A 113,114-nucleotide genomic window follows, 5' to 3' on the forward strand; every position below is an offset into this window, starting at 1 on the left:
GAGCGCAATGCCGGCGCCGACCAGTCCTTGTTGGTACCCCAGGAGACGCTGGTCCGTGGAACCGGTGATGTCATGCTCGACGACGCCGAGGAAGGCGATGCGGCGGCGGCCGAGTGAGAGCAGGTGTTTGACGCTGTCGACGGCGGCGCTGACGTTGTCGATCATGACGTGGTCCGTGGTGACCGGCATCGTCGATTCGCCGAGCAGCACCAGGGGAGTGTCGCGGCGCAGTTTCGCGATTTCCAGGGTGTTCATGCGCACCGGATGGAAGATCACGCCGTCCACGAGCCCGGCTTCCCGGTCCTTGAGCACGGCATGCTCGGCATCCACATCGCTTAAGGTCTGTTCGATGATCACCCGGTAGCCGCGGCGGGTGGCCTCTTCGGCGATATGCCGCGACAGTTCGGAAAAGTAAGGGTGGTCGATTTCCGGCATGGCCAACGCGATCATGCCTGTTTTACCGGTGGCGAGGCGGCGCGCGGTGAGGTTAGGTTTGTAGCCGAGCTGGTCGATGGCCTCCTGGACACTCTTGCGCAGCTGTGGCGCGACATGAGGATAGTCATGGACGACGTTCGAGACCGTCTTCATCGAAACGCCGGCCAGTTCGGCCACATCGGCCAGTCGGACCCGCTTCATATTTCCCATCCTGTCGGCAATCCTAATGGACCCGCCAAGTAACCCCGTTGAGACGCTATGTGGCGATTCCATAACGACACTAGACATTACAGTTTACAGCGCTGTACATTGGTCCTCACGCCGTGAGCTGGGTCGCACTGACGTGCGGGCACAGCCATTTACCGTTACGCGCACCGAGCGTGGAGCAGCGTTTTCACTGAGGAGGACGATGATGAAACACCCCAAGCGGTCTGTTCGCAACCGCCTAGCCACCGCCACTGCCATCGGTGCAACAGCCATCATGGCGCTGACGAGCTGTGGTGGCTCAGGTGGCCAGGAAGCAGCCCAGCAGGAATTCACCGGCGAATACACCGGACCTCCCGTGGAACTTTCCTACTGGAACGGCTTCACCGGCGGCGACGGCCCCTTCATGAAGAAGATGGTCAAGGAGTTCAACGCCGAACACGAGAACATCACGGTCAAGTCCAACACCATGCAGTGGGCCGACTTTTACCAGCGCCTCCCAGCAGCGGTTACCGCCGGTGAGGGTCCCGACGTCGGTGTTATGCACCTTGATCAGCTGGCCACCAATGCCGCGCGCAACGTCATCGTTCCCGTCGATGATCTGGCCGAGTCGCTTGAGCTAACCGCCGATGACTTCTCCGAAGAGGTCTGGAACGCAGGTGTCTACAAGGATGCCCGCTACGGAATTCCGCTGGACGTGCACTCACTGGCCATGTACTACAACACCGAGCACTTCAAGAAGGCCGGAATCAAGGAAGCTCCCACCGATGCGGAGTCCTTCGCAGCGGCACTGAAGAAGCTTGAGGCTGCAGGCTACGACACCCCGTTCTGGATGCCGGCGAAATGGCCCAGCCACCTGATGAACCTGTCGCTGCTGTGGCAGAACGGCGGAGACCCCTACAACGGCGAAGAGGCGAAGGCCACGTTCGATTCCGAAGCGGGCGTCAAGGCGCTCGAGTGGCAGCGCTCCATCGTGGAGAAGGGCTACAGCCCCGACGACGTCGCCATCGATTCGCAGTATGTCGCCTTCAAGAACGGCGAAACGTCGATCACCTGGGACGGAATCTGGATGATCAACGACCTGAAGGCATCCGGTCTCCCGTTTGAGGCTGCTCCGGTCCCCACCATGGGCTCGGAAGATGCCGTCTGGGCTAACTCGCACCAGTTCTTCCTGCCCCGCCAGGCATCGCCTGATGCGAACAAGACGAACGCCGCGAAGGTCTTCATCGCCTGGATGAGTGAAAACTCCGGCGAATGGGCCGGTGCCGGCATGATCCCGGCCCGTGAATCGGTCCGGACCAGCGGCGTGCTCGACGGCACTGTCCAGGAACCCATCGCGGAGAAGATCGACAACATGAAGTTCCTGCCTGCCATCCCGGGCATCGGTTCAGTCCAGACTGAAACCCTCGAGGTAGCGGTGGGCAACGCGGTCCTCGGTAAGGAAGAGCCGAAGAGTGCCCTCGAGGAGGCCGCTACGAAGGCCACTCAGTTGATGGAAGAAAACGAAGCACAGTTCGGAAACTGACCGTTCATGAAATCAACAACGGAAGTGGGCGCCCTCCCAAAAGAGAGGGCGCCCCAGCCCCGCGTAAAGGCAGGACGGTCGGTGCGGGAACAAGGTAAGGCCACACCGTGGCTGTTCCTGGCTCCGTATCTGGTGCTGTTCATCGGCTTCGTGCTGCTGCCGATCGTGCTGGGTGTCTGGATCAGCCTGCACACCTGGGATTACACGATGCCGGTCCATCCGTTCGTCGGACTGGATAACTACACCGAGCTGATGCAGCCCGGCTCCATTGCCTTTGAGAACTTCTGGAACTCCATGAAGGCAACCGGCATCTTCACGCTCTTCAGTGTGCCGTTGCTGCTGACCATTCCACTGGCCGTCGCACTGCTGATGGCGAAGAATTTTCCCGGCCGGAACTTCTTCCGTGCGGTCTACTTCGCGCCCTATGTCCTCGGTGTCGCCGTCGTCGCCATCCTCTGGCGCTACCTGCTGGACAGCAACATCGGCCTCGTCAATTACTACCTCGGTCTTCTTGGCTTGCCGGATGATATCGCCTGGACGACGTCGACGCCGGCAGCCTGGGTGGCGCTGATCGGCGTGACGGTCTGGTGGACGCTTGGCTTCAACGCGGTCATTTACCTGGCCGCGCTGCAGGACATCCCCGCCGAGCTCTATGAGGCGGCCCGGATGGACGGGGCCAATGGCTGGAACCAGTTCATTCACGTGACGCTGCCAGGTCTGCGTCCGGTGCTGATCTTCGTCACGATGATCACGCTGATTGCGTCGGCCAACATGTTCGGCCAGTCCTACCTGATGACGCAGGGCGGGCCGGGACGTGAAACCCGTACGGCGATCTACCAGATTGCGGAGACCGGTCTGCGCAACTTCCAGATGGGCAGTGCCGCAGCCATGAGTTACGTGCTGACGCTGTTCCTGATGGTGTTGAGCATCATCCTGTTCTGGCTGTTCCGTGAAAGGAAGGAGTCCAGGAAATGACTCAGCTTACCGACAGACCGGCACAGACCGAGGACCGGCCGGTGCAGCGGCGGCCCGCCAACAGGGGCCGGAAGATATTCCGGATCGTCATCCTCGGCATCGTCGCTTTCATCTTCATCAGTCCGGTCATCTTCATGATCGTGACCTCGTTCAAGACCCGCGGCGATGCGACGAGTATCCCGCCGAGCTGGCTTCCTATTCCGTTCACCTTGCAGGCCTACGAGGCCATCTTGTCTCCACAGAGCAGCACCCCGGTGCTGCGCTGGTTTATCAACAGTATGGTCGCCGCACTGTTGAACTCGGCACTAGTGGTGATTACGGCGTCGTTGGCTGCCTATCCGCTCGCGCGGATGAACTTCAAGGGCAAGAACATCGTTTTCGGCATTATTGTCGCAACGCTGCTCGTCCCGCCGGTGATCCTCGTGATTCCGAATTACCTAATCGTCAGCGATCTGGGCTGGCTCAACTCGCTGATCGCCATCATCGTTCCGACGGCGGCATCCGCGTTTGGGGTGTTTTTCATGCGGCAGTTCTTTATCGCGCTGCCAGTGGACCTTGAGGAGGCCGCCCGCCTGGACGGGGCCAACCGCTTCCTGATCTTCACCCGGATCGTGCTGCCGCTGGCCAAGCCCGCCCTCGCCACTCTGGCGCTGCTGGCATTCTTGACGAACTGGAATGACTTCCTCTGGCCCGTCTACGTGCTGTTCAGTCCTGAGGTGCAGACACTGCCGGCCGGCTTGTCCACACTGCAGGCCGCCAACTCGGTGCGGTACGACCTGTTGATGGCGGGCGCCGTCGTCGCAAGTATTCCGGTACTGGTGATCTTCGTCTTCCTGCAGCGCTTCATCATCGAAGGCGTCTCGCGCTCCGGTGTGAAGGGCTAAGAGGGTATGGCCAAGGCATTCCGGCGCTTCGGCGCGCGTTCGGCGCTGATCCCCGCGGCGCTGCTGAGCGGATTGCTGCTGGCTGGCTGTTCCGGTGGGGGCCCGTCCACTCCGGCGGGTACCCCATCGGAGGACGCCTCCTCATCGGGACAGGAGATGGCCGAACCGGTGATTGACCGCGACTTTCCGGATCCTGACGTCCTGGAGGTCGACGGCACGTACTATGCCTATGCGACCAACGGCAACGGAATGAATGTCCAGGTGGCGAAGTCGACAGACCTGGAAGATTGGACCGTCCTCGACAAGGATGCAATGCCGGACATGCCCTCGTGGGTGATTCCCGGCAAGACGTGGGCTCCCGAGGTTACGGAAGTCTCCGAGGGCAACTTCGTGCTGTACTTCACCGCCACGAACTTCGACCCGGCGCGCCAGTGCATCGGCGTCGCGACATCCAACAGTCCGACGGGACCCTTTGTGGCGCAGGGCGGAGAGATGCTGGTGTGCCCAATCGACGAGGGCGGTGCCATCGATGCCAGTACCTTCGTAGACGACGACGGCCTGCACTTGGTGTGGAAGAACGACGGCAATTGCTGCGGACTCGCCACCTGGATCCAGACCGCTCCGTTGAGCAAGGACGGGCTGAGCCTGACTGGTCAGCCGCAGAAGCTCATTAAGCAGACGCTCGATTGGGAGGGCGACCTCGTCGAAGCGCCCACCATTGTGAAACGCGGCTCCACCTACGTGCTGCTGTACTCCGCCAACTCCTATTCGGATGGACGTTACGCCATCGGTTACGCTTCCGCTCCGAAACTCAGTGGTCCGTGGTCGAAAACGCCCAAGCCGATCTTCTCCACCAAGTCCTCCGGGCACCGGTACCTCGGCCCGGGCGGCCAGGATGTGGTGACCGGGCCGATGGACCAGGATTACCTGGTGCTCCATGGCTGGGACCCCGCTTTCACCTACCGCGGGATGTTCGTAGCTCCGTTGGAATGGGATGGCGCCATGCCGCGGGTGGTGCTGGGGGAGTAGCCGGTCTGTGGCGTGCCGCCGTCGCTAGCGGAGCTTGGCCAGAGCCAGATTGATGAATTCCAGATTGAACGCGTCCGGGTCTATGGTGCGACCGGCAGGCAGACGCAGCCACTCCCGGTACTCGGCGTGCTCGGGATGGGACGGGTCGTTGACCGCTGCCACCATATCCGTCCAGCCCTGCGGGCCACCGGAGTCCTCGAAGGGTGCCATCGCGCCGCCCTCCACGCAGAACGGCAGGTCTTCGGGAACCTCGTCCAACTTCTGCTCGAGCTCGACGGTGTGCAGCCAGTCGTCGCCGAAGTCGTAATGGTAAGTGATGCAGTCGCCGGTCTTCGTCAGCAAATCCCCGAGGCAGATTGTCGACTCGTCAATGGAGGCGTCGTTCATGAACTCGGGGTGGAAAGGTTCGTACGTGATTCCCCCGAAGCCCCGTCCCTCGCTGAAGAGATGCATGTGCGAGTCCATCCATCCAAAGGACATCTGGAGTACGGCGTGCAATTCATCCAGCTGGAGTGTGGCCGGCACCAGTATCCGCCGCCAGACCAAGGGTTCAGAGGAGTCGATGCTGACCTTCAGCTGCAGTACGGGTGTGCCCGGTGCATAACTGATCCGTGGCGCGGGGGCCTTTGGCATGCCGGCCTGTGGGGACGGCATGCCGGAATCGTCATCGTCGTCGTACGCCTGATCAAGCATTTCGAGTTCATCGACGACGGCGGCAACACACTGTGCGACGGCGGGAGCCACCACGTAGTGCGTATCGCCTGTCAGCAGTCCGAGTTCAGCCAGTTCATCAAGCTTGCCCTTGGCGAAAACGGGCGGAAGCGCGTCCACCAGGCTTTGGTCTTCCAACTGTTCAATCAGATCGTCGAGCTTGGCCTTCTCCACAGGCTCCATAGTGCCGGCTGTCAGCACCATCATCATGAATGTCGCGACCGTGGGGCGGAACGATTCGCCGAGTTCATCGGAGGCGACGGTGTCCAGCAGGAACTCGGTGACGAATTGGCGGTACTGCGCCACCCGTTCCGGCGCTCCGGCGTGGAGCCACTGTTCTGCCGCAGCGGCAGGCTTCGCCGTCGTCGTCGACACTGTGATGAGTTCGCAGCTTTGCAGCGAATCCCAAATATTGCTCAGCAGCGGAACTTCATACATGGAGCGGACGACGAGCGGGCCGTCCTCATCATCTAACGAAGCATCCGCGCCGGCAGCTCCCTGGCGCCCGGCTTCGCCTGACCCGCCGGAGGCCGTTGCCACCCGGGCATCGACGCCGACACAGGCGGCTGCCGTTTCAATATCCTGCCGGCGCAATGCCCCGGTCTTGGTGACCGGTTTGCCGGAGCCCAGCCACTCCAAAAGGCGGCTGGTTCGCTGGATCAGTTCCAATCCGGAGAAGCCCAGTGCCTCTTCGGATTCGCTCAAATCCGGGATGTCCATCTCCGGCATGGCCGCTGGCCCTTCGTCGGGCGCTTCCGGGGCCAGGACCTTGTGGGTTTCGAAGAATTCCTCCTGACTGCCCGTCCAGCGTTCGGTGTCGAAGAGGAAGTGCAGATAGGTATCCCAGGCTTCCAGGAAGGCTTGGGCAGCGCCCGGCTCATCCGCTGTGGAGGAGTACATGGACTCGACGGCTTCTGCGACGGCGGCCGGTGGAAGCCAGGCGGCCGTGGGTTCGTTCGTGATTTCGGAGCATATATCCACCAGGGAATGCGCAGTGCGCAGGTAAATCATGGCCCCGTCGGGATCCTCGGTCTCCTCGCTGAACCAACGGATGAAGTCAGGGGTGAACGAGTCGATCAGCCGGGTGTTCTGCTCGCTGATGGTCATTGTGCGCGCTGAGGGAACTGCCTGCAGGTGGCGCCGCTGCTTGGATTTGGTGGACTTGTTCTTGGTATTGGGCCTGTTCGCCTTGGGTCGTTTCGACACCTGCTGTCCCTTCGTCGTCAATGGCTTGTTCCAAACCTACAAGCCAGCGCCGCCGTGGTTCCAGATGTTGACCGGATCGCCGTTTACCTAATCGTGAGATGATTGAGCGTAAGGCAATGAATCTTGCGTGCGATTGCACTCGCATGTATGTCGCCAGCAGCTGGGATTCAGCGGACAAACCGGGGGAGCATCCACCCCAAGGAGAACACCATGGTACGCCTCATGGCTGACAATATTCACCGCGAGCAACAGTGGGAGCGGCGGTACGCTCCGAACATCGAAGAAGTCAACCGGTTTTGCGACACCTTGAAGACGCAAAAATCCCGGGAACTGCCCTACGTCGACCCAGTCCACGATTCGGATGATTGCCGGATTATCAGCCTCTTCTCCAACCCGGGTCCCGGCGTCGAATCCGGCTTCCTCTCATCCGAAAATGATGACAGCAGTGCTGCCCGGATGGCGGAAATCTACGCGCATGTGGGACTGCGTCCCGAGCATGTGATGCCTTGGAACGTCTACCCCTGGTACGTCTTTGACGAGCAGAAGGGCAAGCTCGACAAGGAACAAATCAACGAAGGGCTCAAGCCCCTGCTGAAGTTTATCCAGCGGGTGCCCAGGGCATCGGCGATTGTCGCCCACGGAGCCGACGCTCACAAGATGACCCGCGCACTGACCAAGGCGGCTATCCCCACCATTCGGCGTCGTGGTTTCAAGTTCTACGAAGTCCGTGCCACCAGCGACCGCGCCTTCATCGGATCCGCGGATAAGCAGGAGGTTTGGCTCCAAGGCATTTACGATGCTTACAGCGATGCCATGAGCCGGGCCGGAATTGCCCAGCTCAGGCACACCGGCTGAAACCGACCAAACAACCGTTCCCGTAACGCCGAACAACACGTCTCGTAACGAGGCTGGGACCTTCTTCGAACCCAGCACACCTGGAGCGAATCCGATTCGCGACCATGGGTAACAATTGCGCGCCATCATTGACGTCGACGGATCCTTCTGATTCAGATCGCCATACCATGGATGCATCTATTCGCGCAACTACAGGGGTGTATCATGAGGAAGTTCTACGCGTGGCTGGGAGCCATGGCGATGATTTTGGGTCTGGGCCTGCTGGCTCCCGGTCCGGCGTCGGCGGCTCCCTACTGCGGAATCCATTGGGGTTCGACGGCCGAGGCAAGGGCAGGTGCAACCAGTGCACCGATAACGAATGTCCGGGCCGGCAGGCATGCCTGCTTCGACCGGATGGTCATCGATATCCGGGGCCAGCACGCCGGCTACACAGTTAAGTACGTCAAGGCGGTGCGATCCGGCGGGTCGGGCCAAGTGGTGCCACTGCGCGGCGGGGCCGATCTCGCCGTCGTCGTCGATGCCCCGGCCTATGACCGGAACGGAAACGCGGTCTACCGGCCGGCGAACAGGAAAGAGTTGGTCAATGTCAGCAACTTCAGGACGTTCCGGCAGATAGCCATGGGGAGCAGTTTCGAAGCGAAGACAACCTTCGGTTTGGGAGTACGGGCGCGGTTGCCATTCCGCACCTTCACCCTGAATGATGCCGATGGCGGATCGAGGCTGGTGATCGATGTCGCGCACCGTTGGTGACAATTTAGTGGGCGGCGCCGGCGGTCAGCTAGATCCGGGCTCCGGCCGTGTAGTTACCGGTCAGGCACGGATGAAGACCGCCGACGCCCCACCCGATTCGACCATCAGGTCGCTCAGACCGACCACCATGTACCAATAAGTCCGGCCGCGGACAGCACCAGTGTCCACCCATCGTTCCGGATTTCCACGACGGCGCTGCACCAACCGCAGCGCCGTCGCCTGTGCCGGGATGGCCGGCAGGGTGGCGCCGTTGGAGGCCCACCGGTACAGCGCGTAATGCTGCGGAATCGTGCCAGTGGTGGCCCCGCGCCAAAGAAGTTCGACGCCGGCACCGTTCCACCGGGCGCTTGTGATCACCGGGGCGGCCGGTTTGGCACTGCCCAGATGCGCCATCGCCGGTGGAATCGCCACCCGGCTGTAGTACTTGTTCTTGACCAGCGTCATGGCGCCGAGCCGGTCCGCCCGCACCGATTTGGCGGAGAAGTAGACCTGGCCGCGCACTCCCGGCGTCGTCCGGCATTTGGCCGTGTGGTTGGACAACTCCAGCCGGTCCATCCAGTCGGTGCCCTGGGCAGGATCTCCCACCCGGTAAGCAGCCTCCCCGATGTAGAGCTTCACGAACGTTCCCTTGACCTGCGCGGCCCACCAGTCCACCAAGACGTTGTAGTTCGCGACCGGGAACCCTTGATGCCAGTACAACTGCGGCACGACGTAGTCGATCCAGCCTTGCCGCACCCAGTGCCGGGAGTCGGCGTAGATCCCGTCGTAGCTCTGCAACCCGGAGGTCGCCGAACCGCGGGCGTCCGTGGACCGGTTGCGTCAGATCCCGAACGGACTGATACCGAACAGCATCCGCCGCTTGGTGGTGAAGATCCGCGAACTCAGATCCCGCACGAACGCGTTGACGCTCCGGCGACGGAAGTGGGCGCGGCTCTCTCCGAGCGTGCGGAAGGATCTGTACGCGGCGCCGTCGGGAATGCTCTGCCCGGCGACGGGGTAGGGATAGAAGTAGTCGTCCAAGTGCACGCCGTCGACGTCGTACTTCGCCACCACCTCGGCAATCACCCTGATAATGAAGCGCCGCACGGCCGGGATCCCGGGGTTGTAGTAACGCCGGCCGCCGTACGCGAAAGACCAGGACGGATGCAGGCGCGCGGGATGCGACGGGACGAGGTTGTTCAGGTCCGTGTCCATCGACACCCGGAACGGATTGAACCAGACGTGCAGATGCAGATTCCGGGCGTGCGCCTCACGGACCGCAAAGGCAAGCGGATCGTAGCCGGGGTGCCTGCCCTGGACACCGGTCAGGTACTTGGACCACGGTTCGCCGATGCTTGATGGCCAGAACGTGTCGGCCGCGGGACGGACCTGCAGCAGAACCGTGTTGAACCGCATGCTCCGCGCCAGGTTGAGCCAGCCGCGCAGCTCGGACTGCTGTTGCGCCACGGTCAGGCCGGGCCGGGATGGCCAGTCGATATTGGCGACGGTGGACAGCCAGAACGCGCGGAACTCGTTCTTCGGCGTCAGCGTAGCCCGGTACGGTTCCCGCTCGGTGATCCGGTAAATCCGGTTGGGGACCGCCGCGGCAAGCGTGACCGCCGCCTGCCCGCTGGACCCGACGGCGGTAACGGCGGGTGGGAGCCGGGCGGGGGACAAGCCTGCCGACAGTCCCGCCGCGGCAAGCGCTCCAAGGGCGGTGAGGACTCCAAAATGCCGGCGCGAAATGTCATCGTGCTCCGGTGGGGTGATGTGGCCAGACATAGCCGACTCCGACCGTAATGCTCAGTGATAGCTAAATAATACGCCTGCTTTGGACCGCCGGATAACGCCGGGTTTTGTGGGGCGGAATCGTTACACTGACGGCAGCGGAAACAACAAGTGCTGGACACGGCGAGCCCGGAGCGCAAGAGTAGCGGTATGGCCGATGTGCTTCGCTATGCCGCATTCACGCTGGACCCCTCCGGTGGCAACCCTGCCGGCGTCGTTCTTGATGCTGACGGCATGGACGATGAACGGATGCAGCAGATCGCGGCCGAGGTCGGGTACTCGGAGACCGCGTTTGCGGGTAGGGCCACGGGAGGCAGCCGATATCCGCTGCGGTACTTCAGCCCGGTCGCGGAAGTTGCCTTCTGCGGTCACGCCACGGTAGCGACGGCGGTGGTGCTGGCAGAGCGGGAAGGGCCGGGGCTGATGGTCTTCGATACGCCTGCCGGCGAAATCCAGGTCGAAACCGAACAAGACGCGTGGGGAGTCCGGGCCAGTTTGCGCAGCGCACCCACCCACTCCAGGCCGACGCACGACGACGAACTCGCCTCCGCATTGTCGGCTCTGGGCTGGTCGACAGAAGACTTGGCACCGGATTATCCACCGAATGTTTCTTTCGCGGGCAACGAGCACCTGATTCTCGCGGTCCGGACCCGGGAACGCCTCGCTGAACTCGACTATAACTTCGACGACCTGCTGAACTTGATGACCGAACATGGCTGGACCACCGCTCAACTGTTCTGGCAGGAGAACGAGCACACCTTCCACGCCCGGGACCCGTTTCCCGCCGGTGGTGTGGTGGAGGATCCGGCCACCGGAGCGGCAGCGGCAGCGCTCGGCGGTTACTTCCGCGCGCTTGGCTTCGTGTCCGGCACTCGTCAATTCACCATCCACCAAGGGGTGGACCTGGGCCGACCAAGCGAACTCGCCGTCGTCGTTCATTCTGATGATCCGCGGGTGACCGTTGCCGGTTATGCCGTTCCGATACCGAATTAGAGAGGATAAGCACATGGCCAAGAAGGAACACCATCCGGCCGAAGAGCCCGAGGTAGCGGTTCCGGACGTCAACGGGAAAATGAGCAAGACTCATAAACGGGTCCTTTGGGGAGCCATCTTCCTGATGGCGACGTCGGCCATCGGCCCGGGCTTCCTGACGCAGACAGCTGTTTTCACCAACGAGTTCGGCAGGAATTTCGCGTTCGCGATCCTGCTGTCGATCATCATCGATATTGGCGCGCAGGTTAATATCTGGCGCGTTCTGGTGGCGGCCAAGAAGCGCGGCCAGGACGTCGCCAACATGGTGCTTCCCGGGCTCGGTTCGGTCATTGCCGTCCTGGTTGTCATCGGCGGTCTGGCGTTCAACATCGGCAACGTGGCCGGTGCCGGCCTGGGTCTTCAGGTGCTGTTCGGGATATCGCCGAAGTGGGGCGCGGTGATTGCAGGGGTGCTCGCCATCATTGTTTTCAGTTTGAAGAACTCCGGGAAGATCATGGACGCCGTGGCGATCATCCTCGGTGGCGTGATGATCGTTCTGGTGGCGTTCGTGATGTTCGTGGCCCGGCCGCCCTTCCTCGAGGCAGCCGTGAGCAGTGTCGTGCCGGAAGATTATGCGATTCTGGTTCTCCCGGTCATTACCCTGATCGGCGGCACCGTGGGCGGCTACATCACCTTTGCCGGCGCGCACCGGCTGATCGACGCCGGAGTCGTCGGCAACCAAAACGTCAAGTTTGCGGGCAAGGCGGCGACCCTCGGCGTCGTCACCACCGGCGTGATGCGGGTGCTCCTGTTCCTGGCGGTGCTCGGCGTGGTCGCCGCCGGTAATGTCCTGAATCCCGATAATCCGCCGGCCTCGGTGTTCCGGATTGCCCTCGGCGACGTCGGATTCAAGATCTTCGGCATTGTGCTCTTCTCGGCGGCTATTACCTCCGTCATTGGAGCCGCCTACACCAGCGTGTCGTTCCTGCGCTCCTTCCATCCGTCCATCGCAGGGAACAGCAACAGGTACATTATTGGCTTCATTGTCTTCTCGACCCTGGTGTTCGTGATCGTCGGGCAACCTGTCGCGATCCTCGTCATCGTCGGTTCACTGAACGGACTGATCCTGCCCTTCACCCTCGGTACGGTACTGATTGCCTCGCGGCAGAAACGGATCGTCGGCGACTATAAGCATCCAATGTGGATGATCATCTTCGGCATCGTGGCGGTCCTGATCACGATCGTTGCCGGCTGGCTCTCGCTGCAGGCAATCGCTGAAGTGTGGACCGGATGAGCGCCGCAGGGTTCGACGGCGGTCGGGGCGCTGGGATTGAGGGCGAGGGAGTGAGCGTGGATCCAAAGGGCGCTGATCCATCCTCTCTGACTGCTGCCGAAGCGCGGGCTGAATTCAGGAGCGGGAGGATAGTGCCGACGTCGGGCTGGGCCTCTGGCTATACCCAGGCCAATTTGCTGATCGTGCCCAAGGCTGAGGCGTTCGACTTCCTCCTCTTTGCCCAGCGCAACCCGAAGTCCTGCCCTGTTCTTGGAGTGCTCGACGCCGGTGAAACTTCCGGACCGCTGCTGCCCGACGGCGACATCCGCACTGACGCTCCGCTGTACCGGGTTTACGTGGATGGCGCACTCGAGTCTGAAACGCCGGACATTACCGGCTGGTGGAGGGATGATCTGGTCTCTTTCCTGATCGGCTGCAGCTTCACGTTCGAGCGTGCGCTTCTCGAAGGCGGCGTACCACTCGCGCATCAGGAGCAGGGCGTGAACGTGCCGATGTACCGGACCTCGGTGCGTTGTGAAAGCGCCGGCGTCATGGGCGGGCCGATGGTGGTCTCGATGCGCCCGATGCCGTCGTCGCAGGTGGCGGATGCCGTTCGAATAACCGCACGCTATCCGGCGGTTCACGGCGCACCAGTCCATGTTGGTGATCCCGCCGCGCTCGGAATCGAGAACCTGGACCGGCCCGATTTCGGCGACGCCGTGGAAATCCGGCCTGGGGAGATCCCGGTGTTCTGGGCCTGCGGTGTCACCCCACAGGCCGCCGTCATGGAATCCAGGCCGTCGCTGGCCATCTCGCACGCGCCCGGACACATGTTCATCACCGACGCGAGGGACAGCGACTACCTCGTTCCGTAAGCAGCCGGCGTCGTGGCGTAATTCCACAATCCGACCGCCCGCAGATGCTGCGTGGGTGTGCCATGTTCCGCCCGTCGGGTGTCTTCCCTCGGGCACTGAATCCTGTTAGATTTTTGGAATACGAAGGAGATGCACATGCCGACCCAATCAGTGAACGACGTTCGCTCGAGCCTCCTGCAGGTGCTGCTGGACAAGGTCGAGTCAGAACCTTACCCCTCAACAACGATGCTCAATATCATCGAGTCGCTGCTTAAACCGGACGAGGTCCCGGACTACGTCGAACATCTTGTCGACAAGGTCCGCGCCGACACTTATCCAAGCATCGATATGCTGAGGCGCATTCAGCAATTCGTCTAGCGACGGATCGTGCGACGCCCGCAATGACGAAGTATCTGATTTCGTTCCCGAGTAGTGCCATGGACTTCCCTGACGAGGAGTTGCAGGCGGTTTCGGATGCGGCGCACGCTGTCGTGCGGGAAGCGAAAGATGCCGGCGTCTGGGTGTTCGGCGGAGGAATCGACGAGAACGTGCCGCCGGTCATGGTCGACGGCGACGGGACCGTCACCGAGGGCACGTACCCGCAGACGCAGCAGATCGAAGGCGGCTACACGGTCCTGGAGCTGCCCTCCCGCGAGGCTGCGCTGGAATGGGCCGCAAAGATCGCGGTCGCTTGTCGTTGCGCGCAGGAGGTTCGAGCGTTCCAGTACGACCCCGCCAGCTGACGGCCTTTTTCCGCAATGGCAGCTGCTCCGGGACTTCACCGAAGCCGACGGCGAACCAACACCCACCCTGGAGGAAGGTGTTAGCGTACTCACTGTGTCCAGTCTCGAGTTGCCGCCGTATCCGGATACGCCAGGCTTGAGCTGGCGTGGCCTTGGACCAGACGATCTTGAGGCCTGGTTCTTGTTGCTGTCGCGCATCATGATTCATGACGATGAGCAGGAACGCACCACCATGGCGGACCTGCAAACCCTTACCCGCCAGTCATGGGTTAATCTGGTCGCCGATCACTTGGTGGGAGTCGATTCTGATGGCCAATTCCGAGCGGTAGGGCGGAACGCGTTCCGCCCCGGCGCCACGGACGAACATGCGGTGACGCTTGGCGGCGGAGTCGACCCTGGGTGGCGAGGCAGGGGCATCGGACGGGAATTATTACGGTGGCAATGCACGCGTGCTGCTCAAAACATCGCAGCCTTGAGAGCCGATGCGGATGCGCCAGGGCGAATCAGGTGTATTGCCGAAGAGCAGGTCACCAGCCGGCACCGGTTGTATAAAGCAGCTGGATTTGAGCCCGTTCGCTGGTTTACAGAATTACGCAAACCTCTCGATGCTGCCGCCCCCTTCGCGGAGCCCGGCCCGCTGCCTGGTGGCTTGCAAGTCATGCCTTTTAGCGATGACGTCTCTGACGAGGTGCGACTCGCCCATAACGAAGCCTTCGCCGACCATTGGGGATCAGATCCCCACGACCGCGAATCGTGGCAGACAAATCTGCTCGAAGACGAAGCGTTCCGCCCCGCTGCCAGCTTTGCCATCGTCGACCCGACGACACCGGAGCGCCGCGTGGTGGCATACGTCATTAACGCAGAATATGTTCAGGACTGGCCACACCAGGGCTTCACGGAGGGATACACCGACCTGCTGGGAGTCCGGCGGCAATGGCGCGGACTTGGGCTCGCAAAGTACCTACTCGCCCTCACCGCTCGGGAATTCGCCGCTTTGGCACGCTCCTACGTGACCCTCGGTGTGGACACCGACAATCCCTCAGGTGCGCTGAGTCTCTACCACTCCCTCGGCTACAAGCCCGTGCACAGCACTACGTTCTATCAACTCGATGCCTAATTCCAAATCCCGGCACATTCTGTGGTGGATCCGGTTGCGGAAGGGCGCAGAACAGCGTGTCGAGGCATCCTCCCGCGCGATACGCAAGCCAGATGCAGTATCTGAGCATCAAGCGGGAAGCGGCGCATCGCACCGCTGATTGGGGAACCTACACGGCGCACAAGGCCAACGTGGTGACACAAATTCTCGACAAGGCCAGGTATTTCGATTGAATTACTTGAACGTATCCGGCCAGGGACCGCTAGTCAAAAGTCCTCTGCGGCGAGGGCTTCAAGAGGTGCCAGGGGGACGATGTCTTTCGCCTTGGATGCAAATGCGCGGTCAACGGTGACGAGAGCGTCGGCCTGAAGTTTGGTGACGGCCAAATATTCGGCGTCGAAGGTCGTGTCCCAACCCTGTTCGCGGGCGATCTTCCAAGCGGTACGGCGGGATACACGATCACCGAGCAGTCGCATCTTCAGTTCAGTGAGCCGCTCATGATGTTGAAGCGCCAGATTCTCGTCAAGGTCACCGCGCCGCACCTCTTCGAGCAGCAGGGTGAGCGCCTGGGAGCGGATGAGATTGGGAGCGACGAGCTGATGTACCGAGCTGATGCGGATCTCGTTGGCGACTATGTGCAACAGGGTGGCGGCGTCGATCACGTAGCGTGTCATGTTCACAGCGTATGACGTCGCTGGGCCGATAGCCCATGGCGCGACCAGGGTGCAGGCCAGTTACCGACCCTGCACCGGTGCGCACGTCTCCCGTTGATTGGATGCAGCCTGAAGGATGTGCCCCCCTGTAAGTAAGAATGGGATTATGCCCCTTGACCGCTTTCCGGTCCGGCAGGTCTGCGAAGATCCTGCCAACCCGCTCGACCGAAGCCGCTGGCCAGCGACTATGCCGCCAGTAGCTCAAATGCTCGCGCAAGGGCTGGACTTGGCCGCAGCAACAGTGTTCGTCGGAGAAAACGGTTCGGGTAAATCCACTCTCGTGGAAGCAATCGCTCTGGCCTACGGCCTTTCACCCGAGGGCGGATCAACCGGTGCGCGGCATACGACCCGGTCGACGGAATCCGAGCTTGCCGAGCACTTGCAGCTGATCCGCAATGCAGGAACCAACCGCCGCGGATATTTTTTGCGGGCGGAAACGATGCATGGATTCTTTACCTACCTCGAAATGAACCCGAGCACCTCCGGGCAGGAAGATATTGCCTTCCACCAAATGTCTCACGGTGAATCCTTCCTGGAACTGGTCATCGACCGGTTCCGCGGACCTGGCCTCTGGCTGCTGGACGAGCCTGAATCGGCACTGTCCTTTTCCGGATGCCTGTCCCTGCTCGGAATACTAAAAGATCTCCTCGCCAAGGGAGACTCTCAAGTCATCATCTCCACCCACTCGCCGTTGTTGGCGGCGCTGCCGGGCGCGCAGATCTTGGAGGTCGGAGACTGGGGCATGCGCCCAAAAGCATGGGAAGAACTAGACCTAGTGAAAAGCTGGCAGGCTTTCCTCTCATCCCCGCAACGCTATCTAAAGCATGTTTAGGTGAACTCGTCCGCGACCCAAACCCGACGAACCATCTTCAGCGGATATGAGTCGTTATCGTCTTATTCCTCACGTCGATTGGTTGCGGCGTATCGGAGGGCGGCATCTGCCGGATCTCCGTAATTGTCACCAGTATCTGAGACTGCGCCGACAGCCCTGGCAGCAGCATCGGCTGTGATTCCCAACTTCACTAACTCAGCCTGGAAACACCGGTCCCACTCATTGAGCAACATAGCCTCTTGACTGGCGACTGCTCTTCCCAGTTCAGTGAGCCGCCAAACCTCTTGCAGACAGACATCCGAACTGGCGGGGGAAGCAGGTTCGGAGTCAACAGTGACCAACCCTGACTCCGCCAGTCTTTTGAGCGCCGCGGCAACTCCGTCTTTGGCTGTTCCGCACGCTCCATTTAGCTGACGGTGGTCCTCCTCTGCCAACATACATTCCAACTCTTCGGCAGTCTCCGGACACATGTACAGCAGCAGGAGGAGTTCCTCTTCTGCCGAATTCAGATCCTGGATCGGACTGGAACGCGGAGTCTCACCGAAAGACATTTGCAACCACATGTATTTCTACTGCCGTGAACATAGATTCAGTCTCCCACCCAGCTCATCCACCCGAAAGGTTGCCGGCCTGATTCGGGATTCAGCCGTGCCGTCGAGGGCCGGTCTACGGACAACATCGTCATTCATGGAACAGCCGTCCTCGGCCCCGCCACCTAGCTTGCGCTCAATATATGAGGCGGAGGGCGCAAGGCATTCACAGGCTCTGCTCTTCACCCCACTTTCCGTCCGACGGCGGTTGATAGGCTGACAGCAACCACAAGGGAGTGATGTCATATGATATTTAGTCCAAACGGCCAATGGGCACGGACCCGGACTGCAGCCGGTCGACGGGGGTTCCTGCAGGAACAGCAAATGTGGGCGGACCGGGAGCGGGACAGCTACCTGCGGTCCCGTGAGATCAGGCGGAAGCTACGCAAATCCATCCGTGCCCGCGTCCGAAAAATGCTCCGACGCTAAATGGACATAACGGCGTTCGCGAGAAGCCCATAGAGCGTAGGTGGGACGTTGAAGCAGGCCGGGGACTGTGGCACAACCCCGGCAGCGGACGATATTGTTCTTCCATGACTCCCAACAACATGGGCCGACTCCTCATCGCCGCGGGATTTCTGATGTTAGTCGTATTCCTGCTGCTGGGCATCACACCCGGTGAACCGAATGAGAACTGGCTTCCCTTCTTGGGAAGCGTTTCTGCAGTAGTCGTCGTCGTATCTGGCTATGGCATACGCCGAATACCGACTCATGGGAAGCCGACGCAATGCGGAAACTGACCTTTGGCATGAACCTGAGTCTGGACCGCTACATCGCCGCGCCCGGCGACGACCTCGGCTGGAGCGTGCCGAGCGACGAGCTGTTCCAATGGTGGTCCGACCGGGTGGGCGCGACGGGCCTGGCGCTGTACGGGCGCAAACTTTGGGAGACGATGAGCTCCCACTGGCCGACGGTCGACGGGCAGCCTGGCGCCACACCGGCTCAGATCGAGTTCGCCCGCCGCTGGCGGGACATGCCGAAGGTGGTGTTCTCCTCGACGACCAGCGCGGTCGACTGGAACGCCCGTCTGGTGACCCGGGACCCTGTGACCGAGATCACCCGGCTCAAGACTGAGGATGGCGATCCCATGGACGTCGGCGGCGCCACCCTCGCCGCAGCGGCCATGCGGGCCGGACTGATCGACGAGTACGCGATGGTCACCCACCCGGTCCTGGTGGGCGGCGGCACGCCGTTCTTCGCGGCCCTGGACAACTGGGTGAACCTGAACCTGGTGGAGACCCGGATGTTTCCCGACGGCGTGCTCCTGACCAGGTACGAGACCAGAAGCTGAATACCCGACCTTGGATCGGCACGACTCGGGCCATTCAAGGATCTCGTGACGCAAGATGTGGTTCAAAATCAGCATGGAGCCACTGGCAAACTTGGCCGGCAATATCCTTAGCCAGAGCCCTTACAACTTGCTAGTGCAGGCGGCAGACGGTCCGTCATTGGGTCGGAGCGATGGTACTTGTATTCAGACCATAGGCTGACATGATGAATCATTCCAGCGCCTCGTATGAGCCAGGTTCCGATGAGTGGTGGGACGTCACGGATGAGCACGGTCACCTGACTGGGCAGACTTATCGCCGTGGAAACCCTGACTGGCCTCCCGGCCGCTTCCACCTCGTCGTTGCCACATGTGCTTATCGATCTGATGGTGCCGTTCTTCTAACGCAACGATCAGCTACCAAGGAATACCCTTTAGCGTGGGAATTCCCCGGAGGAAGTGCATTAGCCGGGGAATCAAGCAACGATGCCGCACCGCCATGGAGAGCCCGGCTGGAAAAGCTCTGGCCTCCACTCGTTGACACACTCCGGAAGAAGTCTTCTGCTAACGAAACGCACATCCCCTAGAGGACGCGGCCATTCGGCCGGGATGCATCGTCCGCGGTCTATTGTTCCGTCGCGTTGCGTAAAATGGCAGCGATTTTTTGGAAGTCCCGGGGCGTGGCGAGCTGCAAGGGTGTCAGACCATCGCGCTGGGAGGGGAGCGTTACGTCGGCGCCTCCTTTGACGAGCAGCCGCACGGTCTCCACGTACCGGGGCGAGCCATCGCCGAAGATGATCGCCTCGTGCAGCGCGGTCCAGCCCAGGTTGTTGACGTGGTTAACGTCCACGTTGGTCTCCAGCAGCCTTCGCACCACCTCCGCGTGGCCACGCTCCGCGGCGCGGATCAGGGCGGTGCCATTGAAGCTGTCACGCGCGTGGACGTCCGCGCCGTTGCGCAGAGTCAGGTTCAGCAGCTCGAGGTAGCCCTCACTCGCTGCGATGAGGAAAGCGCTCTGTTCGGTCTTGTCCTCGTAGTTGACGTCAGCGCCGGCGGCGATGAGCCGGCGAGCTTGGGCGACGTCGTTGTCCCAGGCCGCCCCGATCAGGTTCTGATTCAGCGCCATCCGTTCGCCGGGGGTGGGAGGCTTGGACGTGGCCGATCTGCTGCTCGGCGAGACACCCGGGGCGGACTCCTCGGCTTGCGGCGACGTGCTCGACGGGCTCGGCGAAGGCACGGATTCGGAAGGCGTCTGTTGTGTCGGACCGGTCACCTCGCCGCTATCGGTGCAGCCGGTCACCAGCAGCAGTACGGCCAAGACACCGCCCGTCACGAGGGCCCTCATCGGGAGACCCGTCGCGGGGCCACCGAAGTGGCACACCAGAACTTCATTGGGATCATTCCCATGCTTGTCAGCATACTCGTGCCATGCATCGGACAACCGTCGGCCAGCACGGCTCAGCGCGGGCGTCGCAGGCGCTGGCTAGGTCCGTGACCGATCCCTCAGCGGCACTGGCACGTGAAATTGGGCTGAACTCTGACCGCATGGAAAAGCAGCCGAGCTGATGCGGAGAACATATACACCGTCTCCGTCAAGCGCCCTCGGTCAGCACGCCTTCAGGCTGCCGATCCTGGGGGTGTCGCTCGAGCCACCCCTCAAGACCGTCGAGGAGGAGGTCGAGGCCGAGCGGGAACTCGTCGCCATAGGAATAGCCCGGTTGAAGCACATGGTCGGCCGTCAGCTCGGCGAGATACGGGTACTCGTTGACGGGAAGTTGGGCGAGCATGACGTGCGCCATCGCAGCCGTCTCCTCCTGCGTGTGAAACGGCAGGTTCTTTTCCTGCATCGCGAAGCCGTAGATGTAGCTGTCCAATGCCGAGAAAGCATGGGCTGCCATGGCAATGGAGAATCCCGCGTTCCGGAGCGTGCCGATGACACGGTCGTGATGCCGCAGCGTGGCTGGCCCCGGATTGGTCCCGGAGTCTTTCAATGCGGTGGCCCACGGGTGGCGTGACAACGTGTCGCGGAATGAGACCGATCGCTTGCGTATCGCAGTCTTCCAGTCGTCACTGTGCGAGGGCAGTTCGATCTCGTCGAACACGGCGTCGACCATTGCGTTGAACAGGTCTTCTTTGTTCGCGACATGGCTGTACAGCGACATCGCCTCCACCCCGAGTTCGTCCCCGAGTCTGCGCATCGTCAGTGATTCGATGCCCGCGTCATCGGCAAGCGCGACCGCCGCGCTCAGCACTAGCTCGCGGTTCAAGCGGCCGCGTGAGGCCGCGCCGGTCTTGCTTGATCGCCTCGCCATGATCTCTCCGTTCGGATCCATTGACAACCTTACGATGTAAGCGTAACTTACTTACAACATAAGCATACAATGTAAGGAAATCAAAATGAGCCCCACCTCGCTCAACTCTAGCAAGACCGACCTCCCGCAACGCCCGATGGACTTCACCACCTGGTCGCCGCGTAATGCGGCGCTCACTGCCGGATGGAGTCTCGCCCTGATGGCGGTGCTGGGTGGCCTTTCCAACTTCGGCGCCATTGTGCCGCTGATCGCTATCGGGGACGCCACGGAGACCGCGCACAACATCTCCAACGCGCCAATCCAGTTCTTCGCGGGCGTCGTCGGCTTCCTCCTCATCGCAGTACTCGACGTCATCGTCGCGGGAGCCCTGTACGTAGTGTTCAAGCCCGTGAGTCGTCGCTTCTCATCGGCGGCAGGATGGATGCGGGCCCTCTACGCGGTCCTGCTCGTGGCGGCCGTCAGCCAACTCGTAATCGGGTTCTCGCTCCTGGACGATCCCGAGACCGCTCTGCCCTTCCTGGAGTCGTTCAACACCATCTGGGTGATCAGCCAGGGCCTGTTCGGCATCTCCCTGGTGCTCGTCGGCTATCTGGCATTCCGGTCGGGTTTCGTGCCGAAGGTCTTCGGCATCCTGCTCGCCATCGCCGGCATCGGATACCTGGCGGACGCCATCGGTATGGCCTTCATCCCCGACTTCTCCGCCGTTTTCGCCCAGTTCATGTTCGTGGGTGAAGTGGTTCTGATCTTCTGGCTGCTCATCGCCGGCCGCCGGCTCCCCGCCAACTGAACCGCCGACTGCGAAGAGAAAACCATGGACAATCCCGTGCACAAGCCCGGCATACGGGACACCATGCGGGCCACGGTGTCCCGCCGCTACGGCGGATCCTCCGTACTGATCACCGGAAACCTCACCGTGTCCTGAACTCCACCGGCCCCCAGGGACGGGCAGGTGGCTGAACCCTTGGACAACAACCTTTCAATTGGATGTTGCTTCGATCGATAGAATCCCGCGTCGATACATAGAATCGCGCCAGCCATATATGGGTCACCTGCTGAGGCGCAAAGCCCCACAGCATGGAAGGATGCTCCGGTGCACCAGCCATGGCGATTCTGCTCCGACAGTCTCTATATCGTGGCCTGAGGCAATATGCAATGACTCCATCCGGAGAGTTAATTTTCTATTTACCTCCGGCTGACCGTCGGTTCACACTTCATACTTACTGTCGAACTACAGGCGTTGAAGAAATCCGCCTGTTCGCATCGTATGCGACTACTTGCAGCACCTTCCGTTCTCCAGTAAGGGTTCCATGACTGCCAACAAAATGACGACGCCGACGCAACAGGCGAATAACCGTGCTTCCGGTCCCAGAGCCATGGTGGTGGCCGCACTGGTCGCCGTTCTTTTCTTCTTTGGCTTGCTGATCTTTGAAAGAATCCCGGAGATTCCGGTCGACATCGACTTCAAGCCGTTCTTCATTCCATTTATGTTCCTGGCCCTGCTTCCCAAGGGCCTGCCGACGCTAGCAATTCCACTTGGTGCCGCCGTCGGCGAATCGATTGGCGACATCATCGAGGGCTACGAGGTCGACGACGTCTTCGGCTTCGCAGGCTATTTCGTTGGTTTCGCCATCGCCGGTCTGATCATCAACGGACAACCCCTCAAGTGGGGCCGCGTTGCGATGGCCTGCATTGTGGGTGCACTGGTCCAGGCGGTTATCGAAGCATCCGCCTTCCTGGTCTTTGGCGAAGAAGGCGTGAGCGTTGCCCTCTTCAGTGCCATGGGCAACACCATCACCCACGGCATCATTCTCGGCGCCATCATCACCGTCCCGCTGGTGCGGGCTCTGCATGGAAGGCTCGAGCGGCTGCTGGGCTATACGCCGCACCGCCCGCAGGAGGGATCAAAGGAGCAGAGCGTTTCCGCCCCGAAGCCGTCGAAGACTGGAGCCAAGTAATGATTACAGCTCAGTCGCTGGAACTTACCTACCCGGAAACCGAACTGCCCTCGCTGGCAGGCGTCGACCTGCAGTTGAATGCAGGGGAGGTGCTTGGAGTTGTGGGTCCCATGGGTGCCGGGAAAACAACACTGTGCATGTGCCTGGCAGGCCTGGTGCCACGAACAACTGGCGGTGAATTCGGCGGCGATCTTGAGGTCGTGGACCTGGATCCGCGCCAGTCGCCGGTGCCGGATGTGGCGCAGAGAATCGGCCTGGTGTTCGAGGACTATGCCTCCCAGCTGACGCAGATCACAGTGCTGTCCGAAGTAATGGCTCCGATGCTCAACCATGATGTTCCGGTGAAACAGGCGGAGGCGGAAGCGCGGCGTTTGCTGAGCGAACTCGGGCTTGCCCGGCTCGACCTTGAGCACAAGCGCACGTGGGAGCTCTCCGGTGGGCAACAGCAGCGGGTTGCGATCGCGGCGGCGCTCGCGGCTGATCCGCAGGTGCTCATTCTGGATAACATCACCGGCCTGCTCGATCCGGATGGCAAGGAAGAAATTCGTTTGCTGGTCAGCCAGCTCTCGAAACGGATGACGCTCGTCGTGGTGGAGCAGGACATCGATTTGCTGGTTGGCATCGCCGACCAGTTGCTGATGCTCCGCGATGGCCAGGTCAGCGCGCTCGGCCCGGCAGACCAGCTGCTGCGGAACCTGACCGCCCTTGACGATGCCGAGGTGGAGCCGCCCGTCGTCGTACAAGTTGCGCAGGCTGCCGGGCTGCCCGATAATCCGCTGACTGTTGAAGAGTTGACTTCCGTGGTTCAGCCTCCCGGCGTTATGGAATCCGCGGCGCCGGATATTCCACAGCCCGCCGTCCTGGAACCAGGGACCCTCGCATCTGAATCAGAGGTCGGCGCTCCCGTACCAGCGAACCACCGTCTTCCTGAGGTCGGCGCTCCCGAACCATCGATCTCAGCCTCTGAATCAGGTGACCGCCCGAAAGCCGTTGACATTGACCACGTGTCGTTTGCCTACCCGGATGGAACGATGGCGGTACAAGACGTGGCGCTGCAGGTTTCCCCAGGAGAGGTGCACGCAATTGTGGGTGGCAACGGGGCAGGCAAATCCACCTTGCTGCGGATGCTCTGCGGCTTGGTCCGTCCTTCCTCCGGCACCGTATGGATGGATGGGAAGAACACCCGGGAGTGCTCCCCGGCCGAATTGGCCCGGAACGTGGGCACAGCCCTCCAGAACCCGGACGAGCAGATCACCGAGCGCACAGTGCGCGAGGAAATCGGTGACGCGCTCCGGCGCCGCCGGATCCGCCGCAGGGGATGGTTCAAGCGTGAGGTCGTCATCTCCGACGGGCAGATCGCCGAGGCTGTCGACCGGGCGGTGGAACTGGTCGGGATTCCCGCCGGGCTGATGGACCAGGATCCAACTCACCTATCCCGCGGTCACCGGAAGCTGGTCGCTATTGCCAGTGCGCTGGTGCTCGACCCGGCGGTGTTGATTCTCGATGAGCCTCGGGTCTCGCTGGATGCTCCCGCCCGCGCGGCCCTGCGCCGATTGCTGCACGAACTACGCGACCGGGGCACCGCCGTCGTCATTGTTGAACATGACCTGGACCTGGTCGCGGAAACCGCAGACACGGTTACTCTGCTCGACCAGGGGCGTGTGGTTGCTTCCGGAAGTCCCCATGACGTCTTCGGCGCCAGCGGGGCGGAAGTTCTGGCGAAAACGTCGCTCCGACCGCCGCGTGCTGCCCAAGTGGCCGCAGCCTTCGGCGTGGATGCGATTACGGTCGCCGAACTGGCCACCCAACTTTATCCCGTCAAACAGGAGGTGTGAGATGCGGGTACCCCTGCTTTACACAGAAAAAGACAGCTTCCTGCATCGCCGCGATCCGCGGATCAAACTGTTGCTGTTCGCCGTCGTCATTGTTTTCCTCTATACCGCACCGAACTGGCAGTGGATGCTCGTCGCAAGCGTCCTCGGGCTGGCGCTCAGCATCGCCGCCCGCGTGCCTCCGCTGGTGCTGCTGATCCTGTGGTTGCTGCAGCTTCCGAATTTTATTGGCTTGATCGCCATTCCGTTGGGTCAGGACCTGCTGGCGGGAAACTTCTCGCCCTTCGACGGCGACCTGACTTTCGGACTGCGGCTGGGACTGGCGTGGTCGGCCGCGCTCTTCCTGAGTCTGGCGTTGCTGTCCACCATGTCTCCGGACAAGATCACCGATGGCATGCGCGGCCTGAAGATCCCGGAGCCGCTGTGCTTCCTGGTGGGCTACTCGTTCCTGCTGATGTACGCGAGCATGTCAGATATCTTCCGCACCATCGATGCCATGAAGCTCAAGGGCATTGAATTGACGATCCGCCGGCCGATCGAGAGTATCGCGAACATGGCGAAACTGTTTGTCCCGGCCGTGATCATCATGGCGCGGCGGGCAGGAACCATGATGTCCACGTTGCAGCTGCGCGGTTTCTCCTTCACGCAGCGGCCCGCCACGACTCTCGGAGCGGTCGGCGCGGCTGACATCGCGCTGCTGGTCGCAGGCGTCGGAGCTTTGGCCGTGGCTGCGCTCATGCGGTTCGCCCCGGCGATGCTGGGGTTGTAGCCCGGCTGGGTCTGGAACTGGTTGATCCCGGGGTGAGTCCGGAAGCGTCCCGGGCCCAGCTTTCCGGGCCCAGCTTATTGACGACAGTCAGAACGACGTTAACCCTCGACGGCGTCCCGTTGGAGCGTCGACGATCGCATGAATGCAGGCCCTGGCGCCTGAGAGCCGCACGTCATGGAGCTTCCACATCGGCGCGGTGGATGCCTGTGCTTTGGGTTCCCCGCATTATCCTTTTTTCGTTACTGTTTCGTTATCTGCTAGCGTACAGGGTTTCGAATATTGTCGGTACCGGCTGATGTACTAAAGACATGGCAAACGAGGAAGCACCAGAGGGCGGGAACAGCGAGGGCGCTCCGACCGGTGTCTTCGAGCTGCCGGAACTGGCCGGGCCGCTCGGCGATGTTGTTCCCGGGGTCTTGTCCTTCGATGAAGCGACCATGGCTCTGGTCTCGGCCGGGCAGCTCATCGCGTGGGCGGAGGGGCTCAAAGCCCGCCTGGTCACCCGGCTCTGTGAAACCGCGGCAGGGACGGTCCCGCAGCCCGATCCGGCCGGCCCGTCACGGAATGCCGAACGCCTGGCCCGGATGAACGTCGAGGGCGAAGTCAGCGGGGCGTTGACCATCGCAACGAGGACAGCGCAGAAACTCATCTTCGAAAGCACCGAACTGGTCGGCTCTTTCCCCGCCACGCTCGACCGCCTCGAAACCGGGGAACTGAACCGGGACCAGGCCATGGTCATCATCGACCAGGCACAAACCCTCCCCGAGCACGCCCGACCCGAATTCGAGCAGGAACTGCTCGCCGACGCACCGTCCCTGCCCCGGCCGAAACTGTCCGGCAAGGCCAAGCGCCTGCGCGAACGGATGCACCCCGAATCCGGCGCCCGGCGGAAAAAGAAGGCCGCCTGCGACCGCAGGGCCTGGTTCCAGCCCGCCGAAGACGGAATGGCCTGGCTCGGCGCCTACCTGCCCGCCGAAGCAGCCACCGCCGCCTTCAACCGCATCACCGCCGCCGCCCGGGCCCTCCGCGGCCCGGACGAGGAACGAACCGGCGCCCAACTCTGCGCCGACGTCTTCACCGACCTCCTCCTCGGCGCCGGGCCGATCCCAGATGGACCAATTGCAGGCCTGAACGATGACAACAACGATCGTGGCAGGGGCGGCAATCCGTCCCCCGGCTCAACCGGCACTGCTTCCTCCGGTCAGGCCGTGGCAGAACCACACCTGCCCAACTACGAGCAGATCAAACCCGAAGTCATCGTCACCGTCCCCGTCCTCACCCTGCTCGGCCTGTCGGAGGAGCCAGCAGAGCTTGAAGGCTTCGGACCCATGGACGACGAAACCGCCCGAAAACTATGCGCGAACGCTCCCTCCTTCAAACGGATCCTCACCCACCCCGAGACCGGGGCGATGATCTCCTTCGGCAGAACCACCTACAAAGTCCCCGCCGACCTGAAAAAAATGATCAATATCCGCGACCGATGTTGCCGCGCCCCAGGCTGCAACCGATCCGCACGCTTCACCGAACTCGACCACACCACGCCCTGGGTCGAAGGCGGAACCACAGACTACGAATCACTGAAAGGCTACTGCCCCATGCACCATCTCCGTAAAACCGCCTGCGGATGGAAAGACACCCAAGACAAAGACGGCACCATCACCGTCACATCACCGGCAGGACGAACCTACACATCAAAACCCGAAGGACCCGTCCTCACCAGCAGAAAAGACGCCCAACGCTACAAAACCGGCAACGGACACCACTTCGACCCCTGGGACCCCAAAAACGCCAACAACACCACCCCAACCGGGGACCACGACCAAACCCCGCCACCATTCTGAAACCAGCACCGACTGCTCCAGCGGCGTTAGAAAGCGGGACCTGAGCGATGGATTGCGAGATGACGGGTCAGTCGATCAGGAGATGAGCGTCAGGACGGCGTCAGCTTCGACGGAGTCGCCTGGTCCCCGCTTTGGTTCGCCGACAGTACCGGAACGGTGGGCGGGGATGGTTGACTCCATCTTCATCGCTTCAAGGACGACGACGGCGTCCCCCTCGCCCACTTCGGCGCCCGGCTCGACCAGCCACTTCACAACGGTGCCGACCATGGGCGAACGGAGTTCGTTGGGGTCAGCGTCCGCGCCGGCACCGGCCGGTCCTGCAGTCGCCGCGCTCGAGCCGGCGGTGCCGAGGCTGGCGAGCAGTTCGGCGGGCAGGCCAAGGCTGACCCGGCGTCCATCGAGGTCGATGCTGAAGGTCCGGCGGCCGCCATCACCGCTTCCGGGGCTGTAATCGGGATCTGCGGGAATCCTGTCGGCGAATTCGCTCTCGATCCAGCCGGTGTAAACGCCGAGGGAATCTGTTCCGGTGAAGGCTTCTTCTTCGAGCACCGCCCGGTGGAACGGGATCACCGTCGCCAGGCCCGTTATTTCGAGTTCCGCCAAGGCACGGCGTGCACGGCGGATGGCCTGCTGCCGGTCGGCGCCGGTAACAATCAGTTTGGCGAGCATGGAGTCGAACTGTCCGGCGATGGTGTCGCCGGAGCGGACGCCGGTGTCCACCCGGATGCCGCGCCCGGTGGGTGGTACGAAGGTTTTGACCGTCCCGGGGGAGGGGAGGAACCCGCGTCCGACGTCTTCGGCATTGAGCCTGAATTCGATGGCATGGCCGGACGGCTTGGGATCTTCCGTGATGGCCAGGGGTTCTCCGTCGGCGATACGGAACTGTGCCTGGACGAGGTCCATTCCGGAGGTTTCCTCGGTCACCGGGTGCTCAACCTGGAGCCGCGTGTTGACCTCCAAAAAGGACACTGTGCCGTCCTGGCCAAGCAGGAATTCGACGGTTCCAGCACCTACGTAATCGGCTTCCCGGCAGATGGCCTTGGCCGATTCGTGGATCTCGCTGCGCTGGGCGTCGGTCAGGAACGGTGCAGGCGCTTCCTCCACGAGTTTCTGGTGCCGCCGCTGCAGCGAACAGTCACGGGTTCCGACGACGATGACGTTGCCGTGCTTGTCGGCCAGGATCTGGGCTTCGACGTGCCGCGGTTTATCCAGGAACCGCTCGACGAAGAGCTCGTCCCGGCCAAAGGCTGATTTCGCTTCGCGGCGGACCGAGTCGAAAGCTTCCTCGATTTCACCGAGTTCACGAACCACCCGGAGCCCGCGGCCGCCTCCTCCGAAGGCCGCTTTGAGCGCGAGCGGAAGTCCGTGTTCTTCGGCAAACGCGCGGACCTCGGCGGCGGAATCGACCGGTCCGTCGCTGCCAGCCACCATGGGGGCATTGGCGCGGACTGCGATTTCCCTCGCGGTGACTTTATTTCCGAGCGCGAGGATGCTGTCCGGTTCCGGGCCGATCCAGGTCAGTCCGGCGTCGATGACGGCGCGGGCGAAGTCCGCGTTCTCGGACAGAAACCCGTAACCGGGATGGACGGCGTCGGCTCCGGAACGTTTGGCGATCTGCAACAGCTTGTCGATATTGAGATACGTGTCCGCCGGCGTCGAACCATCCAACGCGTACGCTTCATCGGCCAGCTCCATATGCAGGGAACCGGCATCGTCGTCCGCGTAGACGGCGACGGAAACCAGTTCGGCGTCGAGGCAGGCGCGCTCCACGCGCACGGCGATTTCGCCGCGGTTGGCAATCAGGACTTTGTGCATGGCTGTGTCTTCCGCTCAGGTTTCAGTGCTGTTGTCGGCGCCCGCAGAACCGGCTGATTCACCGATGCCGGCGGTATTCGCGCGGGAGGTGTCTTCGTCTGGAGCAGCCACCACGTGGAACCGGATCCTGCCGCCTGGCGGTATCTGGGCCGCCCGGTCCAGATGCTCGTGCGCGACGACACCGATCACGGGATAGCCGCCGGTGACGGGATGGTCGGCGAGGAAGAGGACGGGCAGGCCGGACGGTGGAATCTGGATGCTGCCAGCGAGTGTTCCTTCACTGGGAAGCTCGCCCTGCCGGCTGCGCTCCAGCGGGGTGCCATCCAAGCGGATTCCGACGCGGCTGGACTTCGCCGTGACCTCCCATTCCTGACCGGTCAGCGAATCGATGGCGGGCTGGTCGAACCAGTCGGCCCGCGGGCCGAGGACGATATTCAGCTGAACAGTTTCCCGCGCAGCCGCGGTGTCGACGTCGTCGGGCGTCTGGGGGATTCCGACGACACTGGTGGGTGGCGCTTCGGCGACGGGAACGAAGGACTGTGCCGCCAGCGGTTCCGGTCCGATTCCGGACATGGTGTCGGTGGCGCGGCTTCCCAGCACCGGCGGTACATCGATGCCGCCACGGAAAGCAACGTAGCTGCGCAGTCCCCGCGTCGGCGCACCCAGGGTGAGCGTTTCGCCGTCGAGCAGGGCAAGGGGGGCACCCACGGGTATGCTGCGGACCATTCCATCCGGGTTGTGGATTTTGAGGGACATCGGCGCCCCGGCGACGGCGACCACCTGGTCACCTTGTGCCGTTACGGAGAGTCCACCCATTGCGGTTTCAATCACCGCTTCGTTGGGCCCGTTGCCGGCAAGGCGGTTGGCCGTCCGCATCGCGCCGGAATCAAGGGCGCCGGCCTCCGAGACGCCGAGATCGGCGTAGCCGAAACGGCCTAGGTCCTGAATCAGGCTCAGCGCGCCGGGGGAGACAACGCGAACACCGGAGCGGGAGTCGTCCGGTTCCGGAAGGGCTGACCCTTGCGTTGCGGCGGGCTGTTGGGAGGCTGCCTCTTTCCCAGAGGTGCCTTCCTCCCGGACCGGTTCATTTCCCTCATCAGAAGCATCTGTCTCGACGAGCTCCCGCACGGCTTTGTACTGCACGCGGTTGCCCGGAACAACCAAGGCCGGCTGCTCCCGATCGAGGTCCCACATCCGTGCCGCGGTCCGTCCGATCAACTGCCAGCCACCGGGCGACTGGCGTGGGTAGATGGCGGAGAAGTTACCGGCGAGTGCGACCGAACCGGCCGGAACAGCGGTGCGTGGACTTTCCCGGCGCGGAACTTCCAGGCGCTGGTTTTCACCGACCAAGTAGGCAAAACCGGGTGCAAATCCGCCAAAGGCCGCAGTCCAGGTCTGTGAGGTGTGGGCTTCGATCACACCGTCGCGACTGAGGCCCGTCAGTTCCGCGACCGTGTCCAGATCCTCGCCGTCGTACACCGTTTCAATGACGCGCAGCGTGTCGTCGAGAGTAGTGGAGCCGGACAGATCGAGATGCTGGATCTGCTCGGCGATGGACCGTATAGCGGCGGTGGAATCGGCGGTGACCATCACCGTTTCGGCGGCGGCCAGCACGTCCACCTGGCCGGGGAGGGGTTTTTCCGTCAGGGCGGATTTGAGCGCGAGGACTTCGTCCATGCCGCTGAGCTCAATCAGGATGGCTCGGCTGCCGACCGCCCGGATTGCGAAGTTCCGGGCAGAATCGCCTGAGCCTGAGCCTGAGCCTGAGCCTGAACCCGGCGTCCCGCCGTCGTCGTTGATTTGCACTGACTTGGGTCAGACGAAGGACTTGACGGTGATGCCGGCTTCGTCCAGTGCACCACGCACGGCGGCGGACATTTCGACGGCGCCGGGGGAGTCCCCGTGCAGGCAGATGCTGTCGGCATGGACATCGATCAGTGTGCCGTCGATGGTCTTGATCTTCGACTCGGTGGCCACGCGCATCACATGTTCGACGACGTCGGCAGTGTCGTGCAGGACGGCACCCTCCTGGCGTCGCGAGACCAGTGTTCCGTCCGGGTTGTAGGCGCGGTCGGCGAAGGCTTCCTGCACGGTGCGGAGTCCGGCCTTGTCCGCCAGCCGCAACACCTCGGAATTGGGAAGCACCATCAGGGGCAGTGAGGGATCGACTGCCTTGACGGCGTCGACCACGGCCTGGGCCTGCTCGGTGTGGTGGACGATGGTGTTGTAGAGGGCGCCGTGCGGTTTCACGTACTTGACCGCCGTGCCGGCCCGGCTCGCGAGGGCCTGCAGCGCGCCGATCTGGTAGACGACGTCGTCGGTCAATTCTTTGGGGGCTACGTCGATGAACCGCCGGCCGAAACCCTGCAGATCGCGGTAGGCGGGATGGGCGCCGACGGTCACTCCGGCGTCGAGGGCATCCCGGCAGGTGGCGCTGATCCAGGCGGGGTCGCCGGCGTGGAAACCGCAGGCCACATTAGCGCTGGAGACAGACTTGAAAATCGCGGCGTCGTCGCCAAGCTGCCAGCGCCCGAAGGATTCTCCAACGTCGCTGTTCAGGTCAATACTGATGCCATCTGTTCCGGCCATGGTGACTCTCATCCCTGTGACGTTGTTTCTTTCCAGCATGCCGTATCCGGCGTGGAACCTTCAATAGTGTGTAACCAGACCCGCCAGCCATAGATCTGTAACTCCTCATACAGAAAGGCCGTGAACGGCATGAGTTTAACCGCAGCCGCATACCAGGCAAGCCCTGGGGGTGCCCTCGACGTCGATCGGGAGTTCTACCGGAAGTTCGGCGAAAACTTCGATGAGCATGAGCTAGTCGACTCGTTCGTCATCCCGATCCGCTCGGGCCGCGCCTGGGAAGTGCCAGCCGGGTACCTCTGCCGGATCGTGACGATTGAAGGCGCGCAGGTTGCCGACCTGAATATCTGGAACAGGCATGATCCCCGGGAGCGGATGTGGGCGGCGCGGACGCATCAGTTGCAGGCGGCGCACGTGAGCACCTACGACAGGCTGTGGTCCACCCTGCCATTCCTGCGGCCACTGGTCACTATTACCGGCGACAGCCTGTCCGACTATGGCCGCGACGAAGAAGGCGGCAGGGTCCATGATCTGCTGGGCACCCGCTGCGATCCGTACGTGAACCGGATGTTGACCGGGGAGGATTTCGACTTCCACTGCCACTCGAACCTCACCCGCGCCGTACTGCCCTACGGGCTGACTGAGTTCGACGTGCACGATGTCCTGAACGTCTTCCAATGCACCGGTCTCAACGAAGAAGACCGCTACTTCATGAAGACCTGCCCGGCGAAGAAGGGCGATTACTTCGAATTCTTCGCCGAGACGGACATTCTCTGCGCCCTGTCCACCTGCCCCGGCGGGGACTTGTCCGTGCCGATGTGGGGCCCGGACGCGCGTGATCCCATCGATGTTTGCCATCCGCTCGGCATTGAGGTTTACCGTCCGAAGGCGGAGCTGCTGAACGGCTGGCAGCCCGCCCAGCGGGCGGCTTATGCGAGTGCGCACGGCCTCCGTTCACCCCAGTGGGGCGACTCCTAAGCGAAGGCGCTACTGGCGAACCTCAATCTCGGGGTGGTGCTCCATGACCCATTCGGCCATCCGACGCTGCCGTTTCTCGATGAACTTCAGCGTTGTCTCCCGGTATGTCACGTATTCCTCGATTGTGGCCGGTGTCCCGGAACGCTTGAAGTTGTCGAACGGAACGTAAAACTCAACCGCGTCGTAGTCCGGCGTCACGAGGTCTTGCAGGTGGAAGAACTCCACGAACTCCATGAACCCGTCGAAGAGCGCATAGAAATCCGCGTAGGCATTTATGACATCGGCGAGGGGACTCTCGGACTCTCCTGCATAATGACGCCGGATGCACTCAAGGGTGAGGTCCATGCGGTCAGCAATACGCCCACGGAGCCCTCGTGCCGTGTTCATAGTGGGTCGGTCCTTCGACCGGACGGGCCAAATCATCGAACTGCCAATGGTGTACGGCGGATTCAGGTAGAGGGACCGCTGGTCCTCGCTCAGCGAGCCGATGGCGTGGACCAGAGCCTTCGGCCGTAACCATCTGCTGTAGGAGCTGGTGATGGCGTCACTGCCGTAGCAATGCCTCGCCTCCGAGGCGTCGGTGAAGATGAGGTAGTTCCCTCGACGTTCCCGCGGTTCGGTCGGCACCTTCGGCGCGAAAAGGACGCCCGAGCGCAATTCTTTGGTCCACAGGAGCTCATGGTCAGATCGAAGCCTCTGACTGTCTCTGTCGGCATCGGGCCTGGTTTTAGCAGGGGTATCAGTTTTGTAGTCGAATGAAGTGTCGAAGGTGCGCATGGTGGAAGTGTATGCGCGCTTCAAAGTTTTTGAGACGGATTCATCGTTCTTATTTGATTACGGTCAAACGTTCTTGACAGCATCCTCGATACGTGGAAGGGGTGAAGCTGCGAGATCACCAGCTTCACCCCTTCGCCGTCGGGCCTGTTCTTAAGGGCAGGGCTTCCAGGTCTGACCGCCCGGCGCGTAGCAGCGCGGACCGGTGTAGCCCGGGTAGGGATTCTGGACGCCCTGCTCAGGCGCCGGAGCAGGAGCAGGCGCAGGAGCCGGAGCAGGCACAGGCGCAGTGCCCGGAGCTGGAACTGGCGGTACGTACGGAACGTGGACGTCGGCCGGAGGCTGCGGTGGAACGTACGGCACGAAGGGACCATACTCCGGACCTTCATATGGCGCGGGCGAGGGTTCAAGGTTCCGGAGCCGCTCAGCCTCCGCCTCCGCGGCTTTCTGCGCTGCGGCGGCGGCCTTGCGCTCTTTTTCGGCCTTGGCCTCGGCGGCCTTGCGTTCCTGTTCGGCCTGCTTTGCTGCCGCAGCTTCCGCCTCGGCCTGTTCCAGCCGGTCGACCTCGGCTTGGACGACGGCGAGCCGGTCTTTCCCGCTGGAGATGGTCGTGATCAGGGCACCGCTCAATGCTGCTGCCTGCTCTCCGGTGATGGCGGCCCAGTGCGCGCTGCCCTTCCCCGCATTGAACGCGGCGTCCAATGATTCGGCGGCAGCCAACGCAGCGACCAATGCCGTCGCGGCCGCGGCGGCGGATTCAGAGGTCACACCGACCGAAGCTTCGATAGCTTCGGTCAGGTCTTGAACGGCCTGATCAACTGCCGCGGGAACCGTGCATTCCTCGCCGGCGTCGTAGAAACCGCGCTGCTGAGTCTGCGCTTCGGCCTGCGCATCCTTGACCGCACCGTAGTACTTGTCATTCGGCTCGAAGAGGACGGCAACACCCAATCCCTGCCGGGCAATCTCAGCGTTGACGAGCGTTTCGTCCTCTGTGAAGACGGCGGCCAGAGTCCTGCCGTATTGGTCCACACGTTCGACGTCGAAATCCAGTCCCACTGTGGTGCCGGGTGGGAGGGTCTCTTCAAGGTAGCTGGTGGCTTCAAGTCCGAGGCATTCGACGGGCTTGTCCGGATGCTTGGTCTCGGGCGTATCCACGTTGAGCAGCCGAACGGTTTGTTCCTCTGAATCGACGTTGACCACAATTGTGTCGCCGTCGACGACGCGCACGACGCTGCCGGCTACGGCACCTGGTGCGTCGGCGCAGCCGGACAGCGCGACCGCCAGCACTGCGACGATACTGATCGCCCAGCTCTTGGCGGACCGGCCGCCGGGCAGGAGGATGGAAGGTTTGTTCACTGTTGCCCCCAACAATGGATATTTAGCTACGAGTAATGAAGCTATTCTAGCGGTCGGTTTTGCGGATTATGCCGTCACAATGTTACGGATGTGACAACTTTTTCCAGCACGGCCTCCGGTCCCAACGATTCGACATCGCCGATAACCTTCCCGTCCACGAGCACCGCGCCCGCCGTGGTGGACAGGGCCGCCCGGCGGATCGACCGTAATCGTCCATGCTGCCGGCGGGCCGCACGATAGGACGTTGGCAGCAAATACACCGAATTATTGGAGGAAACCATTTGAACGTCGACGCCGGGAAGCTGCTCCCGGAGCAGGCGGTAGGTCTGCGCGAACACGTCCCCGGTCCGGTGGGCGGCGTGCGGGTTGTTGTCCAGGCCGATACTTTCCGGACCGGCGCTGCAGCAACCTCCGCCCGCGGTGGCATCGCGCCACGGGCGGACGAGGACAACCTGGATCATGGCTACCGCCTGTCGGGGTCGTCGCCCCTGGCCTCAGGGGCGTTGGCCTTGGTGACGGCGTCGCTGTCCTTGCTGACGCCGACGCCCGCCGCGCCTGTTGCGTCCACGCCATGCCCGGCGTCTCCGGGGGCCGGCACTCCACGGCGTGCACCGCGAAGGGCCAGCGCTGCTTCAACGATGAGCCACATGGCCAGGCCGAAGATGATCACATCGAGCGGTGCCAGCACCCACTGTCCGGCGGCGATGAAGTTCATCAGATTCACTACCAGAGCCCAAGTGGTCATGATCAGCAGGAAGATCAACGGAATGATGACCGGCCAGCTGCGGCGTCCGCTGCGGGTGACCCACACCGCGATCACCGACAGGGCGAGGCCGGCGGTGAGCTGGTTGGTCGTACCGAACAGCTGCCAGAGGACGCCGAAGGTGTAGCCGTCTTCGCCGCCGCCCGGGAGCAGCGCCATCGCCATCGGAACAGCGACGGCTACCAGGCTTGCGAGCGTCAGGTTGCGCGACAGTTTCTTCCAGCCGGCCAGTTCGGCGATTTCCTGCACTACATAACGCTGCAGCCGGACGCCGGTGTCCATGGTGGTTGCCGCGAAAGCAATGACAACCACCGCGGCGAACACTGCGCCGAGCTCGAGCGGAACGCCGAGGTTGTTGGCGAAGGCGGCGATGCCGCTGACGAAGTTTCCGACGCCACCACCGGAAGCGGTGGCGAAATCTGCGTAGAGCGCATCCCAGTCCGCGCGGGTGGAGGCGGCGCCGGCGGTCGCTGCCAGTACGGCTCCGACGGCGAGACTGCCCTCGCCGAGAGCGCCGCCATAGCCGACGTGTTTGGCATCCGTGTCCTTGTTGAGCTGTTTCGCCGTCGTTCCCGAAGATACAAGGGAATGGAAGCCGGAAATGGCGCCACAGGCAATGGTGATGAACAGGAACGGGAAGATCGACGGCGACCCTTCAGGAACGTCGTTGAAGGCCGGAGCGACGATTGTTTCCCAGCCGACCAGCACGCCCGCCGCGATGATCAGCAGCGCGACGAAGAGCTGGTGCGAGTTGATGTAGTCACGCGGCTGCAGCAGCATCCAGACCGGGATCCTGGAGGCAATGAAGGTGTAGGCGAACATGATGATCACCCACAGGTTCCGCGGCTCCATGCCGATCGCTTCCGCCCAAGGGGTGATGTCCACCGGGACCATCTGTCCCACCCAGATCAGGAAATACAGGATGACCAGGCCGATCAGGGAGGGAACCAAGGCCGCGGATTTCGTGCGGTAGATGTACTGCCCGATGAAGATCGCGACCGGGATCTGCAGGAAGATCGGGATCACCGCGCCGGGATTGGCCACGAACAGGTTCCCAATGACCACAGCGAACACGGCGTTGACCAAGGTCAAGAGGAAGAAGATGATGATCAGGAACAGCGTGCGGGCACGGCGGCTGATGATGTCCTGGGCAATGGTGCCGATATTGCGGGCCTTATGGCGGACCGAAACCACCAATGAACCCATGTCGTGTGTGCCGGCGGCGAAGATGGTGCCCAGAACGATCCAGGCCAGGGCCGGTCCCCAGCCCCAGAAGACGGCAATCGCCGGGCCGACGATAGGCGCGGCGCCCGCCACGGAGGTGAAGTGGTGGCCGAACAAGACATGCTTGTTCGTGGGAACGAAGTCGATCCCATCGGAAAGCTCGTGGGCTGGAGTGACGAAGTTCGCGTCCAGTGCGTAGGTATGTTTCGCGAGGTAGCTGGCGTAAAAACGGTAACCAAGCCAGAAAAGCACGCCTACGATTGCAATGATTACCCCAGCTGGCATGTCGGTCTCCCTTGACGTAGCTTCGCTCGATGCCGGTCATTTCGCTCAGGGCGAATATGCGGCCATAGTAGCACGCTAAGCAAGCTTGCCTTCCAGTACTGATACGTTGAACCGGACCCTGTAGAGCACGGAGAGGAGCGCATGGATATCGTCACCCGTGCTGTCCATGGTTCGTCACTGGCCGACGTCGTATGGCTTGATTCCCTCGGAAGGCTCCAAGGCTGTGGTGCAGTGGCCTTGCTGTGGGACAAGCAGCCGGCTCTGGCTTTCACCTACGACCGGGAGGACCGGGCCCGGAGCATCGCAGCCGCCCCGCAAGTAGCCCTGACCTTCACCGATATCCGCTCGACCAGCACGACGTTTACGCCGGCGGCGCTGATCGGGAGGCCGACTCTCGTCGAGGATGTGGACGGTGACACTTTTGCGGAAAACCTGTTGGAACAGGAGCTCCGGCGGTATCCGCCGGCACGGATCTTTGCGGACTCATTCCTTTTGCGGCGCGAACACTGGTGGTACCTGCCGCGGCTGATAGTCAGGCTCGACGTCGATGCGGCGCGGCCCATGCCGGCGCGAAGCGGCTCCACGCCGGATGTCAACGGCGACCGTGAATACCTCTTGGGCGTCAGGGCCGACGACCGGATCGAAACCCATCTGGTCAGAGTTCCCGTCGGGGAGGTGTCTGGTTCGATTCCGCTGACTCCTGTCGAAGACCGGCAACTTCCGCCAGGTCCGGCGATCCTGCTGGGACAGGACGCGTCCTTTCCAGATCTGGCGCAATGGTCGAGCTGGGTGTACCGGGGGACGTCGACCGGCAGCCACCTCGAGGTGACCGAAGCGCCGTCGAACGTTGGTCTTGGGCAGGTCCCGTCAGTCTGGCAGCGGATGCGTCAACAGCAGGCGTTCGGCCGTGCCTGCCGCAAAGGAATCGCCCGTGCGGAGCGTCGTTTGGCGTAGGGAAAATTACGCCAACATCAGCATGCCACGGACGACGGTCACCGCACCGCCTATCCCGGCCAGCGTGATGGCCACTTTGCGCGCGGCGTCCATGGAGATTTTCCGCGCCAGCCACGCGCCGATCCGAATACCGCCGACCACGGTGATCACGATGATCGGGAACAACCACCACGGCGGCAGTTGATCGATTGTGGTGGCACCAACCGCCAACTTCGTGCTCACCGAAAAGATGCCCATCGTCATGAACGTTGGCTGCATGGTCGCCGCAAAGGATCGTTGATCCCAGCGGGAGAACTTCGAATACATCACCATGGCCGGTGCGGCAACGCCGGCGCTGGTGTTGAGGAAACCGCCGACGATGCCGGTCACTCCGGTCAGGGCGTGGGACTGGATGTGGGGAACCGTCGGCGTACCGAATGTCAGCGCCAGTGAAATGAGCACCACCGACCCGATGACAATGTTCAGCCATGCCGCTTCGAGTTCGCGCACCATAAACGCAGCCGGAATCGCACCGAGTAGCGCCATGGGCATGAAGATGAGGTAACGCTTCCAGTTCACGTCCTTGATAACAGCCAGCATGATCAGGAAACCGGAGACAACCGTCGTCGAATTCGTTACGAAGACGCCGAGGGCTGGGCCCATGAGCAGTGCCAGCACTGGGGCCACCACCAGCCCCACACCCGTCCCGGAGAGGCGCTGGAGCGTCGAACCGAACAGGATGGCAACGACAGCGGCGATCACGATTCCGGTTGTCATGGGTTCTCCCGACTTGTGAGCGGGGAGTGGAGTTGTGCCATCGGGTTCGAGTCTAAGCGCTTCCGCCGGATTTACCGGGGTAGGGGGTTAGCCGTGAGGTAGGGCGTTGCAACGGGCTACTTGAACGGAAACCCGCTACCTCGCAATTCTGGTCTCGGCATCCTTGGTTTTAGGTAAAGGCGTTCTGCCGGCCTGCGGCCGTGTCGATCAGTGAAGAAGTGTTGCCGGTCTGCGGCCGTGTCGCGTCAGACGAACGTGTTCCGCTGCGCGCCCAGACCGGCGATTTCCGTTTCCACTACGTCCCCGGCCTTCAACCAGGGATGCCGGCCCTGCTCGTTTCGGCGCCCCAACGCCACACCCGCCGGCGTTCCCGTGAGGATCAAGTCGCCCGGACGCAGCGTCACCATGGTGGAGAGGTACGAGACCAGCGCGGCCGTGCCGAAAACGAGGTCGCCGGTGGAATCCTGCTGCACCACCTCGCCGTTGACCTTCGTGGTGATGGTAGCGCCGTCGTCGAACTCGTCCGGGGTCACCAGATACGGGCCAACCGGAGTGGAAGCCTCCCAGCACTTTCCCTGGGTCCACTCCGAGGTCCGGCTCTGCCAACCGCGCATGGAGATGTCATTCGATACGGCGTATCCGGCGATGGCGGTGGGGGCATTGTCCTCGGAAATCCGGCGTCCGCCCTTGCCGATCACGATGGCCAGTTCGCCTTCCCAATCGATCCGGTGTTCCTCGTCCGGGATTTCAATGTCGTCGTTGGCGCCGGTCAGTGAGTCCGCAAACTTGGTGAAAACCGTCGGGTACTCGGGCAGCTCGTTGCCGGTCTCCAGAATGTGGTTGCGGTAGTTCAGGCCGATGCAGAACACCTTGGACGGTTGCGTTATCAGTGTGGCGAAGGAGGCGTCGGCAATATCGCCGGACGGTTTGGCGGATGCGGCGGCTTCATCGCGGACCGCGGCCGGGGCAGCCAGGAAAGCACCGACGTCGGCAAATCCGGTAAGTTCTGCGGTTTCGTTGCCGGAGACGACGGCGGCATAGGTCTCAGCTGCGTTGGCCGGGCGGCGAAGGGTGGCAAGTTTCATGGAGCTATCGAATCACATGAGGGTGATGGGACCTATGGTTCGGGTTGCCAACGCCCAGTCCACCCCGACAATGTGATAATGGCCGGGTCATGGGAGAATGGACGGCGATGTCTACCATAAATACCCCCGCTTCCGAAGCGCGCCCCCAAGTCCGCCCTGCCGCCGAGGGCTGGGAGCAGGCCGTAGCTCCTGACGGCCGTCCCGAATTGCAGTTCAAGTCGCCGCGGGTGAAGCAGCCTTCCGCGCACTTGGCGGACATGACCATGGCCGAACGCCAGGCAAAGGTTGCCGAGCTGGGCTACCCCGCGTTCCGCGCGAAGCAGCTGTCGACGCATTACTTCAATCACTACACCACCGACCCGGCCCACATGACTGACCTGCCGCTGCAGGGCCGGGACGAGCTGGCCTCGGCAATGTTCCCGCCGCTGCTGACCCAGGTCAAGAAACTCACCACCGACAACGGCGACACGATCAAGTTCCTCTGGCGGTTGTTCGACGGCGCCCTGGTTGAGTCCGTGTTGATGCGTTATCCCGGCCGGATCACCCTGTGCGTATCGTCGCAGTGCGGCTGCGGGATGAACTGCCCGTTCTGTGCGACCGGTCAGGCTGGGCTGACGCGGAATATGTCGTCCGCGGAAATCGTGGACCAGATTGTCGCTGCCAACCGTGCCATCGCCGACGGTGATCTTGGTGGGCTGCGCCGCGACGGCGGGCACGACGCCGAGCGGGTCACCAATATCGTTTTCATGGGAATGGGCGAACCGCTGGCCAACTACAAGCGCGTGCTGACCGCCGTACGCCGGATGGTCGACCCTGCTCCGCTGGGGCTGGGCATGTCCGCGCGGAACATCACCATCTCCACGGTGGGACTCGTGCCGGCAATCAACAAGCTGGCCGCCGAGGAACTGCCCGTCACGTTCGCACTGTCCCTGCATGCTCCGGACGACGAGTTGCGCGACGAGCTCATCCCGGTCAACAGCCGCTGGAAGGTCGACGAGGCGATCGACGCCGCGTACAACTACTACCGCACCACCGGACGCAGGGTCTCCATCGAGTATGCCTTGATCAAGGATATGAACGACCACGCCTGGCGCGCCGACCTGCTGGCGAAGAAGCTCAACAAGCGCGGCCGCGGCTGGGTGCACGTGAACCCGATCCCGCTGAACCCGACGCCCGGTTCAATCTGGACGGCTTCGGAGAAAGACGTGGCGCAGGAATTCATCGACCGGTTGATCGCCGCCGGCATCCCGACCACGCTGCGCGATACTCGCGGTGAGGAGATCGACGGCGCCTGCGGGCAGCTCGCCGCGGCCGAATGATAACGGCCGGGGACGTACGTGCCCGTTTGGGGCACCGGTCCACCGGACTCATCGCCGCTCTCGCGGTGCTGCTGGGATCGCTCGGCATCCAGATTTCATCCATGGTGTCGTTTTCGCTGTTCGACTCCTACAGCACAATGGCCGTCTCCGGGCTGCGGATGGTCATAGCCGCCGTCGTACTGCTGGCCATTACCCGGCCCAATCTCCGCGCCCTGGGTAAAGCTGACTGGAGTGGCATCCTGGTCTTCGGCATAGCGATGGCGGCAATGAACGTCTTCTTCTACCTGGCGCTGAGCCGGCTGCCGCTCGGCGTCGCGGTGACACTGGAATTCCTCGGTGCCTTCAGTGTGGCGATGCTCGCAGCGCGCCGGCTCCGGGATGGCATGTTTGCGCTCGTCGCGCTGGTGGGAGTGGCGCTAATTGCCGGCCCCGCGGCCAACTTCGACGCGCTGGGGTACCTGTTCGGGCTGGGTGCAGCTGCCGCATTCGCCATCTATACCGTCATGTCGGCGCGCATCGGCACGGCATCGGAAGCCAGCTCCGGGCTCAAGGGGTTGGCGCTGTCGGTGTCTGTCGCCGCCGTCGTACTACTGCCTTTTTCCGTCCCGCAGATCCCGCTCGTGGATGCGCCCGACTGGGGACTGCTGGCGCTGAGCGGACTGCTCGGAGTGGCTTTCACCTTCTCCATGGATGTGTTCGCGGCGCAACTGACCTCTGCCGCGACGGTTGGCGTGCTGTTCAGCATTGACCCTGTGACCGGCGCGCTGGTGGGTGCGTTGCTGATGGGGCAAAGCCTGTCCGCCACGGCGTACGTCGGGATCGTGATGGTGGCTGCTTCCGGCGCCTTTGTGATCTGGCGGACCAACCGTGCAGCCGCCAAATTTGCAGCAGTTCAGGGACGGGACGACGACGGCGGGTAGCGGGACAGTGCGTAAGTCACTAGGGCCGGCCTAAATTCCTTCCCCGGCGGGCGTATCTGGAAATTTGACGAGCGACGCGGCTTGTCCGGGCACTTGGCGCGGCCGCCGTCGTCGTTATCCATGTTGCCTTTTGTTACTCCGCCCGGTTGAATTCGCCGCCGTTGAGCGCGCAGAATCGAAACAGAATCAAGAGTCCCGACCGTAAGCCCTGGCTGGTCGGGCGGCAACCCTCTCGCTGTAGCGGGGTGCCCCAGGTGACGATTCGACGCCGGCCCGGTGATGAAACGGGAGGCGTAAGTATGGCGACGTGCCTGGCATGCGCCACGACACGAGAGGGACTCATGACTGAGACCGCAGTTCAAGACCTAACCACTTACCGCGCAGACCGGCTGAATGAGGCCGGTGACTTCTGGGACCGCCGGATTTCCGACGATGCCTCCAACGCGAAGCTGACCTACACGGCCAGCGGCGAAGCGGTGGGATCGGTTGCCACCCGGATCAGCGCAGGGAAACACGAATTTCTCGTCGATGAGCCGGCGGGACTGGCCGGCGATGACGAAGCGGCGAGCCCGGTGGAAGTTGCCTTGGGCGCGTTGATCTCCTGCCAGGTTGTGGTCTACCGGTTGTACGGGCACCAGCTCGGCATCACAGTGGATGGGGTCGACATCGAAGCCGAGGGGGATCTGGACGTGCGGGGAATCTTCGGCAAGGACGACGCCGTACGTCCGGGCTTCAGCGAAGTCCGGTTGAAGATCAACATCAGCGGCCCGGAATCGGCCGAACGGTACGATGAACTGCGCCAGGCCGTCGATGCGCACTGCCCGGTGCTGGACCTGCTCAGCAACCCGACGCCGGTGACGAGCGAGGTCGTCAAGGTCTAGGTTCGGTGGCATCCGAGCCCGCCCTGACGCCGAAATAGCCCCTCCCCCGCCGAGGTAGCGGGTTGCGAGGAACTATTTCACGGGTCGACCGCTACCTCGCGGGTAAGGTCGCGGTTCGGGCGCTCCCTCCCGGGTCGGGCGATACTTCGCGGGTCGGGCGATACTTCGCGGGGCGGGGCGCTACTTCTTTTTCGCCGCCGTCTTCACCATCTTCTTGTTCACGAACTCATCCATGCCGTACTTGCCGAGCTCGCGGCCAATGCCGGAACGCTTCACGCCGCCAAATGGCAGCTCGGCAGCGGTGCCGGCCGGTTCGTTGATGAAGACCATTCCGGTCTCCAGCCGGGACGCAATTTCCTTGGCCTGCTCCGGATCGGCGGTCTGCACGGAGGCGCTGAGCCCGTAGGCGGTGTTGTTGGCCATCTCCACGGCCTCCTCCGGCCCGGACACCTTGTACAGCACGGCGACGGGGCCGAACAGCTCCTCGGTGTAGGCACGCATTTCCTTGGTGACACCGGTCAGGATCGTCGGCTGGTACCAGGCGCCGTCGCGCTCAATGGGCTCACCGCCAGCCAGGACTGTGGCGCCCTTGTCGATGGCGTCCTGGACCTGGGCGGCCAGTCCGTCACGGGCTGCCACGGACGACAGCGGACCGACGAAGGTGGAGTCCTCGGACGGGTCCCCGACGGCGATGCCGCTGACGGCGTTGGTGAACTGTTCGGCGAACTCGTCGTAGATCTTCTCGTCCACAATGATCCGCTTCGCGGCGTTGCAGGCCTGCCCGGTGTTGCCGAAGCGCCCGATCATCGCCAGCTTCGCCGCCTTCTTCGGGTCGGCCGAGTCCAGCACCAGGAACGGGTCGGACCCGCCGAGTTCGAGCACAACCTTCTTCAGGTTCCGCCCGGCGACCTCCGCCACTGCAGCACCGGCACGCTCGGAACCGGTGAGCGAGACGCCCTGCACGCGCGGGTCGGCGATGATGTCCGCCGCCTGGTCGTTGCTGGCAAAGACGTTCACGTACGCACCCTCGGGGGCACCGGCGTCGATGAAGATCTGCTCCATGGCGAGCGCCGATTCCGGGCACTGCGGGGCGTGCTTGAGGATAATGGTGTTGCCGTTCATCAGGTTGGGCCCGGCGAACCGCGCCACCTGATAGTACGGGAAGTTCCACGGCATGATGCCGAGCAGGGCGCCAAGTCCTTCCTTGACGACGACGGCGGTCCCGCCAGAGACAACATTCAGCTCCTCGTCCTCCAGGTAGGAGGGGCCGTTATCCGCGTAGTAGCGGTAGATGGAGATGACGATGTCGATCTCGCCCTGCGCCTGCTTGACCGGCTTGCCCATCTCACGGGTGATGATGGAGGCCAGCTCGTCGCGGCGCTCGGCGTAGATGTCTGCGACCCGGTTCAACAGCTCCACGCGGTCCTGGATCGGGCTGCGCTTCCACTTCTCGAACGCGGAATCGGCGCTGGCAATGGCCCGCTGGATCTGCTCGTCGGTGGCGGTGGGGTAGGTCTCGAGCACCTCACCGGTGGCTGGGTTTGTTACGGCGTACTGGGTCATGGAAGTCTCGCTTTCATAGTGGATCTTGTTCTACGGTAAGACGATCTTCTGATCAGTCACAACATGGTGCAGGCGAACGGCGCTGCACAGCCACTGCCTTCAGAGCACGTTCGTCCTCCAAGTCCCTCAGGAGAGCGAGTCGGTGGGCCGGAAAAGTCCGAAGCGCTTGCGTTGCTCCTCAGGTACGAGGCCGTGGTAATGCGGATTTTGGTAGATGAACGCTCTGATGTCGGGGCAGAGCGGCAACACCGCCAAACGCCGCCGGTGCAGATTCGCCAGGATGTTGTCGAAAAGCTTCGTGGTAAGTCCGCGGTCCTGGAAATCATCCGAAATCTCGGTGGACAATAAGGAGATCTCGGCGCCGTCCATTTGGTACTGCACAAAGCCTGCCACGTCCCCGTCTTCGTAGAGGACGAACTTGGACGCCGTTCGGTGGTCGTGAACCTTTAGTGGGGTTTTCTCTTCGTTTTCGTGCATGTCTCCGGACGTCTTCGCTATCGCCGAGGAACGCCTCGACCTGCTGCTGGAACTTGCAGATCAGATCGGGAGGTCCTATTCCCATGTCGCCGGAAGGCTAGATGCCCTGGCCGGTTAATAGGTATTCGACGTCGTCCGGAGTATGGATTGGCCGCAGGCGGAGCTAAACCATTCCGGAGGGGCGGATGTTCAGCGACTCGACGGCGGATTCGGCAGTGGTGTCGACGGCGAGGCGCACGGCTTTGGCGACCTGGTCCGGCTGGATCCAGGCTTCCGACTTGTACTCCTTGCCCTCCCAGTCGTGCAGTTCCTGCTGCATATCCGTGGCAACACGTCCGGGATGGATGGAACAGACCCGGACGCCGTTGCTCCGCTCCTCCTGCCGCAGAGCATCAGTGAAGGCACGCAATGCGAATTTCGTACCACTGTAGACGGCGGAGCCGGCACCGGAGGAGTAGCCGGAACCGGAATTGATCGCCACAACCTGGCCGCCGGCGGCCCGTAAGGCAGGCAGCAACAACCGGGTAAGGCCCGCAACGGCGAAGACGTTGACTTCGAAACTTTCCCGCCAGTCCTCGGCGCTCAGTTCCGCAACGGTCCCCATCTTCAGAATTCCAGCCGAATGCACCAACACGTCAAGCTTGTCGATCCCGGAGACGGCCCGTTCTGTTTCGACGGCGTCCCGCAGATCGGCAGCGAAGGGAGCCGCCGACGGGAAGTCCTGCGCCAGAGCTGCCAGCCGCTCCGCGTCCCGCCCGCCGAGCAGCAGATGGTGGGTGGATGCGAGTTCGGAGGCAATCGCGAATCCGATTCCACGCGAAGCGCCGGTAATGAGGGCAACGGGTCGTTCAGTCATGCTGAATATCCTAGCGTTGACCATTTTCGACATCTTGAGCAGAGCCTGGGCGGGGAGCGTAACCTACCGTTATGGAGATCCTATTCAGCATTCTGCATGTGGTGACGGCGGTGTTTCTGATTGGTCCTATGGCGATCCTGCCGATGACGGCGATGCGTGCGTTGCGGGCTAAAAGCGGCGGGCAGGTGGCATCGTTGGCCAAGTCGACCTCGACCTTCAGCCTGCTGTCGCTGATCGTAGTGTTCTTCGGCTTCGCCATTATGGGTATGAGCGGTGGCGCCCTGTCGATAACGACGCCGTGGATTCTGATCTCGATCCTCGTATACGGCATTGCGCTGATGCTGAATCTATTCGTTGTCGTGCCGACCATGCGCCGGGCTGCCGAGGAACTTCCGATTGGCTACGGCGGGTTGCCGGCCGGCGGCGAAAAGCCGATGGGTTATGGACGGATTGCAGCGACGTCGGGAATGTCCGCCGTGCTCCTGGCGGTCGTTGTCGTGCTGATGGTGTGGAAGCCATAGGATGCGGGCTGTTTGCTTTGACCGGTTCGCTGAAAAGCCCACACTCCGGGAAGTTCCGGATCCGGTGCCAAGTCCTGGCGGCGTCGTCGTGCGTGTTGAAACCACCGGCTTATGCCGCAGCGACGTACATGGCTGGCTGGGACACGATGACGGAATAGTCACCCCGCATGTTCCGGGCCATGAACTGGTGGGCGTGATCGACTCCGTCGGCGCGCAGGTGCAGAACTTCCAGGTGGGGCAGCGGATAACCACACCGTTCATCTGCGCATGCGGCCGGTGTCCGGAATGCCTGACCGGCAACGGCCAGGTCTGCCGGAACCAAACCCAGCCGGGATTCACGCATTGGGGTTCCTACGCCGAACTCGTTGCCTTGCACGACGCGGACAACAACCTCATCTTGGTGCCGGAGGAGCTCGACGGCGGTGCGGCAGCGCTCCTTGGCTGCCGCTTTGCGACGGCGTACCGGGGACTGGTGCATCAGGCGGACCTGAAGAGTGGTGAGTGGCTCCTGATCGTGGGCTGCGGCGGTGTTGGGTTGAGTGCGGCGATGATCGGGCTGGCACTCGGTTCGCAGGTTATCGCCGTGGACATCAACGAACAGTCCCTGGAACGCGCACGCGCGCTTGGCGTGCAGCACACGGTGAACTCTGCCGGGAAGGGACAGGACGGCCTTGTAGCGGCGGTTCACGGCATCGTTCCCGACGGCGTCAGCGTCTCGGTCGATGCGCTCGGCCGGGCTGAAACGGCGGCAGCAGGAATACTGTCGTTGAAGCCGCGCGGGCGCCACGTGCAAATCGGGCTCTTCCCCGGCGAGCCCGTCATCCCTATGTCCGCCGTTATCGCGAAGGAGCTGGCGATCCTGGGCAGCCACGGGATGCCGGCCAGTGCCTACGCCGGAATGTTGGAACTTGTTGCGTCCGGCGCGCTCCGTCCGGAAACGCTGATCGACAGGCGCATCACCCTGGCCGAAGTGCCGGACGCGCTGGCTGGCATGGCGGACGGAAGTGCGAGCGAAGGCGTCACGGTTATCGACGTAGGAGTGAAGGTTTGACTACCCCCGGCCGATGAAAGGCATGCCGCTGGCGGTAATCACCATGGAACCAACGGACGCCGACGGCGGCAACTGGGCCATGTAGAGCACCGCTCCGGCGGCCTCTTCCACCGGGAAGGTGGGCTCGGTCCTGCGGGTGCCGTCAGGCTGCAATGCACCGGTGCCGCTGCCGATGTTCTCCATCAGTGCGGTGGCGGCGTTGCCGATGTCGATCTGGCCGCAGGTAATGCCGTAGGGGCGGCCGTCCAGGTCGATCGATTTAGTCAGCCCGGTGATGGCGTGCTTTGTGGTGGTGTACGCGGCGGAAAGCGGCCGGGGAGCGTGGGCGGCAATGGAGCCGTTATTGATGATCCGTCCGCCCTGCGGGTCCTGGCTTTTCATCAACCGCACGGACCCCGCTGCGCACATCATCGACCCGGTCAGGTTCACCGCGACAGTCTGTTCCCACTCGTCCAGCGGAATCTCGTCGACTGCACCGGCGGGGCCAAAGGTGCCGGCGTTATTGAACAGAATATTAAGGTGGCCGAATTCTGACCGGACGTATTCAAAGAGGCGTTCGACGTCGTCGGGCCGGGTTGTGTCAGTGGGGACCACATGTGCGCGGGGGTGGCCGTCGGCCGTTTCTTCCAGCGGCTCCCGGCGCCGTCCTGCCAGCACCACGGTGTAGCCGGCGTCGAGAAAGCAACGTGCGGTTGCCTGGCCGATTCCTGATCCTGCTCCGGTGATGACCGCGGTTTTGGGGGATTGGTCGGTGGACGCTGGCATGAAACTCCTCGTTGTGATTGACATATCTTTTGTGGGACAGTTCACTGGGGTTTATCATAATGGAAAAGTACTTCCGGATTATGAAAATCGCATTCAGTTAGGATCCCGCAGACATCGGCTGCCGGGTGGGAGAGGTTTGGCATGGCTGCAGAACAAGATATGACGCACATTCTAAGCGGTTTGACCGGGCAATTGCCTGATCGTGATCCTGAGGAGACGGCTGAGTGGATTGAGTCTCTTGATCAGTTGATTAAGGGGCAGGGGACGGAGCGGGCGCAGTATATTATGCGTTCGTTGTTGCAGCGTGCCGGTTCACACAGTGTTGGTGTGCCGATGGTGACGACCACTGATTATGTGAACACGATTCCCTCGGATCAGGAGCCTGCCTTCCCGGGGGATGAGGAGGTCGAGCGGAAGTATCGTGCGTGGTTGCGGTGGAATGCTGCGGTGATGGTGCACCGGGCGCAGCGTCCCGATATCGCCGTCGGCGGCCATATTTCCACCTATGCGGGGGCGGCGACCTTGTATGAGGTGGGGTTGAATCATTTCTTCCGGGGCAAGGATCATCCCGGTGGCGGGGATCAGGTGTTCTTCCAGGGCCACGCCTCCCCTGGCATGTACGCCAGGGCGTTTTTGGAGGGGCGGTTGTCAGAGGAGGATCTGGACGGGTTCCGGCAGGAGAAGTCCGCTGCCCCGCATGGGTTGTCCTCGTATCCGCATCCGCGGTCGATGCCGCATTTTTGGGAGTTCCCGACGGTGTCGATGGGAATCGGGCCGATGAACGCGATTTATCAGGCGCAGTCGAACCGGTACCTGCAGAACCGCGGTTTCAAAGACACGTCCGAGCAGCATGTGTGGGCGTTCCTCGGCGACGGGGAGATGGACGAGCCCGAATCGCGTGGCCTGTTGCAGCTGGCAGCCAATGAGAAACTCGACAACCTGACGTTTGTGGTGAACTGCAACCTGCAGCGCCTGGATGGTCCGGTCCGCGGTAACGGGAAGATCATGCAGGAGTTGGAGGCATTCTTCCGCGGCGCCGGCTGGAACGTGATCAAAGTTGTCTGGGGCCGGGAATGGGACGAACTGCTCGGCAAGGACGACGACGGTGCCCTGGTGGACATCATGAATTCGACCCCGGATGGGGATTATCAGACGTATAAGGCCGAATCCGGTGCGTTCGTGCGGGAGCATTTCTTCGGGAAGTCTCCGCAGACGAAGGAGATGGTCGCGGATATGGATGATGAGCAGGTGTGGGGGCTCAAGCGCGGCGGGCATGACTACCGCAAGGTATACGCCGCGTACAAGGCCGCGACCGAGTCCACCGGCAAGCCGACCGTGATCCTGGCCAAGACCGTGAAGGGTTACGGGCTCGGCACGAATTTCGAGGGCCGCAACGCCACGCACCAGATGAAGAAGCTGACCATCGATGACCTGAAGGACTTCCGCGATCACCTGCGGATCCCGATCGATGACGCGAAGCTGGAAGAAAACCCGAAACTGCCCCCGTACTACCACCCCGGCGAAGACTCCCCCGAGATCAAATACCTGATGGAACGCCGCGAAAAACTCGGCGGCTTCGTCCCCGAACGCCGCGAAATGGGCCAGCACCCAACGCCGCAGGGGAAGGTGGAGAAATCGGAAATACACCTGCCAGAGGCGAAGGCCTACGAGATGGCATGGCGTGGTTCGGGTAAGCAGCAGGCCGCGACCACGATGGCATTCGTGCGGTTGCTGAAAGACCTGATGCGGGATAAAGAGTTCGGACGCCGGGTAGTTCCCATCGTGCCGGACGAATCCAGGACCTTTGGGATGGACGCCTTCTTCCCGACGGCGAAAATCTACAATCCGAGCGGACAGAACTACCTGTCGGTGGACCGCGAACTGATGCTGGCCTACAAGGAGTCCGAGCAGGGCCAGATCCTGCATGCAGGCATTAACGAGGCCGGATCGGTGGCTGCCTTTACCGCCGCGGGAACGTCCTACGCCACGCACGGCGAACCGCTGATCCCTATTTACGTGTTCTACTCGATGTTCGGCTTCCAGCGCACCGGCGACTCCTTCTGGGCCGCCGCGGACCAGCTCACCCGCGGGTTCATTATTGGTGCGACGGCGGGCCGGACCACGCTGACCGGTGAGGGCCTGCAGCACGCGGACGGACAGTCGCCACTGCTCGCTTCCACCAACCCCGCCGTCGTCACTTATGATCCTGCCTACGGCTACGAGCTTGGCCTGATTATGCGGGACGGGCTGGAGCGGATGTATGGCCCGGACTCCGATGACCGGAACCTGATGTACTACATCACCGTCTACAACGAACCGATCCTCCAGCCGAAACTGCCGGAGGACCTGGACGTCCAAGGCGTGCTCGGTGGTATCTACAAACTGCAGGGTGCATCCGGGCAGATCGCCGGTCCGAAGGCGCAGATCCTGGCATCCGGTGTCTCCGTTCCGTGGGCGCTCGAAGCGCAGAAGCTGCTGGCCGACCACTGGGGCGTCGCCGCCGATGTCTGGTCAGTAACCTCCTGGAATGAACTGCGCCGGGACGGGCTCGCTGCGGAGGAGGAAGCCTTCCTGGATCCCGCTTCGGGGGCGCGCACGCCGTTCGTGACCAAGCAGCTGGAGGGTGCAGCCGGTCCCATCGTGGCAGTCTCCGACTTCATGAAGGCTGTACCGGATCAGATCCGTCAGTTCGTGCCGAATGAATTTGCCACCCTCGGCGCCGACGGGTTCGGATTCTCGGACACCCGCGCGGCTGCCCGGCGGTTCTTCAAGATCGACAGCCACTCCATTGTGGTCCGCACGCTGGAAATGCTGGTGCGTTCCGGAGAGGTGGATGCGAACGTCCCGAAGGAAGCGATCGACAAGTACCAGCTGCTCGACGTCAACGCCGGTACCAGCGGCAATCCGGGCGGCGAGGGCTGATCTTCAGCGGCTGCTGGTCCAATCCAGCAGCCGCTCGAGCGGCCATGTGGTGATAATGCGCTCGGCCGGCACGCCGTTCTGTTCGGCCCGCTGTGCACCGTACTGCAGGAAGTCGAGCTGGCCCGGCGCGTGGGCATCGCTGTCGACGCTGAAGAGGCAACCTGCATCGAGGGCCATCTGAATGAGGTCGTCCGGCGGATCCTGCCGCTCCGGCCGGGAGTTGATTTCCACCGCGACATTGTTCTCGGCGCAGGCCTGGAAAACCCGGGCGGCGTCGAACTCGGATTGCGGGCGCTGACCCCTCGATCCCTGTACCAACCGCCCGGTGCAGTGGCCGAGAACGTTGGTGTGCGGATCGTGGATGCCACCCAGCATGCGTTTGGTCATGGTGCGCCGGTCCGCCCGGAGTTTTGAGTGCACACTTGCGACGACGATCTCGAGCCGGTCGAGCATCTCGTCGCTTTGGTCGAGCGTGCCGTCTTCGAGGATGTCCACCTCGATGCCGGTCAGCAGGCGGAAAGAGTCATCGCCGTCGTTGTTGATGCTTTCCACCAGCCCGAGTTGCTCGGTCAGCCGCTCTGCGCTGAGGCCATTGGCGATTTTGAGATTGGGGGAGTGGTCCGTCATGGCCAAGTATTCATGGCCCAGCGACCGCGCGGCCTCCACCATCAGCTCAACCGGACTGCCGCCGTCGGACCAGTTGCTGTGGCAGTGCAAATCGCCCCGGAACGCCGCACGCAACTCTCCTCCGCCGTCGGCCAAGGAAGTTGAGGAGCGCTCCCGCAGGTTGACCAGGTACTCCGGGATGCCGCCCTCGAGTGCCTGGGCGATGACCTCAAAGGAGCGGGCGCCGATCCCTTTCGTCTTCTTCAGCCGGCCGTCCAGCGCCCGGTTCGCCAACTCGTCCCGGTCCAGTCCGCTAATGGTTTCGGCCGCCCGGCGGAAGGCCTGGACCTTGAAAGTCGGGGCGAGTTCCCGCTCCAGCCAAAAGGCGATCTCGTTGAGGGCGTCGACGGGATCCATGGATCAAGCGCCTGGCTGGCCTGGGTAACCGGTTTGTGTGTAGCCCTGCGGCTGCTGGCCGGGGTACTGCCCGGGGTACTGACCTGGGTGTTGTCCGGGATGCTGGGGCGGATGCTCGTCAAACCTCGCGCCCTCAGGGTTGGCCGGCATCACCGTGAGCACCAGGACGACTAATCCGCCGACGAATGGGATGAACGAAAGCAGGAAGAGAAATCCGCTGAAGTTGGCGTCGTGCAGGCGCCGCACAGTGACGGCGATGTTGGGGAGGATCACGGCAAGGCTATAGATGGAGAGCAACACCAAGGGGGCGATGAACGCCGCCCCTGGTTCTCCCGTGACCGGGTCGACGCTGGTGAAGGCGAGCGCGAGGGCGGCGATGTAGAGGACCGTGACCACGATGGCGTTGAACAGGAAAGCCCACCAGTATTCGCTCCGGCTGGCCCGCCCGGAGAATGTGGCGTACTTCTTGAAGAAGCGCTTGATGGAGGCGCCAAATGAGGCACCATACTGCGGTTGGTCCAATGGAGCGTCAACCGGATAGCCATACGAGGGGTACATGCTGGGGTAGGTCACGGGAGTCCTGTCACTAGTAAGAATGCAAGCACTCCTCACCATATGTGGCACCGCGGGACCTTGCCAGTTATCCACATGGGTAGTTATGCCCGTCATCTTGCTGGGGCAGTCCCCTTACACGACGCCGGCACATCCCGTCAGTGGCGGAGGTGACCGCAGCACACCCGTCAGCGGCGAAAGAGCTTGAACAACTTCGATGGCAGATTGGAGATCCGCGCCAGATACGACCCTCGCGTGGACGTGCCGGGAGCGGGGAAATAGAAATCAGGATCGGATCCTCCAGTCTCGTAGGAGGCAGCTGCGGCGGTGATCGGACCAGTGTCGCTGGGTGGTGTGTTCATGATGACGCCCTTCATTTCGTATTGTGGAATAAAGATATTGCTCTACGAAAAATACTAAGGTCATGCGCGGTGCGGGTCAAGGGTTTGCCCGGAGACCCAACCGTTCAATCTGGAACATTTCATCCAGTACTATTGACACAGCCAATGTGATCAGGCTTACAATAACGATGGAATAAAAATTCCGCCATACAGAAACATCGAGTCAAATCGAATTCGTTCGAGGGTAAGGGTGTTCAGCTTCTGATGGCGGAGCTGTAACGAAAGCTGACACCCATGACACTGAAGTCCCTCAATGCAGCCTCCACCGAAGAGGCAACGCAGATGCTCCGTCCCTGCATCGACATTCCCCGCTGGATCAACGAAATTGTCGACGCCCGTCCTTTCGAGACCGAAACCGGTCTCCTCGGTTTCGCGGAGCAGGCTGCGAACCCGTGGACCGAGACAGAGATCGACGGCGCCCTGGCCCACCATCCCCGCATCGGCGAACGGGCGGAAGGCTCCTCCGCTGAAGCGTCCCTCTCCCGCCGTGAGCAATCCGGCGTCGCCACTTCCGACGACACAGCTCAGCAACTGATCGCCGGCAACCGCGCCTACGAGGAAAAGTTCGGCCGCGTCTTCCTGATCCGCGCCGCCGGCCGCAGCGCGGAAGACATTCTCGCCGCCCTGCAGGAACGGCTGAATCACACCCCCGAGGAGGAGCTTCCGATCATTGCCGGCCAGCTTCGCGAAATCGCCATCCTCAGACTGGAAGGAGTTGTTGAAGCATGACACCAAGCCACATCACCACCCACGTCCTGGACACCGGAAACGGCCGCCCGGCCGCCGGCGTCGCGGCCCGGCTTGAAGCCCGCACGGCTGACGGCTGGCAGGGCATTGCCGACGGCGTAACCGACGACGACGGCCGCATCAAAAACCTGGGACCGGAACAGCTCGACGCCGGGACCTACCGGATCGAGTACCAGACCGGCGAGTACTTCCAAGCCACCAATACGGAGACATTCTTCCCCACCGTGGCGCTGACGTTCTCGCTCACCGACCCGGCACAGCACTACCACGTACCACTTCTGCTAAGCCCATTTGCCTATTCAACCTACCGAGGGAGCTGACCATGACCACCTTGACCACAGAAAACAGCACAGCCACCGCCTCAAGCCGAATCGTGCTGGGACAGAACCAGTATGGAAAGGCCGAAGTCCGCCTGGTGAAAATCACCCGGGACACCGACCGTCACGAGATTGAGGACCTCAATGTCTCCTCGCAGCTGCATGGCGACTTTGCCGCAGCGCACAGCGATGGCGACAACTCGCACGTCGTCGCCACCGACACCCAGAAGAACACGGTGTATGCCTTGGCCCGCTCCGGCGTCGGTTCGCCGGAGGCTTTCCTGCTCCGTCTTGGGGATCACTTCACCGGCAGCTTCGACTGGGTCAGCGGCGGCCGCTGGGCAGCGGAACAGTACAACTGGAACCGCATTAATGGCCACGACCACGCCTTCTCCAAGGACAAGTCCGAGACCCGCACCGCCGTCCTGCTCGTCGACGGTGACGAGAAGCAGATTGTGGCCGGCCTGCAGGACCTGACCGTCCTGAAGTCCACCGGCTCGGAGTTCCACGGCTTCCCACGTGACCGTTACACCACGCTGACCGAGACCACCGACCGGATTCTGGCCACCGACGTGACCGCGCGCTGGCGCTACAACACCACCGACGTGGACTTCAACGCCGTCTACGCCAGCGTCCGCAACATCCTGCTGGATGCCTTCGCGAACACGCACTCGCTGGCACTGCAGCAGTCCATGTTCCAGATGGGCAAGCAGGTCCTGGAAGCACATCCGGAAATCGCGGAAATCAAGATGTCCCTGCCGAACAAGCACCACTTCCTGGTGGATCTTGCCCCGTTCGAGTTGGACAACCCCAATGAAGTGTTCTTCGCGGCGGACCGGCCCTATGGCCTGATCGAAGCGACCGTTGAGCGCGAGGGTGCAGAAGGCACAACCAGCCCCGCAAAAATCTGGGAAAACACCCCAGGCTTCTGTTAATAACTAAAAAGGCCGGGACGCCAGCACGCGTCCCGGCCAAACAGCCGACGTGGAGGTCAGCTATGAACGCACAAAGCGCTACAGGAAATAAGTCTAAAGCAAAACGGCCACAACGGCCCGAAGACGAGAGGTTGCCGGTTGGGCGGACATTCGCCTACGGGTTCCAGCACGTCCTGACCATGTACGGCGGAATCATCGCCCCGCCGCTGATCATCGGTGCGGCCGCCGGCATGAACACCACCGAACTGGGCGTCCTTATCGCCTCGTGTCTGTTCGTGGGCGGCATCGCCACCATCCTGCAGAGCTTCGGTGTGAAGTTCTTCGGCTGCCAGTTGCCGCTGGTGCAGGGAACCTCATTCGCCTCGGTGGCCACCATGATCGCCATCGTCAACGGCGGGGGAGGAATCCAAGCCGTCTTCGGCGCCGTCATCGCTGCCGGGGTGATCGGCCTGGTCATTGCCCCGTTCTTTGCCAAGATCGTCCGTTTCTTCCCGCCGGTCGTGACCGGCATCGTCATCACCACCATCGGCCTGACGCTGATGCCGGTCGCCGCCAACTGGGCGATGGGTGGAAATTCGACGGCGGACAACTATGGCAGCCTCGCCAACATCGGCCTGGCCGCCCTGACCCTGGCCATCGTGCTCGTCTTGAGCAAGGTGGGCAATGCCGCCATCTCACGGCTGTCCATCCTGCTGGCCATCGTCCTCGGCACGGTCATCGCCGCCGCCATGGGCATGGCCGACTTCTCAAAGGTCTCGGAAGGCCCGATCTTCGCCTTCCCACAGCCATTCGCCTTCGGCTGGCCGGTTTTTGAGGTTGCAGGCATCATCTCCATGACCATCGTCGTCCTGGTGATCCTGACGGAAACGACGGCGGATATCCTGGCGGTCGGTGAAATCACCAAGTCAAAGGTCGACTCACGGCGCATCGCCGACGGCCTGCGTGCGGACATGCTTTCCAGCGCCATTGCGCCTGTCTTCAATACCTTCACGCAGAGCGCTTTCGCCCAGAACGTGGGTCTGGTGGCCATTACCGGCATCAAGAGCCGCTTCGTGGTCAGCGCCGGCGGCGTCATCCTCGTGACCCTGGGACTGCTGCCGATCCTCGGCCGTGTGGTTGCAGCGGTTCCGACGCCGGTGCTCGGCGGAGCAGGCGTGGTGCTGTTTGGCACCGTGGCCGCCAGCGGTATCCGCACCCTGGCCAAGGTGGAATACAAGAACAACATGAACCTGGTCATCGTGGCCACGTCGCTCGCGTTCGGCATGATCCCGATCGTCGCCCCGACGTTCTACGACAACTTCCCCGAGTGGTTCGCCACCATCTTCCACTCCGGTATCAGCTCCGCCGCGGTCATGGCGGTCCTGCTGAACCTGCTGTTCAACCACTTCAAGGCCGGCAACTCGAAAGACTCCTCCGTCTTCGCAGCCAGCCCGCCGCGGGTGGTCCTCGAAGAGGAGCTGAAATGCCTCAAAGACGGCGACGTCTACAAGGACGGCAAGCTCATCGATTGCGACGGCAATGAAATTCCGGTCCTCACCGCCGAGGAGTATGAAGCGGAAGTGAAAGTGGCCAAACCTGAGAAGGATAACTCTTAGCGCAGGATCCGTTCCAACGCATCCAGCACAATAGCCGCACCAAGGGGGAGTACGACGGCGGGTGGTCAGGGGCATTGCCCCGGCCACCCGCCGTCGTACTTTTGTCTGGACTCACGCCTCCAGATCACGTCTCCGGAAGGCCAAGGTGCCGGCGGCGGTCAGCGCCACCGCAGCCAGCGACATCCACAGCAACGGAACGGCGTCGAACTCTGCCCCGGGAACCTGCGGCACCAGGCCGAACGGCTCCGCGTCGAGCACGGCGTCGGGCAGATTCAGGATCGGGCCGTAGAGGCCAATCAGAATCGAGCCCACCAGCAGCAGCCAGACCCACCAACCGCCGAGGCGCAGCAGTCCATATGACAGGAGTGCCAGACCTGCAAAGCACAGCACTACCGGCAGGTAGGCCAGGGCCGCGGCGGTGAAGTCCCAGACCAGCGCCGGTTCGCCGATAGAGGCTCCGGCTCCGGCGCCAAGACCGAACCCGGAAACGGCCAGCAGTACCGTGCTGCCGAGCGCGGTTACCGCGAGCGAGCTCAGCAGCCAGTGCGGCCGGCTCACATTGGTGGCAAGCACCGCACCGGTCCGGCCCTCTGTTTCCTCCCGGCGCATCCGGTTTACGGAGATTACCGCGTAGACGGCGACCGCCATGGCGAAGGTGGCGAGGAATGTCGCCAGGGTTTGGCGCAGCACGTCCCCGCCGCCGAGCGCGCCAAACATCTCGGCGAACTGCGGCTGCGATTCGAAACTGTCGACTATTCCCTGGCCCATCGAGCCGGTCAGCGCGGCGAACACGAACAGCCCGACTGCCCAACCGATGATGCTCCCACGTTCCATCCGCAGGGTCAGTCCGGCAGGATGGACCAGTGCGGCGGTGGCATTGGCCCGTCCGGAACGGGCCGGAATCAGCCCTGCGCCGACGTCGCGCCCGGCCGCAAGCAGATATGCAACCACCAGCAGCACGGAGGTGAGGCCAATGCAGAGCAGCAGCGGCCACCAGCGAAGGTCCACGAACGCCCGGGTCTGCTGGGCCCACCCGATCGGGGAGAGCCAGGACAACGCACTGCCGCCCAGTTCCTGCGCGTCGCCGACTCCGCGCAGCACGTAGGCGAGGCCGAGCACGGCTCCGGCCATGCCGGAAGCAGTCCGCGCATGTTCGCTCAGCTGGGCGGTTACCGCCGCGACGCCGCCGAAGGTCAATCCAACCAGCCCGACGCCTGCGGCCACGGCAAGCGAATCAATCCCCTCGAGACCGTTGCCCATCAAGGCAACCGCGAGCAGAGCCACTATGGCTGCATTGGCGATCACCACGGCGATCAGCGCCGCCGTCAACGGCGCATGCCTGCCGACAATATTGGCGCGGATTAGTTCCGCCCGGCCCGTTTCCTCCTCGGCGCGGGTGTGCCGGATGACCAGGAAGATGGACATCAAGGCAGCAGCGACTGCGAGCATGCCGAGCAGTTCGTTCGCGACCATGGCGCCCAGGGTGTAGTCCCCCAAGCCGTAGCCGGGACCGGTCATCATGGCGCCTGCAGGATCCTTCATGATGGCGGCGCGGGTCTGCAGCGCTGCCTGGTCCGGATAGGCGACCGGGATTACCACCCCGAAGTAGCCGATCAGACCTGCCATCGACACCGCCCAGACCGGAATCCGCACCCGGTCCCGGCGCAGCGCGAAACGGGTCAGCCTACCGGTCGCAATCAGGTTTCCGCCGTCGTCGCGGTGGCTGCGGTGAGCCGCTCGCGACGCGGTGATTGTGGCGGTCATGACTGCTCACCTCCGGCACCAATCGCAGCACCGTTGCCGTAGTGATGGACGAAGAGCTCCTCCAGGGTCGGGGGAGTGCTGACCAGGGATCGGATCCCCAGCGGCAGCAGCCGTTCCATCGCAGCCGGCAGGGCGTCGTCGTCGACGTTGAACAGCACGCGATCACCATCGCGGCGGACATCATGTACCCCCGGCAGGCTCTCCACGGAAGTGGGATCGCCGTCGCAAACCACGACGACGGAGGTGCGGTGCAAGTGCCGCAGCTCGGCGAGCGTCCCGCTCTGTACGGTGCGGCCCTGGCGGATGATGGTGACCTTGTCGCAGAGCGATTCGACTTCGGCGAGGATGTGGCTCGACAGCAGGACGGTCCGGCCGGCGAGCTTGGCTTCGCGGATGCATTCCTGGAACACCAGCTCCATCAGCGGATCGAGCCCCGAGGTCGGCTCGTCCAGGACCAGCAGTTCGACGTCGCTGGCGAGCGCCGCGATCAGCGCCACCTTCTGCCGGTTGCCCTTTGAGTACGAGCGGGTCTTTTTGGTTGGATCCAGGTCGAAGCGTCGGAGCAGTTCGTCCTTGCGGCTCCGGTCGAGCCCGCCGCGCAGGCTGGCGAAGAAGTCAATGGCCTCGCCGCCGGTGACTTTAGGCCACAGATTCACGTCACCCGGAACGTACGCCAGGCGATTGTGCAGACCGACTGCCTTTTGCCACGGATCCTGGCCGAACACGCGGACGGTGCCGGCATCGGCCCGCAACAGGCCGAGCAGGACCCGGATGGTGGTCGACTTACCGGCACCGTTGGGGCCGAGGAAACCGTGGACTTCGCCAGGCTCCAGCGTCAGGTCAAGCTCATCGAGAGCGCGCACGGAACCGAACGACTTGCTCAGTTGCCGCACATCAATAACTGCAGACATGGGAAACACCTTTTTTCGATGGTTGGGCTTCTTTGTTTGAGTGTCATGGCTTGTCGTTTCCGGCATACATCAGGTAGGCGTCGAGCATCGAGCTGTCTGTCATCAGCCCCTGGGTGTAGAGCTCGGCCGTCGGCAATCCCATCCGGTCGATGTAGCCGCGCAGCATTCCGGCGAAATCGGAGGGGTCCTCGGGAGGGTTCAAGGCGAGATCCAGCATCAAGGCGCCGAAGCCCTGGACCGTTATGAAGCGGGCGCGTGCTTTCTCGTCCCGTGACGGGCGGATTGTCCCGGCGGCCACGCCATCGGCTATCCATTCCTCGGCGTCGGCCACGAAATGATCGATGAACGACTTTGCGAGATCACCTCCGGATTGAAGGCTCCGCAGAGCGTAACCGACCAAGGGCGCGGAATCCTCCACGGAGGCCATAGCCATCAGCATTTGGTCGGCGGAGCCGGCCTGGACGCCCTTTTCCTTGTATTCGCGGATCATCCGCAGAACATGCTCATCACAGGACTGCCGCAGCCCTTCCTTCGAACCGAAATGATGCAGGATCAACCCGGGGCTGACACCGGCCTCCTCGGCAATTGCCCGCACGCCGGTGCCGAAACCGTTCCGCCCAAACAGTCCGATGGCGGCATCCCGCACCCGTGCGCGGTTGAGACGTCACGGGCGCAAGTTCTCCTGTTTATTGCATGACGGAATTCATCTCTCCTGTTGTGGAAGTCGCGTGATGCAGGTTACAGTTGTGTGCAACGTCTCAGAGCTGAGGCGTTCCGACCATGTGATTGGCCCAAGCTCCATGAAAATCACTGCATCAACAGGTGCCAACCGGGATGCGCGCATGCGCAGGACCCGGAAACAGCATCCGCTGCTGTGCCGCAGCGAAGAGCGCCGACGCGGTGACCGCGCGTCCTGGCCTCCCGAAGCCCTCATCTCCTAGCGTTCCGTCGGCTGCTTTTCCGCGGCCGCCCCTGAGCGGACCTTCTGCGTCCGCCGTCTCATAACGCTGCCGGACCGGCCCGATGGATAACCCTGTCGAGAGCCGTCCGCCGCACTTCTTTCTTCTTCCGGCGCCAGTGCGCGCCCAGATCCTGATGAGGCATTATGTCCAACGTCACTTCAACTACTCCCATAGCGCCGTCCGCAGACCTGGCGACGCCCTCCGTCGCCGCTCCCGCCGCCGGTGGACCGCAGAATCCAACCATGCTGCCGCGAAGCCCGCGGCTCTACAATAAGGACCTCGCGCCCACCAAGGCCGCGGGCCGCAAATGGAATGCGTACAGCATCTTCACCCTGTGGGCCAACGACGTGCACAGCTTGGGTAACTACGCCTTCGCGATCAGTCTGTTCGCACTCGGATTGGGTGGCTGGCAGATCCTGTTGGCCTTGGGCGTCGGGGCCGTGTTGCTCTTCCTGCTGCTCAACCTCTCCGGTTACATGGGTTACAAGACCGGTGTTCCCTTTCCTGTCATGAGCCGCATCAGTTTCGGTGTCCACGGGGCGCAGATTGCCGCTCTGCTCCGTGGCGGTGTCGCCATCGTGTGGTTTGGCATCCAGACTTATCTGGCGTCAGTGGTGTTCCGCGTGGCCGCCGTCGCCGTCGTGCCTTCCCTGGCATCGCTGGACAGCAATAATATTCTCGGCCTGTCCACGCTGGGCTGGATCTCGTTCCTGATCCTCTGGGTTGTCCAGGTCGTCATTGTCAGCTTCGGCATGGAGATGATCCGCAAGTACGAGGCCTTCGCCGGACCGGTCATCCTTGTGACAATGGCCGCCATCGCCATCTGGATGTTCATTGAAGCCGGCGGATCCATTGCGCTGTCCACGGACCAAAGCCTCACCGGCGGCGAAATGTGGCGGACCATCTTCGCCGGCGGCGCCCTCTGGGTGGCTATTTACGGAACCTTCGTGCTCAACTTCTGCGACTTCACCCGTTCGTCCACCTCGCGCAAATCGATCAGCCGCGGAAACTTCTGGGGCATCCCGGTGAACATGCTGGCGTTCGGCGTGATCGTCGTCGTACTGGCCGGGGCGCAGTTCAAGATCAACGGCACCGTCATCGAGAGTCCGGCGGACATCGTCCAGACCATTCCCAACACACTCTTCCTGGTGCTGGCCTGCCTGGCGCTGCTGATCCTGACCATCGCGGTGAACCTGATGGCAAACTTCGTGGCTCCCGTCTACGCCTTGACCAACCTCTTCCCGCGGAAGCTCAACTTCCGGCGGGCCGGAATGGTCAGCGCCATTATTGGCCTGGTGATCCTGCCGTGGAACCTCTACAGCAACCCGGTGGTGATCGTTTACTTCCTCGGCGGCCTCGGCGCACTTCTCGGACCTCTGTTCGGCGTGGTAATGGCTGACTACTGGCTCGTCCGCAAGGCACGGGTGAACGTTCCGGAGCTGTACACGGAGGATCCTGCCGGAGCGTACTTCTTCAAGCGCGGCTTCAACCCCCGTGCCATTGCGGCGCTGGTGCCGGCTTCGGTGATTGCCATCCTGATCGCATTCGTACCCGCCCTCGCCGCGGCGTCGTCGTTCTCCTGGTTCTTCGGTGCCGGCATCGCGGCTGTGACGTACTACGTTATTGGAGAGCGCCGCCGTGTGTACGACGATGTCTCCGGTGAGCCGATCGCCGTCGACAGTGCGCACTAGTTACTGAAGGACCACCATGCGAATACTTGTAGTCAACGTCAACACCACTGAATCTATGACCGCCGGCATCGCCGAGCAGGCCCGCCGCTTTGCAGCTCCGGGCACCGAAATTGTTCCGCTGACGCCCCGGTTCGGCGCGGAATCGGTGGAGGGCAATTTCGAAAGCTACCTGGCCGCCGTCGCGGTGATGGACCAGGTGGTCAACTATCCCGGCGAGTTCGACGCCGTCGTCCAGGCCGGCTACGGCGAGCACGGCCGGGAAGGCCTGCAGGAACTCGTGGACGTACCCGTTGTGGACATTACCGAAGCTGCGGCCAGCACGGCGATGTACCTTGGCCACAAATACTCCGTGGTCACGACCCTGGACCGGACGGTTCCGCTGATCGAGGACCGGCTGAAGCTTGCCGGTCTCGATGCGCGGTGTGCTTCGGTGCGCGCCAGCGGGCTGGCCGTGCTGGAGCTGGAGGCAGACCCGGAACGGGCCATCGCCAGCATCGTCGATGAGGCTGAGCTCGCCGTGATCGAGGACCGTGCAGAGGTGATTGTGCTCGGCTGCGGTGGGATGTCGGGACTCGACGAGGAAATCCGCCGTCGTGCCGGCGTACCCGTGGTGGACGGGGTAGCCGCCGCCGTCGTCCAGGCCGAGTCGCTGGTCAGGCTGGGATTGACGACGTCGAAAGTCCGCACCTACGCGGCTCCCCGCCGCAAGAAGATGACCGGCTGGCCACTGCCGAAGCAGGAGTATGTGTCGGCAGGCGTGCCGCCGGTCCGTGCGGCCCGGTAGAAGGCAATAACGCTGGAGGAAATATAAACGCACCGCGGGGTCCCAGGAGGGTCACTCTGCGGTGCGTTCATATTGCTAGACCGTGCTGACGGTCTTGTTCAATTCGGCGGAGACTGCCTTGGCGGCGTCGCGCAGGATCGGTACGGCCCGGTCGGCGAATTCCTCGTCCACGCGGGAGACCGGTCCGGATACGGAAACGGCGGTGGGCGTCGGGGCGTCCGGGACGGCCATCGCGAAGCAGCGCACCCCGAGCTCTTGCTCCTGCTCGTCAATGGAGTAGCCGCGCTCACGGATGATGTTCAGCTCCGCCAGCAGGTCATTGATGTTGCTGATGCTCTTATCCGTATGCGTGGGCATTCCGGCACGGGCAACAATCCCGCGGACGACGTCGTCGCTGAGCTGGGCGAGCATGGCCTTGCCGACGCCGGTGTCGTGGGTATGGGCGCGGCGGCCCACCTCGGTGAACATCCGCATCGAGTGCGACGATGGCACCTGGGCAATGTAGACCACCATGTCGGCGTCCAGGACTGCCATGTTGGCGGTTTCGCCGAGCCGGTCGACCAGGTCCTTGAGCTGCGGCATCGCGAGCGCGCCCAGCTGCTTGTTGGCGCCTTCGCCGAGGCGGATCAGCCGGGGCCCGAGCGCGTACCTGCGGTTCGGTAACTGGCGGGCGTAACCGCGGGAGACGAGAGTACGCAGCAGGCGGTGAATGGTGGGCAGGGGGAGATCGGTGGAGGATGAGAGTTCGCTCAGCGTTACCTCGCCGCCGGCATCCGTGATGAGCTCGAGCAGTTCAAAAACCCGCTCGACAGATTGGACGCCGCTTCCAGCAGCTCGTTCGGCCATGTGGCTCTACCCCTTGCGTTTATGACAACTTTTATCCGCGTTGCGGAACCTTACTACTATCCTAGTTCCATCATTCGGAATATAGAAGAACCGATGGGCTTGTATTTCCATCTGTCAGATAATAATATCCATAATACGAAAACAGTTGGCCCACCGTGGTCGTTATGAGGAGGATTAATGGCGAGTCCCAGCCCCGGATACTCAATCACCCTGCGCGTGAAGGCGCCGTCGAGCTTCACCGCTACGACGGAACTCGCCGCGGCAGTCGGTGCAGCGGGAGCGGCCATCACCGCCCTTGACGTCGCGGAATCCCACCCCGACAGCATCGTCGTCGATGTCACCTGCAACACCACCGACGCCGCCCACGGCGACCAGGTGCGCGACGCTCTTAATGCGCTCGATGGCATCAGTGTCCAGAAAGTCAGCGACCGCACCTTCCTGATGCACCTCGGCGGCAAGCTCGAGGTCGTCCCCAAGGTCGCCCTGCGCAACCGCGACGAACTCTCGCGTGCCTATACTCCCGGCGTCGCACGCGTCTGCATGGCCATTGCCGAAAACCCTGAGGACGCCCGGCGTCTGACCATCAAGCGCAACACCATTGCCGTAGTCACCGATGGCTCCGCTGTCCTGGGCCTGGGCAACATTGGCCCCGCCGCGGCCCTGCCGGTGATGGAAGGTAAGGCGGCGCTGTTCAAGCAGTTCGCCAACGTCGATGCCTGGCCGGTCTGCCTGGACACGCAGGACACCGAGGAAATCATCAGCATCGTGAAGGCGCTGGCGCCTGTCTACGGCGGCGTAAACCTTGAAGACATTGCCGCTCCGCGCTGCTTCGAAATCGAGAACCGGCTCCGCGAGGAACTGGACATCCCGGTCTTCCACGACGACCAGCATGGAACCGCCATCGTGGTGCTGGCCGCGCTGGAGAACGCGCTGCGGGTCGTGAAGAAGAACATTGAGGAAGTCCGGATCGTCGTCGCCGGTGTCGGCGCCGCCGGTTCCGCCATCATCCAGCTGCTGCAGGCCCAGGGTGCCAAGAACATCGTCGCCTGCGGCCGCAACGGCGCCATCCACAGCGGCCAGGAGCATGCCGACGCGCATCGCCAGTGGATCGCGGAAAACACCAACCAGGATGGCTTCGACGGAACCCTGCACGAGGCGATGCCCGGAGCCGACGTCTTCATCGGGGTCAGTGGCCCGAACGTCCTCGGCGAAGAACAGATCAAAGCCATGGCCGATAACGCGATTGTTTTCGCGATGGCCAACCCGGACCCCGAGGTGGATCCGATCGCCGCCGGCCGCCATGCCGCCGTCGTCGCCACCGGCCGCAGCGACTACCCGAACCAGATCAACAACGTGCTGGCCTTCCCCGGATTCTTCCGCGGACTGCTCGACGCCGGAGCATCGGACATCACGACGCCGATGCTCGTCGCCGCTGCCAAGGCGATTGCCGACCGGGTGGAAAGTGATGAACTGAATGCAAGCTACATCATTCCCAGCGTGTTCGACGCGCACGTCGCCGGCGATGTAGCGGCCGCCGTTGCAGCCGCAGCGGCAGCAGATGCAGAGGAGAAGAAGTAGTGAGTATTGAACTAACCCCACCGGAATCCGTTGAACGGGCCGGGGAAATCCTCTCCGACGAGGCGCTTGCATTCATCGAGGCGCTGCACCAGAAGTTCCGCGGTACGCGCGACGAGCGGCTGGCTGCACGGTCGTCCCGCCGCGAGGAAGTGGCCAAGACCGGAAAACTGGACTTCCTGCCGGAGACCAAGGACGTGCGCGACGGCGACTGGAGCGTGGCGCCGGCACCGGCGCAGCTGCAGGACCGCCGCGTGGAGATGACCGGACCGGCATCGCCCGCCAAGATGGCGATCAACGCGCTGAACTCCGGCGCGAAGGTCTGGCTGGCCGACCTCGAGGACGCGAGCACGCCAACCTGGCACAACGTCATCGACGCGCAGCTGAACTTGCTCGACGCCGCCCGCGAAACACTCGGCTTCACCTCGCCGGAGGGTAAGGAATACAAGCTCCGCACGGACGCACCGCTCTCCGTCGTCGTTGCCCGCCCCCGTGGCTGGCACCTGCCGGAGAAGAACGTGCTGGTCGACGGCGAACCCGGCATCGGTGCGCTGGTGGACTTTGGCCTGCACTTCTTCCACAACGCCAAGCACCTGCTTGAAACCGGCAGCGGCCCGTACTACTACCTGCCGAAGCTGGAGAGCCATCTCGAGGCACGGTTGTGGAACGACGTCTTTGTCTTCGCCCAGGACTATGTGGGTGTGCCGCAGGGTTCTGTCCGCGCCACGGTGCTGATCGAGACCATCCCGGCTGCGTTCGAGATGGACGAGATCCTGTACGAGCTGCGCGATCACGCCTCCGGGCTCAACGCCGGTCGCTGGGACTATTTGTTCAGCATGATCAAGTACTTCCGCGACGCCGGAGAAGACTTCATCCTGCCGGACCGCGCCAGCGTCTCGATGACGGCGCCGTTCATGCGCGCCTATACCGAACTGCTGGTCAAGACCTGCCATCACCGTGGCGCCTTCGCGATGGGTGGCATGGCTGCCTTCATCCCCAACCGGCGCGAGCCGGAGACCACTGAGCGTGCCTTCGCCAAGGTCCGCGAGGACAAGACCCGTGAGGCGAACGATGGCTTCGACGGCTCCTGGGTGGCCCACCCGGACATGGTGCCGCTGTGCAAGGAGGTCTTCGATTCGGTGCTCGGCGATGCTCCGAACCAGGTGGACCGCAAGCGCGACGACGTCAACGTCACCGCAGGCGAGCTGCTCAATGTTGCCGCAACTGATGGCGACGTCACCGAAGCAGGTCTCCGGTCCAATCTCTACGTTGCGGTGAACTACGTTGCGGTCTGGTTGTCCGGAATGGGCGCGGTGGCCATCCACAGCCTGATGGAGGATGCTGCGACGGCGGAAATCTCCCGTTCGCAGGTCTGGCAGCAGCTCCGGAACAACGTGCAGCTGGCCGACAGCGGCAAGCGGGTCACGGAGGATCTGGTCCAGTCCATCCTCGCCGAAGAGACCGAGCGGTTGCGCGGCGAGGTCGGCGAGGACAACTACGTGAAGTACTTCGAACCGGCGAGCCGCTTGGTTGGCGATATCTGCCTGTCGGAGGACTACACGGACTTCCTCACCCTGCCGGCCTACGAGCTGGTGAGCTGACCATGGCCGCAGCCTCAGGTCTCAGCACCTCCGCCGTGACAGCATTCGGTTCCGAAGACTACGCCGCCCTCGATAAAACGCTGGCGCAGACCGATGAGCTGTTGGAACGTGCCTATCCGGGCGACGACGGTTCCCGGCAGCCCGTACACACCGTGTATGTGCCGGCCGACAAATACGAGCCCTCGCTGCCAGGTGCCTGGGGCGCCGAGGCGGTGGCCGTCGTCGAACGGGCCGGGGGGATGGACGCACTGTGCCGGACCTTGGGGTTCGACGCCGACCTGACGTCCCGGATTGCCGGCAAGGCGTCGGCGAAGCTCGCGGCCGAGCCGATCGAGGACCTGCGCCTCGACTTCGAGGACGGGTACGGAAACCGGCCTGACGACGAGGAAGATGCAGACGCCATCCGGGCCGCCAAGTTGGTGGCCCAGGCGATGCGCGACGGTGTTGCCCCGCCGTTCATCGGCATTCGGTTCAAGTGCTTCGAGGCGGCCACGCGCCGCCGGGGGCTCCGGACGCTGGACCTGTTTGTCGGCGGGCTGATTGCCGACGGCGGGCTGCCGGACGGCCTCGTGCTGACCCTGCCGAAAGTCAGCACCGTCGCGCAGGTCGAAGCGATGGTCTTCGCCTGCCAGCGGCTTGAGGCGGTCCACGGTCTGCCTGCCGGGCGGTTGAAGTTCGAAGTACAGATGGAAACGCCGCAGCTGATCCTGGCCGCGGACGGTACCGTTCCGGTCGCCCAGCTGCTGCACCGTGCCGAAGGCCGCGTCACCGCGTTCCACTACGGCACCTACGACTACAGCGACTCGCTGCAAATCGCGGCCGAGTACCAGTCGATGGAGCATCCGGCCGCGGACTATGCCAAGCAGGTCATGCAGGTTGCCGTCGCAGGTACCGGGGTCCGGCTCTCGGATGGTTCGACCAACATCATCCCCTCCGGTTCGGATGAGCAGAAGCAGCAGGCGTGGCAGTTGCATGCGCGCCTGGTCCGGCGGCACCTGGAGCGTGGGTACTATCAGGGCTGGGACCTGCATCCGGCCCAGTTGCCAACGCGCTTTTTGGCCACGTATGCCTTTTACCGGCAGGGCTGGGACGCTGCCGCCCGCCGCCTGCACAACTACGTGCACCAGGTGGAGTCGGAAGTCATGGATGAGCCGGCAACGGCCCGGGCGTTGGCCCGGTTCGTGCATCGTGGCCTGCTCTGTGGGGCGGTCTCGACGGCGGAACTGGATTCCGCCGTCGGCATCAGCGGGTCCGAACTGTTCGCACTGGCCCACCCCAAAGCCGCACAATAGCCGCAGCAGTTGCACGATAACCGCAGCCTCGAAGCTGCACGATAACCGCAACGTTTTCTGAAGGGATACTCATGGGCTACTACGCCCCGCACGGCGGTTTGCCGCCACAGACTGACCTGTTGACTGACCGGGCGATGTTCACCGAGGCCTATGCGGTCATCCCGCGTGGAACGATGAGCGACATTGTCACCAGCAACCTTCCGCACTGGGATAAGACCCGGCTGTGGGTTCTCGCGCGGCCGCTGTCCGGCTTCGCCGAAACCTTCTCGCAATACATCATGGAGGTCTCGCCCGGCGGCGGCAGCAGCCGTCCGGAATCCAACCCCGAGGCGGAGGGCGTGGTGTTCCTGATGGAGGGCACCTTGTCGCTGAACCTGGAGGGTGAGCAGCACACACTGGAGCCCGGCGGATATGCCTTCATCCCGCCGTCGTCCCAGTGGTCAGTTGCAAACGACGGCGACGCGCCGGCCCGCTTCCACTGGGTCCGCAAGGCGTACGAAGCCGTCGACGGGATCGACGCTCCGGCCGCGTTCGTCACCAACGAAAAGGACGTCGAACCTCGGGAAATGCCGGACACGAATGGCGCCTGGAAGACCACGCGCTTCGTCGATCCAGCGGACCTATCGCACGACATGCACGTCAACATCGTCACGTTCGAGCCGGGCGGATCCATTCCGTTCGCCGAAACCCATGTGATGGAGCACGGCCTCTACGTGCTTGAAGGCAAGGCGGTGTACCGGCTGAACCAGGACTGGGTGGAGGTGCAGGAGGGCGACTTCATGTGGCTCCGCTCGTTCTGCCCGCAGGCCTGTTACGCCGGTGGACCGTCGAAGTTCCGCTACCTGCTGTACAAGGACGTCAACCGGCAGATGAAGCTCGGCTGACCGGATTTCAGGAGCCGCGAAAACGGTCCTGGGCTGCGACCACGGTCTTGCTAGCCCCCTGGCTGGCTTGCAGGAGCCGCGAGAACGGTCCTGCGCGCCGAGGACGTTGGTTGCCACCACCGGTTTCGACGGTGAGCACCGTTCTCGGGCTCGGGTGGGAAATCCCAGGCGGCGCCTACACGACAGCAGCCATTACGACGGCGGTCCTCACCGGACCGCCGTCGTTCGTTGTTGGATGAACCTCCTCGTAGTTTCGCGATCGGGCGGGGCGCCGTCGTTGCGTTTACTCGGCGGGGCCGGCGCCGTCGTCGTTACGCCGGTTGGGCTGCAACGCTGGTAGCGGCACCAGCGCTGGCGGCCGTCCCGCGGAAGGTGCGGCGGTACGCCGCGGGACTCGTTCCCAACGCCCGGTGGAAATGATGTCGCAACAGGACCGCCTGGCCGAAGCCCGCTTCCCGGGCAACTTCGTCGATGCTCAACTGTGTCTCTTCCAGCAGCGCCTGGGCCCGGAGAATGCGCTGCGCGTTGACCCATGCGGCCGGAGTGGTGCCGGTTTCGGCCCGGAAGCGGCGCGCGAAGGTGCGGTCCGACATGTGCATCCGTGCCGCCAGTTCGGTAACCGAGAATTCCTTGTCCAGGTTCGCCGCCAGCCACACCAGTAACTCCTCCATCGTGTCACCGGTGTGCGCTGGAACCGGACGGTCAATGTACTGCGCCTGCCCGCCGTCGCGGTGCGGAGGAACCACCATGCCGCGTGCAATGGCGGTGGCGGCTTTAGCGCCGAATTCCCGCCGGATCAGGTGCAGGCAGGCATCAATTCCGGCCGCCGATCCCGCACTGGTAATGATGTTGCCGTCCTCGACGTAGAGAACGTTCTCGTCGACCCGGACCTTGGGATAGGTGGCCGCGAACTCGGGCGAGTGCATCCAATGCGTCGTGGCGCAGCGACCATCGAGCAGACCTGCTTCCGCCAGCGAGAACGATCCGGTGCATACGGAAAGCATGCTGGCACCCCGCGCCGCTGCAGCCTGCAGTTGTCCAATAACGACGGCGGGAAGTGGCGTGCGGCGATGCGGCGCCATGATGACGAGGTCGGCATCTGCTGCAGCGGATATGTCCTTGTCGACTTGAATCGAGAAATCCTTACCAGTCGGAACCAAGCCGGGCACGGGCGTGCAGATCCGGAAGTCGAACTTGGGAAGGCCGACGCCGAGTCCGGATCGGTCCTCTCCAAATACGTCACAGAGTATGCCGAACTCGAATGGAGAGAGCCCGGGAAGCACGATGACAGCTACTGATTTCAACATAAAACAAGTATGGCAGAAAATTAGCGAACATGGTCGTTTATGCCACTGTTTCTTTGATCGCGTCGGGCAGATGATCAATACATGGAAATCGAAGCCGGAACTTTTAGCTCCACCGGCCGGCATTGATTCCAGGTTTGATCCACTCCATCCACCCAGCTCCACTTCATTGAAGGAAAGCCATGTCACTGCTGTTAGTCCTCGCCGCAACCGTCGCCATCTTCGTCTACATTGGACGGTCCTCGACTCCCGCCAAGGACCGCCGCCCGATGGCCCGTTCACCGCGGGAGATCGTCCGCAACTTCTGGAAGGGCCTGGGCGTTGTCTCGGCTCCCAGCCCCGTGAACCAAGCGCTGGACGCTTTCGATAAGGAATGGCCTTTCCGCGCCAGGGGTACAGATTCCGCCGACGGCACGGCAGAGCCATCCAACCGCTCATCCCAGAGTCGTCTGGTCAATTTCTAGACGACGACGGCAAGTCACCAGAAAGGCACGGCTATGCTGCCGTTACACCCGGATCATATGCTGAAGATGTTCCACACTGAGCAAAAGGAACTGCTGCTCGTGGTCGGGCGCCGTCCGCTTTACGGGACGCCCGCGAAGCTGAACGGAGCCCGCACCCAGAAGATCTCCGGAGCCCGAATCACGAAGGGCAACGGAGTCCACACTATGAAGCGGACCCTGTTGGCCGCACGTCGGATCCTTCCCAGGTCTGTTCCGCCCGGACATTCAGCCGGACCGGAATGCTGCACTCCCTGAGCAGGAACTGCATCTGAACCGCGGGCCATCCTTCCCCGCGAACTTTCACAGGTTGGGGGAGGATGGCCTTCCTGCGTCATTCTTGAGAGCGGTCAGCCTTACGAGCGGTCAGCGGGAACCGTGACAATGCTCTGCGGACGGTTGGGCACGGCAATCGTATACTTCTCATAGCTGCGCAGGTCCACGACCGTGATTCCGTTCCAGTAGCCGGCGCGGGTGTAGCCGCCGGAGAGCAGCACCTTCTCCCGGCCGGTGGTCGGATCAGTCCAGAACGTGACGGTCTCGTGCAGCCGGTCCAGCGGGATGATTTCCTCCTCACCGGTGGCCACTTTCCTGAGAGTGAGGTTTGGCCCGCCGGTGGCATTGCCGAACGAGCCGGTGCCGATGACAGCCAGGGTGGATCCATTAGGACTGAGTCCCGTTCCATGCTGATGCGAGTTGGCGCTCATGTCCTTGATCCTGATGTTGCCGGACTCGGGATCCAGAACGGCCAGTGCCAGCCCTTGGTACGGCAGCAGAATCTTTCCGTCCTTCCGCATGGCGGCATAGTGCGGCTTCTCCCACGAACCGAGTCCGCCTTCGGTGCCGAACGGCGCGACTTCAATCCGCCGGGCAGTCATCGCGGTGGTGTCGACTACGTGCACCGTAAACGAGTCGTGGTCGATGGTGTAGACGTCGGAGCCGTCGTCGGAGATCAGGATGTCGAAGGGCCGCAAGCCGACGTCGACGCTGTCCACGACCTGCTCCGAGTCCAGGTCGATTTTCTCCAGAACGGAGTTTCCGCCTGCCACGACGACGGCGACGTAGACGTACTTGCCGCCAGGCCCGACGGCGATGCCGGTTCCGCCGTTCCGGTATTCGCCGAAACTGATGGTGCCAGCAGGGTGGCTGTAGGGAATAAGTGCGGTCCGTCGTCGTTCTTCCAGATCCACTACCGCAACACCTTCGGCCGTGGAAACGAACGCTCGCCGCGTCGGTGCGTGAACCGTGACGTCCCACGGCGCCGTTCCCACCGTGATTTCATCGACAACAGGGCGGGCGCGGTTCCCGGGATCAACCACGGCCAGGGCGTTGCTGGACGCCTCCGTGGCCAGGACGAGTTCGCGCTTTCCGGCAGGATCGCCGGCATTCTTCCGCGGCGAAGTGGAGGTGCCCGACGACGAAGCTTCAGCGGGGTTGGATACCAGCGGTCGGGGTGCGGACTCCGGGGCGTTCGACGACGACTGGCCGGGTTCGGTTGCACCGCCGGATGGTGCCGCTTCCGTGGCGGATACCGTCGATGCCGGTCGGTTTTCCGGCGCCGTGCAGGAAACGAGACTTGCGAGCGGAAGCAGGGCCAACAGCGTCAGGACCGCCGGCTTCCGGAGAGATTGCATGAGGAAAATTATAGAAGGATACCTACGCCAGAATGTCCCGCGAGGTAAACCGCCCGTATGCGAGCGCTCCGAAAACAACGACGTAGCCGGCCTGCAAAAGTGCGTTGGAGCCGAACGAGGACCACTCGATTGGCTGCCGGAGCAGATCGGCGAAACCGAACCAATGCTGACTCAGCAACCACGGGTGGATCCATTCGAGCTGCGGAAGCTGGCCGAGCACCTGCGATATCACCGCGGCCACCACGGTTGCCGCCATCGCCCCTACCGGCACATCGGTCAACGTGGAAATGAACAGTCCGACGGCGCAGAGACCGAGCAGCGACAGTGTGACGTAGGCGCAGATCAGGAACGTGCGCAGCAGCGATTCGCCGACGTCGATCGTGTCGCCGGACAGCAGCGTCACCGGTCCAACGGGGAAAAGAGCGGCGCCGATGAGAGTACCGGTCACAGCGACGGCGAGCGTTCCGGACAGGCAGAAGGTGGCGGCCGCGGCATACTTCACGACCAGGAGCCTGGCCCGTCCCACCGGAGCCACCAGGAGGTAACGCAATGTGCCGGAACTGGCTTCACCGGCGATGGTGTCCCCGGCCACGACGCCGACGGTCAGCGGGAGGAAAAGGGGTATGGCGACCGTCAGCGCGGTGACCGACACAAACAACCCGTTCTGCGTGATCTGGTCGAGGAACGCCGGCCCACGCCCCGACGGCGGCCCGGACGTCAGCCGCACGGCAATCGCGATCAGGATGGGAATCGCGGCGAGCGCAAGCAACAGCGCCCAGGTTCGTCGTCGTCGGAAAAGCACGGAAAGTTCCGACGCCATAAACACCCAACCGGATGCCGGTCGAACGGTCGATGTCCCGGCCGGGCTGCTCATCTGATCACTGGACAACGTCGAATCCTTCACCGGTCAGGGCCACGAAGAGGTCTTCCAACCCGGCCTGCTCAACGGAGAATCCATTGAGGCGCACGCCTGCCGAGACGAGAGCGGTGGCGATCCCGTCCGGTGGAAAGTCTGCGGGGAGCGGGACGCTGATCCGTGGACTGCCATCGTGATAGTCGTGGTGATCGTCCAACTGACCTTCAGCAATAAGTCCGACGCCGGCGAGGACCTGGTGCGCCAGTTCGACGTCGGGGGTCAGCACCTGCAGGAGTTTCTGCCCGGCTCCGCGGACCTCGTCCAGAGTTCCTTGAGCCACGAGCCGGCCCGCGCGCAGGACGGCAACGTGCGAGCAGATCTGCTCCACTTCGGCCAGCAGATGGCTGGAGACAAAAACGGTGGTGCCCTCCGCCGTCAACGAGCGTACGAGGTGGCGGACCTCCCGGGTGCCCTGCGGGTCCAGGCCATTGGTCGGTTCGTCCAGCACGATCAGTTCCCGATGCGTCAGCAGCGCGTTCGCGATGCCGAGCCGCTGCTTCATCCCCAGCGAGTAGGCGCCGACTTTCTTTCCCGCGGCGTGCGAGAGCCCGACGCGTTCCAGGGCTGTTTCCACCCGGGAACGGCGGGTCGATGGCGACACGAACCGGTCGGCGGCGTCGAGGCGGCGCAGGTTGGCCCGGCCGGACAGAAACGGATAAAACCCCGGACCTTCAACCAAGGCTCCCACCCGCGGCAGGACACTAGGCAGATGCCGCGGGATGGCCTGGCCGAGAACGTGGACTTCACCGGAGGTAGCCGCGGCGAGGCCGAGCAGTATCCGGATGGTGGTGGTTTTACCGGAACCGTTGGGACCCAGAAATCCGAACACGGATCCCCGCGGAACCGACAGGTCAATACCGTCGACCACTGTCTGCGCGCCAAACCGCTTGGTCAGTCGATGGGTTTGGACAACGGGATCCGCCACAGCAGGGCCAGCGGTGTGAGGGTCAGCGTCGCTCACTGTCCGGCAGCAACTGACTGCAGTCGTTCAGCCGGAACGGCTCCAACCAAGACGCGGCCGTCGTCGGTCAGCAGCACGTTCACGAGTTTGGTCTGCAGGAGCCGTCCGCCGTCAACCGGGGTGCTCAGCTGGTCGATCATTTCCCGGTCCATACTTTCCAGATCGCCGCGGCCCGGCAGCTCCAGCACAGCACTCCAGTCCGAGCCGATGACGGTGGGCTTTGCCTGGTCGTCCCAGTCCTGGCTGCCCATCTCAGGCTTCGCCGTTTGACCGCTGCCATCGTGTCGTTCGCCGCGGTCGTTCAGCATCTCGTGCTTGTCCGCCGAATGGTGCTTGTCCTGGACCTCCTTCACTGTCGCATTGGCAGGAGGCGTGAACTCAAACAATTCCGCGTCCGGAGCCTCCAGGGAAATATCGCTGAAGGCGACACTGAACGCCGGAGAGGTCTCCCCACGGGCCGTGACGCTGACTGCGAGCGGCAGCCCGGTTTCGCCGTCGACGGCGATCGAGATGGAACCGACGAGCGTTTCGGAAGTCCTCGGGGTGAGGAGCAGGTCATAGGCGGCGCGGCCGGCGACAATTTTGTCTGCGCCGACCGTTACCTCGGTGCTGGAATCGACCTTGCCGAGGAACTTTTCGGCAAGCTGGCCGGGTGTGGGAGCATCGCCGGGTATCGGATGCGATTGTTCGTCCGGTGCTTGTTGCCCCTCCAAGGAGCCCCGGTCATCCTGCATGTCCGCGTGCTTGTGGCTGGACGGGATGACCGCGTGCGTGGCCGTGTTCTCTTCGGAGTCGTAGTACCAGACGTCGTTGCCATTGCGGATCAGGTTGCGCTCGGCAAACCGGTCCTGCACCTGGATGCGGGCGTGCTCCGGCCCGTCAAGGAAGACACGTACGGTGTGGGATTCGGTGAGCATCTCCAGGGCGGCAGATTCCGGTGACATTTCCGAGGATCCATCCGGGGAACCTGAGTCCGACGTCGGCCCCTGCCCGCCGTTTGGTCCGGTCAGGGAGAGGTCGGGAAGCCCCATGTCGGACGTTTGTTCAATCGTGCCTGACAGCGCGTCAACGTCGTGCCCGCCAGCCAGCTCCAGCACTTGGGCAGGAGTTTTGTCGGGGAGGTCGACGGCGGCATTCGCGATGACCGGCCCGAGGGCCGGGCCGGCGAACGCAGCAGTGGCAACCGCTGCAACCGCGCCGACGGCGGGCGTCCACTTCTTCCATATCCGTGCCAAGAAAAACACTTCCTCGTTGCCGCCGGCATGCGCCGGGCATAACTATGGATTTGTCTGCAACGATACACCTGTTTCCTGACAGTTTGCCCCTCTATCCGCGCCGCTAAGAGCCCTTCAGCTGCGCCGCTGGAGGGGACTGCCCGCGCCTGCAAACTAAGGCGCAGGATTCCCCGTGAGGGCGCCGGCGATCTCCTCGGCGGAAAGCCTGCGTTCGCCGACGTAGTACAGTACGGAGCCTTCCGGCAATGGCGTCTTCCAGTCCGGGGTGAGTATCCCGCCGTCGTGCTGGACGGCCAAAACCGTAGTGGAGAAGCTGCGCCCCATGGCCGTCTGGACCTGTCCGAAGCCCACCTTTGCGAGCGCCGAAGGCAGCGGAGTGCTGTAGGTGTTGCGGCCGCCGTGGGACATCAGGTCGGCATAGATCACTGCGATGCCCGGGTCCTGCAGTTCTTCGGTGGCGAGCCGCGGCGAATGCCACTGCACACACCGGACGTCGTCGTCGACATAGGAGAAGTTTCGCGCGCGGCTCATATCGCGCAGAGTCACGACGGTGTGGGCGTCCGGATTTACGTGCGTCACCGCCACGGCGAGCGCGAGCGCCTCATTGTCGTCGCGTGCATCGATCAGCACCCGTGCCGCGCGGTGGACACCGGCCCGCCGCAGCACGTCCTCCTCGGTGAGATCGCCACGGACGAAGCCGACATCCGGATGTTCGGGCAGCGGATTCTGCGACACTTCCTCCCAGGCGCAAAGTGCAACCGGGTGGGTGCCGTCGGCTGCAATCTCCTGGATCAGGCGTTCGGTACGACCCGGGGTATAGCCGACGATCACCAGATGGTCCGACAGATCGAGTTCGAGTTGGCCCTTCATGCGCTGTCCTTTCGCGTTCTCGATCACCGTAGCGATCCTCGTAAAGATGGTGGTCAGCGTGACGATGCCGCCGACGATGACGTAGACGCCGACGAGGTGGCCGCCAAAAGTAGTGGGGAAGAAGTCGCCGTAGCCGACGGTGGACGCGGTGACCACGAACCACCACCAGTAGTTCTCCACGGAGGTGATGGCGTTTCCGGATGGTTCCGCCCAAATCATCAACGGCCAGCTGGTGAGGAAAACCGTGGCGATGATGGCAACCGGCAGCGCCCAGGTCCGTGCGCGGCCGAGACGGCGGACGAAGCGGGCAAGCACAAACGGCACGCGGTTTTCCTTCCTCGGGGGAATATCCAGTACGACCCTACGCTGTGCTTCCCCCAAATAGTGGCGTATCCACAGGCGAGGGCGCTGCTTCTGCCGCATCCCGCAAATGAATGGTTGACGCATTCCACCGATCCCTCTAGAATTTTCATAAAGCAAAAGATAAACTCCACAATGTGGAACTAACTGCTAAGTCGAATAAGGATGAACTGATGTCTTACACCGTGAACTGCTCCATACTCCTCACCGAGCTGCCCCTGTTGGAGCGCCCGGCTGCGGCCAAGGCGGCCGGCTTTGACGCCGTCGAGTTCTGGTGGCCCTTCCCGACGTCGACCCCCAGCGTCGATGAGATCGCCGCATTCGAAAAAGCCATCACCGACGCAGGCGTCCAGCTGACAGGGCTGAACTTCAATGCCGGCGACATGCCGGGTGGAGACCGCGGACTGGTGTCCTGGCCGGCCCGCAGCCAGGAGTTCCGTGACAATCTCGGCGTCGTCGCAGGAATCGGTGGACGTCTGGGCTGCAAGGGCTTCAATGCCCTGTATGGCAACCGCGTCGACGACTCCACCCCCGAGGAGCAGGACGCCATCGCCGTCGAAAATCTTGTCCTCGCTGCCGAAGCAGTGGCTCCGATCGGCGGAACCGTGCTGGTCGAACCCGTCAGCGGCGCCGAGCAGTACCCGCTGAAGACCGCCGCCGATGCGCTCGCCGTGATCGAGAAGGTCAAGGCCCGCGGCGTCACCAACATCAAGCTCCTCGCGGACTTCTTCCACCTCGCGGTCAATGGCGACGACGTTGCCGCGGTGATCGAGAACCACGCAGCCGACTTCGGACACATCCAGATTGCCGATGCTCCGGGCCGCGGAGAACCGGGCAGCGGCGAACTGCCGATCAGCGAGTGGATCGAAACCAGCCGCAGCCTCGGCTACACCGGCGTCGTCGGCCTCGAATACAAGGCTCCCGCCGACACCGCCTTCGACTGGGCCGCAGCCGGAGCCACCTCCAAGTAACCCAAACACATACTTCTTAAGGAACAGACATGACAAACGTTGCAGTTATCGGACTCGGAATCATGGGCCTGCCCATGGCGAAAAACCTCGTCAAGGCCGGCCACCAGGTCACCGGTTACAACCGGAGCCAGGAGAAGGTCGACAAGCTCGTCGCCGAAGGCGGCAAGGGCGCGGCCACCGTTGCCGAAGCGGTGAAGGATGCCGACGTCGTCATCACCATGGTCCCCGACTCGCCCGACGTCGAAGCGGTAGTGACCGGCGACGACGGCGTTTTCGCCAACGCCCGCGAAGGCGCCCTCTGGATCGACTTCTCCACCATCCGCCCGGACGTGGCCGTCCAGCTCGCAGAGTCTGCCCGCAAGGCCGGTCTCAAGCCGCTCGACGCTCCGGTTTCCGGTGGCGAAGCCGGTGCCATCGACGGCGTGCTGTCCATAATGGTCGGCGGTGAACCGGCCGACTTCGACTCCGCGTCCGAGGTATTCGACGCGGTCGGCAAGACCATTGTGCATGTGGGCCCGGCCGGTTCCGGCCAGACCGTCAAGGCAGCCAACCAGCTCATCGTCGCAGCCAACATCCAGGCACTGAGCGAGGCCGTCGTCTTCCTCGAGGCCTACGGCGTCGACACCGCCGCGGCGCTCAAGGTGCTCGGCGGGGGACTGGCCGGCTCCAAGGTGCTGGACCAGAAGGGCCAGAAGATGCTGGACCGCTCCTTCGAGCCAGGGTTCCGGCTGAAGCTGCACCACAAGGACCTGAATATCGTCACCTCCGCCGCCCGCGAAGCCGGCGTCACCATCCCGCTCGGCGCCGTCGTCGCCCAGCTGGTCGGTTCGATGGTCAACCAGGGCGACGGCGACCTCGACCACTCCGGTCTCTTCAAGCTCGTCGAGCAGCTTTCCGGCCGCGACAACGACTAAGCATTCCAGCTCGATTCAAAAACTTTCACTTTCAAGGAGAATCCCATGCCGAAGATGCGTGCTGTTGACGCAGCAGTTGCCATTCTGGAAAAGGAGGGCGCCACCCAGGCTTTCGGCCTGCCCGGCGCCGCCATCAACCCCTTCTACTCGGCCATGCGCGCCCACGGCGGGATCCGCCACGTGCTCGCCCGCCACGTCGAAGGCGCCTCACACATGGCCGAGGGTTACACCCGGGCCAAGGCCGGGAACATCGGTATCTGCATCGGCACCTCCGGGCCTGCCGGCACGGATATGATCACCGGGCTGTACTCCGCCTGGGCGGACTCGATCCCGATCCTGTGCATCACCGGCCAGGCACCGGTGGCCAAACTGCACAAGGAAGACTTCCAGGCTGTGGACATCACCTCGATCGCCAAGCCGGTGACCAAGATGGCGATGACTGTCCTCGAAGCCGCTCAGGTTCCGGGTGCCTTCCAGAAGGCGTTCTACGAGATGCGCACGGGACGTCCCGGACCGGTTTTGATCGACCTGCCGATCGACGTTCAGCAGACCGAGATCGAATTCGATCCTGATTCCTACGAGCCGCTGCAGGTTTCCAAGCCCGCCGCGACGCGCAAGCAGCTCGAGAAGGCACTCGACATGCTGACCGCGGCCGAGCGCCCGCTGATCGTCGCCGGTGGCGGCATCATCAACGCCGACGCGTCGGACCAGCTGGTCGAGCTCGCGGAGCTGCTGAACATCCCGGTGATTCCGACCCTTATGGGCTGGGGCACCATTCCGGACGACCACCCGCTGATGGCCGGCATGGTCGGACTGCAGACCTCACACCGCTACGGCAACGCCACCATGCTCGAATCCGACTTCGTGATCGGCATTGGCAACCGCTGGGCCAACCGCCACACCGGCGCCGTCGACGTCTACACCAAGGGCCGCAAGTTCGTTCACATCGACATCGAGCCCACGCAGATCGGCCGCGTGTTCGCCCCGGACTTCGGCATAGTGTCCGACGCCGGTGCGGCCTTGACCGGGCTGGTTGAACTGGCGCGGGAGCGCAAGAACAGCAAGGGCCTGCCGGACTGGAAGAGCTGGGCTGCGGATTGCGCACACCGCAAGTCGACGATGCAGCGCAAGACCAACTTCGACAACGTTCCGATCAAGCCGCAGCGCGTGTACCAGGAGATGAACGAGGCCTTCGGCCGGGACACCCGGTACGTCTCCACCATTGGCCTGTCGCAGATCGCCGGAGCGCAGTTCCTGCATGTCTACAACCCGCGCAACTGGATCAACTGCGGCCAGGCCGGACCCTTGGGCTGGACCGCACCCGCTGCCCTCGGCGTCGTCCGAGCTGATCCGGAGGCTTCCGTCGTCGCGCTGTCCGGTGACTACGACTTCCAGTTCATGATCGAGGAACTGGCCGTCGGAGCGCAGTTCAACCTGCCGTACATCCACGTCGTCGTCAACAACTCCTACCTGGGCCTGATCCGTCAGGCTCAGCGCGGATTCGACATGGATTACCACGTGTCGCTGGACTTCGAGAACGTGAACTCGCCGGATCTGGAGGGCTACGGCGTGGACCACGTCAAGGTCGCCGAAGGACTGGGCTGCAAGGCCATTCGGGTCCGCGAGGCAGATGACCTGCAGGCGGCGTTCGAGAAGGCCCGCGGCCTGATGGCCGAGTACAAGGTACCCGTCGTCGTCGAGGTCATCCTGGAACGCATCACCAACATCTCGATGGGTGCTGCCGGGATCGACGCGATCAACGAGTTCGAGGACCTGGCGGTCTCCGCTGACGACGCGCCCACCGCGATCTCCGCACTGGCGTAAGCGGACCACCATGCGCGTCGTTATCGCTCCGGACAAGTTCAAGGGTTCGCTCTCTGCACCGCAGGTCGCGGACTGCCTTGAAGCCGGACTGCTCGCGGTCGATCCAGGGATCACCGTGGACAAGGCGCCAATGGCAGACGGCGGCGAAGGTACCCTGGATGCCGCCGTCGCCGCGGGTTTCACGCTCCATGAAGTAACTGTCGCCGGACCGACCGGGCAGCCGTTGCAGGCTCCCGTCGCGGTCCGTGGCAGGGAGGCCGTCGTCGAAATGGCGGTGGCCTCCGGGCTGGCGGTGCTCCCGGGAGGAATCCTGCGGGCACGCGATGCCACCAGCCTGGGCACCGGACAGCTGATCCGGTACTGCCTCGACGCCGGTTGCGACCGGATCGTCCTGGGCGTGGGCGGCAGTGCCAGCACCGACGGCGGTGCGGGACTGCTGACAGGGCTCGGCGCCATCATGCTCGACGCCGATGGCCGCGAATTGCCGCACGGCGGCGCGGCACTGGCATCGCTGGCCCGGATAGATCTTTCCGGGCTGGACCGGCGGCTGGCGGACGTGGAGGTCACGCTGGCTGCCGACGTCGACAATCCGTTACTGGGAGCCAACGGAGCCGCGGCGGTGTTCGGTCCGCAAAAGGGCGCCACCGCGGATGATGTCGCCGGGCTCGACGCCGCCCTCGCCCAGTTCGCCAGGGTCCTCGCACGTGGCACCGGGCCGTTGGCGGTCGAACTCCTGAGCGCACCCGGAGCGGGCGCCGCCGGGGGAGTCGGCTACGCGGCCATGACGGTGCTGAACGCACAGCGGCGGGCGGGGATCGACGTCGTACTGGGGTTGACCGGTCTCGCCGCCAAGCTGCAGGGCGCGGATCTGGTGATCACCGGTGAAGGAAGCCTGGACGAACAGAGCCTCGGCGGCAAGACGCCACTAGGGGTGGCGCAGGCCGCGGCAGCAGCCGGCGTTCCCGTGATGGCCGTTTGCGGACGGACACCGCTGAGTCCGGCGCGGCTTGAGGCGGCCGGGTTTGAACGCACTTTCGCGCTGACCGATATGCAGCCGGACGTGCGAAAATGCATGTCAGAGGCTGCAGGGCTGCTGGAGCAGGTGGGGCGGGAAATCGGCGCCGTGCTGGCTGGCAAGCCGAAGCGGGCATGGCTGGGCAAGGTTTGGCCCGGCAAGACCTTGGCGGGCAGGCCGTGACTGGACGACCCGCAACCGGAGCCGGCCTGACAATGACTGCAGGCACACATTGAAATTAGAAGGATGTATCTCATGAGCACGACTGAAACGACCGCCCGCGGCAACGACGCAGCGCAGACGGCGGGACAGCAGGAATCCGCGAACGGCGCCGAAACGCGCTTCGACCTGGTGATCCGCGGCGAAAAGATCCTCACAGCAGACGGAACCGGCGCCTGGGAGGTGGGAATCCGCGACGGCGTAATCGCCTCGCTGGAACCGCTCGGCAGCAACCTGCAGGGCCTCGAAGTCATCGAGCTTGCACCGGATGAGACGCTCATTCCCGGCCTGGTCGACAGCCACGTGCACGTGAACGAACCCGGCCGCACCGAATGGGAAGGTTTCGCCTCCGCCACCCGCGCCGCCGCGGCAGGTGGCGTCACCACCATCATCGATATGCCGCTGAACAGCATCCCGCCGACCGTCAACCGGGACGCGCTTCAGGTCAAGCGCAGCGTCGCGAAGGACCAGGCATTCGTCGACGTCGGATTCTGGGGGGGCGCGGTGCCGGGCAATACTGGCGACCTGCGCGAACTGCACGATGACGGCGTCTTCGGCTTCAAGTGCTTCCTCCTGCACTCGGGCGTGGACGAGTTCCCGGCGTTGGAAGCGGACGAGATGGAAACCGACATGGCCGAGTTGAAGCAGTTCGACTCGCTGATGATCGTCCATGCCGAGGACGCGCACACCATCGAGACGGCGCCGCAGGAGTTCAGCAACGAGTACTCCTCATTCCTCGCCTCCCGGCCCCGCGACGCCGAGAACCTGGCCATCGCCGAGGTGATCGAGCGGGCCCGCCGCACCGGTGCCCGCGCGCACGTGCTGCACCTGTCGTCGTCGGACGCTCTGCCACAGATTGCCGCAGCGAAGGCCGACGGCGTCCGGCTCACCGTCGAAACCTGTCCGCACTACCTGACGCTCACGGCGGAGGATGTCCCGCAGGGGTCCACCGCGCACAAGTGCTGCCCGCCGATCCGCGAAGGTGCCAACCGCGAACTGTTGTGGCAAGGCCTGCAGGATGGGATTATCGACTGCATCGTCTCGGACCACTCGCCCAGCACCGTGGATCTGAAGAACCTCGAGACCGGCGACTTTGGCACCGCATGGGGAGGCGTGTCGTCACTGCAGCTGGGCCTGTCGCTGATCTGGACCGACGCGCGCGAACGCGGAATCCCGCTGGAGCAGGTTGTTGAGTGGATGTCGGCCCGGCCCGCCGCGCTGGCGCAGCTGGAGCGGAAGGGGCGGCTCGCCGTCGGAAATGACGCCGACCTGGCTGTCCTCGCCGCCGACGATTCGTTTGTGGTCGATGTGAAGAAGCTGCACCACAAGAACGCCATCAGCCCCTACGCCGGACGGACCCTCGCCGGCGTCGTGCGCCGCACCTTCCTGCGCGGCCAGGAAGTTGACGGGCAGACTCCCTCCGGACAGCTGATCCGCCGCGGCGAAAACTAAGCGCGGCGTGCCTCACGCGCACCGCGGATCAGCCCCTAAGCCGCCGGTCAGCCCACTGGACCCACCTGACTGGCGGCCGAGGGGCTGACTTGGGACGAACCCAGGCTGGAAAAGTCTGGCCTGGGTTCGTCCGGTTCTGATGGTTTTTTCTCAGCTAACCCCGAGTGCTGCTTTGAGCTTCGCGACATGGCCCTTGGCGTCAACGCCGTACTCAGCCAGCTGCACCTTGCCGTCCGGATCAATGACGACCGTAGAGCGGATAATGCCCGTGACGGTCTTGCCGTTCAGTTCCTTCTCGCCATAGGCGCCCCAGGCGGTCGCCACGGCGTTATCGGCGTCCGAAAGCAGCGGAAACGTCAGCCCGTGGTTGCTGCTGAACGCTGCCAGTTCGTCCGGCGAATCCGGTGAGATGCCGACAACGTTGTAGCCGGAAGCCTGGATTGAGGCAAGGTTGTCGCGGAAGTCGCATGCTTCGGTGGTGCAGCCAGGAGTCTCCGCCTTGGGGTAGAAGTAGACCACGACATTGCGGCCGCGGAACTCATTCAAGCTCACGGGTTCACCGTAGGCGTCCGGCAACGTGAACGGTGAAGGTTCGCTTCCAGGGGTCAAGCGTGCATTCATGACTGCTCTCCATTCATTTAATGCTTTCGTATCATGGAACAGAAATACTGCTATATGAAATTCTAATGGAATCCCGGTTGTAGAACCAACCGCAGGGGCCGTTTTCGCCCGCGGCTGGAGATTCAAGCGAAATCTGTAGCCGTGTACGTCTCATTAATTCAGCGAAATACGTGACGCCGATGTTTCCTAATTGGAGTAAACGTAGGCTACCCTTACTTAAGTTCGTCCGTTCATCAGTCTAGGAGTTTTCGTTGATCCCTTCCCGTATGCGGAGCATCGTCGCAACCGCAGCCGTCGCAATTCTGTCCTTGTCAGCATGTTCCACCGGTCCGGCCGGGGGAACGACCGAGGGAGGGGCTGAAAGCTCGCAGAACTCGTCATCGAACCCGGACGCATTTCCCGTCACAATTGAGCACAAATTCGGCGAGACCACGCTCAAGGAAAAGCCCGAACGCGTGGCCACCGTCTCCTGGGTGAACGCCGACATTTCACTGGCTCTCGGCGTCGTACCCGTTGGAATGCCGAAGCAGGAGTGGGGCGGAAACGAAAACCTGTCCACCCCCTGGTTCGACGCCGCACTGGCTGAAGCCGGCGCTACTGAAGCGGCCACCGGCGAAGGCAGCGGGCCTGAGGCCGCCGGCATCGCGACCTACTCCGAGCTGGACGGCGTCAACTTTGAGGAGGTCGCCAAGACCACCCCGGATGTCATTCTCGCCGCGTATTCCGGCCTGACGCAGGAGGACTACGACACGCTCTCCAAAATCGCCCCGGTCATTGCTTATCCGGAGGTTGCCTATGGCACGCCGTGGCAGAAGGCGACGACGATGATCGGCAAGGCTCTGGGTGAGTCGGAGCAGGCCGAGGAACTGGTTGCCAAGACCGAGGAGACCATCGAAACCGAAGCCGCCAAGTACCCGCAGATTGAGGGTAAGACCTTCATTTACGGGAACCTTGAGCCCAACAGCGGCACCGGCATGAACATCTACACCTCCCAGGACAACCGGCCCCGCTTCCTGACCAGCATTGGCATGGAGATGGCACCGGTGATCGAAAAGGCCGAAAAGAAGAGCGGATTCTTCCTGGAGTGGTCCGCCGAACGTGCCGACGAGCTGGAATCAGACATCTTCGTGACGTGGGTTCCGGACAAGAAGACCAAGGAAGCCATCAAGACCGATCCGTTGCTGGGCCAGGTTCCGGCGATCGAGGACGGCGCGCTCGTTGCCGACTCGGACAATACGTTGACGCTCGCAATTTCCGCAGCTTCGCCGTTGAGCCTGCCGTGGGCGCTGGATGAGTTCCTGCCGCAGCTGGGTGAGGCGGCAACCGTCGCGGAGAAGACGAAGTAGCCAACGCTGCACTGATTTATTACGACGCCGGTGCCTGGGTCTCGGATCCCGGGCACCGGCGTTAGGCGTCTTGGTGCTCTCCATCCTTGCTATCCGGTGCTGTTCTGAGAAGACTGAGTGCTGGAAGCTGACGAGCACGGCAAATCGATGGGAGACCGCGGATGAATAGCACTGACGTTCTGCTGGAGGGATTCGGCAGGATTCCGGACCTGATCAGAAACGTGGTCAATGGGTTGAATTCTGATGATTTGGGCAGCCGCCCAAACGGTACCGGAAATTCGATAGCATGGCTCATCTGGCACCTCTCCCGGGTTGAGGACGACCACATCGCCGACGCCGCCGGGACAGAGCAGTTATGGACATCGGCAGGTTGGTCCGAAAAGTTCGACTTGCCACTCGGAACCGGCGAAACGGGCTACGGGCACAGCAGCGAGCAGGTCTCATCTGTCCAGGTGGACTCCGCCCAGTTGCTGGTCGACTACTACAAGGCGGTGCATGCCCGGACAGTCGAATACATCCGCTGCCTATCCGGTGAGGACCTCGACCAAGTCATCGACGACTCCTGGGATCCGCCTGTGACCCTCGGAATCCGGCTGGTCAGCGTGACCCAGGACTGCCTCCAGCATGCGGGGCAGGCCGCTTATGTCCGGGGACTGCTCCGAAACCAGTAAGCACCTGGTGTTGCGAGCCATCCCTCAGGACTGATACTTCCTGATGCTTTCGGAAGTCTGGGCCAAGGCAAGCATCCGGACCAGAAGCCTGCTGTACTCGTGGACGCCGACCGCCACCGTTAGGACGGCACTGTCGCGGCTGCCGCCCTCGGTCACAAAACCGACATCCTGCTGCGCCACCCGGTCGACAGCTTCTGCATAACCCTCTACAACGTCCCGGCTGACCGTGATGCCAAGCGCCTCCATCTGGGAGAGATGCGCATTCAAGGCATTCCGGGCATCCGACGGAACGTCCGGCCAGTCCTCGCCATTGATGACGGCGCTGGTCAACGGATGCTCGCGGGTCTCGCTCAAGTCGTAGCCAAGCACCAGCGACTGGGTCTTGCCGAGCAGGTCGAGAAAACTTACTTCCGGATCGTCGATGACGCTGACGAGGGTCTTAATCTGGCCGATGCTCAGCCCAACGACCTTACGCAACGCGGTGATGAGTTCGAGCCGGACCAAGTGCGCATCGGCATATTCGGCGAGCGTGGGATGCCTGCTTTCGCCTGCCGGCAGCAGATCCTCGCGGAGGTAGAACTTGATGCTCGCAGCGCTGATGCCCGAGCGGCGGCTGAGTTCCTTGAGCTGCACCGGGTACCTCGCTCTGTCGTGACCGTCGGGCGAATCGATCATTGGATAGGGATTTGTGGCTTCACTATCTTGATTTACAGCCTTGGATAGTGACTCTATCCTAAACGTATGGATCTCTGGACGCCCCTCATTGCAGGCCACGTTATTGCCGCGAGTTACGTTCTTGTGCTCGGTCCCTTCAATATCTTCCGCCGCAAACGGGACCGTATCCATAAGATCATTGGCTTCACCTGGGTGACCGCCATCGCCGTCACATGCATCTCAAGTTTCTGGATCATGGACGAAGGCCACTTCACCTGGTTGCATGGGCTTTCTGCGTTCACCTTGACCACCGTGACGCTGGGTATCATCAGCGCAGCACGCGGCAACATACCGGCGCACCGCGGGAACATGATCGGCAGTTATCTTGGCACGCTTATCGCGTTTATCTTCGCCGCGACAGCACCTGGCAGGCGACTCCCGCTGCTCGTATCAACTGAACCGGCGACGGTTGCTTTCGCCGCCATCCTGATCCTTGCTACGGCTGCGGCGTTCTTCTTTACCCTCAAGCGCACCGTCCGGACGAAGCCCCGACCTGTGGCCACCTCGCTTGCACGGTAGGTGGCCAACAGCCTTGGGTGCTATCCGTACTTCCGCGAGGGGGTGATTAGAACGAAATGAACTCCACCAGCTCCCCGGAGCGCTCCTCTGGGAAATTGCGGGCAATGTCAGCCTGGCTCAGCATGCCCACCAGATCGTGTCCATCTACGACGGGCAGCCGGCGGATCTTATGTTGTTGCATCGTATCGATGGCTTCTTCGACGCTGTCATCCGCGCCGATAGTTACGGGCTTCCCCTGGCCGAGTTCGCCGGCCTTTGCCGTTTTCGGGTCTCCGCCCTTGGCGAGGCACTTAACTACAATGTCCCGGTCGGAGATGACACCCTTGAGCCGGTTGTCCTCGCCGCAGATTGGAAGCGATCCGACGTCCAGATCCAGCATTTTCCGGGCTGCTTCTTCAAGCGTCTCGTTCTCGCCGATGCACTCCGCGCCACCGGTCATAATGTCGCGTGCGACAGCCATGATGATTCCTCCTCGATCAGATTCGATGTACCTGAATTGCTAAAACTAAGCATACTGTCTATCGGGTGGAGCTTGCTGGAGGTGCGACCTTGAAAATGGGCAATGGTGGACCGGCAGCGCAATGTGGGCGGAATAAATGAACGCAGGGGACGGAAATGCAGCCGTCCCCTGCTCGTCATGTGTGCATCGCCCGAGTCCTTACCGCCGTCTTCGTCCGATGCACTCGTATCGGCGGGGACTGCCTCGTCGAATGGGCGGGGGGATGCGTCATTTAGGACGCCGTGACCTCCGGCTGCTTCTCTTCACTTCCCCCGTCCACCGTGGGCTCACTGGCGAGGGAGCCAGTCGAGATCTCGATCTTGCGGGGTTTTGCCCGTTCGCTAACCGGGATGATCACGTTCAGGATGCCGTTCTCGTAGTGGGCGGAAATACTCCCAGTGTCGATGCCCTGTCCCAGGTTCAGCTGCCGCATGTAAGAACCGTTCTGGCGTTCGCGGGTGAGCCACTTTACGCCTTCCTCAGTGCGGGCCGTGCGCTCGGCACGGATGGTCAGCAGCTGACCGTCGACATCGATGTCCACCGAACCGGGGTCGATCCCAGGCAGGTCGGCATTCAGAATGTAGCGGTCGCCGTCGCGGTAAAGATCCATCGGCATCAATCTCGGCCCCTGGTGGTTGTCCAGAAGAGCTTCGGCGACGCGGTCCAGTTCGCGGAATGGGTCGAATTTCATGGCCATTGTTGTGTCAACTCCTTCACATACACCGCACCGTCATGGTTGCGGCGATCTCAGTTACTAAAGTTGAGTCGATATCGCTCAACTAGAAAAATATTAGCACTGAGAAGCGCGGAGTGCTAAATGCGGCGCATTCTGCTCTGAGCGAACAGTGGGCTCGCTTCAGAATGGTGGTGGGGTTTGGTCGTGGTCGCCGTTTGGGACAGCGCCGGCGTTTTTGGGGTTCCATGGGTCGAAGTGGTGGCCGTTGCCGGTGGCGTAGCGTTGGGCGTCTTTGCGGCTGGTGAGGACGGGGCCTTCGGGTTTGGATGTGTAGGTTCGTCCTGCTGGTGATGTGACGGTGATGGTGCCGTCTTTGTCTTGGGTGTCTTTCCATCCGCAGGCGGTTTTACGGAGATGATGCATGGGGCAGTAGCCTTTCAGCGATTCGTAGTCTGTTTTTCCGCCTTCGGCCCAGGGCGTGGTGTGGTCGAGTTCGGTGAAGCGTGCGGATCGGTTGCAGCCCGGTGCGCGGCAACATCGGTCGCGGATATTGATCATTTTTTTCAGGTCGGCGGGTACTTTGTAGGTGGTTCTGCCGAAGGAGATCATCGCCCCGGTTTCCGGGTGGGTGAGGATCCGTTTGAATGAGGGGGCGTTCGCGCATAGTTTTCGGGCGGTTTCGTCGTCCATGGGTCCGAAGCCTTCAAGCTCAGCCGGCTCTTCGGAGAGGCCGAGCAGGGTGAGGACGGGGACGGTGACGATGACTTCGGGTTTGATCTGCTCGTAGTTGGGCAGGTGTGGTTCCGCCACGGCCTGACCGGAGGAAGCAGTGCCGGTTGAGCCGGGGGACGGATTCCCACCCCTGCCACGATCGTTGTTGTTGTCATCGTTCAGGCCCGCAATTGGTCCATCTGGGATCGGCCCGGTGCCGAGGAGGAGGTCGGTGAAGACGTCGGCGCAGAGTTGGGTGCCGGTTCGTTCCTCGTCCGGGGAGCGGAGGGCCCGGGCGGCGTCGGTGATTCGGTTGTAGGCGGCGGTGGCGGCTTCGGCGGGCAGGTAGGCGCCGAGCCAGGCCATGCCGTCTTCGGCGGGCTGGTACCAGGCCCTGCGGTCGCAGGCTGCTTTCTTTTTCCGCCGGGCGCCGGATTCGGGGTGCATGCGTTCGCGGAGGCGCTTGGCCTTGCCGGCCAGTTTCGGCCGTGGCAGTTCCGGTGCGTCGGCGAGCAGTTCCTTCTCGAATTCGGGTTGGGCGTGCTCGGGGAGGGTTTGTGCCTGGTCGATGATGACCATGGCCTGGTCCCGGTTCAGTTCCCCGGTTTCGAGGCGTTCGAGGGTGGCGGGGAAAGAGCCGACCAGTTCGGTGCTTTCGAAAATGAGTTTCTGGGCTGTCCTCGTTGCGATGGTCAACGCGCCGCTGACTTCGCCCTCGACGTTCATCCGGGCCAGGCGTTCGGCGTTCCGTGACGGGCCGGCCGGATCGGGCTGAGGGACCGTGCCGGCGGATGTTTCGCAGAGCCGGGTGACCAGGCGGGCTTTGAGTCCCTCCGCCCACGCGATGAGCTGCCCGGCCGAGACCAGGGCCATGGTCGCTTCATCGAAGGACAAGACCCCGGGCACCACGTCGCCGAGTGGGCCGGCCAGTTCGGGAAGCTCGAAGGCACCGGTGGGAGCGTCGTCGCTGCTCCCGCCGTCTGGTGCTTCCTTGTTTGCCATGTCTTTAGTACATCAGCCGGCACCGACATTATTCGAAATCCTGTTCGCTACCGGATAACGAAACGGTAACGAAACAATAATTAATGGAATCGGCGCCATGTCAGAAAGAGGGCCCCGGCAGTGATCTGCCGGGGGCCACTCCTTCTAACGCTTGACTAGTGCTCGACTGCCTTTTCGGCACCAACACCGGTCAGCGACCGTACTTCCATTTCGGCCTGCTTCTGCACGTTTTCCCGCTTCTTGTCCGTAACGGTTCCCAACCAGCCGAGCAGGAACGCCAGCGGAATGGAAACGAGACCCGGGTTACTCAGTGGGAACCAGGCGAAATCGGCTCCTTCGATCATCGATGTCTCGGTTCCGGAGACAACCGGTGAGAACGCGATGAGCAGCATGGCCGTGCCAAGCCCGCCGTACATGCTCCAGACCGCTCCTCTGGTAGTGAACCGACGCCAGAACAGTGAGTAGATGATCGTTGGCAGGTTCGCACTGGCTGCCACTGCGAAGGCTAGCGCGACGAGGAATGCCACGTTCTGCCCCTGGGCACCGATGCCTCCAAGAATGGAGATGACACCGATGACGACGACGGTGCGCCGTGCGACTTTGACCTCGCCATCCGGCGGCACATTTCCCTTCTTGACCACGTTGGCGTAGATGTCATGGGCGAAGGAAGCCGCTGCTGTAATCGTCAGCCCTGCCACGACCGCGAGAATCGTTGCAAACGCCACCGCCGATATGAAGCCAAGCAGCAAGGGTCCGCCGAGTTCGAATGCCAGCAACGGTGCGGCCGAATTCACGCCGCCCGGCGCGTTTTCGATCCTGTCGGCGCCAATCATGGCGCCGGCTCCGTAACCGAGCACCAGCGTGAAGAGGTAAAACAGACCGATCAACCAGATCGCCCACACGACTGAGCGCCGGGCTTCCTTGGCCGTAGGCACGGTGTAGAAGCGCATCAAGACATGCGGCAGTGCGGCCGTTCCGAGCACCAATGCCAACGCCAGCGAAATGAAGTCCAACTTGGTGGTGGCATTCTCACCGTATGCACCGCCGGGATTGAGAATGTCCGAAGTTCCGGCCGTTTCGACAGCATGCGCCAGCAGTTCCGAAAGATTGAATCCGTGCAGTGCGAGGACCCAAATGGTCATTGCGGCAGCGCCCGTGATGAGCAGGCAGGCCTTGATGATCTGCACCCAGGTGGTGCCTTTCATGCCTCCAACCAGTACATACAGAATCATCAAGCCGCCGACGACGGTGATCACCAGTGACTGACCGAGCTCATCCCGGATGCCCAACAACAGCGATACGAGTGCTCCCGCGCCTGCCATCTGTGCCAACAGGTAGAAGAAACATACGGCCAGGGTGGTGATGGCTGCAGCGATTCTGATCGGACGCTGCTTCAAGCGGAAGGAGAGCACATCCGCCATCGTGAATTTTCCGGTGTTGCGCATAAGCTCAGCGACCAGCAGCAGCGCCACCAGCCAGGCAACCAGGAATCCAATGGAGTAAAGGAAGCCATCATAGCCATTGATCGCGATCGCGCCGACGATGCCAAGGAACGACGCCGCCGAGAGGTAGTCGCCAGCGATGGCCGTCCCATTCTGCGGTCCGGTGAAGGAACGGCCGGCCGCATAGTAATCCGCCGCCGTCTTGTTGTTCCGGCTCGCGCGGAGCACGACGATCAGGGTAACGCCGACGAACAGCGCAAAAATCGTGATGTTGACCCACGGACTTCCCACCGTTTCCTCAGCTCCGGTCTGGGCGAGGATGTTTATGTTGCTCACTTCTTTTCCTCCGTGATCTGCTCCAGGTCCCGCCGCATTTCTGCCGCGATGGGATCCAGCCGCTTATTCGCGTAGCTGACGTACCACATGGTTATTCCGAACGTGGTGACGAACTGCAGCAGGCCCAAAACCAATCCGACGTTGATATTTCCGAAAACAGGCGTGGACATGAATTCGTGTGCGTAGTCAGCCAACAACACGTAGAGGAAGTACCAGAGCAAAAAGGCAACCGCCATCGGGAAAACAAAGCTCCGGTGGCGTTTCCGCAGCGTCTGGAACTGTTCGGATTTCTGCACTTCTTCGAAGTCGACCGCGGCTTCAAGTTCCTCTTCGGTCGGCGGGGTATCGTCCGCCATAATTCCTCCTTAGGTGGAATAGTCGCGCACTTCGGAGACGGGCTCATTCCTGACTCTCAGACGCGTTTATGTGACTGTAATCACTCTCGTATGCCGGAATGCTCATTTCCTAGTCCCAACGAGCACCACATCGGTGGATGGCGTCCTGGATGCGCTGAACGGTCGGCTGAGGCGACGAACGGCAGAGCTCCAAAGCGCCCAATCCGCGCGGGGTGACCGATTCACGGCCGGCCGGCGGCAAGACCTATCCCGCGGAGCTCCTCAAGCTTCCCGGGCCAGCTCTGCCGATAAGGTTGTCTGCATGCCTATCTCCGTCGCCGAGCTGCTGGCGATCGCCGCCGTCGTTCTTGCCGCCGTGGTTGTTGTCTCGGCAATTGGCTTCAAACTGTCGCGGTCCAGGGATCTAGGCAGCGATGCCGATCAGGCGACCTATGCGACGCTGCATACCGCTGCACTGGCTTCGAAGTATCTGCGGCAGGGCCTGGACCCGGAAGGTGCGGCCAAGGCGAGCCGGCATCTGCGGATGTTGCTTGCCTGCGAGGCCTTGACGCTCACGGATGAGTCGGCGCAGCTGGCGTGGGATGGCCCGGGCGATGCCGATCCTGATGCTGCAATGAAGCTTGCCGGAAAGGTGTTGTCCACCGGCCGCACGCAGGTCTTCCGGAAGGGTGATGTGCAAGCGGCGGGACCTGCTGGATCTGACGCTGCCGGAGCGGAGGCGCCTGGCCCGGGTCCGGGTCCGGGTCCGACTGAAGCTGACCCGCAATCGCCGCTCCGCGAGGCGGTCTTCTCCCCAATCTGCGTCGGCTCACGCGTGGTTGGCACCGTTGGTGCCTATGCGCCGCACGTGCGTGCGGGGCTGATCCGTGCCACAAATGAAGTAGCTGCGTGGGTGTCGACACAGGTTGAGCTGGCGGACCTGGATTCATCGAAAAACCAACTGATGGAGGCCGAGGTCCGGGCACTGCGGGCGCAGATCAGTCCGCACTTCATCTACAACTCGCTCAACGCCATCGCCTCGTTCATCCACACTGATCCGGCGCGTGCCCGCGAACTTGTGGTCGAATTCGCCGATTTCACCCGGTACTCCTTCCGCCGTCACGGCGACTTCACCACCCTGGCGGAAGAGCTCAAGGCGATTGACAGGTACCTGCTGCTGGAACGTGCCCGGTTCGGCGAACGACTGCAGGTGAGTCTGCAGATAGGTCCGGAGGTTTTGAGTACCGTTGTGCCGTATCTGTCGCTGCAGCCGCTGGTCGAAAACGCGGTCCGCCATGGGTTGGAGCGGAAGGACGGAGTCGGCCATATAGAAATCAAGGCGCACGACGCCGGCCCTCATGCCGAGGTGACGATTGAAGACGATGGCGTGGGGATGGATCCGGAACATCTTCGCTCGGTCCTGGCCGGACATGCCGCAGGCGACCATGTGGGCCTGCGGAATGTGGATTCCCGGCTGCGGCAGGTCTACGGCGATGATCACGGTCTTGTGGTCGACACTGCGCCCGGCGCGGGAACGTTGATTACCTTGCGGGTGCCGAAGTTCCAGCCGGACCACCAGCCGTGAGGCACAGTAATGTTTAACCCATGCTGAACGTGGTCGTTGCCGATGACGAAATCCCCGCCGTGGAGGAACTCGCCTACCTGCTGGGCCAGGACGACCGGATCGGCACCATCCACCGGGCCACCAGCGGCGCCGAGGCTCTGCGCGCACTGGAGGATCACGACGTCGATGCGCTGTTTCTCGACATCCATATGCCGGCTCTATCCGGACTCGACATAGCCCGGGTGATTTCGCGGTTCACCAAACCTCCCGCCGTCGTATTTGTCACTGCTGATGATGACCTTGCGCTGGAGGCTTTCGATCTGGCTGCGGTGGACTACCTGCTCAAACCGGTCCGGCCGGAGAGGCTGATGGAAACCATCGGCCGTATTCGTGAAATCCGGGACGACGGCGACGACAAGGCGGGCGTGATTACCGTCGACCAGGGCGGAATAACCCGGATGATCCGCCTCGATGAGGTTCGCTATGTGCAGGCGCAGGGCGACTACGCACGGTTGCACACCGTGGACGCCAGCTACCTCGTGCGGATTCCGCTGACCGATCTGCAACAGCAGTGGTCGGCACAGGATTTCGTCCGGATCCACCGCTCCTATCTGGTGTCCATGAATTACGTGACGTCAGTAAAGCTCACGGCCGGCAGGGCCAATGTCACTCTGGACGAGGTCCAACTTCCGGTCAGCCGCCGCCATCTTCCGTTGTTGCGCAGGATGCTGGAGACGACGCGGATCAGGCCGCAATCGTGACGGACAGCGATACCGGGCCGGGGAGCGGCAATCCTGAACCGGAAAGCGTAAACCCCGTGCAGAACCGCCCGGAGCGGGTCCGCGTTACGGCGCCGCGGTCGAAGGCAACTGTCGCTCCGGATCGCTTCCGGCTGTCCCGCGAGGTGGCGGAGCATTCCGCGGTCGGTGACGTCTTTGTCCAGTCATTGATCCGCAGCCAGTTGCGCCTCGCGCTCGTCGTTGCCGGTGGATTCGTGCTGATCCTGCTCGGCGTGCCGGTGCTGATGGCGCTGTTTCCGGTCCTGGAGGATGTATCCGTGCTGACGATTCCCGTCTCCTGGCTGATTCTGGGTGCGCTCATCTACCCGGTGATGTGCCTGTGCGCCTGGTTGTACATCCGCAGTGCCACCCGGAACGAAGCGCGGTACCGGGACTTGGTGGGTGAGCAGTAGGCGTGAATCCGCTGATTGGCTATGCCGCCATCGCTGCCGTGTCGATCATGACGGTGGTGATCAGTATTTACGGCCTGCGCATTTCCCGCACGACCGGGGACTTTTATGTCGCCTCGCGGACGGTTCCGCCGTGGTGGAATGCCTCCGCGATCGGAGGTGAATACCTGTCGGCGGCGAGTTTCCTTGGAGTGGCCGGGCTGATCCTGATCTCCGGCGTCGACGGGCTCTGGTTTCCGATTGGCTATACCGCCGGGTACCTGATGCTGCTGCTGTTTGTCGCCGCTCCCCTGCGCCGCTCGGGGGCTTACACCGTTCCCGATTTTGCCGAGGCCCGCCTGCAGTCGAGGCAGGCGCGGGGGTTCACCAGCATCCTGGTCATCGTGGTCAGCTGGCTGTACATTGTTCCGCAACTGCACGGCGCGGCGTTGACCTTGGGCATCGCTACCGGCCTGCCATCGTGGCTGGGCGCCGTCGTCGTCATGGTGGTCGTCTGCATTTCCGTGATTACCGGCGGGATGCGCTCCATCACCTTCGCGCAGGCCTTCCAGTTCTGGCTGAAGTTGACCGCCATCGCCGTCCCGGTGGTCTTTGCCCTGCTGGTGCTCGGCAATACCGGCCAGCCGATCACCGACGGTGGAGCTGCGTTCCGGCAGGAACTCAATACCGTTCCGGACCCGTCAATCTACAGGAACGTCTCGCTGGTCTTCTCGCTGCTGCTCGGCACTCTCGGCTTACCGCATGTGCTCGTCCGTTTCTACACCAACCCCGACGGCCCGTCGGCGCGCAGGACGACGCTGATCGTGCTCGCCCTGCTGGGGGTTTTCTACCTTTTCCCTACGATGTATGGGGTCCTGGCCCGGCTCTACACTCCTGAGCTGTCCAACGCCGACGCTTCCGATTCCACTGTGCTGTTGCTCCCGGGCGAATTGGTGGGCGGTACCGCGGGTGCTTTCCTGTCGGCTTTGGTCATAGCAGGTGCGTTCGCCGCGTTCCTGTCGACGACGTCGGGCCTGTTGGTATCGTCGGCAGGGGTGATCAGCCAGGACGTGTTCGACGGCGGTGTGTTCGGCTTCCGGATTGCGGCGCTGCTGTCCGCAGTCGTCCCGCTGGCCTTGGCGTTGATGACTGACTCGCTCGCCCTGGCCGGCAGCGTGGGGCTCGTCTTCGCCTTTACGGCTTCCACCATCGCGCCGCTGCTGTTATTGGGGATCTGGTGGCATGGGTTGTCGGATGCAGGCGCGCTGGCCGGTATGGCGGCGGGCGGCATCCTGTGCGGCGGCGCCATCCTCGGGTCAGCCCTGTTTGGGCGGCCTTCCGGTTTCGCCGGTGACCTGCTGGCCCAACCGGCGGCCTGGACCGTCCCGGTGGCTTTCGCCGTCATGATTATCGTTTCTAAACTGACACCGCAACGCCGGCCCACGGGTGTGGCGGCCATCCTCGCCCGGCTGCATACCCCTGAGCGGGCCAAAACCTGATCAGTCGATCGCGGCCATCAGTTCGACAACCTTGTCCATAAAAGCATCAACCTGAGCCTCTTCGTAACCGTCCCGGCCATCCGCTGACCGGAAAACGGCGCGGCGGACGACGTCTACGCTGAGGGGCTGGTCGGCCTCAAAGTACCCAAGCAGGTCGTGGCAGAGGTCGTCGACGTCCTCAATGTTGTAACTGCGGGTCTTGCGCTTCTTCGGACGACGGAAACGGTCACCGTCTTCGCGGTGCAGGCGGGCGCGCAGTACGGCGGAGATCCGGCCAATCTGCATCAGCCAGGCCTCTTCGCCTTCGTCTCCGATCAGCTGGTCCCGTTCCCTTTGGGCGAAAACGTCTTCCAACCGGTCCAGTGCCGCGTCCACTGCCTCGGCCTCGTAACCGCCGCGGGCAGGGTCGAAGGCCATTGCGCGGACGTCCCTGCTGGTGATGGTCTGCGAATCAGGATCGTTGGATGTGTAGTACTGGCGGGCCTTGGCCAGGAACTGGTCCACCTGCTTGACGTTATAGCCATACTCGCTTCGGTCCACCCGTTCGAAGGGCGCATGCGCATTGCGTGTCTCGTCCACCGTCACTGTGTTCCTTCGTGGTCTATCGTCGGTGCGTAAAATCCGGGTTGAAGAATGTTGTCCACCATCATACTGACTGCCGCGCCGCCGGGCTGGAGGCCGACCCGGGATCCCCTAAATCGTCTTGGACCGGGTGGAAGGCCATTAACGGGCCGGCCAACCTTAGACCTGGCCGGGCAACAGCAGCGACATCACGATGTAGGCCACCGGAGAGGCGAAAACCACCGAATCCAGCCGGTCCATTACACCGCCATGTCCGGGCAGGATGTTGCTCATGTCCTTGATGCCCAGTTCCCGTTTGATCATCGACTCCGCGAAGTCGCCCGCGGTTGCCGCCGCAACCATGCTGACGGCGAGGACCGCGCCGATCCACCAGGGTTCATCGAGCAGGAAAACCGCGCCGGCCACGCCGACAATAGCCGCTCCGCCAACCGATCCGGCAAAGCCCTCCCACGATTTTTTGGGGCTGATTTTCGGCGCCATCGGGTGCTTGCCGTAGAGGACACCGACAAGGTAGCCGAAGGTATCATTGGCCACCACCAGGAGCAGAACCGTCGCGATTTTCAAGGCACCGTCGGTTTCGTGCAGGAGGAGGACGGCGAAACTCGTCAGGAACGGGACCCAGCACAAAGTGAAGACGCCGCCGATAATGCTCTCCGCCGACCCTTCGGACCGGTCGAGCGCCCGCCAGACGAGGACCGCCGTCGCGCTTGCCACGAGGGCAAACCCCAGGCTTTCAGTACCGCCGAAGAAGGCGGCAAATGGCATGGCGATCGTACCAACGATGACGGGAACGAGTGGCAGGTGGATGTTCCGGAACGCGAGTGCGCGGGAAATTTCCCACACGCCGGTCACTGAGAGAACCGTGATCAGGAGGACGAACGCTTCAGGCAGGAACACCAGGCCGACCAGCACCAGCACGACCAGAGCGACGCCCACCGCGATGGCCGCGGGCAGGTTCCTTCCGGCCTTCGGCGGGTTTACTTTTGCCCGCCGGGACCGGCGTCCAGTGCCTCCCGGGGCCCCGCCTGAGTCCGGCGGTGTTCCGGTGGCGGGGTCGTTATCCACCGGAGATGAACCAGCCGGTCCACGTGGCTGGTGTGTCATTAGACCTCGAGCAACTCTGTTTCTTTACGTTTGAGCAGCTCATCGACGTTCTCCGTGTGCGCCTTGGTCAGGGCATCCAGTTCCTTTTCGGCGCGGGCGCCCTCGTCCTCACCGGCATCGCCGTCTTTGACGATCTTGTCCAGTTGCTCCTTGGCCTTGCGGCGGATGCTGCGGATCGATACCTTGGCGTCCTCGGCTTTGCCCCGGACCACCTTGACGTATTCCTTGCGGCGTTCCGCTGTCAGTTCGGGAAGAACCACCCGGATTACATTGCCGTCATTGGCAGGATTGGCCCCAAGGTCTGAGTCGCGCAGTCCCTTCTCAATGGCCTGGAGCGCCGTCTTGTCGTAAGGAGTGATCAGCAACGTGCGGGCCTCCGGATTCTGGAAGGAAGCCAGTTGCTGCAATGGCGTCGGCGAGCCATAGTAGTCAACGAGAACTTTGCCGAAGAGAGCTGGATTCGCCCGGCCGGTCCGGATGGAACCGAAGTCGTCCTTGGCCACCTCTACGGCCTTATCCATCTTTTCGCCGGCCTCAAGCATGGTCTCTTCGATCATGGTTTCTCCTTGTCGTCAGTTGATCCGCCGATTGGGAGCGAATACTGGTCTCTCTCTTCATCCTATGCCACGCGGGCAGTGGCAATTGGGCGCGTCAGGCGGTCACCATGGTGCCGATATTTTCACCCATAATAGCCCGCGTGACATTGCCTTCACCCTGCATCCCGAACACGAGCATCGGAAGGTGATTGTCGCGGCAGAGGCTGAATGCCGTCTGGTCCAGCACCCGGATGTTGCGGTGCATCGCGTCGTCGTAAGTCAGCGTTTCGAGCTTCTCCGCCGAAGGGTCCTGATGCGGGTCCGCGGTGTAAACGCCGTCGACCCCGTTCTTCGCCATCAGCACCAGGTCGGCGTGGACCTCCAGTGCACGCTGGGCGGCAACGGTATCGGTCGAGAAATAAGGCAGGCCGGCACCGGCACCGAAAATCACGACGCGGTTCTTCTCCAGGTGCCGGATAGCGCGGCGGGGAATGTACGCCTCCGCTACCTGACCCATGGTGATGGCGCTTTGCACGCGGGTATCGACGCCGGCTTGCTCCAGGAAGTCCTGCAGTGCCAGGCAGTTCATCATGGTGCCCAGCATCCCCATGTAGTCTGCACGGGAACGGTCCATTCCACTGTGGGACAGTTCGGCGCCCCGGAAAAAGTTGCCACCTCCGACGACGATGGCGATCTCCACCTTGCCGACGGCCGCGGCGATCTGCTCGGCGATCCCGCGTACGGTTGCCGGGTCGACGCCGAGCTTCCCGCCACCGAACACCTCACCTGAGAGCTTCAGCAGTACACGACGGCGCTGCGCCTTTTCCTGGATGTGATTCAGGTTGTCCATGGGGCCTTCCGGTGTTGCATGAGTACGGTTTCTTACATGGAAAAGGGGGCGGCCACCGTGGTGACCACCCCCTTTCACGAGCGATCTTTACAATCGCGGCTGACTAGGAGCCTACGCGGAAACGGGCGAGGCCGGTAGCCGATACGCCAGCTTCCTGCAGAACCTGTGCCACGCTTTTCTTCGGATCCTTGGCGAACGCCTGATCGAGAAGGACCCCTTCCTTGAAGAATCCGGTCAAACGGCCCTCGACGATCTTCGTCAGGGCCTGCTCCGGCTTGCCTTCGGCGCGGGCCGTTTCGTCGGCGATCCGGCGCTCATTCTCCACCAGTTCAGCCGGGACCTCGTCGCGCGTGATGTAGGTCGGGTTGTACGCGGCGGCGTGGACGGCGACGTCATGGGCCGCTTCTTTCGCGCCGGAGCCTTCACCATCAACGGCGAACAGCACGCCAACTTGCGCGGGCAGGTCCTTCGACGTCTTGTGCAGGTATGCGTCGACAGTTTTGCCCTCAACGCGGGCGATACGGCGGACTTTCACCTTTTCGCCAAGCAGTGCGCCGGCTTCGATAACGTGCTCCGAAAGTGGCTTGCCGTCGACGTCGTAGCCCAGCAGCGCGTCGACGTCGGCGGCACCGGATTCGACGGCGGCGCTGACAACTTTGTCGCCGAACTCGATGAAAGGTGCCGACTTGGCAACGAAGTCGGTTTCGCAGTTGATCTCGATCATGACGCCCGTTCCGTCGTTCACGCGGGCGGCAATAAGTCCCTCGGCGGTGGAGCGGCCTTCACGCTTCGTGGCGCCCTTGAGGCCCTTGATGCGGATGACTTCCAGGGCCTTTTCGGTATCGCCGTTGGCCTCGTCGAGGGCCTTCTTGACGTCCATCATGCCGGCGCCCGTGCGCTCGCGCAGAGCCTTGATATCAGCGGCGGTGTAGTTCGCCATTTGAACTCCTTAAGTAGTTTGTTGAAAGGCGCCGGCGGTTCGGATAAGAATCCAACCACCGGCGCCGGCAACCCCCGTCAGCGCTGGCGCGCCGGGGAAGTTAACGTTTACTTGTCTGCGTCGGAGGCTTCAGCCGCATCGGCAACGGTCGCGTTGTCGGCAGCGACGGTGTTCGACGTCTGAACCGGTGTGGACTCCTCAGGAGCGGCACCCTCGGCCTCATCGGCAGCGGCGCTTTCAACCAGCGCGGCAGTCTGGGCGTCCGGTGCAGCCGGAGCTTCAGCGACAGCGTCCTGGGCGGGTGTCTCGGACTTGCTCTCGAGCAGTTCACGCTCCCACTCGGCCATCGGCTCTTCAGCGGCTTCCTCGCCACCGCCGGAGCGGCTGTTCCGGGCGAGCAACCCCTCGGCCACAGCGTCGGCGACGACGCGGGTCAGCAGGTTGACGGAGCGGATCGCGTCGTCATTGCCCGGAATCGGGAAATCGACTTCGTCCGGGTCGCAGTTCGTGTCCAGGATGGCCACGATCGGGATATTCAGCTTCTTGGCCTCGTCGACGGCCAGGTGCTCCTTCTTGGTGTCGACAACCCAAACGACCGACGGGGCCTTGGTCAAGTTGCGGATACCACCGAGGTTGCTTTCAAGCTTGGTCAGCTCGCGCCGCAGGAGCAGCAGCTCCTTCTTGGTGTGGCCGGAACCGGCAACGTCGTCGAAGTTGATCTCTTCGAGTTCCTTCATACGCTGAATACGGCGGGAGACGGTCTGGAAGTTGGTGAGCATACCGCCGAGCCAACGCTGATTCACGTAAGGCTGGCCAACGCGGGTGGCCTGTTCGGCAATAGCTTCCTGGGCCTGTTTCTTCGTTCCGACAAACAACACGGTGCCGCCGTGGGCGACAGTGGCCTTCACGAATTCGAAGGCGCGGTCGATGTAGGACAGCGACTGCTGCAGGTCAATGATGTAGATGCCGTTGCGCTCGGTGAAGATGAAGCGCTTCATCTTCGGGTTCCAACGGCGGGTCTGGTGACCAAAGTGAACGCCGCTGTCGAGCAGCTGGCGCATGGTAACGACTGGCATGTCGTCACTCCTTCCGGCAGATAAATCATGGCGCGGCTTCACGCCCGCAATGACTCTGCCAATTGACGGTTTATTAGCTTTCACCCGGTTGGGTGTTGCTCCTGGTGCCCGTCAGTCCTGCCGATAATTGACCGGACGTGCTCCCCCACCGGACTTCCGTCCGGACCGAAGGGTCGCACTCCACCACTCTTACAAGGTGTGGATTTGAGGCACGCGTAGTCAGCAGCCGACCCCGTGAATGCACACGGAAGACGGCAAACTGCTTCATCCAGTGTACTACAGGCGCATCCTCGGGCAGACCGGCCATATTCGGGCCGCCTTGCACCCATCACAGCGCACGTTAACTTCTCCTCCACAAGAGCCCGGTCCGTGCAATCGTCCACAAACGCCGCAATCGCTCTTGAGGTTCTCCGCGCATGGCTCAGAAGCTTGAATCATGAAACATCTGTACAAGGAAGCGGTCCGTGCCAGCTTCAACCGGACGGTCGTGGCAGCTGCCGCAGCGGTGCTCGTCGTTCTTTCCGTCTACGTTCTGCTTTTTTCCTTGCCCGCTGGAGCGCAGACCGGGCCACGCTCCTGGGACTGGCCCGTCGGGCAGAGTCCAGACGTGCTTCGGGAATTCGACCTTCCACCGGAACCATGGCTGAGCGGACACCGCGGCGTTGATCTCGAGGCTTTGGCCGGGAACGCAAAGATCCGGGCGCCTGCGGACGGAACAGTCAGCTTCGTCGGTTGGGTTGTTGACCGCCCGGTACTAACCATCGTTCATGCTGGAGGATTGCGCAGCAGCTTCGAGTCAGTGCGCAGCGATCTGTCGAAGGGCGAGAGCGTTTCGCAGGGTGATGTTATTGGCAAACTCACCGAGCCGCCGCGCTGTGGCGCGGAGGCGGAATGCGTGCACTGGGGCGTCCGCCGGGGTGAAACCTACGTTAATCCGCTGCAGTTCGTTACGGACCTGCGTCCGTCAGTACTCCTGCCCATCCCGGGGTAAGACATTAGAACAAGCCCGACTGTAAGCGGTCTGGCCGCCAGACTGACTAAAAGCGCCCTAGTGGAAGGCGGCGACGCCGGTAATGGCACGTCCCGTGACGAGTGTATTGATCTCGTGCGTTCCCTCATAGGAATAGATGGCTTCGGCATCGGCGAAGATCTTCGCCATTTCGTAGTCCGTGACGATGCCGTTGCCGCCGAGGATGCTCCTGCCCAGAGCGACACTCTCCCGCATCCGGGAGGCCGTGAACGCCTTGGCCAAGGCCGAGTGCTCATCCTTCGCAATGCCTTCGTCTTCCATCTGGGCCAACCGGACCATCATCGACATGGAACTCGTTGCATTGCCGAGGATGGTGACGAGCTGGTCCTGGATAAGCTGGAACGCCGCCAGGGGTTTGCCGAATTGGTGCCGCTCAACCGCATACCGGCGGGCGACATCGAAAGCCGCCAGCTGCTGACCCACTGCCTGCCATGCGACCCCAACACGGGTGGACTTGAGAACCTTGTTGGTGTCACGGAAGCTATTGGCGCCGGCCAAGTGGAAGTGTTCCGAGATCCGCAGGTTATTGAGGGTGATATCCGCGTTCTCGACGCTGCGGAGCGAAATCTTATTCTCGATCTTGGTCGCAGAGTACCCCGGCGTCGAGGGGTCGACCAGGAACCCCTTCACCTGATTGTCAGCCACATCTTTGGCCCAGATAACCACGTAGTCTGAGAACGTCGCGTTGCCGATCCAGCGCTTGGCTCCGTTGAGGATCCAGCCGTCTCCGTCGCGCTCGGCAGTGGTGCGCGTACCGCCCGCCACGTCCGAACCGCCCAATGGCTCCGTGAGGCCGAAAGCGCCGGTCTTCTTCAGAGAGTAGATGTCAGGCAACCACTCTGCCTTCTGGTCCTCGGACGCCAGCAGCTCAATACTTCCGGTAAAGAGACCGTCGTGAACGCCCATGAAAGTGGCGAAGGAAGTGTCGGCCCGGGTCAGTTCTGCGTGCATCAATCCGGCGAAGAGATATGAGCGGCCTTGGCGACGTACCGGACTGACAATGTCAAGATCGGCGAGCTTCGGAATGATTTCCTGCGGGAACTCGCCCCGGTTCCAGTACTCGCCTGCGATGGGCCGGACTTCCTTGGCCAGCCACTCCCGAATCTCCTGAAGCCGGTCGAGCTCGGCTCGCCCGAGGAGTTGTTCGAAGGCGAAGAAGTCCCCATCGGGATATGGCAGATTATTGACATCGGCTGGGCTCGTAGCCATGGACTTGTCCTTTACTCGAAGGTGTAGAAACCCGGAACGCCCCTGAAAGATGGCGTCAGCGAATTGCTCAAGTTACTGTTGAGTAACTTATCAAATATCGTGCCCACGGCAAAAGCCCCGGCACTCGAGTACCGGGGCTTCGCAAGTAGGGCAGGTGGGGCTTGAACCCACGACATACGGATTATGAGTCCGGTGTTCTAACCAGCTGAACTACTGCCCCGCGTCTTTCGAACATAGCAATCCTGCCATATGTGACGACCATGTCATCCTAGTATCCCGCGCGGCCTGGAACCACATTGACTTGGAAGTGGCCGATTCTAGACAGCTTCCCTTTTCACTGGATCGCCCCGGTACAACGATTCGAAAGTCGACAACGTTTCGTCAATGCTGTGGATGTTCACCATCTCGCGGCTGGCCTTGCCCATGGCTTCCCGTTCCGAGTCGGGCAAGGTCAGGATGGATGTGAGCTTGCGGGCAAGTTCATCGGAGTCGCCAGGGGTGAAGAGATGCCCGTTTGCGCCTTCCTCCACCAGGTGCGGCAGTGCCATCGCATTCGCCAGAACCACCGGTTTTGATGCCGACATGGCCTCGAGCGTCACCAGCGACTGCAACTCGGCCGTCCCCGGCTGGCAAAAAATGGTGCATCGCAGGTAGGCCTGCCGGAGTTCTTCATTACTGATTGACCCAAGGAACCGTACCCTGTTGCTCATCCCGAGTTCAGCGGTCCGTGCTTCCAACGCAGCACGCACCTCACCTCCGCCGACCACTTCGACGTGCAGGTTCAGATCGGCCGGGGTTTTCGCTGCCGCTTCGATCAGCACATCCACGTGCTTTTCCTGCGCGAGGCGTCCAACGAACAGGACGATCGGGTGATCCGGAGTCTCGATTTCTTCGCCCGGCCCTATTTCGTAATCGGTGGCATCGATGCCGTTGGAGACAGGCAATACCTTGCGCAGGAAAGCATGCTCGTGCATTGCCTTGGCTGCCAGCGGGGTCGGCGTCGTGACTGCAGCGGCCTTCTTGAAGACTCTGCCCATATCGCGCCAGGAGTTCTTGGCCACAATCCTCTTGAACCATTTGGGAAACGGCAGGAACGGGTCCAGGTTCTGTGGCATGAAGTGGTTCGTTGCGACCATGCGGATGCCACGGCGTTCGGCCTCCTCCAGCACTGCCTTGCCCACCATGTAGTGGCATTGCACATGGACGACGTCGGGCTGGACTTCGTCAAAGTACCTGGAAATGTCGTTCTTAATCTCCCACGGCAGGCAGATCCGCCAGTACTCATGGGTGGGCACGGAATGCGAGCGCAGCCGGTGGACCATCGCCCCATCTTCACGTGCCGACGAACTAGGTCCGGTGGAGGCGCGGAAAGTCACCACGTGGACCTCGTGTCCGCGCTTCAGCATGCCCTGCGCCAGCCGGTACCCGAACTGCGCCGCGCCGTTGATGTGTGGTGGGTACGTGTCGGCGGCGATCAAAATTTTGAGCGGCTTGGCGCCCGACTGGTCCGTCATTCGGTGGGACTCCTGGGTCACTGGACTGGTCAGCCTTCGGGATTCTTGATAACCGCGACTCTCTTCCGGCGTCGTGATTCCTTTGTTTCCTTTACGACGTCCGGATGATGCCTTGAAAGTGCGATCACACCTACAATAGCAAGCAAAGCAGCCGCTCCCATGGCAATCTTCATAACGGCGGGCACGTCGGGTCGCGCCTCTCCCAGGATCAAGATTCCGATGGCGATCCCCACGATGGGATCAATCACCGTCAGCCCTGCGATGACAAGATCGGGTGGCCCGCTGGAGTAGGCGTTCTGGACGAACCATGCCCCCAGCGCGCCGGCAATGGCCATGCCGGCCACGGTGTACCACTGAACATTGCTGATCGAAAGACCATTGGGATCCAACAGTTGGCTGGCGATTATCCGCGTTAACACGGCGACGAATCCGAACAACACACCTGCACCCAGAATGTAGGCGAAGGCCCGCATCTTGTGCCCGAGCGTCAGTGCCAGGGAACCAAAGACAGCCACGACGACGGCGAGCAACAGGACCGTCGTCAGCTCGTCACGGCCAGTGACGGTGTGAGACTCCCTGGTGACTTGGACGGCCATCACCACAAACAAGGCACTGCCAGTGACGCAGGTGGCGATTGCCACGACCGTCATCCGGTTGAGCCGGATACCCTGATCGCGTGAGTTGACGATGGTCGTGATCACGAGCGCGATGGCACCAATGGGTTGGACTACCATCAGCGGTGCCATCGACAAGGCAACGACGTTGAGCCCCATCCCGGCACCAAGCAGCAACAAGCCAAACATCCACCGCTTGTTGCGCAGCAGCCGCAGGAAGCCAGTCGAATTGAGCGTCAAGCCACCGGTGTCGGCCCTGACGGCGCTGCCTTGCCGTTGAGCTCCGTAAGCGAGGCAAATCGCCGATAGCACCGCCAGGAATACCGCTAGCCACTCCATGCGCTTCCGCTTCCTGATCGCGGATGAGCTGCGGTCATGTCGAAGGGGAAACTTGTGGGCGGCGCCGGGCTTGATATTTACGCACCGCTGCCCACCAGTAGTTGTATGAGGCGATCCAATGGCCGATACAGCCGATAAGAAGGATCACCAGGGCAACGGCTTCCAATGCGGTCTTGGCCAGCAGGGGGACCTGACCGAGCAATAATAGCGGCGTTCCCATCAGCAGGAGACCAGTCCTGATTTTCCCAACCCTGCTCACCGGCAGGCCCGGGTGGCTCCGGAAGAGCACGAGAGTGGTGATCAGCAGAATTCCATCGGGAACGAGAATCGAAAAGACCAGCCACCATGGTGCGACGCCGGTAGCCACCATGGTGATGGCGACGACTATGAGCGTAAAACGGTCCGCCATCGGATCAAGGATCCGTCCCAACTTCGAGACGAGATTGAACCTTCGTGCGATGAATCCATCGATCCAGTCACTCGCCGCCATGATGGCAAGGACCAGCACGCCGGCAGCGTACTCCTGCCGGGCGAGAAACCAAACGAACAGAGGGACACCCACGACACGCAGGACGGTCAGCACGTTGGGCACTGTCCAAAACGTGTCGAGGACTTCCGGGGGGTGACCGGGGCGCGAACCAGCGCGTCGTAACCTCACGCCTCACCCCTTTCGTTACCTCGATCTTTCCACAACGGGCCCCGGTTGCCGGTCGGTGTTCATGATTTTATGAACCTTCGCGCAAGTACGATCAGCGTCATACCGGAGAAGATGAACACGGTAACCGGCACCCACCGGTTCTTCAGGGTGGTCAAAGTCTCATCGGGTGAACGGTTGGCATAGCTGGCCATTATGGCTTTGGTTCTATCGGCCGACTCGCGCATCTGGGACTTCACATCCAGTCTCTCGCCCAGCGAGTCCCGGACTGCGGCCAGACGGTCGCGCCGAAGCTGGGAGCGGTGCTTCAGCTCGTCGATGCTTGGAGGCGGTGGCTGGTTCGCCTTCGCCCTGGCATCGGCTTCCTTCTTGGCAGCCTTATCTTCTTTAGCCTGTGCCTTCTTGGCCTCGATGGAGCGCGGGTCAAAGGCTGAACCTTCTTTCAACACGCCGATGTCGTATTGGATCCCGTGCATGGCTCCCTCAGGTGCGGCGGGCATGACCTTCTTGAACCGGCTGCGTCCTATTAGTGCGGCGATGCCGGCGACCAGCAGGAAAAAAACTGCCACTATCAGCGCTGCCAGCCATCCCGGCATAACGGTTGCGAGGCCGAGAATTGCAGCCGCAATCAAAGCCACGACCAAAAATGCAACGAAAAGAAGGGCGACAACAAAAAAAGCTGAAGCAATCCCGGCTTGGATTCCCTTTCGCTTGAGTTCATCCTTGGCGATCGCCAGTTCATCCTTGAACTGCTGCGGGGTCAGCTGGCCGGCGAGTTTGGCCAAACCAACTATCGAAGAATTCCGGGTAATGCCGCTGCTATGAGAGCCAGAAGATTCGACCATCAGCTCCGCCTCCATCCAATTCTCGCTGCTACCTGCCGTCCCTGCCTGAACCAGATCTGCCCGCTGGTCCCTTGACAAGGGCGCTTACCGTCCAAAATTACCATTTAGCGGCGGAAATTGAATCAGCCCTGCCGCTATAGATACTTAGGGTCGTACTTGTTCCTGTCGGTCCTCCAATTCCTTGCCTGTCCTCTCCGGGAAGGCCACCTTGACGAACCAGAACGAAAGTAGGGCGAAGAATGCAAAACCGGCGTAAATGTATCCGAGCCCGATTGATTCGCTCAATGGCGGGAACAGGATTGTGACAATGAAATTGAATATCCAATTCACCATGGCCGCCAGGCCCAAGGCCAAAGAACGCATCTTATTGGGGAAGATTTCCCCAAGGGCAACCCACATAACCGGCCCCCACGTGGCGGCAAAGAAAATGACGAAGAGGTTTGCCCCGACGAGGGCAATTGCGCCCCATGGTGCTCCAAGTTCAACGTTGACGCCCGAGCCGGTGGACTGGCTGAAGGCGATCGCTGTTGCCACCAGTCCGGCAAACATGCCGGCCGATCCGCTCAACAGCAATTTCCGCCGGCCAACCTTGTCGACGAACAGGATCGCGACAAAGGTCATCGCGACGTTGATGGCTGCGGTGATGACGGAGGTGAGGAACGCATCGCTGGTACTGAATCCCACGGACTGCCAGAGTACCGTCGAGTAGTAGAAAATGGCGTTGATACCGACAAGCTGTTGGAACGCAGCCAGGCCGATTCCCACCCACAGGATCGGCTGCAGCCCCAGCATGGGTCCACGCAAGTCGCGGTAACTGGCACGGCGTTCCTCTTCGAAGCTGTCCCGGATCTCCTTTATGCGCTCATCGGGATTCGGCGAACCAGTCACCCTGGACACCACATCGCGCGCTTCGTCGACACGTCCGTTGCGCAGCAGGAACTGCGGAGATTCCGGTATGGACAGTGCCAGGAAACCGTAGACGACGGCGGGAATCACGCCAACCAGCAACATCCAACGCCAGGCTGCCAGGCCGAACCACAACTCGGCCAATGGATTCCCCGCCGCTGCGGCTAGATAGGCATCGGACAACAGAGCGGCGAAGATACCTGTTGTGATGGCCAATTGCTGCAGTGATCCCAGTGAGCCTCGAAGGTGGGCCGGTGCGACCTCGCCGATATACGCCGGGGCAATCACTGATGCGATACCTATGGCGAGCCCACCCAGCAGACGCCAGGCAGCCAAATCCCATTCAGAGACGGCCAGGCCGGAGCCAAGGGAACTCGCGACAAAAAAGACCGCGGCGAGCACCATGACTTTTTTTCTGCCCCAGACATCGGCCAGTTGTCCGGCAAACCAGGCTCCGACGGCGCACCCTAGTAGAGTGATAGCGACCGTAATACCCAAAGCACCGGGCGAGAGTTCAAACTCCTGCTCAATGGCCGCGACGGCGCCATTTATGACGGCGGTATCAAAGCCAAACAACAGTCCGCCTATGGCCGCGGCGATGGTTACGCCAATAACCTTGCCCCGTTGCGGTTTAGGTGGTTGAGCTTCTGTGGGACTCATGAAATCTCCTCGATGAAACAGCATTGGGAGTATGCGGTCAGTATGCTTACGGTTCACCCTAGCAATGACGAATGCAACCACGGCACAGCTGCCAAACGAATCCAAGGAAGCCTTTGACCGCCAGAACGCATCCAGGTGATGCTCTCAGCCGCAAGCAGAAACTCGTCTACATCCTCATACTCGGGGCGTTGACGGCTCTCGGACCATTCACTATTGATCTCTACCTCCCGGCGTTCCCCGCCATTGAAGAAGATTTAGGAGTCTCCGCCACGGCGGTGCAACTCACGCTGGCTGGAACGACGGTTGGGTTTGGGCTTGGTCAACTTCTAGTGGGTCCCTTCAGCGATAAAGTTGGCCGTCGTTTGCCATTGATCCTGGCGACTTCCGTCCACGTTGCGGCCTCCATCGGAGCGGCGATGTCGACTGACATCACCACGCTGATGGTCTTCCGTGTCCTGCAGGGCATCGGCGCGGCAGGCGGCGGCGTTGTCGCCATGGCCACAATCCGTGACCTGTTCAGCGGTTATCCGTTGGTGCGGATGCTCTCCCGGATGGCGCTCGTCAATGGCATGGCGCCCATCCTCGCTCCGGTGATCGGCTCGCAGTTGCTGCTGGTATTGGACTGGCCGGGCATTTTCTGGTTCCTGGCCGCATACGGTGCCATTGTGGTGGTCGCTGCCGCACTCTTGATCGTGGAAACACTGCCGCCGGAAAAGAGAAAAGCTTCAAGCACGACGGCGGCGCAACGCTACAAAGCTGTCCTCAGTGACCGCATTTTCATTGGACTGCTCATCATGGGAGGCCTGAATTTCGCCGGTCTCTTCACCTATCTGTCTGCCTCACCGTTCCTGTTCCAAGAGGTCTACGAGCTGTCTCCCCAGGGGTACGGGTTACTATTCGGCATTAACTCGCTGGGGGTGGTTTCCGGTGTACAGATCAGTGCAAGAATCGTCCGCCACGTCGGTCCACAGTGGGTGCTGGCTTACTCAACCGCGTCGATGTTCATCATGGGCACGCTAATCGCGGTCTTCGACTGGCTCGGCTTCGGCTTTTGGGGCACCGTTATTCCACTGTGGTTTTACATCATGTCCGTAGGATTCACGTTCCCCAATATCCAGGTGCTCGCGCTCGACAAGCATGGCGCGCAGGCGGGCACTGCAGCTTCGCTGCTCGGCGCAGCGACTTTCGGCTTCGCTGGCGCCATGACTCCAGTCGTGGGTCTCTTCGGTGGCAGTGCCGCCGCCATGGGGCTGCTGATGGCCGGCAGTATCGGCTTGGCCATTATCGTCCTCTGGACCGTTGTGCGGCCCCGGACGGTACCGGCCATCTGATTGCGCCGGACCTGCCTCGCCGGGGATGATGGAGCCACTATGCTGGCAGGATGGCGAATCGACCGATGAACCGCAATGGCCGGGGTCTCTTTTTGGGAGTGATCCTCGGCGCCGTCCTTGGCTTCTTTGTGGGGCGCTTCAGCGGTAATCCCCTGTTCGGCGTCGTCCTCGGGGCCGTCGTCGTCGGGCTGCTGATGTACCGGGTGAATCCCGGTGGAAAAGAATAAGGCGCATTCTTGCCGCTAACCCAATAAAGCCGAACAAAACAAAAGGGTCCCGCACCAGCGTTCGCGCCGGTCCCGGGACCCTGTCCGCTCCCCCGACTGGACTCGAACCAGTAACCCTTCGATTAACAGTCGAATGCTCTGCCAATTGAGCTACGGGGGAATGAAGCAGATACAAGACTAACAAAGGAATCATCGGAAGGAGAAATCGTTCCGGAAACCCCTGTTCAGCGCTCTTCGCGAAGCGCGCGGCGTTGCATTTCAAGCTCCATCAGTTCACGTTGCAGGCGTTGGTAGGTTTCCGGATCCACGCTCGCATCCATCCGCTGCAACTGCCCCATCTTTTCCGCTTTTTTACGCGTAATCTGCAGTTCAAACAGCCGGTTGAGGATGTCGACACAATAGATTGCCAGGGACTCCGTGGTGGTGGTGTTCAACGGACGGACAGCCAACTCTGAGACGAACGACCTGAGCACTTCAGGAACTTCCTGACGGACTTGCTCCACCCATTGGGCCGGTGATGCCCCCGCTTCCCCTGCGGTGCACACAGCTTCATGGACGGCGGCGTGCGCGGGCGCGGAAAAATGCGCCGCCCGGAACCCGTCCCACTGGGCAGATGTCATCAGGCCGGGTTGCTGCAGTACGACTTCGAGGGCGTCTCGTTCAATCCGTACCACCGGATCCCGGGGATCGGGCCGGGAGAACGTCGGCTGGTACGCTTCGGCGGGTTCCTGGGCGGCTTCGCCATTGCGTCCGCCGCGGAGTTCCTGCTTGGGCTGATTCGACGCGTTGGGACCGTTGCCGGTGCCACGCTTGGCGGCGCTGGCCACTGCACGGGAGACTTCATCAGGGTCCACGCCCAACCAGCCTGCGAGCTCCCTGGAATAAGCGGGCCGCATGGCTGGATCGCGGATCTGCGCTACAACCGGAGCAGAGGAACGCAGTGCCTGCACGCGGCCTTCCACGGTATCCAGATTGAACTTCCGCAGCGTCGCCTTGATCGCGAATTCGAACAATGGACGGCGTGAGTCGATCAGTTCCTGAACGGCTCCGTCTCCCCGGCTCTGGCGCAGATCGCAGGGGTCGGCTCCAGTCGGTTCGACCGCGACATAGGTTTGGGCCACGAACTTCTGGTCCTCGTCGAATGCTTTCAACGCTGCCTTTTGCCCGGCCTCGTCGCCGTCGAAGGTGAAGATCACCTCGCCGCCCGTTCCGTCGTCGGACAGTAAACGGCGGGAGATCTTGATGTGATCGGAGCCGAAGGCCGTTCCGCAGGTGGCTACTGCGGTTTTGATGCCGGCGAGGTGGCAGGCCATCACATCGGTATACCCCTCGACCACGACCAGCTGCCGGTTCTTGGCGATTTCCCGCTTGGCAAGGTCGATGCCGTAAAGAACCTGCGATTTCTTGTACAGCATGGTCTCGGGAGTGTTCAGGTATTTCGGCCCTTTGTCGTCGTCGAGCAGGCGGCGGGCGCCGAAGCCAATCGTGTCCCCGGAAATATCGCGGATGGGCCAGATCAGGCGGCCACGGAAGCGGTCGTAAATTCCCCGTGATCCCTGACTGAACATGCCGGTGTTGGACAGCTCGTCGTCGGTGAATCCCTTCCCGCGCAGATGCTTGAGCAGTCCCTCCCAGCCCTGTGGCGCGAAGCCGATACCGAAGTGCTCCGCCGCTGCCTGGCCGAAGCCGCGTTCCTGCAGGAACCGGCGGCCAATTGCCGCGCCGGAAGTGAGCAGCTGGCCGCGGAAGAACTCGGCTGCGATTTTATGGGCGTCGAGCATCCGCTGGCGCTTGCCGACGTCTTCGCGTTTGGGGCCGGGCCCGTCCTCGTACCGGAGTTCGAAACCTACCCTGGCTGCCAGCTTTTCGACGGTCTCCGAGAAGCTGCCATGGTCCATTTTCTGGACGAAGGAGATGACGTCGCCGCTCTCTCCGCAACCGAAGCAGTGGTACGTGCCGACCTGGGGACGGACATGGAATGACGGGCTGCGCTCATCATGGAACGGACACAGTCCCTTGAACGAACCAATCCCCGCGCTCTTGAGCGTGACGTAGGCGTCGACCACCTGTTTGATATCCGTCCGCTGGCGCACCTCATCGATGTCTTCACGCCGTATCAAGCCAGCCACCGTCAGTCCGCCAAATTGTGGTGCCATGCCTGGGCGGAAACGTCGGTGAGCGACGCCACTTGGTCGATCACGACGCGCAGCCGGGCACCGTCGTCGTGCGCTTCCCGCCAATCTGCCGCGAAGGTGGTTTCCAGATGCTGGTCCCCGGTGGCATCAAGTGCCGTGACC

The 113,114-nt window shown here is 62.5% G+C and carries 106 protein-coding genes, 2 tRNA genes, 1 pseudogene and 1 riboswitch (2 of these 110 cut by a window edge); of the genes and pseudogenes, 54 read left to right on the plus strand and 55 right to left on the minus strand.

Going from position 1 to position 113,114, the window contains the following annotated elements:
* Window positions 1-636, minus strand: partial view of a LacI family DNA-binding transcriptional regulator gene (locus tag ACX80B_RS03150; protein ID WP_459292980.1) — the 5' portion only. 381 nt of this gene lie to the left of the window's left edge; the window shows 636 of its 1,017 coding nt (coding positions 1-636); it begins with the start codon at window positions 634-636; its stop codon lies off the left edge, out of view.
* Window positions 637-844: 208 nt separating this feature from the next.
* Here ACX80B_RS03150 and ACX80B_RS03155 point away from each other — a divergent pair, with 208 nt between their 5' ends.
* Genes ACX80B_RS03155 through ACX80B_RS03170 form a run of 4 tightly spaced genes read left to right on the plus strand, consistent with a single transcriptional unit; the run spans window position 845 to window position 5,052 of the window.
* Window positions 845-2,164: an ABC transporter substrate-binding protein gene (locus tag ACX80B_RS03155; RefSeq protein WP_459292982.1), complete on the plus strand. Its 1,320-nt coding sequence runs from the start codon at window positions 845-847 to the stop codon at window positions 2,162-2,164.
* 6 nt (window positions 2,165-2,170) lie between these two features.
* Entirely contained in the window at window positions 2,171-3,139 is a 969-nt protein-coding gene (locus ACX80B_RS03160) for a carbohydrate ABC transporter permease (protein WP_459292984.1), read from the plus strand.
* Window positions 3,136-4,023 (plus strand): carbohydrate ABC transporter permease, encoded by an 888-nt coding sequence (locus ACX80B_RS03165; RefSeq protein ID WP_459292986.1) that lies wholly within the window; start codon window positions 3,136-3,138, stop codon window positions 4,021-4,023. The genes ACX80B_RS03160 and ACX80B_RS03165 overlap by 4 nt, the downstream gene beginning before the upstream one ends.
* Window positions 4,024-4,029: 6 nt before the next feature.
* Entirely contained in the window at window positions 4,030-5,052 is a 1,023-nt protein-coding gene (locus ACX80B_RS03170; RefSeq protein WP_459292988.1) for a glycoside hydrolase family 43 protein, read from the plus strand.
* A gap of 24 nt (window positions 5,053-5,076) precedes the next feature.
* Here the strand turns inward: ACX80B_RS03170 and ACX80B_RS03175 are convergent, their stop codons facing one another.
* Window positions 5,077-6,969, minus strand: a complete 1,893-nt coding sequence (locus ACX80B_RS03175; RefSeq protein WP_459292990.1) for a plasmid pRiA4b ORF-3 family protein — start codon at window positions 6,967-6,969, stop codon at window positions 5,077-5,079.
* Window positions 6,970-7,191: 222 nt separating this feature from the next.
* Between ACX80B_RS03175 and ACX80B_RS03180 the strand changes: the two genes are divergently transcribed.
* Together ACX80B_RS03180 and ACX80B_RS03185 are read left to right on the plus strand one after the other, a co-directional pair.
* Window positions 7,192-7,824 carry a uracil-DNA glycosylase family protein gene (locus ACX80B_RS03180; protein WP_459292992.1) on the plus strand — a complete coding sequence of 211 codons (633 nt, stop codon included), beginning with the start codon at window positions 7,192-7,194 and terminating at the stop codon, window positions 7,822-7,824.
* 204 nt (window positions 7,825-8,028) lie between these two features.
* Window positions 8,029-8,574: an AMIN-like domain-containing (lipo)protein gene (locus ACX80B_RS03185; protein ID WP_459292994.1), complete on the plus strand. Its 546-nt coding sequence runs from the start codon at window positions 8,029-8,031 to the stop codon at window positions 8,572-8,574.
* A gap of 60 nt (window positions 8,575-8,634) precedes the next feature.
* Here ACX80B_RS03185 and ACX80B_RS03190 read toward each other — a convergent pair.
* A pseudogene (locus ACX80B_RS03190) lies at window positions 8,635-10,335 on the minus strand (glycoside hydrolase family 10 protein).
* Window positions 10,336-10,491: 156 nt separating this feature from the next.
* Between ACX80B_RS03190 and ACX80B_RS03195 the strand changes: the two are divergent.
* The 6 genes from ACX80B_RS03195 to ACX80B_RS03220 all read left to right on the plus strand — a co-directional run bounded on the left by ACX80B_RS03195 (window position 10,492) and on the right by ACX80B_RS03220 (window position 15,300).
* Window positions 10,492-11,334, plus strand: a complete 843-nt coding sequence (locus ACX80B_RS03195; protein WP_459292996.1) for a PhzF family phenazine biosynthesis protein — start codon at window positions 10,492-10,494, stop codon at window positions 11,332-11,334.
* A gap of 13 nt (window positions 11,335-11,347) precedes the next feature.
* Window positions 11,348-12,607, plus strand: coding sequence for an NRAMP family divalent metal transporter (locus ACX80B_RS03200; RefSeq protein ID WP_459292998.1), 1,260 nt, complete (start codon window positions 11,348-11,350; stop codon window positions 12,605-12,607).
* A complete protein-coding gene (locus tag ACX80B_RS03205; RefSeq protein WP_459293000.1) occupies window positions 12,604-13,461 on the plus strand; it encodes a putative hydro-lyase in 858 nt (285 codons plus the stop codon). Before ACX80B_RS03200 ends, ACX80B_RS03205 begins: the two co-directional genes overlap by 4 nt.
* A 135-nt stretch (window positions 13,462-13,596) precedes the next feature.
* Entirely contained in the window at window positions 13,597-13,818 is a 222-nt protein-coding gene (locus tag ACX80B_RS03210) for a hypothetical protein (protein WP_459293002.1), read from the plus strand.
* 23 nt (window positions 13,819-13,841) lie between these two features.
* Entirely contained in the window at window positions 13,842-14,183 is a 342-nt protein-coding gene (locus tag ACX80B_RS03215) for a YciI family protein (RefSeq protein ID WP_459293004.1), read from the plus strand.
* A gap of 94 nt (window positions 14,184-14,277) precedes the next feature.
* Window positions 14,278-15,300, plus strand: a complete 1,023-nt coding sequence (locus ACX80B_RS03220; RefSeq protein WP_459293006.1) for a GNAT family N-acetyltransferase — start codon at window positions 14,278-14,280, stop codon at window positions 15,298-15,300.
* A 245-nt stretch (window positions 15,301-15,545) separates the two neighbouring features.
* Here ACX80B_RS03220 and ACX80B_RS03225 read toward each other — a convergent pair whose 3' ends face one another.
* Window positions 15,546-15,953 carry a type II toxin-antitoxin system VapC family toxin gene (locus ACX80B_RS03225; protein ID WP_459293008.1) on the minus strand — a complete coding sequence of 136 codons (408 nt, stop codon included), beginning with the start codon at window positions 15,951-15,953 and terminating at the stop codon, window positions 15,546-15,548.
* A 145-nt stretch (window positions 15,954-16,098) separates the two neighbouring features.
* Here ACX80B_RS03225 and ACX80B_RS03230 point away from each other — a divergent pair, with 145 nt between their 5' ends.
* From ACX80B_RS03230 to ACX80B_RS03240, 3 genes are all read left to right on the plus strand, one after another.
* Window positions 16,099-16,824 carry an AAA family ATPase gene (locus ACX80B_RS03230; protein ID WP_459293010.1) on the plus strand — a complete coding sequence of 242 codons (726 nt, stop codon included), beginning with the start codon at window positions 16,099-16,101 and terminating at the stop codon, window positions 16,822-16,824.
* A 1,317-nt stretch (window positions 16,825-18,141) separates the two neighbouring features.
* Complete coding sequence (locus tag ACX80B_RS03235) at window positions 18,142-18,705, plus strand: dihydrofolate reductase family protein (RefSeq protein ID WP_459293012.1); 564 nt, start codon at window positions 18,142-18,144, stop codon at window positions 18,703-18,705.
* Window positions 18,706-18,908: 203 nt separating this feature from the next.
* Entirely contained in the window at window positions 18,909-19,268 is a 360-nt protein-coding gene (locus tag ACX80B_RS03240; RefSeq protein WP_459293014.1) for an NUDIX domain-containing protein, read from the plus strand.
* A gap of 38 nt (window positions 19,269-19,306) precedes the next feature.
* Here ACX80B_RS03240 and ACX80B_RS03245 read toward each other — a convergent pair whose 3' ends face one another.
* Window positions 19,307-20,014, minus strand: a complete 708-nt coding sequence (locus ACX80B_RS03245) for an ankyrin repeat domain-containing protein (protein ID WP_459293016.1) — start codon at window positions 20,012-20,014, stop codon at window positions 19,307-19,309.
* A gap of 259 nt (window positions 20,015-20,273) precedes the next feature.
* A complete protein-coding gene (locus tag ACX80B_RS03250; protein WP_459293018.1) occupies window positions 20,274-21,014 on the minus strand; it encodes a TetR/AcrR family transcriptional regulator C-terminal domain-containing protein in 741 nt (246 codons plus the stop codon).
* 64 nt (window positions 21,015-21,078) lie between these two features.
* Between ACX80B_RS03250 and ACX80B_RS03255 the strand changes: the two genes are divergently transcribed.
* From ACX80B_RS03255 to ACX80B_RS03275, 5 genes are all read left to right on the plus strand, one after another.
* On the plus strand, window positions 21,079-21,780 hold the full coding sequence (locus ACX80B_RS03255; RefSeq protein WP_459293020.1) for a DUF4386 domain-containing protein: 702 nt from the start codon (window positions 21,079-21,081) through the stop codon (window positions 21,778-21,780).
* Window positions 21,781-22,300: 520 nt separating this feature from the next.
* Window positions 22,301-22,948, plus strand: coding sequence for a hypothetical protein (locus ACX80B_RS03260; RefSeq protein ID WP_459293022.1), 648 nt, complete (start codon window positions 22,301-22,303; stop codon window positions 22,946-22,948).
* Window positions 22,948-24,783, plus strand: coding sequence for an ABC transporter ATP-binding protein (locus ACX80B_RS03265; RefSeq protein ID WP_459293024.1), 1,836 nt, complete (start codon window positions 22,948-22,950; stop codon window positions 24,781-24,783). The genes ACX80B_RS03260 and ACX80B_RS03265 overlap by 1 nt, the downstream gene beginning before the upstream one ends.
* Before the next feature lies 1 nt (window position 24,784).
* Window positions 24,785-25,549, plus strand: coding sequence for an energy-coupling factor transporter transmembrane component T family protein (locus ACX80B_RS03270; protein ID WP_459293026.1), 765 nt, complete (start codon window positions 24,785-24,787; stop codon window positions 25,547-25,549).
* Between the two features lie 308 nt (window positions 25,550-25,857).
* The gene (locus tag ACX80B_RS03275) at window positions 25,858-27,390 is read left to right on the plus strand and encodes an HNH endonuclease signature motif containing protein (protein ID WP_459293028.1); all 1,533 of its coding nucleotides are present in this window, start codon (window positions 25,858-25,860) and stop codon (window positions 27,388-27,390) included.
* Window positions 27,391-27,465: 75 nt separating this feature from the next.
* On the opposite strand, the gene ACX80B_RS03280 is transcribed toward ACX80B_RS03275, so the two are convergent.
* The 3 genes from ACX80B_RS03280 to ACX80B_RS03290 all read right to left on the minus strand — a co-directional run bounded on the left by ACX80B_RS03280 (window position 27,466) and on the right by ACX80B_RS03290 (window position 31,794).
* Entirely contained in the window at window positions 27,466-29,205 is a 1,740-nt protein-coding gene (locus tag ACX80B_RS03280; RefSeq protein ID WP_459293030.1) for an acetyl/propionyl/methylcrotonyl-CoA carboxylase subunit alpha, read from the minus strand.
* A 15-nt stretch (window positions 29,206-29,220) separates the two neighbouring features.
* Window positions 29,221-30,882: a 5-oxoprolinase subunit B/C family protein gene (locus ACX80B_RS03285; protein WP_459293541.1), complete on the minus strand. Its 1,662-nt coding sequence runs from the start codon at window positions 30,880-30,882 to the stop codon at window positions 29,221-29,223.
* 138 nt (window positions 30,883-31,020) lie between these two features.
* Window positions 31,021-31,794 (minus strand): LamB/YcsF family protein, encoded by a 774-nt coding sequence (locus ACX80B_RS03290; RefSeq protein WP_459293032.1) that lies wholly within the window; start codon window positions 31,792-31,794, stop codon window positions 31,021-31,023.
* 129 nt (window positions 31,795-31,923) lie between these two features.
* On the opposite strand from ACX80B_RS03290, the gene ACX80B_RS03295 reads away from it, so the two are divergent.
* Entirely contained in the window at window positions 31,924-32,769 is an 846-nt protein-coding gene (locus ACX80B_RS03295) for an urea carboxylase-associated family protein (RefSeq protein WP_459293034.1), read from the plus strand.
* Window positions 32,770-32,778: 9 nt separating this feature from the next.
* On the opposite strand, the gene ACX80B_RS03300 is transcribed toward ACX80B_RS03295, so the two are convergent.
* The 4 genes from ACX80B_RS03300 to ACX80B_RS03315 form a co-directional block, all read right to left on the minus strand.
* Window positions 32,779-33,546: a DUF6994 family protein gene (locus tag ACX80B_RS03300; protein WP_459293036.1), complete on the minus strand. Its 768-nt coding sequence runs from the start codon at window positions 33,544-33,546 to the stop codon at window positions 32,779-32,781.
* Between the two features lie 150 nt (window positions 33,547-33,696).
* Window positions 33,697-34,899 carry a thermonuclease family protein gene (locus ACX80B_RS03305; RefSeq protein ID WP_459293038.1) on the minus strand — a complete coding sequence of 401 codons (1,203 nt, stop codon included), beginning with the start codon at window positions 34,897-34,899 and terminating at the stop codon, window positions 33,697-33,699.
* Between the two features lie 74 nt (window positions 34,900-34,973).
* Window positions 34,974-35,360 (minus strand): hypothetical protein, encoded by a 387-nt coding sequence (locus tag ACX80B_RS03310; RefSeq protein ID WP_459293040.1) that lies wholly within the window; start codon window positions 35,358-35,360, stop codon window positions 34,974-34,976.
* Between the two features lie 2 nt (window positions 35,361-35,362).
* Window positions 35,363-37,171 carry a carbon starvation CstA family protein gene (locus ACX80B_RS03315; protein WP_459293042.1) on the minus strand — a complete coding sequence of 603 codons (1,809 nt, stop codon included), beginning with the start codon at window positions 37,169-37,171 and terminating at the stop codon, window positions 35,363-35,365.
* 141 nt (window positions 37,172-37,312) lie between these two features.
* Here ACX80B_RS03315 and ACX80B_RS03320 point away from each other — a divergent pair, with 141 nt between their 5' ends.
* Window positions 37,313-38,125 (plus strand): hypothetical protein, encoded by an 813-nt coding sequence (locus tag ACX80B_RS03320; RefSeq protein WP_459293044.1) that lies wholly within the window; start codon window positions 37,313-37,315, stop codon window positions 38,123-38,125.
* A gap of 6 nt (window positions 38,126-38,131) precedes the next feature.
* Here the strand turns inward: ACX80B_RS03320 and ACX80B_RS03325 are convergent, their stop codons facing one another.
* Together ACX80B_RS03325 and ACX80B_RS03330 are read right to left on the minus strand one after the other, a co-directional pair.
* Window positions 38,132-38,881 (minus strand): TSUP family transporter, encoded by a 750-nt coding sequence (locus ACX80B_RS03325; protein WP_459293046.1) that lies wholly within the window; start codon window positions 38,879-38,881, stop codon window positions 38,132-38,134.
* Window positions 38,882-39,126: 245 nt separating this feature from the next.
* Window positions 39,127-39,966, minus strand: coding sequence for a fumarylacetoacetate hydrolase family protein (locus ACX80B_RS03330; protein ID WP_459293048.1), 840 nt, complete (start codon window positions 39,964-39,966; stop codon window positions 39,127-39,129).
* A 107-nt stretch (window positions 39,967-40,073) separates the two neighbouring features.
* On the opposite strand from ACX80B_RS03330, the gene rlmN reads away from it, so the two are divergent.
* The 3 genes from rlmN to ACX80B_RS03345 all read left to right on the plus strand — a co-directional run bounded on the left by rlmN (window position 40,074) and on the right by ACX80B_RS03345 (window position 43,086).
* Window positions 40,074-41,285 (plus strand): 23S rRNA (adenine(2503)-C(2))-methyltransferase RlmN, encoded by a 1,212-nt coding sequence (gene rlmN, locus ACX80B_RS03335; protein ID WP_459293050.1) that lies wholly within the window; start codon window positions 40,074-40,076, stop codon window positions 41,283-41,285.
* The gene (locus tag ACX80B_RS03340) at window positions 41,282-42,205 is read left to right on the plus strand and encodes an EamA family transporter (RefSeq protein WP_459293052.1); all 924 of its coding nucleotides are present in this window, start codon (window positions 41,282-41,284) and stop codon (window positions 42,203-42,205) included. The genes rlmN and ACX80B_RS03340 overlap by 4 nt, the downstream gene beginning before the upstream one ends.
* 184 nt (window positions 42,206-42,389) lie before the next feature.
* A riboswitch (SAM riboswitch) is annotated at window positions 42,390-42,511 on the plus strand.
* 35 nt (window positions 42,512-42,546) lie between these two features.
* Entirely contained in the window at window positions 42,547-43,086 is a 540-nt protein-coding gene (locus tag ACX80B_RS03345) for an OsmC family protein (protein ID WP_459293054.1), read from the plus strand.
* A gap of 180 nt (window positions 43,087-43,266) precedes the next feature.
* Here the strand turns inward: ACX80B_RS03345 and ACX80B_RS03350 are convergent, their stop codons facing one another.
* From ACX80B_RS03350 to ACX80B_RS03360, 3 genes are all read right to left on the minus strand, one after another.
* Window positions 43,267-44,649, minus strand: coding sequence for an NAD-dependent succinate-semialdehyde dehydrogenase (locus ACX80B_RS03350; protein WP_459293056.1), 1,383 nt, complete (start codon window positions 44,647-44,649; stop codon window positions 43,267-43,269).
* A 126-nt stretch (window positions 44,650-44,775) separates the two neighbouring features.
* A complete protein-coding gene (locus ACX80B_RS03355; protein WP_459293058.1) occupies window positions 44,776-45,126 on the minus strand; it encodes a GNAT family N-acetyltransferase in 351 nt (116 codons plus the stop codon).
* A 163-nt stretch (window positions 45,127-45,289) separates the two neighbouring features.
* Window positions 45,290-45,982 carry an SDR family oxidoreductase gene (locus ACX80B_RS03360; protein ID WP_459293060.1) on the minus strand — a complete coding sequence of 231 codons (693 nt, stop codon included), beginning with the start codon at window positions 45,980-45,982 and terminating at the stop codon, window positions 45,290-45,292.
* A gap of 71 nt (window positions 45,983-46,053) precedes the next feature.
* On the opposite strand from ACX80B_RS03360, the gene ACX80B_RS03365 reads away from it, so the two are divergent.
* Entirely contained in the window at window positions 46,054-46,503 is a 450-nt protein-coding gene (locus tag ACX80B_RS03365) for a DUF2269 family protein (RefSeq protein WP_459293062.1), read from the plus strand.
* Between the two features lies 1 nt (window position 46,504).
* The gene (locus tag ACX80B_RS03370) at window positions 46,505-47,554 is read left to right on the plus strand and encodes a zinc-dependent alcohol dehydrogenase family protein (RefSeq protein ID WP_459293064.1); all 1,050 of its coding nucleotides are present in this window, start codon (window positions 46,505-46,507) and stop codon (window positions 47,552-47,554) included.
* On the opposite strand, the gene ACX80B_RS03375 is transcribed toward ACX80B_RS03370, so the two are convergent.
* Entirely contained in the window at window positions 47,555-48,319 is a 765-nt protein-coding gene (locus tag ACX80B_RS03375) for an SDR family oxidoreductase (protein WP_459293066.1), read from the minus strand.
* Between the two features lie 141 nt (window positions 48,320-48,460).
* Here ACX80B_RS03375 and aceE point away from each other — a divergent pair, with 141 nt between their 5' ends.
* The gene (gene aceE / locus ACX80B_RS03380; RefSeq protein ID WP_459293068.1) at window positions 48,461-51,241 is read left to right on the plus strand and encodes a pyruvate dehydrogenase (acetyl-transferring), homodimeric type; all 2,781 of its coding nucleotides are present in this window, start codon (window positions 48,461-48,463) and stop codon (window positions 51,239-51,241) included.
* A gap of 3 nt (window positions 51,242-51,244) precedes the next feature.
* Here the strand turns inward: aceE and ACX80B_RS03385 are convergent, their stop codons facing one another.
* The 3 genes from ACX80B_RS03385 to ACX80B_RS03395 form a co-directional block, all read right to left on the minus strand.
* Complete coding sequence (locus tag ACX80B_RS03385) at window positions 51,245-52,264, minus strand: PHP domain-containing protein (protein ID WP_459293070.1); 1,020 nt, start codon at window positions 52,262-52,264, stop codon at window positions 51,245-51,247.
* 3 nt (window positions 52,265-52,267) lie between these two features.
* Window positions 52,268-52,837: a DUF805 domain-containing protein gene (locus ACX80B_RS03390; protein WP_459293072.1), complete on the minus strand. Its 570-nt coding sequence runs from the start codon at window positions 52,835-52,837 to the stop codon at window positions 52,268-52,270.
* 167 nt (window positions 52,838-53,004) lie between these two features.
* Entirely contained in the window at window positions 53,005-53,178 is a 174-nt protein-coding gene (locus tag ACX80B_RS03395; protein WP_459293074.1) for a hypothetical protein, read from the minus strand.
* 273 nt (window positions 53,179-53,451) lie between these two features.
* Here ACX80B_RS03395 and uraD point away from each other — a divergent pair, with 273 nt between their 5' ends.
* From uraD to ACX80B_RS03415, 4 genes are all read left to right on the plus strand, one after another.
* Window positions 53,452-53,946, plus strand: coding sequence for a 2-oxo-4-hydroxy-4-carboxy-5-ureidoimidazoline decarboxylase (gene uraD, locus ACX80B_RS03400; RefSeq protein ID WP_459293076.1), 495 nt, complete (start codon window positions 53,452-53,454; stop codon window positions 53,944-53,946).
* Window positions 53,943-54,284 (plus strand): hydroxyisourate hydrolase, encoded by a 342-nt coding sequence (gene uraH / locus ACX80B_RS03405; protein WP_459293078.1) that lies wholly within the window; start codon window positions 53,943-53,945, stop codon window positions 54,282-54,284. The genes uraD and uraH overlap by 4 nt, the downstream gene beginning before the upstream one ends.
* A gap of 2 nt (window positions 54,285-54,286) precedes the next feature.
* Window positions 54,287-55,216 carry a factor-independent urate hydroxylase gene (gene pucL, locus ACX80B_RS03410; protein ID WP_459293080.1) on the plus strand — a complete coding sequence of 310 codons (930 nt, stop codon included), beginning with the start codon at window positions 54,287-54,289 and terminating at the stop codon, window positions 55,214-55,216.
* Window positions 55,217-55,278: 62 nt separating this feature from the next.
* On the plus strand, window positions 55,279-56,811 hold the full coding sequence (locus tag ACX80B_RS03415) for a nucleobase:cation symporter-2 family protein (RefSeq protein ID WP_459293082.1): 1,533 nt from the start codon (window positions 55,279-55,281) through the stop codon (window positions 56,809-56,811).
* 111 nt (window positions 56,812-56,922) lie between these two features.
* On the opposite strand, the gene ACX80B_RS03420 is transcribed toward ACX80B_RS03415, so the two are convergent.
* From ACX80B_RS03420 to ACX80B_RS03430, 3 genes are read right to left on the minus strand one after another with little or no spacing between them, the layout of a single operon-like run.
* A complete protein-coding gene (locus ACX80B_RS03420; protein WP_459293084.1) occupies window positions 56,923-58,575 on the minus strand; it encodes an ABC transporter permease in 1,653 nt (550 codons plus the stop codon).
* On the minus strand, window positions 58,572-59,486 hold the full coding sequence (locus tag ACX80B_RS03425) for an ABC transporter ATP-binding protein (RefSeq protein WP_459293086.1): 915 nt from the start codon (window positions 59,484-59,486) through the stop codon (window positions 58,572-58,574). The genes ACX80B_RS03420 and ACX80B_RS03425 overlap by 4 nt, the downstream gene beginning before the upstream one ends.
* Window positions 59,487-59,529: 43 nt before the next feature.
* The gene (locus ACX80B_RS03430) at window positions 59,530-60,132 is read right to left on the minus strand and encodes a TetR family transcriptional regulator (RefSeq protein ID WP_459293088.1); all 603 of its coding nucleotides are present in this window, start codon (window positions 60,130-60,132) and stop codon (window positions 59,530-59,532) included.
* A gap of 459 nt (window positions 60,133-60,591) precedes the next feature.
* On the opposite strand from ACX80B_RS03430, the gene ACX80B_RS03435 reads away from it, so the two are divergent.
* Window positions 60,592-62,139, plus strand: a complete 1,548-nt coding sequence (locus ACX80B_RS03435) for an NCS1 family nucleobase:cation symporter-1 (protein ID WP_459293090.1) — start codon at window positions 60,592-60,594, stop codon at window positions 62,137-62,139.
* A gap of 16 nt (window positions 62,140-62,155) precedes the next feature.
* Window positions 62,156-62,923 (plus strand): aspartate/glutamate racemase family protein, encoded by a 768-nt coding sequence (locus ACX80B_RS03440; protein ID WP_459293092.1) that lies wholly within the window; start codon window positions 62,156-62,158, stop codon window positions 62,921-62,923.
* A gap of 75 nt (window positions 62,924-62,998) precedes the next feature.
* On the opposite strand, the gene ACX80B_RS03445 is transcribed toward ACX80B_RS03440, so the two are convergent.
* A complete protein-coding gene (locus tag ACX80B_RS03445) occupies window positions 62,999-63,769 on the minus strand; it encodes an IclR family transcriptional regulator (RefSeq protein WP_459293094.1) in 771 nt (256 codons plus the stop codon).
* A gap of 177 nt (window positions 63,770-63,946) precedes the next feature.
* On the opposite strand from ACX80B_RS03445, the gene ACX80B_RS03450 reads away from it, so the two are divergent.
* From ACX80B_RS03450 to ACX80B_RS03465, 4 genes are all read left to right on the plus strand, one after another.
* A complete protein-coding gene (locus ACX80B_RS03450) occupies window positions 63,947-65,347 on the plus strand; it encodes a malic enzyme-like NAD(P)-binding protein (protein ID WP_459293096.1) in 1,401 nt (466 codons plus the stop codon).
* Entirely contained in the window at window positions 65,347-66,945 is a 1,599-nt protein-coding gene (aceB, locus tag ACX80B_RS03455) for a malate synthase A (RefSeq protein ID WP_459293098.1), read from the plus strand. Before ACX80B_RS03450 ends, aceB begins: the two co-directional genes overlap by 1 nt.
* Before the next feature lie 2 nt (window positions 66,946-66,947).
* On the plus strand, window positions 66,948-68,237 hold the full coding sequence (locus ACX80B_RS03460; protein WP_459293100.1) for a DUF6986 family protein: 1,290 nt from the start codon (window positions 66,948-66,950) through the stop codon (window positions 68,235-68,237).
* A 71-nt stretch (window positions 68,238-68,308) separates the two neighbouring features.
* Window positions 68,309-69,121, plus strand: coding sequence for a bifunctional allantoicase/(S)-ureidoglycine aminohydrolase (locus ACX80B_RS03465; RefSeq protein ID WP_459293102.1), 813 nt, complete (start codon window positions 68,309-68,311; stop codon window positions 69,119-69,121).
* A gap of 311 nt (window positions 69,122-69,432) precedes the next feature.
* Here ACX80B_RS03465 and ACX80B_RS03470 read toward each other — a convergent pair whose 3' ends face one another.
* Window positions 69,433-70,428 (minus strand): GlxA family transcriptional regulator, encoded by a 996-nt coding sequence (locus ACX80B_RS03470; protein WP_459293104.1) that lies wholly within the window; start codon window positions 70,426-70,428, stop codon window positions 69,433-69,435.
* A gap of 179 nt (window positions 70,429-70,607) precedes the next feature.
* Between ACX80B_RS03470 and ACX80B_RS03475 the strand changes: the two genes are divergently transcribed.
* Window positions 70,608-70,889, plus strand: coding sequence for a hypothetical protein (locus ACX80B_RS03475; RefSeq protein WP_459293106.1), 282 nt, complete (start codon window positions 70,608-70,610; stop codon window positions 70,887-70,889).
* A 392-nt stretch (window positions 70,890-71,281) separates the two neighbouring features.
* On the opposite strand, the gene ACX80B_RS03480 is transcribed toward ACX80B_RS03475, so the two are convergent.
* The 5 genes from ACX80B_RS03480 to ACX80B_RS03500 all read right to left on the minus strand — a co-directional run bounded on the left by ACX80B_RS03480 (window position 71,282) and on the right by ACX80B_RS03500 (window position 76,865).
* Window positions 71,282-72,559 carry a YncE family protein gene (locus ACX80B_RS03480; RefSeq protein WP_459293108.1) on the minus strand — a complete coding sequence of 426 codons (1,278 nt, stop codon included), beginning with the start codon at window positions 72,557-72,559 and terminating at the stop codon, window positions 71,282-71,284.
* Window positions 72,560-72,581: 22 nt separating this feature from the next.
* Complete coding sequence (locus tag ACX80B_RS03485; RefSeq protein WP_459293543.1) at window positions 72,582-73,433, minus strand: ABC transporter permease; 852 nt, start codon at window positions 73,431-73,433, stop codon at window positions 72,582-72,584.
* A 4-nt stretch (window positions 73,434-73,437) separates the two neighbouring features.
* A complete protein-coding gene (locus tag ACX80B_RS03490) occupies window positions 73,438-74,400 on the minus strand; it encodes an ABC transporter ATP-binding protein (RefSeq protein WP_459293110.1) in 963 nt (320 codons plus the stop codon).
* Between the two features lie 32 nt (window positions 74,401-74,432).
* The gene (locus ACX80B_RS03495; protein WP_459293112.1) at window positions 74,433-75,671 is read right to left on the minus strand and encodes a LolA family protein; all 1,239 of its coding nucleotides are present in this window, start codon (window positions 75,669-75,671) and stop codon (window positions 74,433-74,435) included.
* 153 nt (window positions 75,672-75,824) lie between these two features.
* Entirely contained in the window at window positions 75,825-76,865 is a 1,041-nt protein-coding gene (locus ACX80B_RS03500; RefSeq protein ID WP_459293114.1) for an ion channel, read from the minus strand.
* A gap of 209 nt (window positions 76,866-77,074) precedes the next feature.
* Between ACX80B_RS03500 and ACX80B_RS03505 the strand changes: the two genes are divergently transcribed.
* The 5 genes from ACX80B_RS03505 to allB all read left to right on the plus strand — a co-directional run bounded on the left by ACX80B_RS03505 (window position 77,075) and on the right by allB (window position 83,296).
* Window positions 77,075-77,872, plus strand: a complete 798-nt coding sequence (locus tag ACX80B_RS03505) for a hydroxypyruvate isomerase family protein (protein ID WP_459293545.1) — start codon at window positions 77,075-77,077, stop codon at window positions 77,870-77,872.
* 29 nt (window positions 77,873-77,901) lie between these two features.
* On the plus strand, window positions 77,902-78,786 hold the full coding sequence (locus ACX80B_RS03510; RefSeq protein WP_459293116.1) for a 2-hydroxy-3-oxopropionate reductase: 885 nt from the start codon (window positions 77,902-77,904) through the stop codon (window positions 78,784-78,786).
* Window positions 78,787-78,831: 45 nt separating this feature from the next.
* Entirely contained in the window at window positions 78,832-80,610 is a 1,779-nt protein-coding gene (gene gcl, locus ACX80B_RS03515) for a glyoxylate carboligase (RefSeq protein ID WP_459293119.1), read from the plus strand.
* Window positions 80,611-80,620: 10 nt separating this feature from the next.
* Window positions 80,621-81,808, plus strand: coding sequence for a glycerate kinase (locus tag ACX80B_RS03520; RefSeq protein ID WP_459293121.1), 1,188 nt, complete (start codon window positions 80,621-80,623; stop codon window positions 81,806-81,808).
* Window positions 81,809-81,880: 72 nt separating this feature from the next.
* On the plus strand, window positions 81,881-83,296 hold the full coding sequence (gene allB, locus ACX80B_RS03525; protein WP_459293123.1) for an allantoinase AllB: 1,416 nt from the start codon (window positions 81,881-81,883) through the stop codon (window positions 83,294-83,296).
* 150 nt (window positions 83,297-83,446) lie between these two features.
* Here the strand turns inward: allB and ACX80B_RS03530 are convergent, their stop codons facing one another.
* Window positions 83,447-83,917: a peroxiredoxin gene (locus ACX80B_RS03530; protein WP_459293125.1), complete on the minus strand. Its 471-nt coding sequence runs from the start codon at window positions 83,915-83,917 to the stop codon at window positions 83,447-83,449.
* Between the two features lie 266 nt (window positions 83,918-84,183).
* Here ACX80B_RS03530 and ACX80B_RS03535 point away from each other — a divergent pair, with 266 nt between their 5' ends.
* Together ACX80B_RS03535 and ACX80B_RS03540 are read left to right on the plus strand one after the other, a co-directional pair.
* Window positions 84,184-85,263, plus strand: coding sequence for an iron-siderophore ABC transporter substrate-binding protein (locus ACX80B_RS03535; protein ID WP_459293551.1), 1,080 nt, complete (start codon window positions 84,184-84,186; stop codon window positions 85,261-85,263).
* A 161-nt stretch (window positions 85,264-85,424) separates the two neighbouring features.
* Window positions 85,425-85,934 carry a mycothiol transferase gene (locus tag ACX80B_RS03540; RefSeq protein ID WP_459293127.1) on the plus strand — a complete coding sequence of 170 codons (510 nt, stop codon included), beginning with the start codon at window positions 85,425-85,427 and terminating at the stop codon, window positions 85,932-85,934.
* Between the two features lie 24 nt (window positions 85,935-85,958).
* On the opposite strand, the gene ACX80B_RS03545 is transcribed toward ACX80B_RS03540, so the two are convergent.
* Window positions 85,959-86,609 (minus strand): MerR family transcriptional regulator, encoded by a 651-nt coding sequence (locus ACX80B_RS03545; protein WP_459293129.1) that lies wholly within the window; start codon window positions 86,607-86,609, stop codon window positions 85,959-85,961.
* A 66-nt stretch (window positions 86,610-86,675) separates the two neighbouring features.
* Here ACX80B_RS03545 and ACX80B_RS03550 point away from each other — a divergent pair, with 66 nt between their 5' ends.
* Entirely contained in the window at window positions 86,676-87,167 is a 492-nt protein-coding gene (locus ACX80B_RS03550) for a DUF2306 domain-containing protein (protein WP_459293131.1), read from the plus strand.
* A gap of 46 nt (window positions 87,168-87,213) precedes the next feature.
* On the opposite strand, the gene ACX80B_RS03555 is transcribed toward ACX80B_RS03550, so the two are convergent.
* The 5 genes from ACX80B_RS03555 to ACX80B_RS03575 form a co-directional block, all read right to left on the minus strand.
* Window positions 87,214-87,627 (minus strand): CBS domain-containing protein, encoded by a 414-nt coding sequence (locus tag ACX80B_RS03555; protein ID WP_459293133.1) that lies wholly within the window; start codon window positions 87,625-87,627, stop codon window positions 87,214-87,216.
* Between the two features lie 271 nt (window positions 87,628-87,898).
* Window positions 87,899-88,363, minus strand: coding sequence for an Hsp20/alpha crystallin family protein (locus tag ACX80B_RS03560; RefSeq protein WP_459293135.1), 465 nt, complete (start codon window positions 88,361-88,363; stop codon window positions 87,899-87,901).
* 159 nt (window positions 88,364-88,522) lie between these two features.
* Window positions 88,523-90,055, minus strand: coding sequence for an HNH endonuclease signature motif containing protein (locus ACX80B_RS03565; RefSeq protein ID WP_459293137.1), 1,533 nt, complete (start codon window positions 90,053-90,055; stop codon window positions 88,523-88,525).
* A 155-nt stretch (window positions 90,056-90,210) separates the two neighbouring features.
* Window positions 90,211-91,833 (minus strand): solute symporter family protein, encoded by a 1,623-nt coding sequence (locus ACX80B_RS03570; RefSeq protein WP_459293139.1) that lies wholly within the window; start codon window positions 91,831-91,833, stop codon window positions 90,211-90,213.
* Window positions 91,830-92,189 carry a DUF485 domain-containing protein gene (locus tag ACX80B_RS03575; RefSeq protein WP_459293141.1) on the minus strand — a complete coding sequence of 120 codons (360 nt, stop codon included), beginning with the start codon at window positions 92,187-92,189 and terminating at the stop codon, window positions 91,830-91,832. Before ACX80B_RS03575 ends, ACX80B_RS03570 begins: the two co-directional genes overlap by 4 nt.
* A 301-nt stretch (window positions 92,190-92,490) precedes the next feature.
* On the opposite strand from ACX80B_RS03575, the gene ACX80B_RS03580 reads away from it, so the two are divergent.
* The 4 genes from ACX80B_RS03580 to ACX80B_RS03595 are packed head-to-tail and all read left to right on the plus strand — an operon-like array spanning window position 92,491 to window position 96,399.
* Window positions 92,491-93,753 carry a sensor histidine kinase gene (locus tag ACX80B_RS03580; protein ID WP_459293143.1) on the plus strand — a complete coding sequence of 421 codons (1,263 nt, stop codon included), beginning with the start codon at window positions 92,491-92,493 and terminating at the stop codon, window positions 93,751-93,753.
* A 20-nt stretch (window positions 93,754-93,773) separates the two neighbouring features.
* Window positions 93,774-94,493, plus strand: coding sequence for a LytR/AlgR family response regulator transcription factor (locus ACX80B_RS03585; RefSeq protein ID WP_459293145.1), 720 nt, complete (start codon window positions 93,774-93,776; stop codon window positions 94,491-94,493).
* Between the two features lie 56 nt (window positions 94,494-94,549).
* A complete protein-coding gene (locus tag ACX80B_RS03590; RefSeq protein WP_459293553.1) occupies window positions 94,550-94,924 on the plus strand; it encodes a DUF485 domain-containing protein in 375 nt (124 codons plus the stop codon).
* Between the two features lie 2 nt (window positions 94,925-94,926).
* Window positions 94,927-96,399 (plus strand): sodium/solute symporter, encoded by a 1,473-nt coding sequence (locus ACX80B_RS03595; protein ID WP_459293147.1) that lies wholly within the window; start codon window positions 94,927-94,929, stop codon window positions 96,397-96,399.
* On the opposite strand, the gene ACX80B_RS03600 is transcribed toward ACX80B_RS03595, so the two are convergent.
* The 6 genes from ACX80B_RS03600 to rpsB form a co-directional block, all read right to left on the minus strand.
* A complete protein-coding gene (locus ACX80B_RS03600) occupies window positions 96,400-96,984 on the minus strand; it encodes a DivIVA domain-containing protein (RefSeq protein WP_459293149.1) in 585 nt (194 codons plus the stop codon).
* Between the two features lie 156 nt (window positions 96,985-97,140).
* A complete protein-coding gene (locus tag ACX80B_RS03605; protein ID WP_459293151.1) occupies window positions 97,141-98,085 on the minus strand; it encodes a phosphatidate cytidylyltransferase in 945 nt (314 codons plus the stop codon).
* The gene (gene frr, locus ACX80B_RS03610) at window positions 98,085-98,642 is read right to left on the minus strand and encodes a ribosome recycling factor (RefSeq protein ID WP_026536184.1); all 558 of its coding nucleotides are present in this window, start codon (window positions 98,640-98,642) and stop codon (window positions 98,085-98,087) included. The genes ACX80B_RS03605 and frr overlap by 1 nt, the downstream gene beginning before the upstream one ends.
* A gap of 94 nt (window positions 98,643-98,736) precedes the next feature.
* The gene (pyrH, locus tag ACX80B_RS03615; RefSeq protein ID WP_026536183.1) at window positions 98,737-99,471 is read right to left on the minus strand and encodes a UMP kinase; all 735 of its coding nucleotides are present in this window, start codon (window positions 99,469-99,471) and stop codon (window positions 98,737-98,739) included.
* A gap of 103 nt (window positions 99,472-99,574) precedes the next feature.
* Window positions 99,575-100,411, minus strand: coding sequence for a translation elongation factor Ts (tsf, locus tag ACX80B_RS03620; RefSeq protein WP_459293154.1), 837 nt, complete (start codon window positions 100,409-100,411; stop codon window positions 99,575-99,577).
* Between the two features lie 107 nt (window positions 100,412-100,518).
* A complete protein-coding gene (rpsB, locus tag ACX80B_RS03625; protein ID WP_459293156.1) occupies window positions 100,519-101,487 on the minus strand; it encodes a 30S ribosomal protein S2 in 969 nt (322 codons plus the stop codon).
* A gap of 436 nt (window positions 101,488-101,923) precedes the next feature.
* Here rpsB and ACX80B_RS03630 point away from each other — a divergent pair, with 436 nt between their 5' ends.
* Complete coding sequence (locus tag ACX80B_RS03630; RefSeq protein ID WP_459293158.1) at window positions 101,924-102,478, plus strand: M23 family metallopeptidase; 555 nt, start codon at window positions 101,924-101,926, stop codon at window positions 102,476-102,478.
* 57 nt (window positions 102,479-102,535) lie between these two features.
* Here the strand turns inward: ACX80B_RS03630 and ACX80B_RS03635 are convergent, their stop codons facing one another.
* The 7 genes from ACX80B_RS03635 to ACX80B_RS03665 form a co-directional block, all read right to left on the minus strand.
* Window positions 102,536-103,726 carry an acyl-CoA dehydrogenase family protein gene (locus tag ACX80B_RS03635; RefSeq protein ID WP_459293160.1) on the minus strand — a complete coding sequence of 397 codons (1,191 nt, stop codon included), beginning with the start codon at window positions 103,724-103,726 and terminating at the stop codon, window positions 102,536-102,538.
* A 146-nt stretch (window positions 103,727-103,872) separates the two neighbouring features.
* Window positions 103,873-103,946, minus strand: a tRNA-Ile gene (locus ACX80B_RS03640).
* Window positions 103,947-104,043: 97 nt separating this feature from the next.
* Complete coding sequence (locus tag ACX80B_RS03645; RefSeq protein ID WP_459293162.1) at window positions 104,044-105,240, minus strand: glycosyltransferase; 1,197 nt, start codon at window positions 105,238-105,240, stop codon at window positions 104,044-104,046.
* A gap of 29 nt (window positions 105,241-105,269) precedes the next feature.
* Window positions 105,270-106,193, minus strand: a complete 924-nt coding sequence (locus ACX80B_RS03650) for a DMT family transporter (protein WP_459293164.1) — start codon at window positions 106,191-106,193, stop codon at window positions 105,270-105,272.
* Window positions 106,194-106,227: 34 nt separating this feature from the next.
* Window positions 106,228-106,851, minus strand: coding sequence for a CDP-alcohol phosphatidyltransferase family protein (locus ACX80B_RS03655; protein WP_459293166.1), 624 nt, complete (start codon window positions 106,849-106,851; stop codon window positions 106,228-106,230).
* 59 nt (window positions 106,852-106,910) lie between these two features.
* Window positions 106,911-107,708 carry a phage holin family protein gene (locus ACX80B_RS03660; protein ID WP_459293168.1) on the minus strand — a complete coding sequence of 266 codons (798 nt, stop codon included), beginning with the start codon at window positions 107,706-107,708 and terminating at the stop codon, window positions 106,911-106,913.
* Between the two features lie 129 nt (window positions 107,709-107,837).
* Window positions 107,838-109,259, minus strand: a complete 1,422-nt coding sequence (locus tag ACX80B_RS03665) for a sugar porter family MFS transporter (protein WP_459293170.1) — start codon at window positions 109,257-109,259, stop codon at window positions 107,838-107,840.
* 71 nt (window positions 109,260-109,330) lie between these two features.
* On the opposite strand from ACX80B_RS03665, the gene ACX80B_RS03670 reads away from it, so the two are divergent.
* Window positions 109,331-110,590 (plus strand): multidrug effflux MFS transporter, encoded by a 1,260-nt coding sequence (locus ACX80B_RS03670; RefSeq protein ID WP_459293172.1) that lies wholly within the window; start codon window positions 109,331-109,333, stop codon window positions 110,588-110,590.
* A 50-nt stretch (window positions 110,591-110,640) separates the two neighbouring features.
* Window positions 110,641-110,817 (plus strand): hypothetical protein, encoded by a 177-nt coding sequence (locus ACX80B_RS03675; RefSeq protein ID WP_459293174.1) that lies wholly within the window; start codon window positions 110,641-110,643, stop codon window positions 110,815-110,817.
* 87 nt (window positions 110,818-110,904) lie between these two features.
* On the opposite strand, the gene ACX80B_RS03680 is transcribed toward ACX80B_RS03675, so the two are convergent.
* The 3 genes from ACX80B_RS03680 to ACX80B_RS03690 all read right to left on the minus strand — a co-directional run.
* A tRNA-Asn gene (locus ACX80B_RS03680) sits at window positions 110,905-110,977 on the minus strand.
* A 64-nt stretch (window positions 110,978-111,041) separates the two neighbouring features.
* Complete coding sequence (gene dnaG, locus ACX80B_RS03685; protein ID WP_459293555.1) at window positions 111,042-112,946, minus strand: DNA primase; 1,905 nt, start codon at window positions 112,944-112,946, stop codon at window positions 111,042-111,044.
* Window positions 112,947-112,948: 2 nt separating this feature from the next.
* A protein-coding gene (locus ACX80B_RS03690) for a deoxyguanosinetriphosphate triphosphohydrolase (protein ID WP_459293557.1) crosses the window boundary here: on the minus strand, window positions 112,949-113,114 show its end. 1,100 nt of this gene lie beyond the right edge of the window; only the last 166 of its 1,266 coding nucleotides appear in the window; its start codon lies off the right edge, out of view — the gene reads right to left on this strand; it ends in the stop codon at window positions 112,949-112,951.

The organism is Arthrobacter monumenti, assembly GCF_054511255.1.

Excerpts from the sequence above, each read along its gene's own strand:
- ACX80B_RS03155 (WP_459292982.1), top strand. The coding sequence starts at position 845 with ATGATGAAACACCCCAAGCGGTCTGTTCGCAACCGCCTAGCCACCGCC.
- ACX80B_RS03160 (WP_459292984.1), top strand. The coding sequence starts at position 2,171 with ATGAAATCAACAACGGAAGTGGGCGCCCTCCCAAAAGAGAGGGCGCCC.
- ACX80B_RS03165 (WP_459292986.1), top strand. The coding sequence starts at position 3,136 with ATGACTCAGCTTACCGACAGACCGGCACAGACCGAGGACCGGCCGGTG.
- ACX80B_RS03170 (WP_459292988.1), top strand. The coding sequence starts at position 4,030 with ATGGCCAAGGCATTCCGGCGCTTCGGCGCGCGTTCGGCGCTGATCCCC.
- ACX80B_RS03180 (WP_459292992.1), top strand. The coding sequence starts at position 7,192 with ATGGCTGACAATATTCACCGCGAGCAACAGTGGGAGCGGCGGTACGCT.
- ACX80B_RS03185 (WP_459292994.1), top strand. The coding sequence starts at position 8,029 with ATGAGGAAGTTCTACGCGTGGCTGGGAGCCATGGCGATGATTTTGGGT.
- ACX80B_RS03195 (WP_459292996.1), top strand. The coding sequence starts at position 10,492 with ATGGCCGATGTGCTTCGCTATGCCGCATTCACGCTGGACCCCTCCGGT.
- ACX80B_RS03200 (WP_459292998.1), top strand. The coding sequence starts at position 11,348 with ATGGCCAAGAAGGAACACCATCCGGCCGAAGAGCCCGAGGTAGCGGTT.
- ACX80B_RS03205 (WP_459293000.1), top strand. The coding sequence starts at position 12,604 with ATGAGCGCCGCAGGGTTCGACGGCGGTCGGGGCGCTGGGATTGAGGGC.
- ACX80B_RS03210 (WP_459293002.1), top strand. The coding sequence starts at position 13,597 with ATGCCGACCCAATCAGTGAACGACGTTCGCTCGAGCCTCCTGCAGGTG.
- ACX80B_RS03215 (WP_459293004.1), top strand. The coding sequence starts at position 13,842 with ATGACGAAGTATCTGATTTCGTTCCCGAGTAGTGCCATGGACTTCCCT.
- ACX80B_RS03225 (WP_459293008.1), bottom strand. The coding sequence starts at position 15,953 with ATGACACGCTACGTGATCGACGCCGCCACCCTGTTGCACATAGTCGCC.
- ACX80B_RS03230 (WP_459293010.1), top strand. The coding sequence starts at position 16,099 with ATGCCCCTTGACCGCTTTCCGGTCCGGCAGGTCTGCGAAGATCCTGCC.
- ACX80B_RS03235 (WP_459293012.1), top strand. The coding sequence starts at position 18,142 with ATGCGGAAACTGACCTTTGGCATGAACCTGAGTCTGGACCGCTACATC.
- ACX80B_RS03240 (WP_459293014.1), top strand. The coding sequence starts at position 18,909 with ATGAATCATTCCAGCGCCTCGTATGAGCCAGGTTCCGATGAGTGGTGG.
- ACX80B_RS03250 (WP_459293018.1), bottom strand. The coding sequence starts at position 21,014 with ATGGATCCGAACGGAGAGATCATGGCGAGGCGATCAAGCAAGACCGGC.
- ACX80B_RS03255 (WP_459293020.1), top strand. The coding sequence starts at position 21,079 with ATGAGCCCCACCTCGCTCAACTCTAGCAAGACCGACCTCCCGCAACGC.
- ACX80B_RS03260 (WP_459293022.1), top strand. The coding sequence starts at position 22,301 with ATGACTGCCAACAAAATGACGACGCCGACGCAACAGGCGAATAACCGT.
- ACX80B_RS03265 (WP_459293024.1), top strand. The coding sequence starts at position 22,948 with ATGATTACAGCTCAGTCGCTGGAACTTACCTACCCGGAAACCGAACTG.
- ACX80B_RS03270 (WP_459293026.1), top strand. The coding sequence starts at position 24,785 with ATGCGGGTACCCCTGCTTTACACAGAAAAAGACAGCTTCCTGCATCGC.
- ACX80B_RS03275 (WP_459293028.1), top strand. The coding sequence starts at position 25,858 with ATGGCAAACGAGGAAGCACCAGAGGGCGGGAACAGCGAGGGCGCTCCG.
- ACX80B_RS03280 (WP_459293030.1), bottom strand. The coding sequence starts at position 29,205 with ATGCACAAAGTCCTGATTGCCAACCGCGGCGAAATCGCCGTGCGCGTG.
- ACX80B_RS03285 (WP_459293541.1), bottom strand. The coding sequence starts at position 30,882 with ATGGACGAAGTCCTCGCGCTCAAATCCGCCCTGACGGAAAAACCCCTC.
- ACX80B_RS03290 (WP_459293032.1), bottom strand. The coding sequence starts at position 31,794 with ATGGCCGGAACAGATGGCATCAGTATTGACCTGAACAGCGACGTTGGA.
- ACX80B_RS03295 (WP_459293034.1), top strand. The coding sequence starts at position 31,924 with ATGAGTTTAACCGCAGCCGCATACCAGGCAAGCCCTGGGGGTGCCCTC.
- ACX80B_RS03300 (WP_459293036.1), bottom strand. The coding sequence starts at position 33,546 with ATGCGCACCTTCGACACTTCATTCGACTACAAAACTGATACCCCTGCT.
- ACX80B_RS03310 (WP_459293040.1), bottom strand. The coding sequence starts at position 35,360 with ATGATCCAGGTTGTCCTCGTCCGCCCGTGGCGCGATGCCACCGCGGGC.
- ACX80B_RS03315 (WP_459293042.1), bottom strand. The coding sequence starts at position 37,171 with ATGCCAGCTGGGGTAATCATTGCAATCGTAGGCGTGCTTTTCTGGCTT.
- ACX80B_RS03320 (WP_459293044.1), top strand. The coding sequence starts at position 37,313 with ATGGATATCGTCACCCGTGCTGTCCATGGTTCGTCACTGGCCGACGTC.
- ACX80B_RS03325 (WP_459293046.1), bottom strand. The coding sequence starts at position 38,881 with ATGACAACCGGAATCGTGATCGCCGCTGTCGTTGCCATCCTGTTCGGT.
- ACX80B_RS03330 (WP_459293048.1), bottom strand. The coding sequence starts at position 39,966 with ATGAAACTTGCCACCCTTCGCCGCCCGGCCAACGCAGCTGAGACCTAT.
- rlmN (WP_459293050.1), top strand. The coding sequence starts at position 40,074 with ATGTCTACCATAAATACCCCCGCTTCCGAAGCGCGCCCCCAAGTCCGC.
- ACX80B_RS03340 (WP_459293052.1), top strand. The coding sequence starts at position 41,282 with ATGATAACGGCCGGGGACGTACGTGCCCGTTTGGGGCACCGGTCCACC.
- ACX80B_RS03345 (WP_459293054.1), top strand. The coding sequence starts at position 42,547 with ATGACTGAGACCGCAGTTCAAGACCTAACCACTTACCGCGCAGACCGG.
- ACX80B_RS03350 (WP_459293056.1), bottom strand. The coding sequence starts at position 44,649 with ATGACCCAGTACGCCGTAACAAACCCAGCCACCGGTGAGGTGCTCGAG.
- ACX80B_RS03355 (WP_459293058.1), bottom strand. The coding sequence starts at position 45,126 with ATGCACGAAAACGAAGAGAAAACCCCACTAAAGGTTCACGACCACCGA.
- ACX80B_RS03360 (WP_459293060.1), bottom strand. The coding sequence starts at position 45,982 with ATGACTGAACGACCCGTTGCCCTCATTACCGGCGCTTCGCGTGGAATC.
- ACX80B_RS03365 (WP_459293062.1), top strand. The coding sequence starts at position 46,054 with ATGGAGATCCTATTCAGCATTCTGCATGTGGTGACGGCGGTGTTTCTG.
- ACX80B_RS03370 (WP_459293064.1), top strand. The coding sequence starts at position 46,505 with ATGCGGGCTGTTTGCTTTGACCGGTTCGCTGAAAAGCCCACACTCCGG.
- ACX80B_RS03375 (WP_459293066.1), bottom strand. The coding sequence starts at position 48,319 with ATGCCAGCGTCCACCGACCAATCCCCCAAAACCGCGGTCATCACCGGA.
- aceE (WP_459293068.1), top strand. The coding sequence starts at position 48,461 with ATGGCTGCAGAACAAGATATGACGCACATTCTAAGCGGTTTGACCGGG.
- ACX80B_RS03385 (WP_459293070.1), bottom strand. The coding sequence starts at position 52,264 with ATGGATCCCGTCGACGCCCTCAACGAGATCGCCTTTTGGCTGGAGCGG.
- ACX80B_RS03395 (WP_459293074.1), bottom strand. The coding sequence starts at position 53,178 with ATGAACACACCACCCAGCGACACTGGTCCGATCACCGCCGCAGCTGCC.
- uraD (WP_459293076.1), top strand. The coding sequence starts at position 53,452 with ATGACACTGAAGTCCCTCAATGCAGCCTCCACCGAAGAGGCAACGCAG.
- uraH (WP_459293078.1), top strand. The coding sequence starts at position 53,943 with ATGACACCAAGCCACATCACCACCCACGTCCTGGACACCGGAAACGGC.
- pucL (WP_459293080.1), top strand. The coding sequence starts at position 54,287 with ATGACCACCTTGACCACAGAAAACAGCACAGCCACCGCCTCAAGCCGA.
- ACX80B_RS03415 (WP_459293082.1), top strand. The coding sequence starts at position 55,279 with ATGAACGCACAAAGCGCTACAGGAAATAAGTCTAAAGCAAAACGGCCA.
- ACX80B_RS03420 (WP_459293084.1), bottom strand. The coding sequence starts at position 58,575 with ATGACCGCCACAATCACCGCGTCGCGAGCGGCTCACCGCAGCCACCGC.
- ACX80B_RS03425 (WP_459293086.1), bottom strand. The coding sequence starts at position 59,486 with ATGTCTGCAGTTATTGATGTGCGGCAACTGAGCAAGTCGTTCGGTTCC.
- ACX80B_RS03435 (WP_459293090.1), top strand. The coding sequence starts at position 60,592 with ATGTCCAACGTCACTTCAACTACTCCCATAGCGCCGTCCGCAGACCTG.
- ACX80B_RS03440 (WP_459293092.1), top strand. The coding sequence starts at position 62,156 with ATGCGAATACTTGTAGTCAACGTCAACACCACTGAATCTATGACCGCC.
- ACX80B_RS03445 (WP_459293094.1), bottom strand. The coding sequence starts at position 63,769 with ATGGCCGAACGAGCTGCTGGAAGCGGCGTCCAATCTGTCGAGCGGGTT.
- ACX80B_RS03450 (WP_459293096.1), top strand. The coding sequence starts at position 63,947 with ATGGCGAGTCCCAGCCCCGGATACTCAATCACCCTGCGCGTGAAGGCG.
- ACX80B_RS03460 (WP_459293100.1), top strand. The coding sequence starts at position 66,948 with ATGGCCGCAGCCTCAGGTCTCAGCACCTCCGCCGTGACAGCATTCGGT.
- ACX80B_RS03465 (WP_459293102.1), top strand. The coding sequence starts at position 68,309 with ATGGGCTACTACGCCCCGCACGGCGGTTTGCCGCCACAGACTGACCTG.
- ACX80B_RS03470 (WP_459293104.1), bottom strand. The coding sequence starts at position 70,428 with ATGTTGAAATCAGTAGCTGTCATCGTGCTTCCCGGGCTCTCTCCATTC.
- ACX80B_RS03475 (WP_459293106.1), top strand. The coding sequence starts at position 70,608 with ATGTCACTGCTGTTAGTCCTCGCCGCAACCGTCGCCATCTTCGTCTAC.
- ACX80B_RS03480 (WP_459293108.1), bottom strand. The coding sequence starts at position 72,559 with ATGCAATCTCTCCGGAAGCCGGCGGTCCTGACGCTGTTGGCCCTGCTT.
- ACX80B_RS03485 (WP_459293543.1), bottom strand. The coding sequence starts at position 73,433 with ATGAGCAGCCCGGCCGGGACATCGACCGTTCGACCGGCATCCGGTTGG.
- ACX80B_RS03505 (WP_459293545.1), top strand. The coding sequence starts at position 77,075 with ATGTCTTACACCGTGAACTGCTCCATACTCCTCACCGAGCTGCCCCTG.
- ACX80B_RS03510 (WP_459293116.1), top strand. The coding sequence starts at position 77,902 with ATGACAAACGTTGCAGTTATCGGACTCGGAATCATGGGCCTGCCCATG.
- gcl (WP_459293119.1), top strand. The coding sequence starts at position 78,832 with ATGCCGAAGATGCGTGCTGTTGACGCAGCAGTTGCCATTCTGGAAAAG.
- ACX80B_RS03520 (WP_459293121.1), top strand. The coding sequence starts at position 80,621 with ATGCGCGTCGTTATCGCTCCGGACAAGTTCAAGGGTTCGCTCTCTGCA.
- allB (WP_459293123.1), top strand. The coding sequence starts at position 81,881 with ATGAGCACGACTGAAACGACCGCCCGCGGCAACGACGCAGCGCAGACG.
- ACX80B_RS03530 (WP_459293125.1), bottom strand. The coding sequence starts at position 83,917 with ATGAATGCACGCTTGACCCCTGGAAGCGAACCTTCACCGTTCACGTTG.
- ACX80B_RS03535 (WP_459293551.1), top strand. The coding sequence starts at position 84,184 with ATGCGGAGCATCGTCGCAACCGCAGCCGTCGCAATTCTGTCCTTGTCA.
- ACX80B_RS03540 (WP_459293127.1), top strand. The coding sequence starts at position 85,425 with ATGAATAGCACTGACGTTCTGCTGGAGGGATTCGGCAGGATTCCGGAC.
- ACX80B_RS03545 (WP_459293129.1), bottom strand. The coding sequence starts at position 86,609 with ATGATCGATTCGCCCGACGGTCACGACAGAGCGAGGTACCCGGTGCAG.
- ACX80B_RS03550 (WP_459293131.1), top strand. The coding sequence starts at position 86,676 with ATGGATCTCTGGACGCCCCTCATTGCAGGCCACGTTATTGCCGCGAGT.
- ACX80B_RS03555 (WP_459293133.1), bottom strand. The coding sequence starts at position 87,627 with ATGGCTGTCGCACGCGACATTATGACCGGTGGCGCGGAGTGCATCGGC.
- ACX80B_RS03560 (WP_459293135.1), bottom strand. The coding sequence starts at position 88,363 with ATGGCCATGAAATTCGACCCATTCCGCGAACTGGACCGCGTCGCCGAA.
- ACX80B_RS03565 (WP_459293137.1), bottom strand. The coding sequence starts at position 90,055 with ATGGCAAACAAGGAAGCACCAGACGGCGGGAGCAGCGACGACGCTCCC.
- ACX80B_RS03575 (WP_459293141.1), bottom strand. The coding sequence starts at position 92,189 with ATGGCGGACGATACCCCGCCGACCGAAGAGGAACTTGAAGCCGCGGTC.
- ACX80B_RS03580 (WP_459293143.1), top strand. The coding sequence starts at position 92,491 with ATGCCTATCTCCGTCGCCGAGCTGCTGGCGATCGCCGCCGTCGTTCTT.
- ACX80B_RS03585 (WP_459293145.1), top strand. The coding sequence starts at position 93,774 with ATGCTGAACGTGGTCGTTGCCGATGACGAAATCCCCGCCGTGGAGGAA.
- ACX80B_RS03605 (WP_459293151.1), bottom strand. The coding sequence starts at position 98,085 with ATGACACACCAGCCACGTGGACCGGCTGGTTCATCTCCGGTGGATAAC.
- frr (WP_026536184.1), bottom strand. The coding sequence starts at position 98,642 with ATGATCGAAGAGACCATGCTTGAGGCCGGCGAAAAGATGGATAAGGCC.
- pyrH (WP_026536183.1), bottom strand. The coding sequence starts at position 99,471 with ATGGACAACCTGAATCACATCCAGGAAAAGGCGCAGCGCCGTCGTGTA.
- tsf (WP_459293154.1), bottom strand. The coding sequence starts at position 100,411 with ATGGCGAACTACACCGCCGCTGATATCAAGGCTCTGCGCGAGCGCACG.
- rpsB (WP_459293156.1), bottom strand. The coding sequence starts at position 101,487 with ATGCCAGTCGTTACCATGCGCCAGCTGCTCGACAGCGGCGTTCACTTT.
- ACX80B_RS03630 (WP_459293158.1), top strand. The coding sequence starts at position 101,924 with ATGAAACATCTGTACAAGGAAGCGGTCCGTGCCAGCTTCAACCGGACG.
- ACX80B_RS03635 (WP_459293160.1), bottom strand. The coding sequence starts at position 103,726 with ATGGCTACGAGCCCAGCCGATGTCAATAATCTGCCATATCCCGATGGG.
- ACX80B_RS03645 (WP_459293162.1), bottom strand. The coding sequence starts at position 105,240 with ATGACGGACCAGTCGGGCGCCAAGCCGCTCAAAATTTTGATCGCCGCC.
- ACX80B_RS03650 (WP_459293164.1), bottom strand. The coding sequence starts at position 106,193 with ATGGAGTGGCTAGCGGTATTCCTGGCGGTGCTATCGGCGATTTGCCTC.
- ACX80B_RS03660 (WP_459293168.1), bottom strand. The coding sequence starts at position 107,708 with ATGGAGGCGGAGCTGATGGTCGAATCTTCTGGCTCTCATAGCAGCGGC.
- ACX80B_RS03665 (WP_459293170.1), bottom strand. The coding sequence starts at position 109,259 with ATGAGTCCCACAGAAGCTCAACCACCTAAACCGCAACGGGGCAAGGTT.
- ACX80B_RS03670 (WP_459293172.1), top strand. The coding sequence starts at position 109,331 with ATGCAACCACGGCACAGCTGCCAAACGAATCCAAGGAAGCCTTTGACC.
- ACX80B_RS03675 (WP_459293174.1), top strand. The coding sequence starts at position 110,641 with ATGGCGAATCGACCGATGAACCGCAATGGCCGGGGTCTCTTTTTGGGA.